The following is a 113,098-nucleotide window of genomic DNA, read 5'->3' as shown; positions in this document are numbered from 1 at the left end:
CGAGGCCGTAGATGCAGGACACGGTGCTGACGACGATCACGTCGCGTCGGGTGAGCAGGCTGTTGGTCGCGGAGTGGCGCAGCCGCTCGACCTCCTCGTTGATCGAGGAGTCCTTCTCGATGTAGGTGTCGGTCTGGGGGACGTAGGCCTCGGGCTGGTAGTAGTCGTAGTAGGAGACGAAGTACTCGACCGCGTTGTCAGGGAAGAGCTGGCGCAGCTCGTTGGCGAACTGAGCGGCGAGCGTCTTGTTCGGCTGGAGAACCAGCATCGGCCGCTGCACCTGCTCGGCCACCCAGGCCACCGTCGCGGTCTTGCCGGTGCCGGTCGCACCGAGCAGCACGACGTCCTGCACGCCGGCGTTGATGCGCGCGGTGATCTCCTTGATCGCCGCGGGCTGGTCACCGGAGGGCTGGTAGTCGGAGACCACCTTGAACGGCGCCACCCGGCGTTCGAGATCGGTGACAGGTCGCATGCATCGAGCGTAGACGCGGCCACCGACAGCCTCCGCCACCGCCGACCCGGCCGCTGGCCGAGCTCAGGCCATTAGGACTTCTTCGGCAGAAAGCCAGCGGACTTGAGGAGTAGTGATTAACGTCTCAAGCGGCCCGGCTCTTCCCGGGCCACCTCTGATGTGGGGAGAACCAATGAACAGGCACGTCAAGACAGGCGGCATCGTCCTCATCGCAGCGACGCTCTTCGCCGCCGGCGGCATGAGCTCTGCGGTGGGAGCTCGGCTGATCACCGGTGAGCAGATCGCCAGCGAGACGATCACCCAGAAGAACATGCACGAGAACAGCATCGGCAGCTCCGAGATCAAGGGTGGCGCCGTCAACTGGTGGGACCTCAACGGCGACGTCCAGAGCCGCCTCGACAAGGTCGGCGAGACCGGGCCGCAGGGACCCGCCGGTGCCGACGGTGCCACCGGGCCTGCTGGTGCGACCGGGCCTGCCGGACCCGCCGGAGCCGCAGGGCCTCAGGGTGCCCCTGGTGCGCCGGGTGCGACCGGACCTCAGGGCCTCTCCGGCCTCGAGGGCGCGTTCTACGCCGTCGCGTACTACGACTCGGGCGACACGAACTCCGGCGCCATCGCGACGGTCGCCTGCGACCCGTCGTCGCAGAACTACACCGCGCTGGCCGGCGGCGCCCAGATGATCGGGCTCCCCGGCGGGGAGTCGACCCCGGTCGCCTCGTCGTTCCCCGGCCGGATGGACTGGAACACCAACGCCCCGAGGCCGAACCGGCTCGACGGCTGGATCGTGCAGTTCGACGGCGCGGTCAACGAGCCTCCGTACAAGGCGAAGATCTGGGCACTGTGCGTCCCGCGCACCGACATCCCGGTCACCCAGACCTACCTGGAGTCGGCGTCCAGCTGACCTGAGCACGTCGTGTGGGATCGAGGGGCCTGGGCCGTACGGCGCGGGCCCCTCGTCCTTTCTCGCTAGATTGTCCCCGTGAGCAGCCGCCTGTCGAACGCCGAAGGTGTGCTCCGGGTCGTACGCCGCACGCTGCTGACGGTCTTCGGCATCCAGGTCGCGATCGCGATCGGCATGTCCCTGGTCGACTCCTACCGTCGCCGCGGCAAGAAGCCGAAGCCCTTCCCGGTCACGCCGCCGCGGCCCGTTCCCGTCGGTGACGGCACCCTCACGACGTACACCTATGGCCAGGACCTGTTCGAGGCCATGCTGGCCGCGATCGAGAGCGCGCAGCGGCAGATCCTCTTCGAGACCTACATCTGGAAGGGCGACGAGACCGGGGAGCGGTTCAAGTCGGCGCTCGCCGCAGCCGCGAACCGTGGCGTCGAGGTCTACTGCATCTTCGACGGGTTCGCGAACCTCGTCGTCTCGCCCCGGTTCAAGCACTTCCCGCCCGGCATGAAGGTGCTGCGCTACCCGACGTACCCCGCCGGGCTGCGGTTCTACGACCTGCGGCGCTACGGCCGCGACCACCGCAAGATCCTCGTCGTCGACGACGCGGTCGGCTTCGTCGGTGGCTACAACATCGGCTCGGCGTACGCGACCGAGTGGCGCGACACGCACGTGCGGATCAGCGGGCCCGGCGTGTGGGACCTCAAGCGCGCGTTCGCGGACTTCTGGAACCTCAACCGGCGCCGGCGGCTCGGGACGAGCGAGCGACCGCTGCTGCTCGAGACCGCGTCCACGTGGGAGCCACGCATCCGGATCCACCGCAACGTGCCGCTGCTGTGGATGTTCCCGATCCGGGCGATGTACATCGAGGCCATCAGCCGAGCCTCGACCAACGTCTGGATGACGCAGGCCTACTTCCTGCCCGACCAGGACTTCGTCGACGCGATGAAGGACGCCGCCCAGCGCGGGGTCGACGTACGCCTGCTGCTCCCCCACAAGTCCAACCACATCGTCGCCGACTGGCTCTCGCGCGGCTACTTCTCCCAGCTGCTCGACGCGGGGGTGCGGATCTTCCGGTTCAAGGACGCGATGGTGCACGCCAAGACCGCGACCATCGACGGCACCTGGTCGACGGTCGGTACGGCGAACATCGACCGGCTCAGCCTGAGCGGCAACTACGAGATCAATGTGGAGATCATCGACCCCGGCTTCGCGGAAGCGATGGAGGAGATCTATCGCACCGACGAGTCGCACTCCCTCGAGCTGACCCACGCCGAGTGGGAGGCCCGCGACCTGCACCGCAAGTTCACCGAGGCGCTGCTCGGGCCGCTGCGGCCGCTGCTGTGACCGGGCGCTACCGCGGCTGCGGGATGTCCATGATCGAGCTGAGCTGGAGCGCCTTCGCGCGGTCGCCCTTGACCTTGAGCTGACCCTTGACGACGCCCGCCAGCGGGTTGAGGTGGCCGGTCGCGAGCCGCAGGTAGTCGTGAGCGTGGCAGGTGACCGTCGCATCGCGATCCCCGTCCTCGGCGACCTCCGCGCCCGAGGTGACCGTCGCGGCGCCGCCGGAGACGCGGACGACATAGCGCTCGACCTCACCGGTGGGGTTGCCGAGCAGCCGGAAGCCGACGGTCAGCTCCACGCCGCGGGCCCGCTCGGCGTCGACGAACTCCGGCAGGCGGCGGAAGATCTCGCCCAGCACGACCGGGCGGAAGCCGGAGGACATGACCTTCTCCAGGTGCTGGCGGGGAGCGTGCTTCAGCGCCGTCGCGACGTCGACCGGGTCGAGCGCGGTGGGATCGACGGCAACCGCGTCGGTGCCCGGCACCCGGAAGATGCCGCCCACCGCGAGCGCCAGCTCGGCGTCCCCCTCGATGTCGAGCTTGCCGGAGAGGTACTCCAGGCCGGCGTTGCGCTCGCCGCTCACCAGGCGGACGAACCTCAGGACGCTCGTGCACAGCACCACGTCGACCTCGCCGTGCGGATCGTCGATGATCTCGATGTCACCGCCGGTGAAGCGCAGCGCGTGCCGTTCGAGCAGCCGCCCGCGGCGCTCCAGGTCGATGCGGACCGTGCCGTGCAGCGGCGCGAGCCGCTCGGGCACGGCGTACTCGTGCAGCCGACGGAGGATGCCGAGGATCGCCGCCGGACGGACCTCGTCGCGGCCGAACAGGCCAAGCAGGTCGTCGTCGGACGTGGCGGCGACGGCGGCCACGAGCGCCTCGGGATCGGCCTCGGCGAAGAACGCCGCGGCCTCGTCCGCGTCGGCGGTGTGCAGGGACTCCAAGCTCATCGAGCGGTCCATCAGGTCCTCGTCACCTTCGCTGGGAGATGGGTGCGCGGGGCCATCCTCGGGCCGTGCCGCTCACGACGCCCGGCCACCAGGGCGAGCAGCACCGGCACCCGCCCGCGGTGGGGGCGCCACGGCTCGAGGAACTCGGCCATCTCGGCGTCGTCGAAGGCCCGCCCGGCCACCGCGAAGCCGACGTCCTTGGCCACGTGGTAGTCGCCGAACGAGACCGCGTCGGGGTCACCGTGGGCGCGCTGGCGCACCTCGGCGGCCGTCCAGACCCCGATGCCGGGCAGGGTGGTGAGGCGGCGCTCGACCTCCTCGCCGGGGAGCCCGGCGGTGCGCTCGAGGGCGTCGGCGACGCGGGCTGCCGTCACCAGCGCCCGGGAGCGCGCGGGGTCGACGTGCATCCGCAGCCACTCCCAGGACGGCACCTGGCGGAGGGTGGCCGCATCGGGCTGCACCCACAGCCGCAGCTCGGTGCCGGGACCGGGCGCGCGCTCGCCGTAGCGGTGCACGAGCATCCGGAACCCGGCGAACGCCTCTTGCCCGGTCACCTTCTGCTCGATGATCGCGGGCACCAGGGACTCCATCACCAGGCCGGTGCGGCCCAGCCGCCAGTGGGAGTAGCGGCGCCAGCCCTCGGCGACGATCGGGTGGAGGCCGGGTTCGAAGCCGGCCACGTCGTCGTCGGCACCGAGGAGCGCGGGCAGGTGCTCGAGCACCCAGGCGGCGCCCGGCCCCCACGCCTCGGCACGAACCATGCCCTCGACCGGGCGGGCGCGGACCGCGAGCGTGGTGGGCCCGCTGGGCGTGCGGATGCCACGCCAGTGGGTGTCGCCGTCGATGCGGTAGGTCGGGTCGCCCGCGCCTCGGCGGTGCACGCCGAGCACCGAGCCCACGGGACACGGCCAGTCCGGCCGCCACTCCCGCACCTCACTGCTCACGTCCCGAACCTAGTCGACCCCGCGGACACTGGAACACGTTCTAGTCGTGGCTAGTCTGAGCGCATGACGCTGCAGATCGAGGACCGCGCCCGGGTCCGCACGCTCATCCTGGACCGGCCCGAGGCCCTCAACGCGTTCAACGAGGAGCTGTACGACGCCACCACGGACGCGCTGCGCGCCGCCGCCGAGGATCCCGAGGTCGCCGTCGTCCTGCTCACCGGCAACGGCCGCGGGTTCAGCGCCGGCACCGACCTGCTCGAGATGCACGCCCGCGCCACCGACCCGGCTTTCGTCCCCGGCCGGCACGGCTTCGTCGGCCTGGTCGACGCGCTCGAGGAGTTCCCCAAGCCGCTGATCTGTGCCGTCAACGGCGTGGGCCTGGGGATCGGGACCACGATCCTGGGCTTCGCCGACCTGGCCTTCATGTCGACCACCGCCCGCCTCAAGTGCCCGTTCACCAGCCTGGGGGTCGCTCCGGAGGCGGCGTCGTCGTACCTCCTCCCCCGGCTCGTCGGCCGGCAGGACGCGGCGTGGGTGCTGCTGTCGGCCGAGTGGATCTCCGCGCAGGAGGCGCTCGACATGGGGCTCGTCTGGCGACTCTGCGAGCCCGGCGACCTGCTCGCGGAGGCGCGCCGGCACGCAGAGGTGCTCGCCGCCCGGCCGATCTCGTCCCTGGTCGCGGTCAAGCGCACGATGACCGAGCCCCTGCGCGCCGGCATCGCCGCGGCCCGCGAGCGGGAGAACGCCGCGTTCGCCGAGCTGATGGGCGGGCCCGCCAACCTCGAGGCGCTCACGGCCTTCGCCGAGGGCCGCGAGCCCGACTTCAGCGGCCTCTGACGTTGATTCGGGCGGCCCGAATCAACGTTCAGAGGTCCCGACTCAACCGAAGGTGACGTCGGCGGTGGGGGCGACGTCCGCGGTGCGGCCGGGGGCGTTGTGGTACTGCCAGTAGAGGTTCGTGTGGGTGATGACGAGGTCCGGCGTGGGGGCTCCGTAGGCGCTGTGGTCCTCGGTGGTGTGGGCGTCGGCGACCAGGAGCACGTCGTAGCCGCGGGTGCTCGCGCCATGGAGGGTCGAGCGGATGCACGCGTCGGTCTGCGCTCCGCTCACCACCAGCCGGCCGGCGCCGAGGCCGGCCAGCACGTCCTCGAGGTCGGTCTCCTCGAAGGAGTCGCCGTACCTCTTGTGCACGATCGCCTCACCGACGGCCGGCACCAGCTCGGGCACGATCTGCCACGCCTCGGTGTCGCGCGCCATCGCGTCGTCGGAGTGCTGCACCCACACCACCGGCGTGCCGGCGGTCCGCGCGCGGTCGACGAGCGTGGCGATGTTCGCCACGACGCGGTCGCGGTCGTGGGCGGTCGCGACGACGTCGTTCTGGACGTCGACGACGAGCAGGGCGGTCTGGGTTCGGTTCTCGAGAGTGGTCATGGAACGACCGTAGGGGCCAAACTGGACGATCTACTTCCTCATCAGGAGCCCACTCCCAGGAGCACTGTGGCCAGCGAATCCAGTCCGACCTCCCGGGCCCTGCTCGCCCTCGAGGCATTGCAGGACTCCCCCGGCATCACCGCCGAGCGCCTCGGGCGGCGGCTGGGCGTCACCTCGCGGGCGGCCCGGCGGTACGTCGAGATCCTGCGCGAGGCCGACATCCCCGTGGAGTCGCTGCGCGGGCCGGACGGCGGCTACCGGCTCGGCCGCGGCGTGCGGCCGCCGCCGTTGCGGTTCGGCGCGGACGAGGCGCTCGGTCTCGTGATGGCCGCGCTCGACGGGCAGCACGACGCCGCGGACCCCGAGGGTCCGGTGGGCCGCGCCCTCGGCAAGCTGCTCGGTGCGCTGCCGCGGTCGGTGGCGGCGCAGGCGGAGGCGGTCCGGCGTACGGCGACTCCTGTCCCCCAGCGCTCCCCTGCCCGCCCGCACCCGGCGACCACGGTCGCCCTCGTCGGGGCCTGCGCGGAGCGGCGGCGAGTGCGCCTCGACTACCGCACCGAGGCCGGCAACGAGCGGCTGCTCGAGGCCGAGCCGTGGGCGGTGGTGGTGCGCTACGGGCGGTGGTACCTGCTGTGCCGCTCGGTCACCGCCGACGCGGTCCGCACCTACCGCATCGACCGAGTCGCGGGCGTCCAGACCTTGTCCGAGACGTTCGAGCCGCCGCCGGACCTGGACCCGGTCGCCGTCCTGGAGGAGAACCTCGGCGCCGGCTGGGACCACGAGGTGCGGGTGCTGGTGGACGCACCGCTCGCGCAGGTCGCGGCCGCGATCCCGCGCACCATGGGCCGGCTCGAGGAGGTGGACGCGGTGAGGACCCGCCTGGTCGGCTCGACCCGCAACGTGAGGTCGTACGCCGAGCAGCTGACGATGCTCCCCGGCACGTTCGTGATCGAGGAGGGCGAGGAGGTCCGCGCGGAGGTCGTCGCGCTCGCCGAGCGTCTCAGCGCGGCAGCCCGACGCTCGCCGGCGGCTCGGTGAGCACACGCAGCGCCAGCCGGGTCGTGTCGGGAACGCCCAGGTGGCCGACCACCCGGGACACCCGGTCGGGCTCGAGCGGGAGGAGTCCCGGACTGCCGGGCACGTCGGGGGTGAGCCCGAGGTCGAGGTCGGTGCGCCCCGACATCATCGACAGGTTGAACTCGAAGCGCTCGCGGGCGCCGGGCGCGGTCAGCCGCGCGAGCAGCGTGGACCCGATCCGGCGCACTCCCTGCTCCTCGCAGTAGGAGTCGATCGTCGCGACCAGCGTCGCGCCCGCGCAATGGTCGATGTCGGCCCAGACCGCCCGCATCGACCCCATCTGGGAGAGCAGCACCGGAGCGGTCTTCTCACCGATCCCCGGCACCCCCGGGAGGTTGTCGCTGGTGTCGCCGCGGAGTGCGGCGTACTCCAGGTAGTGCTCCGCCGCGATGCCGTAGAGCGCATGCAGGCGCGCGGGGTTGAGCAGCGGCGAGCCGTTGATGCCGCCCGTGATCAGGCGCAGCACCTGCGTGCGCTCGCTGATGTGGGCGAACGCGTCGCGGTCCGACGTGATCAGCACGCAGCTCCAGCCGTTGCGCTCGGCCCAGGTCGCCGCGGATGCGTTGACGTCGTCGGCCTCGAGGCCGGCGGGGGTGACCGTGAGCATGCCGAGGGCGTCGAGCAGCGCCGCGGCGCGCTCGAGCTGGTCGACGAGGTCGGGGTGCTTCTCGGCGCGGCCGGCCTTGTACGCCGGGTACATCGCCTCACGGACGGACGTACGCCGGTCGTCGAGCCCGAACAGCACCGCGTCCGGCGCGAACTGGTCGATGGCCTCCAGGATCTGGCGCAGCATCCCGTGCAGCGCCCAGGCCGGGCGGCCGCCCTGGTCGCGCAGCCCGGACTCCGCGCGCGCGTGGTGGTTGCGGTGCAGCAGCGACGGCGCGTCGACGGCCAGCAGCAGGCGCCCGTCGTTCATCCCTCGCACGGGCACCACCGTAGGGCGCGAGCCCGGGATCTAGCCGACGAGGTAGTCCCGGACGTTCGGCGGCAGCCCGAGGACGACCGTCCGACCGTTGTGCTCGACGCTGAGCCCGCGGTCGGTCAGGCCCAGGGTCCAGCGGTGCAGGTCGAGCCGGACCCGGAGCGAGTCGAGCAGCACCGTGGCACGCTCGGCGACGTCGCGGGGCTCCTGGTTGGTGGCGAGGATCAGCTCGAAGGCGAGCGCGCCGGGGTTGAGGTCGCCGAGCTGCTCCAGCACCTCGTCGAGGTCGATCAGCGTCGGCGCCAGCAGCAGGTCGGTGAAGTCGTGGGGTCGCACGGTCATGGGCCGGCCTCCTTCCGCACCCGACGCTAGTGACGCGGGGACGGCCGCACACGGGGCCAAGGTCCCGTCCGGCCGCGCCCGTTGTCCCTGGGTTCGTCTTGAATGGGGTCGTGCTGCTCGCCGATGTCGTCGCCACCTCTGCCACCGTCGCCGCGACCCGGTCCCGCAAGGCCAAGGTCGTCGCGATCGCCGAGCTGCTCGCGCATGCCGACGGCGAGGAGCTCGAGACGGTCACGGCGTACGTCGGCGGCTCGCTGCGCCAGCGCCGCACGGGCCTGGGGTGGCGCGGTCTCACCACGCTGCCGGCGCCCGCCCCGGTGTCGACCCTGGCCGTGTCCGAGGTCCACGAGGCGTTCGACAGGATCGCCGCGCTGGCCGGAGCCGGGTCGCAGGCCGCCCGGTCGGCCGCGGTCGCCGAGCTGTTCGGCAGGGCGACGTCCGAGGAGCAGGCCTGGCTGCGCGGCGTCGTCACCGGCGAGGTGCGCCAGGGCGCGCTGGACTCGCTGGTGCAGGAGGGCCTGGCCGCCGCGGCCGACGTGCCGCTGGCGTCGGTGCGGCGCGCCGCGATGCTCGCCGGGTCGACGGTGGCGGTGGCCCGGGCCGCGTTCTCAGGGACGGAGGCACTCGGCGCGATCGGACTCCAGGTGGGTCGACCGGTGCTGCCGATGCTCGCCTCCAGTGCGCCCGACCTGGCGGCGGCGATGGCCAAGGCGGGCGGCGGGCAGGTCGCGGTCGACACCAAGCTCGACGGCATCCGCATCCAGGTGCACCGCTCGGGGTCCGAGGTCATCGTGGCCACGAGGTCCCTGGAGGACATCACTGCCCGTCTGCCCGAGGTCGTCGACGTGGCGCTGGCACTGCCGGCGCAGTCGTTCGTGCTCGACGGCGAGGCGCTGGCGCTGACCGAGGACGGCCGGCCGCGACCGTTCCAGGAGACCGCGTCCCGCACGGCCATGGGGGCCGGCGTCGCGGTCACGCCTTACTTCTTCGACGTGCTGCACCTCGACGGCCACGACCTGCTCGACGCCCCCGCGTCCGAGCGCGCGGCGGCGTTGGAGCGACTGGTCCCGGTCGAGCACCGGGTGCCCCGGGTCGTGACCGACGACGTGGAGGTGGCCTCGGAGTTCCTCGCGGGTGCGCTGCGCTCGGGTCACGAGGGCGTCGTGGTCAAGGGGCTCGCCGCGCCCTACGACGCCGGCCGCCGCGGCGCGTCCTGGGTGAAGGTCAAGCCCGTGCACACCCTCGACCTGGTCGTGCTCGCCGTGGAGTGGGGCTCCGGCCGGCGCCAGGGCTGGCTGTCCAACATCCACCTCGGCGCCCGCGACCCCGCCACGGGCGGGTTCGTGATGCTCGGCAAGACGTTCAAGGGGATGACCGACGAGATGCTCGCCTGGCAGACCGAGCGCTTCCTCGAGCTGGAGACCTCGCGCTCGTCCTACGTCGTGCACGTGCGGCCCGAGCAGGTCGTCGAGATCGCCTTCGACGGCGTGCAGCGCTCGAGCCGCTACCCCGGGGGTGTGGCGCTGCGGTTCGCCCGGGTCGTCCGCTATCGCGACGACAAGCCGGTGTCCGAGATCGACACGATCGAGGCGGTGCGCTCGTTCCTGGGGTGACTGGCGCGTCACACTCGTGCAACTGCCAGTTGCACAGTCGTACGATGACGTCATGACCAGCACCACCTCGGACACCGACGGGCGCCGATCGGCGGCCGCGGCCAGGCGCCGGGCCCGCGAGAAGGACATCATCGCCGCCACCCGGGCGCTGTTCGACCAACGCGGCGTCCGCGACGCCCAGATCGAGGACATCGCCCGGGCCGTCGGCATCAACCGTGCGATCGTCTACCGCCACTTCACCGGCAAGGAGGAGCTGTTCGCGCTCACCCTGGTCGGCTATCTCGACGAGCTGCGCGATGCCCTCGCGGCAGCGGCCGAGACCTCCACCGATCCGCACCAGCGGCTGACCGCGCTCGTGGGTGCGTTCGTGGAGTACGGCGTGGCGCACCCCGCGTTCGTCGACTGCGCGCAGACCCTGATGCGGCGTACCGGCCCCGAGCTCTTCGACGAGATGTCCGAGGGCGCGATGCTCCGCCTGGGCCGGAGCATCTCCTCGTGTCTCGCGACGCTGAGCCAGGTGCTCGAGGACGGCGTCGAGGCCGGCGCCTTCAGCGTCGAGGACCCGACCCTGCTCGCCAACACGCTCTACGCCAGCGGTCTCGGCGCACTCCAGCTCGCCCGGGTGGGCATCCTGGTCAAGGAAGCAGCTCCCGGCATCCCCACCGTCGGTCGCATCTCCGCCGACCAGGTGCGCGACTACCTGGTCGCGTCGGCGTTGGCGCTCGCCAGCCGCTGAGCCGGGACTACCGCTCCAGGATCGCCACGACGCCCTGGCCACCGGCGGCGCAGATGGAGATCAGCGCCCGGCCGCTCTTGGCGTTCGACGCCACCCGCTCGGCGAGCAGCTTGGCGGCGACGTTGATGATCCGGCCGCCGGTCGCGGCGAACGGGTGTCCGGCGGCCAGGGACGAGCCCCTGACGTTGAGCTTGGCCCGGTCGATCGAGCCGAGCGGCGCATCGAGTCCGAGACGCTCCTTGCAGAACACCGGGTCCTCCCAGGCCTTGAGGGTGGAGAGCACCTGCGAGGCGAACGCCTCGTGGATCTCGTAGAAGTCGAAGTCCTGCAGCGTCAGGCCGTTGCGGGCGAGCATCCGGGGCACGGCGTACGCCGGCGCCATCAGGAGACCCTCACCCCCGTGGACGTAGTCGACCGCGGCGGTCTCGGAGTCGACGAAGTAGGCCAGCGGCTCGAGCCCGTGCTCCTCGGCCCACTCCTCGCTCGCGAGCAGCACCGCGGAGGCGCCGTCGGTCAGTGGCGTGGAGTTCGCGGCGGTCATCGTCGCGGCCTCGCCCTTGCCGAACACCGGCTTGAGCTTCGCGAGCTTCTCGACGCTGGAGTCGGGGCGCAGGTTGTTGTCACGCTCCAGACCGCGGAACGGCGTGATCTGGTCGTCGAGCCAGCCACGGTCGTACGCCGCGGCCAGGTTCTGGTGCGACGCGACGGCGAGCTCGTCCTGCTCCTCGCGGCTCACCTGCCACTCCAGGGCGGTGAGCGCGGCGTGCTCGCCCATCGAGAGGCGGGTGCGGGGCTCGCCGTTCTGCGGGATCTCCAGGCCGATGTCGCCGGGACGGATCGCACCCAGGGCGAGCACCTTGCCCTTGGTGTCACGCGCGGCGTTGACCTTCATCAGCTTCTTGCGGAGCCGGTCGCTGATCGCGACGGGCGCGTCCGACGTGGTGTCGGTGCCACCGGCGATACCGGCGTCGATCTGCCCGAGGGCGATCTTGTTGGCGACCTGGATCGCCGCCTGCAGCCCGGTGCCGCAGGCCTCCTGGATGTCGGTGGCGGGCGTCTCGGGGGCGAGCTTGGAGCCGAGGACGGACTCGCGGGTCAGGTTGAAGTCGCGCGCGTGCTTGAGCACCGCGCCGGCGACGACCTCGCCGAGGCGCTCACCCTGCAAGCCGAACCGCTCGACCAGGCCGTCGATCGCGGCGGTCAGCATCTCCTGGTTGGACGCGTCGGCGTAGGCGGTGTTGGACCGGGCGAACGGGAGCCGGTTGCCGCCGAGGACGGCGACGCGGCGGGTGCTGGCCTGGTTCTTCGCGGGAGTGTTGGCAGCCATGGGGTTCATCCTGCGTCGGTCGGGGAATCGAGAGAAGGACATGAGGGCCAGATCACGAAATCTGGACTCTGAGTTACACAAGGAGTTACATACCCGCCATGAGCGACTTCTACCAGGGGTTCACCCAGTCCGCGATCGGCAAGCAGCTCACCAAGCTGCTCGGCCTCCCCGCACCCGCGACGCTCGAACGGTACGCCGCGGGGGCGCCCCTGGTCGACGGCACGGTCGCGGTCGGTGGCCGCGGCCGGCTCGCCGACTCGCTGCCCGGCATCCTCGCCACCCTCGACGTCGAGGCGACCGCACCCACCGGCGACGCTGACGCGACGTACAAGGGCCTGGTCTTCGACGCCACCGGGCTGACGGGCTCGGCGGACCTCGTCGAGCTGCGCGACTTCTTCACCCCGCTGCTGCGCAGCCTCGACGCGTGCCCGCGCGTCGTCGTGCTCGGCACCCCGCCCGAGCAGGTGCGCGACGGGGAGCGCGTGGCGCAACGGGCGCTCGAGGGCTTCACCCGCAGCCTCGGCAAGGAGATCGGCCGCGGCGGCACCGTCCAGCTGGTCTACGTCGCCGACGGCGCCGAGGGTGCGATCCAGAGCACGCTGGCCTTCCTGCTCTCCCCCAAGTCCGCCTACGTGTCCGGCCAGGTGATCCGCATCGGCGCCCACGGCGCCACGCACGCCGAGCCGGTGGGCGACTGGCTCCGCCCCCTCGAGGGCAAGGTCGCGCTGGTGACCGGCGCGAGCCGCGGCATCGGCGAGCAGATCGCCCGGGTCCTGCACCGCGACGGCGCCACGGTGGTCGGCGTCGACGTACCCCAGGCGGCCAGCGAGCTGCAGGGGGTCATGACCGAGCTCGACGGCGACCACCTCGTGCTCGACATCACCGCCAAGGACGCCCCGCAGCGTCTCGCCCACCACCTGAGCACGAAGCACGGCGGCGTCGACATCGTCGTGCACAACGCCGGCATCACCCGCGACCGCAAGCTCGCCAACATGAGGCCCTCGGAGAAGGGCGACCTCTTCGAGCAGGTCATCTCCGTCAACCTGACCGCCCCCGAGCGGATCACCCGCCACCTGCTCGAGGAGAAGGTGATCAACGACAACGGCTCGATCATCGGCGTCGCCTCGATCGCGGGCATCGCCGGCAACGTCGGCCAGACCAACTACGCGGCATCCAAGGCGGGGGTCATCGGCCTGGTGGACTCGCTGGCCGACGAGCTCGACCGCGGCATCACGATCAACGCCGTGGCCCCGGGCTTCATCATCACCCAGATGACCGCCGCTGTGCCGTTCGCGACCCGCGAGGTCGGCCAGCGGCTCAACGCGATGGCCCAGGGCGGCCTGCCGGTCGACGTCGCCGAGACCATCGCCTGGTACGCCAGCCCCGGCTCCACCGCCGTCAACGGCAACGTCGTGCGGGTCTGCGGCCAGATGATGCTGGGGGCCTGACGTGGCCGGCGTCCCCGTGATGCTCAAGGCCGCGCTGCCGGCGGTCCCGGGCGTCAACCTGCTGCCGGGCATCCGCAAGACCGGCGGCCCGCTGCCCGAACGCACCCTCGAGCGCCACGACGTCCCGCTGGACCGGGCCCACGTCGCGAGGTACGCCGAGCTGTGCGGCTTCCCGCGCAAGGACACCGTGCCCCTGCCCTACCCGCACCTGCTGGCGTTCGGGCTGCACATGGAGATCATGACCGCGGGCAACTTCCCGTTCCCCGCGATCGGCACCGTGCACCTGGAGAACTCCATCACCCAGCACCGGCCCATCGCACTGACCGAGGAGCTCCAGGTCACGGCGTACGCCGACAACCTGCGACCCCACGCCAAGGGCCAGGTGTTCGACATGGTGACCCGGGTGCACTCGCGCGCGGACCTGGTGTGGGAGGAGACCTCCACGTTCCTGCGCCGGGGGACGCCGTCGATCGAGCCTGTCGAGACCCCCGCAGTCGACGCACCCATCCCGGACGCCCCGCCGACCGGCACCACCTGGTGGCTCCCGGCCGACCTCGGCCGGCGCTACGCGTCGGTGTCCGGCGACCACAACCCGATCCACCTCTACCCGCTCACCGCGAAGGCGCTGGGGTTCCCGCGCCAGATCGCGCACGGCATGTGGTCGATGGCGCGCTGCGTGGGGGCCCTGGAGAACCGGCTTCCCGACCAGGTCCGCGTCGACGTGGCGTTCAAGAAGCCGATCCTCCTCCCCGGTGCCGTGGCCTTCGGCTCGCGCCGCGTCGAGGACGGCTACGCGTTCTCCCTCTCGAGCCCGGGGTCGGGCGCTCCCCATCTGGCCGGGGTGACCAGCACCCGTTAGCCTCGGCGGGCCAGCACGTCGAGCATCGGGGAACAGACATGGCAGAGCACGAGACGAACCACGGCGGCGGCTCCACGAGCTGGCTGACGCCGACCGCGGCCGGCATCGCCGGCCTGGTCATCGGCACCCTCAGCCTCCTGGCCAACGGGTCCTGGAGCTACGTCGTCCAGGGGTGGCTGAACAGGAACGGCTCGGGCAGCTTCAGCGACTCGGTCGCTCTCACCGGCGTCGCCCAGATCCTGCTCGCGCTGGTGTCCCTCGTCCTGGCCACCCGGGCACTCCGCGGCTCGGAGCCGGCGGCGCGCCACCTCGGTGGCGCGGCCGCGGTCCTGGGCGGTCTCGGAGCGATCGTGGCCGTGCTGACGGTGCTGGCCGGCCTCGCCGGCTTCTGAGTCGCGCCCGCGGCCGGCCTTCTCCTCGAGCCGCCCCTGCATCGAACGATGCAAGCCCGTGAGTTCCGTCCGATGGCGCTCGTGGGGACGGCGCGGCCTTCCTAGCGTCGGAGGTACGCCGACCACCCGGTCGGTCCGCCTCTCGGAAAGGAACCCCCATGTCCCGCCTCCCCAAGCCCCGGATCCGCAGCACCGCCGCGGCCGCCGTGCTGACCACCGCCGGCCTGGCCGCCTCCCTCACCCCCGCGGTCGCTGCCGGCTCGAGCTCGTCGTCGGCAGCGCCGAGCGACCCCGTCCAGCAGCAGCTCGACCACCTGGTCAGCGACACCGGGTTCCCCGGCGTGATCGCCACGGTGCGCGACGCGAACGGCGACGTCCGCACCTACACCGCCGGCACGAGCGACCTCGCGACCGGCGCTCCGGTCGCGGACGACTCACGGATCCGGATCGCCAGCAACACCAAGATGTTCACCTCGGTCGTCGTCCTCCAGCTGGTCGGCGAGGGCAAGGTCCGGCTGGGCGCGCCGGTCGAGCGCTACCTGCCCGGGCTCGTGCGCGGCCACGGCAACGACGGCCGCAAGATCACGGTGCGCAACCTGCTGCAGCAGACCAGTGGGCTGCCCGACTACGACTCGATCGTGACCGACAACGGCGGTGACCTGCGGTCGATCCAGCACACCTACTTCGAGCCCCGGCAGCTCGTCGACGCGGCGCTCGGGGAGCGTCGCCACTTCGCGCCCGGGACGAAGTGGGAGTACAGCAACACCAACTACGTGCTGCTCGGCCTGCTCGCGCAGCGGGTCACCGGTCGCCCGATCGGCGAGGAGATCACCCAGCGGGTCATCGAGCCGCTCGGGCTCCAGGACACCTACTGGCCCGAGACCGGCGAACAGGTGATCCGGGGCAGCCACCCGCACGGCTACCTCGCCGACGGCCCCGGCGGCTCCTGGCGCGACATCACCGACCTGGACCCGTCGATGGGGTGGTCGGCCGGTCAGCTCGTCTCGACACCCGGCGACCTCGGCCGGTTCATGCAGGCCCTGCTGGACGGACGGCTGCTGCCGGCCCCGCAGCTGCGGGAGATGATGCACACCGTCGCGGCGCCGGACTTCGAGCCCGACCCCGGCTGGCGCTACGGGTTGGGCCTGGCCCGGACCCATCTCGACTGCGGACCGGTCGCTTGGGGCCACGGCGGCGACATCCAGGGCTTCGAGACCCGCAACCTCGCCACCCGCGACGGCCGCTGGGCGGTCGTCACCGTCACCGGTCTGCCCTCGACCCTCCAGCAGGTCAGCGACGTGGACGGCGCCGTGCAGAAAATGCTCTGCGCGGCCTGAGCTCGATCCAACGCCGATCCTCGCCGGCCCGCCCGGGCTTCCGGGCGGGTCGGTGATCGGTGAGGAGATGGGCCCGCGTACTCACGTGGAACTGCCCCGTCCCAGTCAGGCTCGTCTCATGGAGAACGCCGTGTCCCGCACACGAACCAGGCCCCCATCAGCTGGTCGCCTCCTCTGGTGGGCGCACGTCGCTCTCCTCGTGCTCGTCGCCGGCTACATCGGCCTGAGCCTGTTGCAGAACACCCCGGATGCCAACATCGGGCTCGGTCTCGGCATGCTGGCCCTCAGCGCGACGGGACTGCCGTGGACCCTCCCGATCTTCTGGCACGAAGGCGTCACCACCGACTCGGCGCTCTTCGCCGTGGTGGCCACGGGTGGCGCATTGTTCAACCTGCTGCTGCATGTCCTGGTGAGGAGACGGTGGGATCGATGCCGCTGACGTCAGGCGTGGTCGTTCCGGGGCCTGATCAGGCCCTCCTGCGCGACCGTGGCGACGAGGGTCCCGTCCTGGGTGAAGACCCGGCCGAAGGCCAGCCCTCGGGCGCCGCCGGCGGCCGGCGAGGCCTGGTCGTAGAGCCACCACTCGTCGGCGCGGAACGGCCGGTGGAACCAGATCGAGTGGTCCAGCGAAGCCATCTGGGTCTTCGAGGGGTTCACGGCGTGGGCGGCGAGGGTCGACCCGAGCAGGCTCACGTCGCTCGCATAGGTGAACGCCGCGAGATGCACGAACGGGTCGTCGCCGAGCCCTTCCTTGAGCCGCACCCACATCCGCGCCTGGGACGGGTGCGCCGGGTCCGGGTCGAGCCCGAAACGAGAGTTGCCGAGCCAGCGGACGTCGAGGGCGCCCCACTCCTTGCCGAGTGCGTCGGCCTCGGCGTTGCCGCCGCGGCGCATGACGTCGACGAGGTCCATGCCCTCCTCGGGCGACTTCACCTCCGGCATGACGTCCTGGTGCTCGTAGCCCTCCTCGGGGCGTTGCAGGTTGAGCGACTGGTAGTAGATCGGCCGGCCGTGCTGCCGCGCGACGACCCTCCGGGTCTGGAACGACCGCCCCTCGCGGATGCGCTCGACGTCGTAGACGATCGGCACGGAGTAGTCCCCACCACGCAGGAAGTAGGAGTGCAGCGAGTGCACCTCGTACGCCGGGTCCGCGGTGCGGATGCCGGCGATCAGCGCCTGCGCGGCCACCTGCCCGCCGTACACCCGGGCCCGGACGGACTCGGGCTGGCTGCCGCGGAACAGGTCGGCGTCGATGCGTTCGAGGTCGAGGAGCGCGACGAGCTCCTCGGCCGGCCTCAGCTCCTCAGCCACGGGGACCTCGCGGCCGGATCAGGGCCTCCTGGGCGACGCTGGCCACCAGGGTGCCGTCGCGGGTGAACACGCGCGCGAGCACCAGACCCCGGCCGCCCGAGGCCGACGGCGAGACCTGGTCGTAGAGCCACCACTCGTCGGCCCGGAACGGGCGGTGGAACCACACCGCGTGGTCGAGCGAGGCGACCAGCGTCTCCGGCCCGCCGATGCGCACCCCGTGGGGCGCCAGCGCTGCGCCCATCAGCGTCATGTCCGAGAGATAGGTGAACGCCGCGACGTGCTGCGCCGGGTCGTCGGGCAGCGGCGAGGAGACACGCAGCCAGAAGCGCTGCCGGGCCGGGTGGGCAGGGTCCGCCTCGAGCAGCCCGTCGCCGTCGGACCCGACGTAGCGGAAGTCGACGACGTCCCACTCGGCGTCACCCTCGGTGTCGCGACCGGGGTCGAGCTCACGGGCCGCGGCCCGCGCGTCGATCGCGTCCTCGGGCGCGATCGCTACCGGCATCACGTCCTGGTGCTCGTAGCCGTCCTCAGGCCGCTGGAAGCTCGCGGTCAGCGCGTAGATCGGCCGCCCGTGCTGGCGCGCCAGCACCCGCCGGGTCGCGAACGACCGCCCGTCGCGCAGCGTCTCGACGTCGTAGATCGTCGGCGCCTCGGTGTCGCCGGGCTGGAGGAAGTAGGAGTGCAGGGAGTGCACGACGTACGCCGGGTCCACGGTGCGGGTCGCGGCCACCAGCGCCTGCGCAGCCGCCTGGCCGCCGAAGACGCGCGGCAGCGAGGAGGGCATCTGGGACCCTCGGAACAGGTTGTCGTCGATGCGCTCGAGGTCGAGCAGCGCGACGAGCTCGTCGGCGTTCTTCGGCACCGGCGTCAGTCCTGCTGCTCGCCGGCTTCGGGGCCGGCTTCGGGGCCGGCGTCGGGCCCGTCGAGCCCCGCGAGGAAGCGCTCGAACTCCTTGCCGATCTCCTCACCCGTGGGGAGCCGCTGCTCCTGGGCGAGCAGGCTGCTGCCGCTCTCCTCGGCCCGCTCGAACGCGTCGTACTGGCGCTCCAGCGCGGCGACGACCTCGGCCACCTCCGCGTTGGCGGCGAGGTAGCGCCCGATCTCGGCCTCCCGGTCCTCGGCCTCGGCGCGCAGCCCGGAGAGGTCGATCGTGAGCCGGCCCGCGATCTCGACCTGCTCGAGCAGGGCGGCCGACGCACTCGGGTAGTCCATGGACGCGAGGTAGTGCGGGATGTGCGCGACGAACCCCATCGCGTCGTGGCCCCACTCCCCCAGCCGGACCTCGAGCAGAGCCTGGGCGCTGCTGGGGATCCGCAGCTCCCCGCGCCAGGGGCTCTCGCCGGTCAGCAGCTCGGGCTTGTTGGCGTGGTGGGTGATCGCGATCGGGCGGGTGTGCGGCACCGCCATCGGCACCGCGCCCATGCCGACCACGCGAGTCACCCCGAACCGCTCGACGACGTCACGCACCGCGCGGCAGAACGCCTCCCAGCGGTTGTCCGGCTCGGGACCCTGCAGCAGCAGGTACGGCGTGCCGCCGGTGTCGTGCAGCAGCCGCACCACCAGCCGCGGGGCGTCGTAGGAGTCGTAGTGGTCGCGCAGGAACGACATGGGAGGACGGCGGGCCCGGTAGTCGTGGAACTTGTCCACGTCGAACGTCGCGACCACGGGGCCGTCGGAGAGGTCGATCAGGTGCTGGCCCGCGCGCACCGCGGCGTTGCCCGCGTCGAGGAAGCCGTCGAGCACGAGGACCAGCGTCAGCGACCCTTGTGAGCGCGCGACGTCGAGCTCGGGGACCTCGTCGACGATGTGCACCAGGCGCTCAGGCATGCGCACAGCGTAGTGGCGAGGGCGAGGTCACACGCGCGACGGGTGACCGCGTTGTTACTGCAGGGTAACCTTCGGGGCATTCCCGAATCCCCAAGGAGTCCCCGCACATGAGTGGTTCCCGTCAGCTGCGTGAGGTCGTCTTCGTCGACGGCGTCCGCACACCCTTCGGCGTCGGAAAGGCCAACGGCCAGTACGCCGAGACCCGCGCCGACGATCTCGTGATCAAGTGCATCCGCGAGCTCATGCGGCGCAACCCGTCGCTCCCCCCGGAGCGCGTCGACGAGGTGGCCGTGGCCGCCACCACCCAGATCGGTGACCAGGGCCTGACGATCGGCCGCACCGCCGCGCTGCTCGCCGGTCTGCCGCAGAGCGTGCCCGGCTTCGCGATCGACCGCATGTGCGCGGGCGCGATGACCGCGGTGACCACCACCGCCTCCGGCATCGCGTTCGGCGCCTACGACGTCGCGATCGCCGGCGGCGTCGAGCACATGGGCCGCCACCCGATGGGCGAGGGCGTCGACCCCAACCCGCGGATCCTCTCCGAGCGGATCGTGAACCCCGACGCGCTGGTGATGGGCAAGACCGCCGAGAACCTCCACGACCGCTACCCGACGATCACCAAGGAGCGCGTCGACGCCTACGCGGTCCGCTCGCAGCAGAAGACGGCTGCGGCGTACGACGCCGGGAAGATCCAGCCCGACCTGGTGCCCGTGGCGACGAAGTCCGCCGAGCTGGGCTGGGGCCTGGCGACCAGCGACGAGCCGATGCGCCCCGGGACGACCCTGGAGTCGCTCGCCGCGCTGAAGACGCCGTTCCGCGCGCACGGCAAGGTGACCGCGGGCAACGCCGCCGGCATCAACGACGGCGCCACCGCCGCACTGCTGGCTGACGAGGAGACCGCTCGCGAGCTCGGCCTGCCGATCAAGATGCGGCTGGTCGCCTACTCCTTCGTGGGCGTCGAGCCCGAGGTGATGGGCGCCGGTCCGATCCCGTCGACGGAGAAGGCCCTCAAGCAGGCCGGGCTGACCATCGACGACATCGAGGCCTTCGAGGTCAACGAGGCGTTCGCCGTCCAGGTGCTGGCCTTCCTCGAGCACTTCGGCATCGCCGACGACGACGAGCGCGTCAACCCGTACGGCGGCGCCATCGCCATGGGTCACCCGCTGGCCTCCTCGGGCGTGCGGCTGATGACCCAGCTCGCGCGGCAGTTCGAGGAGCGCCCCGAGGTGCGCTACGGCCTGACCACCATGTGCATCGGCATCGGCATGGGCGGCACGGTCATCTGGGAGAACCCGAACTGGAACGGAGCGAAGGCCTGATGGACACCCTGTTGAAGCGCGCCCAGGAGATCTCCTCCGACGCCGAGCGCGTGACCGAGGCCAAGCTCCGCAAGGTCCCGCTGCCTGGTGGTGCCGGCGTTCTCGGCCTGATCACGCTGGACAACGGCGAGGACCACACCAAGCCCAACACGTTCGGTCCGCGCGGGCTGATCTCGCTCGACACCGCGATCGACGCCGCGCTGGCCGACGACGAGGTCACCGCGATCGGCGTGACCGGCAAGCCGTTCATCCTGGCCGCCGGCGCCGACCTCACCTCGATCTCGGGCGGCGGGCCCGACGCGGTACGCGTCGTGGCCGAGCTGGGGCACGCGGTGTTCCGCAAGCTGCAGGACGGCCACAAGCCGTCGTTCGGCTTCATCAACGGCCTCGCGCTCGGGGGCGGCCTGGAGGTCGCCCTGCACTGCACCTACCGCACGGTGATGGACAGCGCGCCCGCGCTGGGCCTGCCCGAGGTGATGCTCGGCCTGGTCCCCGGCTGGGGCGGCGCGTTCCTCGTGCCCAACCTGGTCGGCGCCGACAAGGCCGTCACCGTGATCCTCGAGAACCCGCTCAACAACGGCAAGACGCTCGGTGGCGCTGCGGCGTACGAGCTCGGGCTCGCCGACGCGGTCTTCTCCGGCGCGGACTACCTGGAGCAGTCGCTGCTCTGGGCGGCCGCGGTGCTGCGCGGCGAGATCGTCGTGGAGCGGCCCGAGGTCGACCGGGGAGCGGCGTGGGACGCCGCCGTCGAGCGGGCTCGCGGGCTCGTGCAGGGCCGGACCGGCGGCGCCAGCCCGGCCGCGCTGAGGGCCGTCGAGCTCATCGACGCCGCCCGCGACGGTGACCGCGACGCCGGGTTCGCCCGCGAGGATGATGCCCTCGAGGCGATGTCCAAGACCCCCGAGCTGATCGCGTCGCTCTACGCGTTCGACCTGGTGCAGAAGCGCGCCAAGCGGCCCGCGGGCGCCCCCGACCGGTCGCTGGCGCGTCCGGTCACCAAGGTCGGCATCGTCGGCGCGGGCCTGATGGCCAGCCAGATGGCGCTGCTGTTCGTGCGCCGGCTCGAGGTTCCCGTGGTCCTCACCGACCTCGACCAGGAGCGCGTCGACAAGGGTGTGGGCTACGTGCACGCCGAGATCGACAAGCTGCTGGCGAAGGGCCGGATCAACCAGGACAAGGCCAACCGGCACAAGGCACTCGTCACCGGTGCCGTCGACAAGAGCGAGGGCTTCGCCGGCGCCGACTTCGTCATCGAGGCCGTCTTCGAGGAGATGTCGGTGAAGAAGTCGGTGTTCGCCGACGTCGAGAAGGCCGTGTCGCCGGAGTGCATCCTGGCGACCAACACCTCCTCCCTCTCGATCACCGAGATGGCGGCCGACCTCGAGCACCCCGAGCGGGTCGTGGGCTTCCACTTCTTCAACCCGGTCGCGGTGATGCCGCTGCTCGAGATCGTCAAGGGCGGCCAGACCGACGACGCCACGCTGGCCACCGCGTTCGCGACCGGCAAGGCGCTGAAGAAGACCACGATCCTGGTCAAGGACAGCCCGTCGTTCATCGTCAACCGGCTGCTCGGCCGGTTCATGGGCGAGGTGGGCCGGATCGTCGACGAGGGCACCCCGGTGCCGGTGGTGGACGGCTCCTTTGCCGGAGTGGCTCCGATGCCGCCGTTCATGCTGCTGTCGCTGGTGGGGCCGGCGATCGCCCTGCACAACAACGAGACCCTGCACAGGGCCTTCCCCGACCGGTTCTACGTCTCCCCCGCGCTCGAGCGCGTGGTGGCGGCGCGCAAGGCGTCGTACTACGGCTCCGACGGCGCCATCGACCCCGAGGTCGAGGCGCTGCTGGAGAAGCCGGCGTCGCCGGTCGTGCTGGAGCCGGCCGAGATCCGCACCCGCGTGCTCACCGGGCTGGCCGACGAGGCGCGCCGCATGGTCGACGAGGGCGTCGTCGTCGCGGCCGAGGACCTCGACCTGGCGATGATCACCGGGGCCGGGTTCTCGTTCTGGAACGGCGGACTCACGATGCTGCTCGAGCGCGAGGGGCTCGGCTCGTTCCACTGAGCCGGCGCGCAGGCGTCACGTAGGGCGAGCGAGGCCGGGGAGCACCACACGGAACGTGGTCCCCCGGCCGAGCTCGCTCTCGACGCCGACGCTCCCCTCGTGGGCGTCGACGATCGAGGAGACGATGCTCAGACCGAGCCCGGTGCCCTGCACCTGCTGGGCCACCGCCCGCTCGCCGCGGAAGAACCGGCCGAAGACCTGCTCGATCTCCTCTGCCGCGATGCCCATGCCGGTGTCGGCGACCTCGATCACGACGTCGGCCTCGGACCGGTCGAGCACGACGACCACCGATCCGCCGGGATCGGTGTACTTGATGGCGTTGGAGATCAGGTTGTCCAGCACCTGACGCACCCGCAGCCAGTCCGCCTCGGCCGGCAGGTGGACCGGCGTCTCGACCCGGACGCTGACCCCGCGGCGGTCCGCTGCGGGCTGTGCCCCCTCGACGGCCTCGGTGACGACGTCGACCAGGTCCACCGGCGCCGGCTGCAGCCGCAGGATTCCGTCAGAGACCTCGCTGACCAGGAGCAGGTCGGCGAGCAGCGCCTGCAGTCGGTGCGCATGCCGTTGCACCACCCGCAGCTGGGACAGCGTGCTCGCGTCGAGATCTTCACGCTCCACCAGGAGCTCGAGGTAGCCGAGCACGGCGGTCAACGGCGTACGCAGCTCGTGCGAGACCGCGGCCACGAACTCGTCCTTGACCTGGATGGCGCGGACCACGTCGGTGATCTCCTGGTAGGCGAGCGCCGCGCCTCGTCTCTCCCCCGAGGGCCCGCGCACCTGCCGCGCGGAGGTGGAGTAGGCCTGCCGGGTCGCGGGATCGCTGCCCACCCAGTAGGTGTACTCGTCGAACTCCTCGCCCTGGGTGGCGCGGTACGACGGCATCTCCTCGCGCGCCATCGGCCGCTTGCCGTCGAGGTGGTAGACCTCCCCGAGCTGCCCGGCCTCTCCCTGGTGGCCCTGCGGGAACGGGAGGTGGATGGTCTCCATGTGGCGCCGGTTCATCCGCTCGTAGTGGCCGTCCGGCCCGATCAGCAGCAGCCCCACACCGACGGTCTCGAAGATCGCCTCGAGCGTCTGCCGCTCGTTCTCGCCCGCGGCGATGGCTGCCGCCAGCCGCTCCTCCCTCTCGTGCTGCTCACTCACGTCGAGGATCTGGGAGATGAAGAACCGGGGCGTGCCGTCGGCAGCGCGCACCAGCGCCACCGAGAGGTCCCCCCAGACGGTGTGGCCGTCGGCGTGCAGGTAGCGCTTGGTGAGCCGGTAGGAGTCGAGCTCGCCGGCCAGGGCTTGGTGGAAGAGCTCGAGGTCGGCGTCCAGGTCCTCGGGGTGGGTGAGCTCCTGGAACCCGTGGCTCAGGAGCTCGTCCTCGGTCCGGCCGAGCATCTCGCCGAGCGCCCGGTTGACCACCAGCAACCGACCGTCCAGACCGACCAGCGTCTTGCCGATCGGCGAGTGCTGCAGCATCAGGCGCCACAGGTCGTCGGCCTCCGCCGGACCGTCCACCCGCCACCTCCTCGACCGATAGGAGCCTCACCGTAGAGGAAGCGCACCCCTCGTGACAGGCGAAGCCACCACGGCGCGGGTCACCTGCGCCCAGCACCCTGCCGCCGCGAACCCGAGGGTTCGCGGCGGCCCGGACGTCCTCCGCCGGAGATCAGTGAGCGTCGACGACGATCAGTGATGCATCCGCAGACGGTGGACGTGGTGCGTGGGTTCCGCCACCAGCTGACGCGCCGTTGCCAGCACCCACAGTGCGACCATCGCCGCGACGAGCGTCCCCAGCATCGTCTCGTTCGCTGCGATGATCGCGGTCAGCCCCCCGATGAGCGCAATGGCGCCCAGCGCGGAGGTCACGACCCGGAACCAGACGGGGGTGTGATCGCGTTCGCTCGCGTCGTACATCTCCGTCATCCGGTCCCCGGCCGTCGTGCAGCCGATCACGCCCAGCGCGAGCACACCCAGGGCGATGACCCGGGTCGAGGTGCTCTGAAACGCCGTGCCGGTCGACCACAGCAGGTACCCCGCGACCGCGACTGTGACGGCGAGGGCGGCCGCGCCGTCCCTCCAGGTGAGTCGCATCGTTGAGCACCACCTTTCTGGCCGCCTCCACGTTCTCCCCGCCGACTCGTGCCGCGTAGGGCAGAAAGTCCCGACCCGTCCCGACCGGGGTTTCGCCCGCGGGTGGCGTCGGGGTTGGATGGGCGGGTGAACCGTCCGGTCGTGCTCCTCCTCGGTGCCGTCTCCGCCGTGCTGGCGATGGTGCTCGGCCTCGCGCCGGCGGGTGCCGCCCCCGGACGAGACGGCGTGGTCGACGCCCAGCGGCGGCTCAACGCACTCGGGTGCCACGCCGGACCCGCGAACGGCGACCTGGGCGGCCACACCCGTTCCGCGGTGGTGCGCTTCCAGTCCCGCCAGGGCCTCCCGCAGACCGGGCGGCTCGACGAGCGGACCCAGACCTTGCTGTACGCCGAGGGTCGCTGGGCCGCTGGGCGCTGCGACGTACGGCCGGTGCCCGCGCACTCGGGCGCAGGACGCCGGATCGTGATCTCGCAACGGCAGAACTGGGTGTGGCTGGTCGGACGCCGGGGCGGCGTGGTCGCCCAGGGCGGCATGGTCGACAACCCCTCGGTGCTGCACCGGGGTTCGCATGCCACCGGCTCCTACTGCGGCCGAGCGGCCCGGATCAAGCTCAACCAGTCCACGAGCGGGGACGTCTGGCTCGACGACTTCGTGCGGTTCGCGCCCTGCGGCATCGGCTTCCACCGCATCCCGCGGTCGAAGGCGACCGGCCGCCAGATCCACGCCGACTGGCTGCTCGGCACCGACCTGGCCCGGTCCCACGGCTGCATCCGACTGAGCCGCGAGCTGTCCGGCAAGGTCTGGGACTTCACCGTCCACCGGACCGCCGTGCACGTCGTCTGAGGCGTACCCACAACCGATGGGCGGTTGTGGACGTCCCACCGGGTGACCCACCTCTCGGCAGGAGCGCCCATGTCTCGACCCGCAGCTGCCTTCGTGCTGGCCCTGGCGCTCGCCTCCTCGTTGACGTCGTGCGGAGCGGCGACGCCTGCCCAGACCGAGTCGATGCCCGGGGCGGCGCCCACGTCAGCCGCTCCCCCAGCGACGGCCGCTCCCGACCCCGCACCGTCCGCCTCACCCCGATGCCGCGCACCCCAGCTGCGGATGACGCCGGCCGGAGGGGGATCGATGATGTCCCAACCCTTCGTCGAGCTCGCGATCACCAACCTGGGGACGAACGGGTGCGTGTTGCGCGGCTACCCGCGGATCGAGGTCGTCGGCCATCGCGGCCTCCCGGACCGACCCGGCACGGCGGTCTCCGTGCGGATCACCGTTCACCACGGGGTCTACGAGCGCGGCGACCCCCGGCCGCGCCGCGTCCTCGTCCCGCCGGGGGCCCAGGCCTTCTTCTCGGTCGGCACAGCCACGGCGTACGACGGCCCGTTCGTCACGCTGACGAGACTCAGCGTCACACTTCCCGGCACCCGGCGCGCCTCATCGCTCACGATCAGCCTCCTTGCCAACGGGCCGCGCGGGCGAGCCATCCCGGTCGGTGTCACCGCGATCGTCGACATGCGCTGAGACCGGCGTGTCGACATGTCCAAAATGACATGTCTGAATCTCCATGTGCGCCTACGCTGGTGCTCATGTCCCTCCGTCACGCCGTCCTCGGCCTGCTCGCCCGTCGCCCCTCCACCGGCTACGAGCTGACCCGGACCTTCGACGCCTCGCTGCGGACGTCGTGGCACGCCCGCCACAGCCAGATCTACCCCGAGCTCGCCAAGCTCGAGGCTGCCGGGCTCGTCCAGGTGGTCGAGCACGGAGCCCGCCGCAGCAAGACCTATGCGATCACCCCGGACGGGCGCACCGAGCTGCGCCGCTGGCTCGTCGAGGCCGAACCGGACCGGTCCCAGCGCAACGAGAGCGGGCTGCGGCTGTTCCTCACCCCGCTCCTCGACCCGGCCGACCGACGCACCGCCTATGAGCGCGACCTGGCCCACGTCGAGCGCGAGCTGGCCGAGCTCGAGGCGCTGCAGGCAGACGTCGGTGACGCGCCTGGCTCCGAGGTGTTCGCACCCCAGATCGAGCTCGGCCTCAGGATCGACGAGGTCATCCAGGACTGGCTGGTCGAGCAGATCGGGGCCGGCCGGTGACGACGCGGACCTACCGAGTGCAGGCGATCGGCCAGTTCGCCGGCCTCACCCCGGCACTCGCAGCACAGCTGCGCGACGAGCAGCCGGACCACGACGTACTCCTCGCGGCCTTCAGCCCCGACGGCACGTTCACCTACGCCCCCGCCCTGACCCGCTTCACACTCCGCTACCTCCTGGAGATCGCCGCCGGCTCGGCCGCGGAGGCCGACGAGTCGGCCCTCCTCGAGGGCGAGCTGCTCGCCACGGACTTCCTCGAGGGGCGCGGCATCACGCACAAGCCGCTCGCCGTGTCCGCCGTGTGCCTGCAGGACGTGAAGGTCAAGCGGCGCCGCTGAGGCACGTCGCGGTCTTGGTCTTCCGTGGTCGGTCGGGCGGCCCAGGACATTTCGCCGCCACCGTCGCGAGGCCGTAGGCGATCACCTGTCACCGGTCGACCCCGGGTTGACCGAGCCCTACTTCACCTTGCTGAGATGGACCATGGCGTCGTAGAGCTGCTCGTCCGTCATCGCCGGCTCGGGAATGGAGTGCGCCCGCTCAGCCCGGTAGGCGTCGAGCATGAGGTAGAGCTGGCGTCGCCAGGCCGTGGGTGCCTTGGCGCTGGTGGCGTCGATGATCCTGCCGTTGGACCAGATCAGGTTGACGATGTCTGCCTGGGTGATGTCAGGGCGAGCCTTGCCCGCTCTCTGGGCACGGGCGAGAACATCCTCGATCTGTCGGCACATCACGTCGTGGATGTGCTCGGTCTCAGCATTGCCGGGAAAACGGCGGGACAGGAAGTCGTTGAAACCTCGGTCTCCCGCCTGCACGGCGAACAGGTTCTCCAGATAGGCGACGAACGCTTCCCAAGGATCGTCCATCTTCAGGGCCACGTCGGCCCCGTCGACGAACTCCTGGAGCCGAGGCGCCAGGGCGGCCATGAGCAGGTCCAGACGCGTGGGGAAGTGACGGTACAGCGTGCCGATGGCAACCCCGGCGTCGCGTGCGACCTTCTCCAAGGAGGCATCCACGCCCTGCGCGGCGAACTCGGCCCGCGCTGCGGCGACCAACTTGGCGCGGCTCTCTCGAGCGTCGCGGCGCAGGGGCCGCTGCATCTGCTCGATGTCGCTCTGACTCACCACACCACTCTACCGAGGTGGTGAGGGCGGCCTCCGCTTGTCTGGCTCGCACCCGGGCCGCACCCCGTCCCGCGCCGACGTGCCGACGTGCCGAAAGCACGCAAGTGCATCACTCGCGATGAAGTCGAGGCGACCCTCCGGAATAAAGTGAGGACCCCCTCCGCTATGCCGTCGATGACCGGAGGGGTGCCTCACTTTGGCGCTCCGACTCGACCTCCTAGGAGAGAAGAAGATGAGTACCGAAGAGTCCCCCGGGGCAGTGGGCGTCGTTGAGGCGTCCGGAGAGCCCATCGCGGTTCCACCCAATCCCCACTACGAGCGACGCTGGTTGGCCCTGGGCGTCATCCTCATCGCCCAGATGATGCTGTTGCTCGACGCCACGATCGTGAACGTGGCTCTGCCCTCGATGCAAGCAGACCTCGGCTTCTCCGACGACGCCCGCGGGTGGGTGGTCACCGCCTACCTGCTCGCCTTCGGCAGCTTGCTCCTGCTCGGCGGACGGCTGGCCGACGCGTTCGGTCGCAAGAACGTGTTCATCGTGGGTCTCGTCGGGTTCGCGGTTGCCTCAGCTGCAGGAGGGGCGGCCCCCAACATCGCGACGCTCATCACGGCCCGCGCCGTCCAGGGCGGCTTCGCTGCAGTCATGGCGCCGGCGGCGTTGTCGTTGATCATGGTGATCTTCACCGACCTGAAGGAGCTCAACAAGGCGTTCGCGATCTTCGGTGCCGTGGCCGGGAGCTCCTCGGCAATCGGCCTGATGCTCGGCGGGGTACTGACCGACTACGCCAACTGGCGCTGGACCATGTACGTCAACGTCGTCTTCGCTGCCGTCGGGATCGTCGGCGCACTCACGCTGCTGCACAACTCCACCGAGCCCAACAAGCCCAAGCTCTCCGTGTCGAGCACGATCCTCGGCACGGCAGGGGTCTTCGGTTTGGTCTTCGGAGCATCGAAAGCCGGGACCGATGGCTGGGGCGCGGCCATCACGCTGAGCTCTCTCATCGCCGGTGGTTTCCTGCTGCTCGTCTTCACCACGTTCCAGAAGATCGACCGGAACCCGCTCGTCCCGCTGCGCGTGGTCGCCGACCGCAATCGCGGTGCCGGCCTCTCGACCCTCTTGCTGGGCCAGGCGGGGGTCTTCGCGCTGTTCCTGTTCCTGACGTACTACTTCCAAGGCGTGCTGGGCTACTCGCCGTTCAAGACCGGACTCGCGTTCCTGCCGATGATGGTGACCGTCGCTGTGGTTGCAACGGTGACGCAGAGCGTGTTGGTGAAGCACCTGACCATGCGGGCCATCGTCGCCGGCGGTCTGACCATCGGCGGAGCCGGGGCAGCGCTGTTGACCCAGGCCGATGCGAACAGTCCCTACGCGGCGTGGGTGCTCCCCGGGTTGATCTTGGCCGGCGCCGGCGTCGGCTCGGCCATCGTCTCAGCGGTCGCGCTCTCGCAGATGGGTGTCGAACCGCGTGACGCCGGTGCTGCGGGCGCGCTCAACAACGTCTCCCAGCAGATCGGCGCGGCGCTCGGAATCGCCGTGATCAGCACGTTCGTCGCCACAGCGAACAGCAACTACCTGGCCGACCACGGCAGCACCGCCATCGTCGACGCCACCGTGCACGGGTTCACCGTCGGCTTCTGGTGGGCCGCGGGCGCCTTCTGGGCAGGTGCCGTCCTCACCGGTGTCCTGATCCGCGGCGGCACTCGGTTCCACCAGGACAGCGGCCAGCCCGAGCCTCTCGACGAGATCGCCGGCGGACTGATCTGACCACAGCACCTGGCGGGTGGCGCCCCGATGCCCACACCGATCGCGGCGCCCCCGCCGGGCCATGCAGCACCAAGTCACCCCACCACCACCACGAAGGAACACACATCATGACCACCATCAGCATCATCGGGTCGGGCAACATGGCCAGAACCATCGGCGCCCGGGCGGCCAAGCACGGCCACACCATCGAGCTCATGAGCCGCGACACCGCGAAGGCTCAAGCACTCGCCGACCAGATCGGAGACGGAGCCACCGTCGGGACGTACGGCGCAAAGCCGGCGGGTGACATCGTCATCGTGGCCGTCCTGTACCAGAGCGCGGTCGAGGTGGTCGCGCACTACGGCGATGCGCTGGCCGGCAAGATCCTCGTCGACATCACCAACCCGTTCAATGCCGACGGCACCGGAGTCGTGACCGCTGTGGGTAGCTCGGTGTCCCAGCAGATCGCCGCCATCGCCCCCGAGGGCGCGCACGTCGTGAAGGCACTGAACACGATCTTCGGCCACGTCATTGCTGAAGACACGCCCCTGGACGCGTTCTTCGCCGGCGACACCGCCGAGGCCAAGGCGCACGTCGCCGAGTTCCTGAAGAGCCTAGGCATGCGGCCCTTCGACGTAGGGGGGCTTGAGATGACCTACGTCGTCGAATGGGCCGCCATCTTGTTGATGGGACTGGCACGCAACGGAACCGGCTTCAACGTCGCCTTGGGCGCCGACATCCACTGAGGATCCCCCATCAGGTCTGGGCCGGCCGCCTCAGCTGCGTCCGCCCAGATCTGACGGGGGCGTCCACTCACGTCGGAGCCTGACCCGGCGAGCCCGGACACCTTCGGCGGGTCGCCCTCGTCAGCGCGACGCACATCCGACGCGGTCCCCCGCATGCGGGTCTGCTGGCGGCTCGTGATGGACGCGAACGCCCACGCCACGCCGACGACCGCAAGGACCACGACCGCTGCCACGCCTACCCGGCGCATCCACTGCTGCTGATCGGGCTGGCGCTCCTCGTGGTCTGGCTCGGCGAGCACTGGTCCAACGACGCGGGCTGACGGGCACCGGCTGACGGCCGGCAGAACGCACAGGGCGGGTCAGGCCGACGGCGCGAACCCGGCGATGGCCTCGGCCAGCTGCGTGGGCGCCTCGAGCGGGATCAGGTGGCCGGAGCCCTCGATGACGGTGACCACGGCATCGGAGAGGTACGGCGCGAGGTTCGCGCGGAGCACCTCGACCGGCTCGACCCGGTCGTGCTCTCCGGCGATGACGAGAGCCGGGACGTCGACCAGCCGGGTCTGCTCGCTGATGTCCACGGCGATGCCGGACAGCGGCCAATCAGTGCGAGCAGCATCCGCGCCGGCCAGCGAGTCGGTGACGACCTGGGCCCGGAGATGCTCGGGCAGTGCGGTGGACGTCAGCACGTGGTCGAGAGCGCCGGCCACGGACCCCTGCGAGTCATAGGCGTGCGCGAGCATCTGCTGGTACTCGGACGTGATCTCCGCGGACGGCTTCGCCGGACCGGAGCCCACCAGGACGATCCCGCGCAGCCCCTCCGGCCGGGTCGCGGCGACCAGCTGCGCGACCTTCCCGCCCATCGAGTGTCCGACGAGGACGTAGTCGGTGAGCTCGGCAGCCGCGATCACCGCGAGCGTGTCGGTGGCGAGCTGCTCGAGCGTGTACGGGCCGGGCAGGTCGCGCGAGCGCCCCCAGCCGCGGGCATCGATGGCGATCACCTCACGGCCCGGGAGGCGGTCGACGACGAGGTCCCAGGTGCGTGCGGATCCTCCCCAGTAGTGCAGGAGCACCAGCGCCGGTCCGGCACCATGGCGGTGGTCGTAAGTGGGCAGCGCGGCGAGTCGAGTCGTGGTCATGTCGGGCTCCTTGGCCGTCGAAGGGGTTCGTCTTCCTGTGCTTCTATTGCACAGTCAGCACGAGCACCAGGCATCGGCACGACGGGTCGCGTGATGGTGGAAAATGGACTCGTGACCACGATCCGGCACATGACCTATGCCCCCGGGCCCGGAGCCCGTGCGGTGGAGACGATGACGTTCGACCGCCTGCGCGCGATCAACGACAGGGGCACCCAGCGTGCGGACTTCCACGTGGTCGCGCTCGTCGACGCGGGGGGCGGCGCCGTGACGGTCGACTTCCACCGGCACCCGCTCGGGCCGCGAACCGCGGTGTGGATCAGGCCCGGCGCCGTGCACAGGTGGGATGACATCACCGGGGTGACCGGGCAGCTCGTGCTGTTCGTCCCGACGGCCCCCGTCACGCCGGCGACACGCGAGCTGGCGGCGTCGCCCGACCTCGTGGCGAGCTGGCGGGTCGGCGTCGACGAGTGGCCGCTCGTCGACGCGGCGCGCCGGCACCTGGTCCTCGAGGCTGCGCCGACCCCGGCGGAGCCCACCGACCTGCCCGAGATCCTGCTCTCCGCCCTGATCGCCCGCCTCCGGCCGACGTCGCACCAGCCACCGGTGACGAACGCCGTCTTCCAGCGCTTCCGGGCGAGTGTTGAAGCCCACTTCCGGGAGCATCACGACGTGGGCTTCTATGCGGCGGCCCTGGGCTACGCCCCCCGCACGCTCACGCGGGCCGCCCAACAGGCCACCGGTCGCACGGCGAAGGCGTACATCGTCGAGAGGATCGTCCTCGAGGCGCAGCGGCTGCTCGCCCACGACCGCTACACCGCGGTCAGGTGCGCCCGCGCCCTCGGCTTCCCGGACGCGTCGAACTTCTCGGTCTTCTTCCTCAAGGCAACCGGGACGCGGCCCGGCGCCTGGCAGGCCGGCGACCAGGACTGAGCTGCCGCCGGCACCCGGAGACCACGCTCCCCCGGTGCCACTGACGTGGGCTCGACGCCGCGGCCGTGGTCCGCCACCATGACCTCGTGCGAACCGCAGCCGATCCCCCACGCGGCGCGGGCGCCGCTGGCAGCCGCGGCACCCTCGCGTTTGCACCGTGGGGCAGGGCAACGGTTCTCGTGCAGCTGGGCCTGTTCCTGGTCCCGGCCGTCTCCACGTGGAGGTCGACCCTGTCTCCCACGTCCTTCATCCCGGTCGTGGCGCTGCCGGTGACGCTCGTCGTCGGCATCGCCCTGCTCGTGTCCCGCGACTGGCGGCCGGCCGGTGGCCGGATCGTGGGCGGCACCCTGGTGGCGGCCGTCCTCGAGGTCGTGCTCACGGTCGCACTCGTCATCGCATACTCCGACACCCACCCCGGATGGGAGCTGTCCTAGCCGGTCAGTGCGCCTCCTCGACCGAGTGGGAGTCGGTGAGGGTGAGGGCGCCGACCGTCGCGATCAGACCGACGACGACGGCGAGCACGCCGTACGTGATCCGCTCGCCGTGGAAGAACGACGCGACCAGCGCGTTGCTCCAGACTCCCGCGGGCAGGTGGGTGGTGACGAGCGCGGCGATGAGGGTGCCGACGACGGCGGTGCCGACGCTGGAGCCGACCTCCTGAGCGGTGTCGTTGAGGGCGGCGCCGATCGAGGTGCGGTTCTGCGGCATCGCGTCGACCAGGGCGACCGCGCAGATGGTCATCACGGTGCGCAGGCCGACGGTCATCAGGACCATCGCGGCCGCGATCGGGGCGTACCCGTGGTCGACGCCCCAGGAGAGGCCGGCGAGTGAGCCACCCAGGCAGGCCGCGCCCACCAGGCACGCGATCCGGTGCCCGAACCGGCGGCCGAGCCACTCCGAGACCGGTGTCGCGAGCAGCATCGTGACGATGATCGGCAGGTTCGCGAGGCCGGCGCGGACGGGGCTCCAGCCGTACGCGTACTGGAAGTGGAGGATCAGCCCGAACATCACGCTCGCCATCGCGATCGACGTGGCGACCTGGGCGAGCATCGCGCCGCGGACCGTGCCGCCGGAGAACAGGCCCAGGTCGAGCATCGGCGAGGCGCTGAGGCGCTCGTGCCGGACGAACGCCAGGCCGGCGACGACGGCCCCGAGGACCGAGGCAACGGTGACCACCGACAGCCAGCCGTGCTCGACGCCGCTGGTCAGGGAGTAGCAGGCGAGGCCGATGGTCGAGATGCTGAGCAGCGCGCCGGGCAGGTCGAGCGCGTCCTGGGTGAGGTCCTCGGGCCGGTCGGCGGGGACACCGAGACGTACGCCGATGCAGGCGATCAGCGCGATCGGCGCGTTGACGACCAGCAGCCACTCCCACCGCACGTGGGCGAGGGCGGTGCCGCCGAGCAGCGGGCCCAGGACGAACCCGGACATGCCGACCACGATCATCACGGTCATCGCCCGCATCCGCAGGGCCTTGTCATCGAAGAGCCGGAACACCAGCGAGTTCGTGATCGGGGCCATCGCCGCCGCGGCGACGCCCAGCGCGGCGCGCAGGCCGATCAGCTCACCGGCACTGGTCACCGCGATGACGCACAGGCTGAGCATGCCGAACACGCTGAGCCCCAGCAGCAGCACCCGCCGGCGCCCGAACCGGTCGGCGATCGACCCGGCGGTGAGCAGCAGCCCGCCGAACGTCAGGGAGTACGCGCCGGTCACCCACTGCAGCGCCGTCGTACCGCCGCCGAGGTCGCGGCCGATCGTCGGCAGCGCGATCGAGAGCAAGGTGTTGTCGACCATCTCGACGAAGAACGCCAGGCAGAGGGCGGCGAGCGGGATCCACGCCGCGCGCAGCGACGGGTAGGTGCGCGACGCCGCGGGCGGCGCGGTGGTGGTGACGTTGGTGGTCATGGCGGGCTCCTGTCGTGCGGCGTGTCCGAGTGCCGAACGACGCACCGGTGACGTTAGGAGCCACCACTTTCACGCCGGCTTCACGCCGCTTTCACGCGGCGTGCAGGCGGCGTGCAGGACGGTCAGGCGAGCTCGCCGAGCACGGTCGGGACGACGCCCAGGAGCTCGCTCGCCAGGTAGCCGACCTGCCCGACGCTCCCCGCGAGCCGCTCCCCCGCCCGCGCGTGCAGGTAGGCGCCCCACACCGCGGCCTGCGCAGGCTCGGCTCCGCGGGCCAGCAGTCCCGCGACGATCCCGGCCTGTACGTCGCCCGACCCGGACACGCCGAGCCCGGGCCCTCCGCCCTCGACGACCCACGAGCGCCCGTCGGGGTCGACCACGAGCTTGTCCTCGGCCCCCGCGAGCACGACCACGCCGCTCTCCCTCGCGACCGCGCCGGCAGCGTTCAGCAGGTCGTTCCTGCTCCCGAGCTCGTCGCGTCCGGACAGGTGGGCGAGCTCGATGGGGTTGGCGTTCACCACCGCCCGGCCGTCGAGGTGACGCAGCCCCTGCGGCGTCTCGGTGAGGTAAGCGGTGCCCAGTGCGTCGAGGACCAGCGGTACGCCGAGCCGGGGCAGGACCGCGGCGAGCAGCGCGATCGCCCGGTCGGGGTCGTCCAGCCCGGGGCCGGCCGCCATCGCGTCCGCAGCCTCCGCGCGAGTCACCACCCGGTCCGCGGCGCGCGTGTCGATCGATCCGTCGGCGTCCTCGGGCAGGCCGAGCACCTGGGCCTCGGGCACCGCGACAGCCAGCGCGGCGGCCACGGACCGGGCGGTGGCGATCGCCAGCTTGCCGGCGCCGGCTCGCAGCGCGGCCACACCCGTCAGCAGCACGGCACCGGGTGTCGAGGCGCTGCCGCCGAGCACCAGGAGGTGGCCGCGTGCCTCCTTGCCCGCACCGGGCTGCGGCAGCGGCCAGCGGCGCAACAGTGTCGGCGTGACGACCTCAGGACCCATGACGGCTCACCCGGCTCTCCTCGTGGGTCACGGTTGCGTCCTGGTCGTCGACCGCGCGGGTGTCCGCGAAGGTGTCGAGGTCGAAGCGGTCACCTGCCCGGCAGAATCGGGTCAGCGACGCGTTGGGGATCTGCACCTGTCGGTCGATCTCGAGCAGGCTGGGCTCGTCGACGCCCTCCAGCACGTAGCGGAACGCCATGATCACGGCCTGGTGGGTGAACAGCCACAGCCGCTCCCCGTCGTACCCGTGCCGCAGGTCGGTGAGCAGGCTGCGCACCCGCAGCACGACGTCGGCCCAGCTCTCCCCGCTCGGCGGCTGGTAGTAGAACTTGCCGAGCCTGGTGCGCCGCTCCGCCTCCTCGGGGTAGCGGGCGCGGATCCCCCGCCCGGTCAGCCCGTCGAACACGCCGAGGTCGCGCTCGCGCAGGCGCTCGTCGTACGCCACCGAGAGGTCCAGCGGCCCGGTCGCGAGTCGTGCGGTGTCGGCGGCCCGGCGGTACGGCGAGCTGACGACGAGCGTGGGACGCCAGTCGTCGGGGGCGTCGGTGACCCACCGCCCCACAGCCTCGGCCTGCTCGGTGCCGGTGTCGGACAGCTGCACGTCGGCATCGCGTTCGTGGAGGTCCAGCTGCTCGGCGCCCGACTCGCGGGCGGTCAGGTCCGCCCGGTTGCCGAGGCTCTCGCCGTGCCGGACCAGCGTGATGCTGACGGGGCCGCTCTGCCATCGTGGTTCCACGGGGCAGTCGTACCCACGCGCGCCCGGACCGAACGTTCAGGTCAGCTCGGGGAGCTCCTGGGCGTCGCCGAGCAGCACCCGGAACGGGTCGCCGCGATCGGCGATCCGGTCGAGCACGGTGCGGATGGTCCACCGGTCCGGCCGCAGGTCCGGGTCGTCCAGCTCCTCCCAGTCGATCGGCACGGAGACCGGGGCGCCGGGTGCCGGCCGCGGCGAGTACGGCGCCACGAGCGTCTTGTTGATGGCGTTCTGCGTGTAGTCGAGCCGGGCCAGGCCCTGGCGCGCCCTGACCTCCCACTTCCAGCTGACCAGCTCGGGCACGACCTTGCCGACGGTCCGCGACAGCGTCTCGACCCAGGCCCGGGTGTCGTCGAACGTGTAGCCCCCGACCACCGGCACCCAGATCTGGATGCCGCGCCGCCCGGTGACCTTGGGTCGCGCGGTCACCCCGACGTGCTCGAGCGCCGTGCGGTGGAGCCGGGCGAGCACCAGCAGCTCATCCCAGCTGGTCCGCTCGCCCGGGTCGAGGTCGATCAGCGCGTACGTCGGCTCGTGCGGCCGCTCGGTGCGCGAGGTCCATGGGTGCCATTCCAGCGCCCCGAAGTTCGCCGCCCACACGAGGGAGGCCGGCACGTCGGGGACGACGTACGCCGTCGTCTCTCCATCATCGGCATCGGGGTTCTCCCAGCAGGCGAGCCACTCGGGTGCGTGCTCGGGGCGCTGCTTGTGCCAGAACCCGGGCCGGTCGGCGCCCTCGGGGTAGCGGTGCATGTTCAGTGCCCGCCCCTGGAGGTAGGGCACGGCCACCGGGGCGATGCGCGCCGTATAGGCGAGCAGCTCGCGCTTGGTCACGGGCGGCTCCCCCTCGCGCCCCGGGAAGAGCACCTTGTCGAGGTTGGTGACCTTGAGCCGGCGGCCGAAGACCTCCCACGTGCCCTGCTTGCCGAGTGACTCCAGCTCGTCGATCGCCTCGTCGGGCAGCGGCTCGGGCAGCAGCGACACGCTGGCCTCGGCGGCCGGTGCGTCCGAGCGCCACAGCCGGTCCGGATCGGACCTGACCTCGTCGTTGGTGCGGCCACTGACCACTGAGCGGGGGTGTGCCTCGGGGTCCCAGCCCTCGACCGCGTGGTCGTCGCGCTTGTGCAGGAGCATCCACTCCTCGCCCTCGCCGCGGCGCACCAGCACGAGGCGGCCCTGGAGCTTGTGGCCGTGCACCTCCGCGTGCAGCTCTCCGGCCTCGACGGCCGCCCGCGGGTCGTCGGTGTGCACAGGCTCCCACGTGCCGGTGTCCCACACGATGACGTCACCCCCGCCGTACTCCCCCGAGGGGATCACGCCCTCGAAGAGCAGGTACTCGATCGGGTGATCCTCGACGTGCACCGCCAACCGGCGCGCCGACGGGTCGAGGGTTGGCCCCTTCGGCACCGCCCAGCTCACCAGCACCCCGTCGATCTCGAACCTCAGGTCGTAGTGCAGGCGGCTGGCCCGGTGCCGCTGCACCACGAATCGTCCGGTGCCCGGGCCGGACTCGGGCGCGCCGGCCGGCTCGGGCGTGCGCGCGAAGTCGCGCTTGCGCCGATAGACGTCGAGCTTGCCGGCCACCTCTCCAGGGTGCCCCGCCCGGGGGCGCGCCATGTCCCGGAGGTTGTCAGGCGCCTCCGAGCCCGGCGTCGCGGGCCCGGATGATCGCCTCGGCGCGGTCGGTGGCGTGCAGCTTGGCGAGGATCGTGGAGACGTTGTTGCGCACGGTCTTGGGCGCGAGATAGAGCGCGCCCGCGATCTGGGCGTTGTTCTTGCCGGCCGCGACGAGGTCGAGGATCTCCAGCTCCCGCCCGGTGAGCTGGGGGAACGCCGAACGGTCGGGCGCCGACGCACCGGACAACAGGTCGGTGATCCGCAGCGCCAGCGACGCCCCGAAGACCAGGCCGCCCGCCTGCACGGTCGAGATCGCGCGGGCCACCTCGTCCTGGCTCGCGCCCTTGACGAGGTAGCCGCGGGCGCCCGCGCGCATCGCGGCCAGCACCGTGCCGTCCTCCTCCCCCATCGTGAACACCAGCACGCGCACCTCGGGCAGGGTCGCGGTGATCCGGCGGGTCGCGTCGATGCCGTTGAGCTGCGGCATCTGCAGGTCCATCACCACGACGTCCGGGACCAGCGCCGTGGCCTGGGCGACCGCCTCCAGCCCGTCGGCCGCGGTGCCCACCACCTCGACCCCCGGCTGCGTCTCGAGCAACGAGGCGAGGCCGTCGCGGAAGATCGGGTGGTCGTCGGCGATCAGCACGCGGACCGCGCCTGCGACGGGATCGGTCATCGGGTCTCCTCCAGGACGGGCACGGACATCGGCAGCCAGGCGCGCACCCGGGTGCCTCCGGCGGCAGGGCAGGCGATCTCGGTGCGGCCACCGAGCTCGGCGGCGCGCTCGCGGATGGACCGCAGGCCGACGCCGGCCACCACCTCCGGGCCGATGCCGACGCCGTCGTCCTCGACCTCGACCAGCAGCGCCTCCCCGTCGCCGGACAGCCGCACCGACGCGCGCCCGGCGCGGCCGTGGCGCGCGGTGTTGGCGAGCGCCTCGGAGGCGATGCGGTACGCCGCGACCTCCACGGCGGCCGACAGGGGCGGCACCTCGGCGGCGTCGACGGTGACGCTCAGGTCGGCCGAGCCGAGCCGCTCGGCCTGCTGGTGGAGCGCGGCGACCAGGCCCAGGTCGTCGAGCGCGGGCGGTCGCAGCCCGTGCACGAGCCGGCGTACGTCGGCGAGGGCGTCGGTGATGTCCTGACGCGACTGCGCGACCAGCCGGCGGGCGGTGTCGGGGTCGGTCTCCAGCGCGTTGCCGGCCGCGTCCAGCCGCATCGCCACGCCGCCGAGCACCGGGCCGAGCCCGTCGTGCAGGTCGCGCCTGATCCGGCGGCGGTCGTCCTCGCGCGCGATCACCAGCTGCTCGCGGGAGAGCTGGAGGTCGTCGGCGAGCCGGCTGCTGCGCACCGCCATCGCGGCCTGGCGGACCACGTCGAAGAGCAGCGCCTGGTCACGCTTGGAGAGCATCGACCGCACCCCGCGGGCGGGCAGCTCGAGCCGGCCGACCTCGTCGGCGCCGTACCGGATCGGCACCTCGCGCGTCTCGGCCGGCCGGGTCCCGTGGGTCGCCGAGACCGCGCCCCCGCCATGGCCACGGACCTCGACGCGGACGAAGCCGAGCTTGAAGGCCGAGGCGACCTCGGCGGCCAGCGCCGGCAGCTGGGTGCGGACGTCGGGGTGCTCCTCCAGCCTCGCCGCCAGCTCGGCCACCACCGCGTAGCGGTCACCCCGGCGGCCGACCAGCGCACGGCGTACGGCGGCGCCGACCCAGGACCGCAACGGACCGTAGATCGTGACCGCCACCAGCAGCACGACGAGCGTGACGTCGCGCTGGTCGAGGCGATCACCCAGGACGGCGTCGAGCGACGCCGCGAGCGCGAGGTCGAGCGCCACGACGATCCCGGCGACCGAGGCCCACACCACGGTGCCGCCCATGAGCGCGTCGACGTCGGCGATCTCGGGGTCGAGGATGCCGATCGCGATCGAGACGCCGGTGACCGCGAGCGCGACCACGAGCGCGATCGTGACGACCCAACCGTTGCGGAGCACCAGCGCGAACCCGAACACCGCCAGGCAGGTGATCGCCGCCCACAGCAGCCAGCGCAGCTGCACCCGCTCGACCCCGGTCGCCCGTCGCTGGCGGGCGAACACGACCGCGACGGCCAGCGGGAGCGAGAGGATCGTGACCACGCGGCCCGCGGTCAGCAGCGCGGAGTAGACGTCGCCGGGGATCGGCAGCTCGGGCATCCCGGTGTCCATCGGCAGCGGGTCGTCGCTCCCGATCACCGACACCGGCGCGAACAGCAGCAGCACGGGCAGCACGAACGACATCGCGATCGTGAGCACGCCGACCCGCCCCCACCGGCCGGGCACGAGACGCCCGGTCGGGTACAGGACCAGGACGGTCGGCAGGCCGACCAGGAGGAACGCACCCAGCTGCGCCACCACCCAGAGCGCCAGCCCGCTCAGGGGGAGGTACGGCGAGTGCGCCATGCCGAACGCCGTGTAGGACTCCCCCAGGCCGTCGAGCCCCCAGAGCAGACCGGTCAGCGCGATCACCCACGCGACCGGGTGCCGGGGGAACCGCCAGAGCACCGGCACTGCCGTACCGACCGCGACGGCGCCCACACTGCTCGAGAACGTGCCCCACCCCATGGTGGCGCGGGCGCGGTCGGCGGGGTCGTTGACGAGGTCGAGCCACAGGCACACGGCGACCGCCACCAGTGCCATCGCCGAGACGGCGAGGGCCGGGGCGCTGCCGGACGGGCGTACGCCGGGCGCGGGCTGGGCGGTCACGCGGCCCAGTATCGAGGCCGCGGCGTCCCTCCGTCCCGGGTTCGGCGTCCCGCCCGGACGGGACACCGCGACGGGACAGCATGCGGGACCCCGCTCCCTGCCGCCCGGGTCGCCGGCCCCCGGAGGGTTCAGGTCACCGGCGGCACCGTGCCGCCCCGAACCAGGAGAACATCGTGACCCTCGAGCAGACCCCGGCGCCCGCGCGCTCCGACCTCACCCGCCGATCCGCGAGCGCGGCGCCCTCGCCCACCCGCCCCTTCTTCGCCCGCGGCATGCTGCTCAGCGCCGGCGCGGTCGCCTGGGGCCTCGACTCGCTGGTCTTCGGGACCGACCCGTCCGGCGCGTTCGAGGAGGCCGTGTCGTCACTGACCTCCGGCACGTTCCAGCTCGGGCTGCTGGGCCTCCTCTCGGTGCTCTACGCGACGAAGGCGCTCGGCACCGGACGCGTGGCCCGCTCGGCGATCCGCGCCGAGGTCGTGGTGCTGCTGCTCGCGATCGGATCGACCATCGCCGACGGCACCGGCGTCAGCGACCTCGACAAGGCCGGCTGGATCATGCTCGACCTGTGCTGGCCGCTGTCGATGCTCGGCATGTTCCTCATCGGCATCCGGGTCGCGGTCGCCGGCCGGTGGCACGGCAAGGCGCGCGTGTGGCCGCTGGTCGCTGAGAGCTGGGGCCCGATCGTGGTCCCGACGTTCGGTCTCTTCGGCGGCACCGTCGCCGGAGTCGTCTCGTTCGTGCACCTGTGCGTCGGGTACGGCGTGCTCGGGCAGATCGTGGCCCGCAAGGAGGGCTGAGGTCCGAGGCTCAGGTCCGGGTCTGCTCCACCTCGCGCACCCGCGCGTGGCTCTGGCCGTAGGTGAAGTAGATGAGGAAGCCGAGCACCATCCAGACCAGGAACCGCAGCCAGGTCTCGATGGACAGGTTCAGCATCAGGTAGACACAGACCAGGGCCGCGAGCACCGGCACCACCGGGCTCCACGGCACCCGGAACGAGCGCTGCAGGTCGGGCCGGGTGCGCCGCAGCACCGGCACCGCGAGCGAGACGAGCGTGAACGCGGTCAGCGTGCCGATGTTCACCATCTCCTCGAGCTTGCCGATCGGGGTGAACCCGGCGATCAGCGCGACGGTTGCCGCGATGGCGATGGTGATCCGTAGCGGGGTGCCCGTGGCAGGGTGGGTGCGCGCCAGGCTGGGCGGCAGCAGCCCGTCGCGGCTCATCGCGAACACCACGCGGATCGCTCCGATCAGCAGCGTCATCACGACTGTCGTGAGGCCCGCGACCGCGCCGGCGGCGATCAGCGTCGCGAAGCCGTCACGGCCGACCGAGGTGAACGCGCTGGCGAGCGCCGCGTTGGGGTCGATCTTGTCGTAGGGCACCATGCCGGTCACCACCAGCGCGACCGCGACGTACAGCAGGGTGCAGATGGCCAGCGAGCCGAGGATGCCCCGCGGCAGGTCGCGCTGGGGGTTGCGCGCCTCCTCGGCGGTCGTGGCCACCACGTCGAAGCCGATGTAGGCGAAGAAGACGACCGACGCCGCCGAGATGATGCCGAGCACGCCGAACGTCTGCGGCTGGATGCCGAAGACCCACTGGATCAGCGGCTGCGCCAGGCCGTCGGCAGTGACGGGGTCGGCGGCCGGCGGGATGAACGGGTCGTAGTTGGCGCCGGAGACGTAGAAGAGACCCGCGACGATCACGAACAGCACGATGAAGAGCTTCACCCCGACGAGCACGAGGTTGACCCGCAGGGACTCCTTGATGCCGAGCGCGACCAGGATGCCGAGCACGACGATCAACAAGATCGCGGCCAGGTTCACGTGGCCCCAGCTGAAGTGCTCGGCGGGTCCGATCGAGGTGGGCCAGGTGATGCCGATCTCGCCGAGGAACGTGACCAGGTAGGTGCTCCACCCCTGGGCGACGACCGAGGCGCCGAGCATCAGCTCGAGCAGCAGGTCCCAGCCGATGATCCACGCCACCAGCTCACCGAGCGTCGCGTAGGAGAACGTGTACGCCGAGCCCGCGACCGGCACGGTCGAGGCGAACTCCGCGTAGCAGAGCGCGGCCAGCGCGCAGCAGACCGCGGCGATCACGAACGAGAACACCACGCCCGGACCGGCGTACTGTGCCGCCACCTTGCCGGTGAGCGTGAAGATGCCCGCGCCGATCACCACGCCGATGCCGAAGACCGTGAGGTCGAGGGCGCTGAGGTTCTTCTTGAGCTGGAAGTCCGGGTCCTCGGTGTCCTCCAGGGACTGCTCGATGGACTTCGTCCGCATCACCTTCATGGAGGCAACGTGTCCGCTGGGCGGCCGTCCGAAACCAACCGAGGTGTGGTGCCGCCCGCTGCTCGGGTGCCACAGTGACCCGTGGCCGACCTGACCATCGTGAACGCGACCCTGGTGGCCTCCCCCGGCGCCGAGGCCGTGCCTGGCGTGACGATCGCCGTCCGCGACGGCCGGATCGCCGACGAGCCCGTAGCGGGCGCGGAGGCGCTCGACGCCGGCGGCGGGGTGGTGACCGCGGGCTTCTGGAACTGCCACGTCCACCTGACCGAGCCCACCTGGAGCGGTGCCGCCGGGCGGCAGGCCGCGGCACTCCAGGACGGCCTCGACGACCTGTTCGGGGCCCGTGGCTTCACCTCGGTGGTGGATCTGGCATCGCGCTCGCGCGACACGTTGGCGCTGCGACGTCGCATCGAGGACGGGGAGCTGAGGGGTCCGCGGATCCGGACCGCGACGGAGGCGATCCGGCCGTTCCGCGGGATCCCGTTCTACGTCAGGGACGAGATGCCGTGGTACCTGCGCTGGGCGGTGCCGGCGCCCGCCACGGTCCACGGCGGCCGCCGGGTCGCCCGACGCCAGCTCGCCAAGGGCGCCGAGGTCGTCAAGCTCTTCACCGGCTCGTACGTCGAGCCGAGCCGGGTCAAGCCGATGCGCCCGGCGATCGCGCGGGCGGCGGTGGCGGCCGCGCACGCCGAGGGGGTGTTGGTCTTTGCGCACACCTCCGACCGGACCGGCCTCGAGGTCGCGCTCGAGGCGGGCGTCGACGTGGTCGCGCACGTGCCCGACACGACCGAGGGCACGCACGACCTGCTCCGGTCGGCCGCGGCCGCGGGCACCTGGCTGGTGCCGACCCTGGACATGTTCGCGCAGACGGTGACCCGCGACCCGGCGTACCTCGACCCGATCGACGAGGCGTTGCGGGTCTTCGTCGGGGCCGGCGGTCGCCTGCTGTTCGGCACCGACGTCGGCTACCTCCCCGACCACGACACCCGCGGCGAGCTGGCGGCGCTGGCCCGCTGCGGTATGGGCCGCGAGGACGTGCTGCGGATGCTCACCACTGCTCCGGCGGAGGCGTTCGGCACCGGCAGCGGGACGGTGGCGCCGGGCGAGCCGGCCGACCTCGTGGTGCTCGATCGCCTCGAGGAGGTCGTCGACCTCGCGCGGGTCCGGATGACCGTGCGGGCCGGACGGGTCACCTGGCGTCAGCCGGCGTCGGCGCCGTAGAGCGCGAGGATCAGGTGCTCCGCGTGGTGGGCCAGGGCGCGGGTGGTCGTGCCGAGGCGGTCGCGCAGGACCGTGTCGGGGTCGGCGCCGGGCTCGGCCATCGCGTCGAGCAGGTCCCAGGGGGCCTGCGCGCCGTACGCGTCGACGAGGTACTCCACCGCCCACCAGGCCAGGCCGTAGTGCGCGTCGGAGTCGTCGTCGTTGAAGGTCGCGTCGTCGGGGAGGTCGTCGACCCCGGCCTCGGCGGCGGCGATCGCGGCCTCCGGGATCCGGCGATCCTCGGGGGCGAGCGGCCGCACCGAGACGTACTCCGCGAGACCTTCGGAGAGCCACACCGGCGCGTTGTCGTCGTGGGTCCCGACCGCGACGTGGGTGAGCTCGTGGCGCACCAGCCGGTCCCGCTCGCGGCCGGGTTCGGCCAGCATCCGCGGGTTCAGCACGAAGCGGGTCCCCTTCCCTGCCGGGAACGCGACCGCGTCGAGGTCGCCGGGGTCGTCCCCGGGCACGTCCTCGAGGCCGTCGAGGAACGTCGGGTCGGACAGCGCGTAGACCACCACCGTGCGTGACCAGTCGTAGGGCACCGCCGCCGACACCGAGGCGATGCCGTCCTCGACCGAGGAGATCAGGTCGGGTGCCTGCTCGACGCTGGCGGCGTCGAAGACGCCCAGCACGCCGGCTCCTTCTCGCACGTCGACGGGCCCGTCGTCCCAGGGCTGCGGGTCGGCCTCCTCCACGCCGGTCACGACGAACCTGTCGGGGTGCCGGTGCGCCGGCGCGAAGCGGTAGCGGGCCTGGCTGGTCACCGGCGCGGGGTCGAACCCGTCGAGCTGGAGCGACTCGGTCACGGTCGCCCGGTAGGCATCCCCCTCGCGCACCAGGCTGCCGGGGTCGACCCGGTAGGACAGGCTCGCCACCGGGAGCTGGGTGAGGTTGCCGAACCACGTCTCCTCCCGGGCCCGGAACACCCGGCCGCCGCCGACGAGCCGGCCGAACGCATCGGGGTCGGCACGGCGTACGGCGCGGGCGCGGGCGTGGAGCGCCCGGTCGAGGGCGTGCACCACGTCGCGGGGTGCCGCGGACGCCGGCGGTGTGGGCGGATCGTCGGAGCCTGAGCAACCCGACAGCGCCGCCGCGGCCAGGAGGGTGGCCAGCGCGGCGGCGAGGAAGCGGCTAGGTCGTCTGCTCGACATCGAGAGGAGAACGACCCTCGGACAGCGAGGTGATGTCCTCCACGATGCCGAGCGCCAGCGCCTGCGGGGTCAGGCCGATCCGCTCGAGGATCGCGGCGCGCTTCGCGTGCCCGAGGAACTGCTGCGGGATGCCGTGCAGGCGGAACGGCGTGTGCACGCCCGCGGCGTTCATCGTCTGCAGCAGCACGGCACCGCAACCGCCGGTCTCACCGTTGTCCTCGATGCTGACGACCAGCCGGTGCTCCCGCGCGAGCTCGATGATCGCCGGGTCGACCGGCTTGACCCAGCGCGGGTCGACCACGGTGACGCCGATGCCCTGGGCGACCAGCCGGTCGGCGACCTCGACCGCTGTCGTGGCCATCGCTCCGACGGCCACGACGAGCACGTCCTTGGTGCCCTTGCGGACCAGTACGTCGGCGCCGCCGACGCGGCCGACCGCCTCGATGTCCGCGGGCGGCGGGCCCTTGGGGAATCGCACCACGGTCGGGGCGTCGTCGACGTCGACCGCCTCGTTGAGCAGCTCGGTGAGCCTGGAGGCATCGCGCGGAGCGGCCAGGCGCAGGCCCGGCACGACCTGCAGGATCGACATGTCCCACATGCCGTTGTGGCTCGCGCCGTCGTCACCGGTGACCCCGGAGCGGTCGAGCACGAACGTCACGCCGCACTTGTGCAGTGCCACGTCCATCAGCACCTGGTCGAAGGCCCGGTTGAGGAAGGTGCCGTAGAGCGCGACCACCGGGTGCATGCCGCCCATCGCCAGGCCCGCCGCGGAGGTCGCGGCGTGCTGCTCGGCGATCCCGACGTCGAAGGTGCGCTCGGGGAAGCGGGTCTGGAAGGTGTCGAGCCCGACCGGGTGCATCATCGCCGCGGTCATCCCGACCACGTCGGGCCGACGCTCGCCGATCTCGACGATCGCGTCGGAGAAGTGGTCGGTCCAGATGCGGCCCTTGGGCTTCTCGGCACCGGTCTGCACGTCGAACGGCCCGGGCGCGTGGAACTGGTCGGCCTCGTGGCGCTCGGCGGGGTCGTAGCCGTAGCCCTTGCGGGTGATCGCGTGCACGATCACCGGCCCGTTGAACTTCTTGGCCTGCGTCAGCACCTGCTCCATCGCGGCCCGGTCGTGGCCGTCGACGGGACCGACGTACTTGAGCCCGAGGTCCTCGAACAGGCCCTGCGGGGCGAGGGCGTCCTTGAGACCCTTCTTCATGGCGTGCAGCGCGTCGTACGCCGCCGGGCCGACGCCCGGGACGGCGTTGAGCCGGCGCTTGACCATGTCGAGCACGTTCTCGTAGCGCGGGTTGGTGCGCAGCGAGGTGAGGGCGGTCGCCAGGCCGCCGATCGTCGGCGTGTAGGAGCGGCCGTTGTCGTTGACCACCATGACCAGGCGGCTCTTCTTCGCGATCGCGATGTTGTTGAGCGCCTCCCAGGCCATGCCCCCGGTGAGCGCCCCGTCACCGATGACCGCGACGACGTGCCGGTCCTCGCCGCGGATCGTGTAGGCCTTCGCGAGGCCGTCGGCATAGCTGAGCGCCGTCGACGCGTGGGAGTTCTCGACGATGTCGTGATCGGACTCGGCCTGGCTCGGGTAGCCGCTCACGCCGCCCTCGCGGCGCAGGGTCCCGAAGTTCGCGGCCCGCCCGGTCACCAGCTTGTGCACGTACGCCTGGTGGCCGGTGTCGAACACGATCCGGTCGCGCGGCGAGTCGAAGACCCGATGGATCGCGAGCGTCAGCTCGACCACGCCGAGGTTGGGTCCGAGGTGCCCCGTGTTGGTCGCCACCGTGCGGATCAGGAGGTCGCGGATCTCGCTCGCGAGCTGCTCCATCTCGGCGTCGCTGAGGTCACGCAGGTCACGTGGGGACGCGATCGAGTCGAGTAGGCCCATAGCGCTCGAGTCTACGTGTCTAGAGCTCGACGACCGCGATCGCGGGCTCGTGCAGGCTGCCGAGCCAGAGCCGTCCGTCATGCTCTCGCACCCCGGTGACCATGTGGTACGCCGTACCGGGCAGGTCGATGTCGTGGACACGGCGGCCGGCGTCGTCGAAGGCGAGGGCGCGGACCGTGCGCTTGGGCTTGGGCTGCAGCCGCTCGGGCACCTTCGTGACGGCCCGGCGCAGCGGCATCGGGGCGCGCTGGAGCCGCTCGACGACCGGGTCGGTCGGGCTGGCGATCGACACCCAGATCAGGCCGTCGCTCCCTCGAGCGATGTTGTCGGGGTAGCCCGGCAGGTCGTGGGCGAGGTGGTCGCGGGTGCCGGCGCGCTCGCCGGTCAGCCACCAGCGCACCACGGTCCGGGCGCCGGTCTCCGCGACAGCGACGTACGACTCGTCCGCGGCCAGCGCGACCCCGTTGGCGAACGCGAGACCGTCGATCACCACCTCGACGGTGCCGTCGGCGCCGAGCCGGGCCAGCCTGCCGGTGCGGGTGTCCTGGACGAAGTCGTCCTTCCACTGGTCGATCCCGTAGTGGCGCGAGGAGTCGGTGAACCACACCGTGCCGTCGGAGGCGACGGCCGCGTTGTTGCAGAACACCATCGGGCTGCCGTCGAGCCGGTCGGTCACGGTCTCCACTCCCCCGTGTCGCGTGTCCACGCGCAGCACCCCGCGTCGGGCGTCGCACACCAACAACCTGCCGTCGCCGTCGAGCTCGATGCCCAGCGGCCGGCCGCCGGTATGGGCGACCCGATCGATCCGCCGGCCGTCGTGGGAGACCCGGAAGATGCTGCCGTCCTCGGTGCCGGTGAACACGGCGCCCTCGTCCGGTCCCGGTCCGGCCACGACGACGTCCTCGGCTCCGGCGGCGGGCACAGGGATCACGGTGAGGTCCATGGGAGACATCAGAGCAGCGAGCGCGCCGCCAGCACCAGGTCTTGATAGGTGCCGGACGCCAAGAACTCGGGGACTATCCGGCTCGCGGCCGTGCCCAGCGCGAGCCCGCCGGCCTCTGCAGGGTCGACGAACACCATCTGCCGGCCCTCCCCCACGACGATGTCCGCATCGGTCAGCGTGGTCGCGCCCACCCAGACCTGCACCTGGTCGAGGGTTCCGTACGCCTCGTGGAACACCTCGGCGTCCCGCCAGAGGCTGAGCTCGCCGGACTGCAGACGAATGCCGGTCTCCTCGGCGAGCTCGCGGTAAGCCGCCGGCTCGAAGTCCTCGCCGTCCTCGACGTGACCACCGACCAGACCCCACTTGTCCGGGTCGATCACCGGGTGCTCGTCACGCTCCTGCAGCAACAGCCTCCCCTCCCGGTCCACGAGCAGGACGCTCGCGAACCGGTGCATGACTGCCACGCTACCCACCTCGCAGGGCACGGTGGTTGAGGTGCGAGGGCCGCTAGGCCGGCGGAGTCACGGTGGTTGAGGTGCGAGGGCCGCTAGGCCCGCGGAGTCACGGTGGTTGAGGTGCGAGGGCCGCTAGGCCCGCGGAGTCACGGTGGTTGAGGTGTGAGGGCCGCTAGGCCCGCGGAGTCACGGTGGTTGAGGTGCGAGGGCCGCTAGGCCCGAGCCTCGAAACCACCACCGCGTCAGCAGGGCGCCTGACCACGGTGGTTGAGGTGCGAGGGCCGCTAGGCCCGAGCCTCGAAACCACCGCAGCGTCGGCAGGGCGCCGGATGCACGTCAGCCTGCGGGTGCGCCCGGGTCGTCGTTGCTGAAAGGCGAGGGACGTGGTCACCGTCCGCTGTGGTCACCCGAGGGTGGTCACCGCGGTCTCTCGGCACCAGGTCCGTGGTGGGTTGCTGTGCTGTGGTCGTCGTTGCAGACCCGGGATTCCTCCTGCCGACCCTGACCCCGACGGGTGCTCGCAGATTTTACCTTCGGATTTGCCAGAACCCTGTGGATACCCGGGTTCTGGGCCCTCGACTGTCGGTGGGGTCTGCTGGGATAGGTCCATGGCAGCCACCCCGATCGAGACCACCGGACCGGACACCCCGGCCCGGGTCCTGGCTGCCCTCGAGACCAACCACGCAGAGCTGACCGACCGGGAAGTCCGCCAGTTCGAGATGGCCGTCGACTGGGCTACCGCAAACCCCGCCGACGCCCTGGACGATGCCGCGACCGTGGAGGGCACGCAGGGTGAGCTCGCGATCGCCGGTCCCGGTGCTCCGCTGGTCGCGGAGTTCTGTGTCGCGGACTTCGCCCTCGCCCTCGGCATGACCACTGATGCGGGCCGCTCGTACCTGGGCGATGCGGTGGAGGTCCGCCACCGGCTCCCGCGTCTCTGGGGGCGCGTCATGGCCGGGCAGGTGCCGGTGTGGCGGGCCCGGCGGATCGCCACCAGCACGATGTCCCTCCCGCCCGAGGCGGCCGACCACGTCGACACGCACCTCGCCCCGCTCGCGCACCGGCTCACCTGGGCCCAGCTCGACCGGACCGTGGAAGCCGCGCGGGGGTTGTTCGACCCGATCGAGGCCGAGCACCAACGCCTCCTGGCCGCGGAGGGCCGGTTCTTCGACATCGACACCCACCACGCCACCCTGGAGGGCACCGCCACGATCCGCGGTGAGCTCGACCTCGCCGACGCCCTCGACCTCGACCACGCCCTGGCCACGGGTGCGCAGCAGCTCGCCGACCTCGGCTGCACCGAGTCCCTGAACGTGCGCCGCGCCCTGGCCGCCGGAGCGCTGGCCCGCGGCGACCTCATGCTCGCACCCGACACCACGGCCGTGAGCGTCCAGCCGGCCAGGAAGCAGCGGGAGCTGGTCGTCTACGTGCACCTCTCAGAGTCCGCGCTCGCCGGGGTGGAGAACACCCGCACCCACGTGGTGGTCTCACAGGTCGAGGGCTGGTGCGCCACCGCCAGCGGACCCGTCACCATCCGACCGGTCCTCGACCTCAACGAGCACATCGAGGTCCCCGGCTACACGCCCTCGAAGACCCTGCGCGAGCAGATCATCGCCACCTACCCGACGTGTTTGTTCCCTGGCTGCAGCCGCCCCTCCCGTGGCTGCGACCTCGACCACGTCATCGCCTACGCCGAGGGCGGGCCGACGTGCTCGTGCAACCTGGTGCCCGAGTGCCGGTTCCACCACCGCTTGAAGACCCACGGCGGCTGGACCCTCCACAGGGTCGGCCACCGGCTGCTGGTGTGGACCAGCCCCCACGGCCGGACCTACACCCGACATACCTGACCCACCCGACCCCGCCGGCCACGGCCCGCGGGGCCACTCCCATGCCCCCGCCCCGCCGGCGTGGTTTCGAGGCTCGTCGCTAGCGCTCCTCACACCTCAACCACCGTGTTCCGGCCCGACGGGGGGTGGTTTCGAGGCTCGTCGCTAACGCTCCTCACACCTCAACCACCGAGTCCCGGCACCGCGACGGCGGTTGAGGTGCGAGCGAAGTGAACCGCCCCGGGATGTCCGGAGACTTCATTAGTTGGAAGAGGATGAAGTCATGGCACGTCCCAGCAAGTACCCCCGGGAGCTGCGTGAGCGCGCGGTGCGGGCGGTGGCCGAGTCGGTGGCGCAGGGTGAGTACCCCACTGAGTTCCAGGCGATCCGTGCGATCGCTGGTCAGCTCGGGCTTGGTTCGGCCGAGACGCTGCGCAAGTGGGTGCGTCAGGCCGAGGTCGACGGGGGCACTCGTCCGGGCAAGACGACCGAGGAGGTCGTTGAGATCCGGGAGCTGAAGAAGAAGGTCGCTGAGCTCGAGCGGGCGAACCAGATCTTGAAGTCGGCCTCGGCTTTCTTCGCGGCGGAGCTCGACCGCCAACCCCGGTTCTGATCGAGTTCATCGACCAGCATCGTGACCTGTACGGAGTCGAGCCGATCTGCCGGGTGCTCACCGAGCACGGCGCCAAGATCGCTCCGTCGACCTACTACGAGGCCCGCACCAGGGCGCCCTCGAAGCGCGCCCTGCGTGACGCCGAGATCGTCGCGTTGATCCGGGTCGCGCGTGAGCACCGGTTCCGTGCCAGGTTCGGTGCCCGCAAGATGTGGCTGCACTTGCGTGCACAAGGCCACGACGTGGCCCGGTGCACCGTGGAACGGCTGATGGCCGCCCAGGGCTGGACGGGCGCGTTGCGGGGCAAACAGGTCCGCACCACGATCCCCGCCCCGGCCGACCCGCGCCCGGCCGATCTGGTCGACCGGGACTTCACCGCACCGGCCCCGAACCGGCTCTGGGTCGCGGACTTCACCTACGTCGCGACCTGGTCCGGCACCGTCTACGTGGCCTTCGTCTTCGACGTCTTCTCACGCCGGATCGTGGGCTGGCGGGCAGCCACACGGATGACCACCCATCTGGTCCTCGACTGCCTCGAGCACGCCCTGTGGACCCGCGACCGTGACGGTGTCGGCGACCTGACCGGGCTGGTGCACCACACCGACGCCGGCAGCCAGTACACCTCGTTCGCGTTCACCAATCGCCTCATCGAGGCCGGCGTGGATGCCTCAGTGGGTTCGGTGGGTGACGCCTACGACAACGCCCTGGCCGAGTCGCAGATCGGGATCTACAAGACCGAGCTCATCCGCCCCGAAGGCCCCTGGAGCGACGTCGAGGAGGTCGAGCTCGCCACCTTGACGTGGGTCACCTGGTTCAACACCGAGCGCACCCACGAATCCATCGACGACCTGACACCCATCCAGGCCGAGGAAGTTCACTACGCTGCACGAAACCGTCTCCTCCCGACCGGGTAGAGACACCACACGAAGTATCCGGAAACCCCGGGGCGGTTCAAAGCGAGCCTCGAAACCCCGTCACCCAACCGGACACCCCCCACACGGTGGAATCGGCAGGAGGAATCCCGGGTCTGCAACGACGACCACAGCACGTCGACCACAGACGACCTCGTGCCCAGCGCGGACGCCGACCACCCTCGGGTGACCACAGCGAACGGCGACCACGCTCCCTCGTTCTTCAACAACGACGACCCAAGCCGGCCCGCAGGCCGAACGTCGTCGGCCGCGAGGCATGAGCTCGGCAGAGACGGTGGCAGGCTGAGGCCATGGTGCGCATGGTCCGTCTCGCGGCGGCTGCTCTCGGTCTCGTCCTGCTGGTGCCGGTCTCGGCGGAGGCGGCACCGCCCGACGGGCTGGAGGTGACCGGGTGGATCCTGCAGAGCAGTCCCGACCGGTTGGTGGCGCGCAATGCCGGCGGACTGACCACGCTGAGCGTCGCCGGGGTGTCGATCCACGCCGACGGCGCGGGGGTCGCGGCGCCCACCGACGACGCCCGGCGGTTGCTGCGGGCGGCGCACGCGCACGGACTGGCCGGTGAGCTGCTGCTGAGCAACTACAGCAACCGGCTCGAGACGTTCGACCGCGCGGCGCTGCACCGACTGCTGGCCGACCCCGACCACATCGAGGCGGTCGCGCGCCGGATCGCGGCGTACGTCGTCGACCAGGGCTGGGACTCCGTGAACGTCGACCTCGAGGGTGTGCGCGCCGCCGACGGTGACGGGTTGGTGAGCCTGGTGCGGGAGCTCCAGGCGCGGATGCCCGAGGAACGGACGGTGTCGATCGACATCAGCGCGGCCACGTCGGTGCGGGCCTACCGCTCGCGCGGCTATCGCCTGGCCGGCCTGGCGGACACCGCCGACGTCATCGCGGTGATGACCTACGACATGCACGGCCCCTGGTCGGGCCCGGGGCCCATCGGCCCGCTGACGTGGCAGCGTGACGCGCTGGACGCGCTGCTGTCGGTCGTGCCCGCCGACCAGGTGCTGTTGGGCGTCTCGGGCTACGGCTACAGCTGGCCGACCGAGGGCACCGGCCGCAGCCTCACGCTGCGGATGGCCCGCGGCATGGTCCACCGCGACGGCGCGACAGCGCACTGGCGACCCCGCCTCGGCGAGTGGACCGCCCGGCTCTCCAACGGCACCGTGCTGTGGTGGTCCGACGGCCGGTCGTACGACCGTCGGGTCGCGCTCGCCCGCGAGTACGGCGTGCGCGGCCTCGCGCTCTGGCGGATCGGATCGGCGGACACCCTGGGCTGAGCGGCCCTATCCTGCTCGCCATGCAGATCGGCGTGCTGGGCACGACCGTGGCCAGCGACGCCTCCGGTCCGGTCAACCTGGGCGGTCCCAAGCAGCGTGCCCTGCTCGCGGCGCTGGCGCTGCACCGCGGGCGCGCGGTCGCCGTCGACACCCTCGCCGACCTGGTCTGGAACGGCACACCGCCGCCCGGGGTGTCCGGCACCATGCAGGGGTACGTCGCGGGGCTGCGCCGCGCGCTCGAGCCCGGGCGCACCACTCGCGGGGGCGGGAGCCTGCTGGTGACCGAGCAGCCCGGGTACGCGCTCCGGCTGCCCGAGGACCACCTGGACACGGCGGCCTTCGAGCAGGTCGTGTCGACGACCCACACCCGGGTCGCTCCGCTCGCGGACGCGCTGTGCCGGGGACGCGCCCTGCCCCCGGGCGCACCGGACGCGGGCGGCCTCGACGTCTTGCACCGCAGCCTCGAGGAGGCGCTCTCGCTGTGGCGTGGCGTGCCGTTCGCCGACCTGGGCGAGGCGCCCGCGGCCGAGACCGAACGGGCCAGGCTCGAGGAGCTGCGGGTGCTCGCCACCGAGGACCGTGCGGCGCTCGGCATCCTGCTGGGACTGCACGCCACGGTCGCCGCCGAGCTCGACGCCCTGACCCGCCAACACCCGCTGCGCGAGCGGGCCTGGGCGCTTCGGGCGCTGGCGCTCGCGGGCTCCGGGCGACAGGCAGACGCCCTCGCCGTGTTGCGCCAGGTGCGCGACGTGCTCGACGAGGAGCTCGGCCTCGAACCGGGCGCCGAGCTGCGCGCGGTGCAGACCGCCGTGCTGCGCCAGGAGACCACCGCGGTCCCGGCACCGGCCGACCCCGCTCAGACGCAGGCTCCGGCTCCCGCGGCGAGCGAGGTCCACGCCCCGCTCCCGTTCCCGTCTCCGTGGGGCTGGTCGCTCGCCGGCCGGGACGAGGAGCTGAGCGCGCTGACCGACCTGGTCCACAGCGTCGCCGCCGGAGACCGGTCACCGGCGTTCGTCGCGCTCACCGGTGAGCCGGGCATCGGCAAGAGCCGGCTGGCGATCGAGGCCGCGACGTACGCCGCCGACCACGGCATGAGGATCGCCTGGGGCCGCTGCTCCCAGGACGACGGCGCCCCCGCGCTCTGGCCCTGGGCCACGGTGCTCGAACGGCTGGGCTCGGAGCTGCCCACCAGCGACGCCGACGACGGCGGAGCGGCGTTCCGGGCCTGGGAGACGGTCGTGGAGGCGGTGCTGTCCGCGGCCACCTCGGCCCCGCTGATGCTGGTGATCGACGACCTGCACTGGGCCGACACCTCGAGCCTGCGGGTGCTGCGGCTGCTCACCGAGGCCGCGGTCGCCGAGGGTGCCGGGCCGCGGCTGCTGGTGCTCACGACGTGGCGCGAGCACCCGCCGCCGACCGGAGCGCTGGCGGAGGTGGCCGAGGCCCTGGCCCGCAAGCACGCGCTGCGCCTGCAGCTGCGCGGCATCAGCGCCGACGCCGCCGCGCAGGTGTTCGCCCAGATCACCGACGCCGAGCCGACCGGCGCCGAGACCGACGCGCTGCGCAGGCGTACGGAGGGCAACCCGTTCTTCCTCGTCGAGTACGCCCGGCTGGCCCGCGAGCGCGGCGACGTCGCTGCCCTGATGGCTGAGGCACAGCCACCGGCCGCCGTGCACGAGGTGCTCTCGCGGCGCCTCGCGCAGCTCGACGAGCCCACCCGCGAGCTGCTGCAGACCGCGAGCGTGCTGGGACGGATCTTCGAGCTCGGCACGCTCGCACGCACGATCCGCCCCGAGGACCCCGACGAGGACCGGGTCCTCGACGACCTCGACCCGGCGCTGGCCGCCGGACTCGTCGAGGAGGACGGCGTGGACCGGTTCCGGTTCACCCACGCGCTGGTGCGCGACACCGTGCTGGCGATCCTGCCGCAGTCGCGCCGGGCCCGCGTGCACGCTCGCGCGGCGGAGGCGCTGGCCGGGCGCGCCGGCCACGAGGCCGAGATCGCCCGGCACTGGCTGGCGGCGGGGCCGCGGCACCTCGCGCAGGCCTGGCCGGCTGCCCAGGCCGCGGCACGGTCCGCGACGGCCGTCTATGCGTACGTCGAGGCGCTGGAGATGCTCGAGCACGCGCTGCGCGCCCAGGACCAGGACACCGCGTCCGACGAGCGGGCCCGGTTCGAGCTGGTCGCCGACCTCGCCGAGGTGCTGCGCCGGGCCGGCCGCTGGGTCGAGCTGGGTGGCGTCGCCCACGAGGCCATCGAGGTCGCCGACGAGGTGGGCGACCTCGAGATGCTGATCCGCGCCGGTGAGATGACGAGCACGGGGTCGTTGTGGACGCCGGCCGGAGGCGTCGTCGACGAGGTCGTGGTCGACGCGCTGCGCCGCGCGCTCGATCGGCTGCCCGCCGGCGACGATCCGCGACGCTGCCGGGTGATGCTGGCGCTGGCGGGCGAGATCTACTACGGGGCGAGCGCCCAGGAGCGCGAGGCGCTCGCTGACGAGGCGGTTGCGATGGCGCGTCGTCTCGGCGATCCCGCGCTGTTGGCGGATGCCGCGCTCAAGGCCTCGATCGCGACCTGGCACCCACGGACCGCAGAGCGTCGCCTCGAGCTGGCCGGCGAGGCGGCCGACCTCGCCCGCGGGCTCGACGACACCGTGCTGCTGGCCTCGGCGCTGACCCTGCGCGCGGTCGCGGCCGGCGAGCTGGGCGACGTCGCGGTGCTCGAGGAGGCGCTCGCGGGTGCCCGGGTCGAGGCCGACCGCGTGCGCCACGTCTACGCCTACCTGCTGCTCGACTCGATCGAGGTCGCCTGGGCCGCGATGCGTGGCCGGAGCGACGACGTCAGCAAGCACCTGGGGCACCTCGCCGGCCTCGGCGAGGTCGTCTCGATCATCGGGTACGACGAGGCCATCGCCGGGGCGACGCTGATGCAGGTCATGTGGGAGGGCCAGATCGAGGCCGTCGCCGACGGCGTGCTCGCCCTCGCGCAGGACTCGTTCCTGCCGCTCTCCACCTCGATCGCGAGCATGCTGTGCCGGGCCGGACGACCCGACGAGGCGCGGGAGTACCTCGCCACGCACGAGGAGGAGATCCGCCGGACCATCGACGTCCAGACCTGGTTCGCCACGATGGCGCTGAGCATGGCCGCGGAGGCGGCGTGCTACCTGGGCGACCGCGCGCTGGCCGCCGCGGCGTACGAGCGCCTGGTCGGCTGCGCGGGCCGCCCGGCCTGCGCGGGGTCGGGCACCGTGGTCGGACCGGTCGACATCTTCCTCGCGATGGCCGCGCACGCCACCGGGGAGGACGGCCTCGCGGCCCGGCACGCCGACACGGCCCTCGAGCTCTGCGAGCGCTGGGACATCCCGCTCGCCGCCGACTGGGTCCGCGACCAGCGCGAGCGGTTCGGGTTCTAGAGCCCGGACCTCTCGCGCGCGGCGAGCACCTCGGGCACGTGGGTCTCGGCCCACTGGCGTACGGCGCGCAGCGGCACCAGTAGGGAGCGCCCGAGGTCGGTCAGCGCGTACTCGACGTGAGGCGGGTTGCCGCCCAGGTCGCGCCGGGCGAGCAGCCCGTCGGCCTCCATCGCCCGGAGGGTCTCGGTGAGCGCCTTGGGCGTGATCCCCCGGATGTGGGCCTTGAGCTGGGTGAACCGCAGCGGACCGTCCTCCAGCGCGTTGACGACGAACACCGTCCAGCGCGCCCCGATGCGGTGCAGCACCGTGCGGCTCGGGCAGGTGGCCGCCATGACGTCGTACGCCTTGACTGAGGGGCCCACGCGGTCCTCCCGGTAGCGTTGTAGATACCGGTATCCAATCTATACCGTCCGGGTCATGAACGAGAACCTCGCAGGCACCAGCATCCTCATCGTCGGCGGCACCCGGGGCATCGGCGCCGACCTCGCGCGGCGGGCCGCCCAGTCGGGCGCCCGCGTCGTGGTCGCCGGCCGGTCCGGCGCGGACGTCCGGGTCGACGTCACCGACGAGGCGACGATCGCGCGGGCCGCCGAGTCCCTCGGCGGCTTCGACCACGTGGTCTCCACCGCGTCGGCCCACCACGACGTCCGGGTCGCCGACCTGGAGCACGCCAAGATCCAGGTGGCGTTCGCCGCCAAGGTCGTCGGCCCCCTCCTGCTCGCCAAGCACTTCGCACCCCGGATGTCCGAGGGCGGTTCGTTCCTGTTCTTCTCCGGCATCGTGGGCTGGCAGCCCAAGCCCGGCACCGTCGTCAAGGGCACCGCGAACGCCGCTCTCGCGGCGCTCGTCACCCACCTCGCGGTCGAGCTCGCACCACTGCGCGTGAACGCGATCGCCCCCGGCATCACCGACTCCGGCGCCTGGGACATGCTCCCCGACGAGCGCCGCCAGGCGCTGTACGCCGGTGCCGCCGCTCGCTCGCTGACCGGCCGGGTCGGGACGCTCGAGGACGTCACCGACGCCGCGCTGTGGCTGCTGGGTGCCGGGTGGGTCACCGGCGAGACGATCCACGTCGACGGCGGCACCCGGCACCACTGACCGGCACCGACCGGGGTGCGGCGCGGGTCAGGCGTAGCGGAACGCCCGCTCCTCGCGCCGGGCGAAGCCGCGCCGGGTCAGCAGCCACACCACCCGGAACGGCGTACCGACCTCGGCGAAGGCGCGGTCGAGCACCTCGCGCGGGACCTCGTGCGCCGCCCACGGCACCATCCGCAGGGCACCGCGCAGCGACCCGCGGGCGTCGATGGCCTGCTGGATCCGCGCCCAGTCCTCGGCGGTGACCTCCCGTTGGATGACCTCGATCGCGTCGCCCTCCTCGTGGGCGAGGTGGCGGCGCAGCGACTCGCGGGCCGCGGCGATGCGTACGGCGAGGGCGGCCCGGGCGTCCTCGTCCGCACGCTGGGCGAGCCGGCGGAAACCGGCCGCGCACGACTCCAGCAGCGGGTCGATCTCGCCGTGCTCGGCCTCCATCGCCGTGAGCGTCGCGGCGTCCTCGGGCGGCACGAGCCGCTTCACCTCGGGCCAGATCAGGTCGTCCTCGGTGGTGTGGTGCTCGTGCAACGCCTCCGCGAACACCTGCCACCGGTCGGCGAGCAGCCGCCACGTGCGCCGGTCGCTCGCCGGGGTGTTGCGCACCGCCGGGACGAACGCGTCCAGGTCGCGCCGGAACGCGTGGTGCATCACGTACATCATGAACATGTCGACCGGTCCCTCGTGGGCCGCGGTCTGCCCGGGCAGCCGCAGCTGCCGGGGCCGGGCGCCGTGCGCGTTCGTGGTCATGTCGTCCTCTCCCCTGTCCTCTGACATCCGTCACACGCCGGCCGGCGTGTGCTCCCCGGTCTTGTCGAAGTCGTCCCAGGCGTCGCCGGACCCGGCCTCGGGGCCGGCGAGCGAGACGTGCCGCTCCGCCTCGATGGTCGGGAGCAGGCGGTCCAGCCAGGCCGGCAGCCACCAGTTCCACCGGCCGAGCAGCATCATCGTGGCGGGCACGAGCACCATCCGGACCACGGTGGCGTCGAGCGCGATCGCCACGGCCATGCCGAACCCGAGCTGCTTGACGACGGTGTCCGCCTCGGTCGAGAACCCGAGGAACACCACGACCATGATCGCCGCGGCCGAGGAGATCACCCGGCCGGTCGAGGCCAGGCCGCGCTCGACGCTCCCCCGGGCGTCGCCGGTGTGCAGCCACTCCTCCCGGATCCGCGAGAGCAGGAACACCTCGTAGTCCATGGAGAGCCCGAACAGGATCGCGAAGTTGAGGATCGGGATCCAGCTCGAGACGGCCACCGCGTGGTCGATGCCGAGCACGCTGCCGCCCCAGCCCCACTGGAACACCGCGGTCAGCACGCCGTACGACGCCCCGATGGACAGCAGGTTCATCAGCGCGGCCTTCACCGGCACCACGACCGAGCGGAACATCATCGCCAGCAGCAGCACCGACACCGCGACCACGAACCCGACGACCAGCCACAGCCGGCTCGCGAGCATCCCGGAGATGTCGGCGAACAGCGGCGTGGTGCCCGTGACCTCGACGCCGGCCGGGAGGTCGTCACGCAAGCTCGTGACCAGCTCGGAGGTGCGCTCGTCGGAGGGACCGGTGGTCGGCTCCGCGTCGAAGACCGCGATCGCGCCGTCGGGGCTCGTGACCGGGGTGGTGACCCCGGCGATGCCCGCGTGGTCGGCGACCTGCTCGGACACGTCGTCGGCGTCGGCCCGGGCGGTGTCGACGACGATCGTGAACGGGCCGTTGGCGCCGGCGCCGTACTCGCCGTCGATGAGGTCGTAGGCCCGGCGCACGGAGGTCTCGGGACTGTTGCTGCTGCCGTCCTGGGGCCAGGTGCGCATCCCGAGCGTCGGGGCGGCGAGCAGCAGCAGGAACGTGAGCGCAGCGAGCGCGGCGGCGAGCGGCCGGCGGCCCACGCGGGCCGCCCAGCGAGCGGTGAGGGGTGCCCGGTCGCGGCGGGCGCGGCCCGCGCGGGTACGCCGCGGGAGCAGCCGTCGGCCGGCGAGTCCGCACAGCGCCGGCACCAGCGTGACGGCCGCGGCCAGCACGGAGACGACCGCGATCGCGGTCGCGTAGCCGAACGTCGAGTAGACGGGCAGGCCGCCCAGGCGCAGACCCAGCAACGAGATCAGCACGGTGGCCGAGGCGAACACGACCGAGCGTCCCGCGGTCGCCATCGCCCGGCCCGCGGCCTCGCACGTGTCCAGACCCTGGGCGAGGAACTCCACGTGCCGGGTGACGAGCAGGAGCGCGTAGTCGATGCCCACGCCGAGCCCGACCATCGTCGCGACCGTCGGCGCAGCCGTGCTCACGTCCATCGTGGCCGCGAGCAGCGTCACGCCGGCCGACCCGACGGCCAGGCCCATGAGGGCAATCGCCAGCGGGAGCCCGGCGGCGATCACCGAGCCGAACGCGACCACCAGCAGCACGAGGGCCGCGATGACGCCGGCGATCTCTCCGGTGCCGGTCATGTGCGACTCCGCGCCACCCGGCAGCTCGCCGCCCAGCTCGGCCTGGAGGCCGGCGTCGCGCAGCGGCTCGATCGCGTCGACGAGCGGGTCGTACCCGTGCTCGCCGACCAGGTCGGGGTCGGTCGTGGGGACGTCGTACGAGACCGTGACGAGCGCGGTGTCGCCGTCGGCGGAGACGCGGGGCTCGGTCACGCGACTGGCGTGGTCGAGGCCGCGCAGCCGCTGGACCAGGGCCCCGAGGTCGGCGGCTTCCAGGGAGCGACCGCTGGGGTCGTGGACCACGACCTGGGCAGTGGCACCGCCGGCGGCGGGCAGGTGCGCCCGCAGCTGCTCGATGCCCACCTGGGCACGCGCGTCGGGGATGTCGTAGTCGTCGTGGGTGGTGCCACCGAGCGCGCCGGCGAGCCCGAACGCCACGACGGCGACCACGAGCCACGCGGAGATCGTCCGCCACGGATGAGCCGCGGCGCCGTTGCCGAGGCGGTAGAGGATGCGGTTCACGGGTGCTCCCTGTTTGAGGCTGTTCGCAGGTCGGTCTGTGGGAGCACTCTGGGTCGCGCTACTTGAGGCCGACTGGGAGCCGGCTTGGGGTCGTCCCTCAGGATGGAGCGGTGCGTCGCGCCGTGGCCCCTCTCCTCGCGGTGACCGTGGCGTTGGTGCTGGCCGACTCGGCGGTGGTGACGCTCGCGCTCCCCGACATCCTGCGGAACCTGGACACCTCGGTGGCGCAGGTGGCCTGGGTGCTGATCTCGTTCAACCTGGTGCTCGGGCTGGTCGCCGTACCGACCGCGTTGGTCTTCACCCGCACCCAGCCACGGATCCTCAGCGCCGTCGGCATCTCGGTGTTCGCGGGAGCCTCGGCGTGGTGCGCCGTCGCGCCCTCGATCGAGGTGCTCATCGCCGCCAGGTGCGTGCAGGCGCTGGGCGGCGCGCTGGCGCTCCTGGGGTGCCTGGAGCTGCTGGTCGCGGAGTACGGCGAGCGCCGCGGCGCGGCGGCTTGGGTGACGGCCGGTGTCGTGGGCACCGCGACGGGACCGGTGGCCGGCGGGCTGCTGACGCAGGCGGTCTCGTGGCAGGCGATCTTCTTCGTCCAGGTGCCGGTCGCGGTGCTGGCGGTACCCGCGGCGCTCAGCGTCCGCGCGGCGCCGGCGGTCACCGACCGGCACCGTCCTGCGTGGCGCCCCAACCTGACGCTGGCGCTGCTGTCGGCGGCCCTCACCGCGGCACTGTTCCTGCTGGTCCTGCTGCTGGTCGACGGTTGGGGCCGCTCCCCCGCCACGGCAGCGATCACCGTGTCGGTGGTGCCGGTCGGTGCGTTGGCCGCCCGCCCGCTGGCGCGGCTGCTGCGCCCGAGCGAGGCGGCCGAGACCGCGGTCGGGTGCTTCCTGATCGCCGGCGGACTCGTGGCGCTGGCGATCCCGCCCTCCGCCCACCTGGCCTGGACGGTGGCGCCCCAGGCTCTGGTCGGCGTCGGTCTCGGGCTGACGGTCGACCGCCTGACCGCGCGGGCGATGCACCTGCGGCTGCCCCGCGTGGAGCACGCCGGCTGGACCATCGGCGCGCGCCACGTGGGCGTGGTGCTGGGACTGGCGATCCTCACACCGGTGTTCACCGCGGACCTCCAGGACGCGCAGGCGCCGGCCCAGGAGGCGATCGCCTCACTCGTGCTGGACGCGCCGCTGCCGGCGCAGGACAAGGTCGCGCTCGCGCGGTCGCTCGGCGACGAGCTCAGCGACCAGCAGGGTCAGGTGCCCGACCTGCACCGCGCCTTCGCGGCAGCCGACTTCGACCCAGCGGTCCGGCCCGCGGCGGCCGCCCTGGAACGCGACCTCGACGCCCAGCTCGAGCGCGCGGCGACGCGGGCGTTCCGGGACTCCTTCCTCGTGGGTGCCGCCCTCGCCCTGCTGGGGCTGCTCAGCGTCGCCGTCCCGGTCCGGCGGAGGTCCGCATGACGCCCCGAACGCTGGGTCTTCCCGCCGTCGCCGCGACGCTCGTGGCGGGTGTGCTCGCCGTCCAGGTGGCGTACGGCGGGGGCACGTTCGAGCCGCTCCGGCCGGCCGACCCCTGTGCGGGCCGGGTCGTGGAGTCCACGTCGACCGGCATCGAGGGACTCAGCGAGCGCCTGGTGCTGATCGCTGTCGACCGGGCCGCGTGCCAGCTGGATCTCAGTCGAGAGCGGTTCCTCCTCGACGTTGCCGGCAGCGACGCACACCCGGACTCCGAGATCGATGCGCTGCGGGACGGACTGCACGTCGCCGTACGCCAGATGAAGGCCGACGGCACCCTCCCTCCGGCCTCGGACCTCGTCGACGAGGCGCTCGACTCGGCCGATCTCGACGGCCTCCTGGAGGCGGTGATCCGGGTGTTGCCCGACTCCGCGATCGACGCCGCGCTCAAGACCGACGACGTCCTCGACCGCGCGATCGACGACCTCGACCTGCGCGCGCTGCTCGCGGACCTCGACGACCAGCACGATCTCGAGGTGAGGGTCGAGGTCGCGGTCGGCGCCGCCGTCAAGGACTCACTCGTCGCCCGGGTGCGGGACCTCGTCTAGCGGCCGGCGCCAGGTCGCGACGCCCTCGTCGAGGTGCAGCTCCGCGTCGGTCTGCGCGGCGGCCTCGGCGTCGTGGGTGGCGACCACGACGATCGCACCACGGTCGGCCTCGGCGCGCAGCGCGGCCATCGCCCGCTCGCGGTTGGCGGCGTCCAGGTCGCTGGTCGGTTCGTCGGCGAGGAGCACCACGGCGCGGGCGGCGAGCGCGCGAGCGAGCGCCACCCGCTGCTGCTGCCCGCCGGAGAGCTCCTCGATCAAGTGGTTGCCGGACTCCTCGAGGCCGACGAGCGCGAGCGCCTCACGCGTACGCCGATGGGCGTCCGCGGCCTGGACGCCCATCGCGAGCAGCGGCACCACGACGTTCTCGGTCGCGGTGAGCGAGGACGCCAGGGCGTTGCCCTGCGGCACCATGACCACCCCGAGGGCTGCGGCCTGCTGCCGGTCGGTCAGGGGCGTCTCCCCCAGGTGCACCTCCCCGGCCGTCGGGGTCAGCGCCCCCGCCAGCGCCCACAGCAGCGTGGACTTGCCGGCGCCGGAGGGACCGGTCACCGAGACGAGCCGCCCGGCGCCGACCGTCAGGTCCAGCGGATGCAGTGCCAGGAGCTCGGCGTACGACACCGAGAGGCCGGCGGCACGCAGCTCACTCATCGGGCTCCTCCTCGGGGACCAGGAGGTAGCCGTTTCCTTCCTCCGACGGGTGGAAGCGCACCAGGGTGCCCGGGGCCAGCTGGGCGCGGACATGGCCCGGCAGCGGCAGGAACCCGTCGGGGGTGACCACGGCGTACTCCTCGCCGCTGCGCCCCTCGCCACCGACGCGGCCGTCGCGGATCGTGATCGTGCGAGGCAGGAACGCCGCGACGTCCGGGTCGTGGGTGACGATCACGACCGTGGTGCCGAGGTCGCGGCTGGCCGACGCGATCGCGGACAGCACCTGGTCGCGGGCCGCGTGGTCGAGCTGGCTGGTCGGTTCGTCGGCGAGCAGCAGCCCAGGCCGCATCGCCATCGCGACCGCGAGCGCCGCCAGCTGCAGGTGGCCGGGCGTGAGCTCGGCCAGTGGACGGTTGGCGTCGGCGCCGAGGCCCAGCCCGTCGAGCACGGCGTCCGGATCGGGCAGGTCCTTGCCGGCCCGGCGGGCCGCGTGCTGGGCGAACCGCACGTTCCCGTGGGCGGAGTGGTACGGCAGCAGGTTGCGGCCGGCGCCCTGGAGCATCAGCGCGACGTCCCGGGCGCGCATCTGGTCCAGCTCGCGGGGGGTCGCCGCGGAGAGCTCGAGGTCACCGACGTGGACCTTGCCGGCGCTGGGTCGGAACACGCCCGCGAGCAGGCTGAGCAGGGTCGACTTCCCGGCCCCTGATGGACCGAGCAGACCGACCAGCTCGCCGGGTGCGACGTCGAGGTCGACCCCCGAGAGCGCCGCGACCTCGTGCCCCTCGGACCGGTAGATGTGCACCAGCCGCCGGGTGCTGACGCGCAGGCCGCTCACAGGTCGCCCTCCCGGAGTCGTCGTACGGCGGCGCGCCGGGCCAGCGCGCGCCCGATCAGGACGCTACCGCCGCCGAGCACCACCAGCGATCCCAAGGAGGCCAGGCCGACCGCGAGCCAGGCCGTTCCGAGGTCGAGCGTCGAGACTGCGGGCTGGCCGGCGAACAGCGGGACGGTCGGCAGCGCGAGGTGCGCGCCGTACACGCCGGCCACGGTCCCCGCGATGACACCGACCACGACCGCAGGCAGCTGCGCCGCCACCGCCATGGTGCCGATGTGGCGACGCGACACACCGCTCATCCGCAAGGCGGCGAGGTCACGGGTGCGCGAGCGCCAGCTGCTCGCCGCCCCCACCACGAGCACGAGCAGCGCGAGCAGCACAGCCGCGGCGCCCACCAGCGCCGCGAGCTGGATGCTCCAGGCCGCGGCGGAGTCGTCGAAGCTGCTCCGGATCTCGGTCAGGGTGGAAGTGGTGGTCACCCGGATGCCGCGCTGCTCGAGGGCCGCGGTGAGCGCAGCGAGCAGATCGGGGTCGTCCTGGGCGAACCACACCTGGATGCGCGCGCCCGTGGCGAGAGCGACGCCCCGCTCGACCAGGTCGAGGTTCACCAGGACCGCGTGCGGCCCCGCACCCGGAATCAGGTCGAGGTCGGCGACCTCGTCCGCCCCCAGGACGCTCCCGTCGAGGGCGCTGATGTCGAACAGGTGGTCCCGGGCTCCGGGCGGGAAGCCTCCGGTCAGCAGCGCCGGTGCTTGGCTCGGCAGCCACACCTGGGGCATCCGGATCTCGCTGGCGCCGTCGGTCTGCACCTGCACGGTGAGCCGGCCGGGATCGGTCGACTCGGGCTGCATCCGGCCCTGGGCGTCGTCGTCCACCGGGGTCCATTGACCAGCCGGCCCGATCGCGACCGGGGCTTCGCCGCGCATGTCGCGCAGCGTCACCGATCCGGTGATCGAGGCCGCCGGGAGGGTCTGCAACCAGATCGCGGACACGTAGCAGCCATCGCGGCACGAGACTGCGGCCCCAAGCCGGGCGCGGTCGACCGGCCCCTGCAACGACCCGAGCGTGGTGTGCAGGGTCTCCCCGCCCGACGTGACGAGGTCGACCCCCAGCGACAGCGGGCCGGGCTTGCCGTCGGCGCGCACCGACGCCAGCGAGGATCCGTCGATCGTCAGGCTCAGGTGATCCCCGGTGACCTCGAGCGGGTCGACATCGGGGAGGGCGAGTCCCTGCCAGCTCTTGGCTGACGGTGCGCCACCGGGGAAGAGCGCGATGCGACGGAACTGGTCCGGCACCACGGCCATCGTCTCGATCGCCCCCGTGCCGGGTGGTCGGATGCGCACCACCGGCGTGAGCCGACCCCCGCCGGGGTCGACCGCGGCGAGCGCGTCTCGCACCGCGACGAGGTCGCCACCCTCGACGTCCGCGACGAGGCGCGCGCCAGCCTGTTGCTCGGAGGCGCCAGCACGGTTGCGGCCACCGATGACGAATGCATCGGCCGAGAAGACGGCCAGCGCCGCGGCGAGCGTCACGATCGCGACGACGCGGCGGGTGGCCGGGCTGCGGGCGGCGTCGAGGAGGCTCACGGCCGCCCGGACCCGACCGCGCCTCAGCGTCCGGCGTCCGGCGACCGCCGCGAGTGGGGTCGTGAGGTGGGCCAGGATCAGGCCGACCACGATCGCGAGGAGCCCGGGAGCGCCGAGCGCGATAGGACCGTCCAGACCGCCCGTGGCGAAGACCACGACGAGCGAGCCGGCACCGGCGACCACGAGGGTGTCACCGGTCCCCATCGCCCAGTTGCTCCGCCGCGGTGGCACCCGCCGCAGCAGTGTCTCGACCGGTTCGCGCGCGACGCGAGTGATGGCCAGGGCCGTGAGGAGCACGAGCGCGAGCACGGCGATGCCGACGGCCTCCAGCAGACGCAGACCGGTCTCGAAGGGCGCGTGACCAGGGAGCGCGACGGTCCGCGCGAACGTGGTCCCCGCCAGGGCGAGGGCGACGCCCGGCACGACACCGCTGAGGGCGACCGGGAGGAGCTCTCCGGCCAGCAGCGCGCGAGCTCCCCGGCGGCCTCGTCCACGCAGACGGGCCAGGGCGACCTCGGGGCGACGCTGCTCGGTCACCGCGAGCAGGGTCAGCCACAAGACGACCAGGGCGAGGAGCCCGAGCTGGGCCATCAGCAGCGGAACGGTCACCCGGGACTGGTCGGTCTGGTCCGCCACGTCCTCGGCGATGTCCGGGACACCGGATCGGACGTCGACGGAGAACGGCGCGACCGGTGACGCACCCGCCGCCGCGAGCTCGTCGATCCCCGTGGCGAGCGACGTCAAGTCGTCCACCCCGAGGTCTTCGGCGTCCAGCGGCAACCCCAGCGTGGCCGACTGCTCCGGCATGGCCGGCAGTCGGCTGCCCTCGAACGTCGACCGGTCGGTGAGCCACGCGTCGTGCTGCACCCGGCTCAGCAGACCCGGGTCCGCGAGCCCGGAGCGACCGGTCAGGGCGAGGCCGAGCCAGTAGCCGTCGTCGAGCGCCTTCTCGTAGACCCCGCTGACGCGCAGGCCGACCGACAACGCGCCGCCAGTGTCGTCCTCGCTCTCCGTCGCAGGGTCGATCCTCAGCCGGCTCCCCACGTGCAGATCGAAGTTGTCCGCGTCAGCGGCGCTCACGGCGATCTCGCCCGGCGCCGCCGGGCAGTCGCCCTGCACCAGCTTCACGTGCTCGCACTCGCCCTGGCGCCAGACGAGGTCACCTTCCGGGTCGTTCGGCTGCCCGGGCTGCACGCCGGCGCTGGCGCGATATCCCAGGACCGGCGAGAGATAGGAGGCGCGCATGCTCGGGCTCACCAGCTCGAGCAGGTACTCCGGCTTCGCGTTGGAGAAGTGCGCGCCCAGCCCGCTGCTCATCTGGAGCGCGACCGTGGCCGGGTCCGCGCGTTCGACCTTGATGTCGGTGAGCGCCTGCTGCATGGCGCGGTCGTAGAGCGGCGCGAACGCCGCGCACGCGGTGACGAGGGCGGCGAGGGCGCCGAGAGCGAGCGCCTGGAACGGCCGATAGCGCACGATCACCGGCGACCGTCCCCCGACCTGTCCACCGGGTCAGCATGCCATCCCGGGTCCGGCTGAGGCCGGGAGGTCGCCGCGCGTGTGTGGCGGGGGGTGGGTCCGCTCCCGGAACTTCGCGGCCGCCGCTCACCACCGATCGCTCCAGCGCGCTTTGCGACCGGACGTGGTGCGCGGTTCCTGCGCTGGGCCCATCCCCCGCGTATCCCGACTCTCTCCGCGTCGGACCGCGCGGCGTAGAGCCCTTGGTCCCGGAGCCGTCGGGTCCTGGGCCCGTACGCCGTCGGGACATCGGACTCTGGACGGCGGTCGCGTGTAGTCTGACCGGCAGCCGTGCGTTCGGGAGCCTCCGCCGTGGACCTCCCGGGACCCGGCGGCTGCGAGGCACGTACGCCGATGAGGTCCCACCGGGTCGAGCGTTGATGGCGCTGCCGTGACCACCTCCGAGTCGCGGGACGACCACGTCCTCGAGGCGATGACCCGCAGGATCCGTACGGCGCGGAGCGTGGTCGAGCGGTGTCGCAACGGGCCGGTCGCCCGCAACGAGCTGGCCGACGCCCGTCACGAGCTGATGCTCGCCCTGCGCGACTACGTCGCGGCGCTGGAGCGCCGCAAGCTGCCGGTGCCCTGGCGGATGCAGGCCGAGCTGAAGTTGCACCGCGACCTCTTCGACCGCTGACCCGACGGGCCCGACCAGACGCACGAAGGGCGGGTCGCGACTCTCGTCGTGACCCGCCCCCCGTGAGGTGCGCCGGTGACTACTGGGCGCGGACGTTCTCCGCCTGCGGGCCCTTGGGGCCCTGCGTCACGTCGAACTCGACCCGCTGCTCGTCCTTGAGGGACTTGAAGCCGGTGCCAGCGATCGCGGTGTGGTGGACGAACACGTCCGGGCCGCCGCCATCCTGGGCGATGAAGCCGAAGCCCTTGTCGTCGTTGAACCACTTCACGGTGCCTTGAGCCATCTTGGTATTCCTTGTTCGTGTCGAAGTCGACATGGACGGCGATACTCGCCGGCCACGGAGCTGAAGACATCTGCGCTTTGCTTGATGTCCAGCTGACCGAAGACCAAGGTGTGAGTGAGACGAACCGGTGGCTCAGGAGCGAGCACCGAGGGACCGGAGTCCCTTCAACACCACGAGCGTAGCAGCGTGCGGGTCGATCGTCGCTTCGTCGAGTCAGACGCGGTCACCCGAGGAAGCTGAACCGCACCTCGCGCTCGGCGTTGTCGACGTTGAGGTCGACCAGGCACACGCTCTGCCAGGTGCCCAGCGCGAGCCGGCCGCCGAGGACCGGGACCGTGGCGTACGGCGGTACGAACGCGGGCATCACGTGCGAGCGACCGTGGCCGCGGCTGCCGTGGGCGTGCCGCCACCGGTCGTCGGCCGGGAGCAGATCGGCGAGGGCGGCGAGCAGGTCGTCGTCGCTGCCGGCACCGGTCTCGATGATCGCGATCCCCGCCGTGGCGTGCGGCACGAACACGTGCAGCAGGCCGTCGCCGCGTCCGGACACGAAGTCCCGGCAGTCGTCGGTGAGGTCGAGCACGGTCTCGCGGGTGCCGGTGCGATAGCTGCGGGTCTCGGAATCCACGGGCCGATCGTGCCACGGGCCGTTACGGTCACGTTCGTGGACGTGCGTTCCCTGGCCTACCGCACCGACCTGGCCCTGCTGGCCGCCTCCGGCAGCGAGGTCGAGCACCACGACGGCCACGTGGTGGTCCGGACTCCGGCGAACCCGACGTACTGGTGGGGAAACTTCCTGCTGCTCGCACGGCCGCCGACGCCGGCGGAGGTGCCGCACTGGCTGGCCGCGACCGCGGCGACTCATCCAGGGTCCACCCACGTCGCGATCGGCATCGACGGCAGCCAGGGCACTCTTGAGGACCTCGGACCCCTCGCCGTGGCCGGGCTCGACGTCGAGGTGGCGACCGTGATGACCGCCGCCGCGGTGCACGAGCCGCCGCGGCCGAACCACGAGGCGACGTACCGGCCGCTGCGCAGCGACGACGACTGGGACCAGCAGGTGGCCCTCGGCATCGCCGGAGAGCACGAGGACAGCGGCGCGGACTTCGTCGTCGCGAAGACGGCGGCGGAGCGGGCGATGACCGGACGGGGCACGGGCGAGTGGTGGGGAGCGTTCCTCGGGGATCGACTGGTGGCCTCGATGGGACTGTTCGAGGCGAGCCCTGGGCTGGCGCGGTTCCAGAACGTCAAGACGCACCCGGACGTCCGCGGTCGCGGGCTGGCCGGCACGCTCGTGCACGAGGTGAGCCGGTTCGGGTTCGACCAGCTCGGCGCCGAGACGCTGGTGATGGTCGCCGACCCCGACTACCTGGCGATCCGCGTCTACCGCTCGGTCGGCTTCTCCGACACCGAGACCCAACTCCAGGCGTCCCGGAAGCCGACCTAGACGTTCGTGCCCGCCCGGCCCTCGGGGTCGCGCACGCCACCGGCGCAGGACGCCGACGGCTCGGGGGCGGTCGCACCACCGCCGAACGTGCGGAGGAACAGCGCCAGCCGCGGGTCGTCGGCGCCGTCGAGCTCGAGCTGGCGGCCCCACACGGTCACGACGACCGGCGCGTCGAGGCCCGGGTACGGCGAGAGGATGCCGTTCGGCGGCAGCGCGTCGGCCAGGGCGTCGACGTCGTCCGGGCCGAGCCCGGGCCGGTAGGTGATCCAGACCGTGCCGTGCTCGAGGTCGTGCACGGCATTCTCGTCGCGGACCGGCTCGTCGTAGACCCCGCAGTCGAGCCAGACGGGCGCGTGCTGTCCGCCCACCGGCGGCGACTGCGGGTAGTCGACGTCCGCGTCGGTGTGGCTGCGGGACAGGTCGTCGTACTCGCGCACCGCCGCCAGGCTGGCCGCCTCGGCTGCGGCCTCGGGCGCCCGGGCGTGGCGGACGACCAGCGGCACCGTCACCGCCAGCGCGAGCACCAGGACCGCCGCTACGACGGCCAACACGACCGGCAACGCCCGCCGCGGCGGTGCAGGTGGTGGCGGGAGTGGTGCCGGCGGTGGGTACGCCGGCGGTGGCGGCGGGTACGCCGGTGGCGGGGGCAGGTCGTCCATCAACGGCCGGTCACTCGGCCAGCAGTCGCTCGACGCGCTCGACCTTGGCGGTCAGCTGGTCGTCGTACCCGGGCCGGATGTCGGCCTTGAGCACCAGGCCCACGCGCGGGGAGACCGCGGCCACGACGTCGACGGCCCGCTTGACCACGGCCATCACCTCGTCCCACTCCCCCTCGATGTTGGTGAACATCGCGTTGGTCTCGTGCGGGAGACCCGACTCGCGGACCACCCGGACGGCGGCCGCGACCGCCTCGGACACGCCGCCGGTCTCGTCGCCGGTGGTCGGGGAGATGCTGAACGCCACGATCATGGGGCCACGGTAGCCAGCGACCCGGCACGCAACCGGCCCAGGGCGTCGCGCGCCTGCGACTTCACGGTGCCCACGGAGATGCCGAGGACCGCCGCGGTCTCCTTCTCCGTGAGGTCCTCGTAGTAGCGCAGCACGATCACCGCGCGCTGCCGGGGCGCCAGCGCTGCCAGTGCCTGCTGGAGCTCGACCCGGTCGCTGCTGGGGCCCTCGACCGCGGTCTCGGGCAGCCGATCGGTGTGCACCTCGCGCCACCGGCGCCCCCGCCACCGGCTGACGCTCTCGCGCACCAGGATCTTGCGCACGTACGGCTCCGGCTGGTCGGCGATCCGCTTCCAGTGCGGCACCGCCTTCACCAGCGCCACCTGCACCAGGTCCTCGGCGTCCTCGTGGCTGCCCGTGAGCAGGTACGCCGTGCGCAGCAGCGCCCCCCGCCGCGCCGCGACGTACTGCTCGAAGGAGTCGCGTGCCTCGTCAGACCCGGACACGTCGCCTCCAGAGGACGAGAGCGCCCGCCGCCGTGACCGTGATGACGACGACGAGAGCCGCCATCGCTCGGGGGTCCATCGGCGACGGCGGATGCACGGCGTGCACCGACGGCGCGGCGAGCAGGTCGGTCGCGAGCTGCCAGCCCCCGCAGCACGCATCGGGGAACCGAACGAGCTCCTCCGACTGCCCGGTCGAGACCGATACGCGGTACAACGCACTCGCGTACGAGTCGCGGGCTCCGGCTCGTTCGAGCGTGACGATCGTGTCCTGGTCCAACCAATCGACGGTCCCGAAGGTCCGCTTGCTTCGGGGCACCTCTCGCAGCTCACCGATCGGCCCCGCGTAGACGGAGTTCGGGTTCCGGTTCCCGGGCACGACCGAGACTCGCCGGCCCGCGGCGTCCATGGCCAGGAAGTGCAGTCCCCCCACAGCACCCGAGGTCGCAGGAGCCTCGATCTCGCGCGTGCGGTGCGGATGGGCGAGATCCACCAGCAACTGACTCCGGGCAGTCGAGCCGTCGACGACGATGCGCCCGTGACCGGCACCTTCCAGCCAGGCGCCGTCCTCCACGCCCGGCACCGGACGCGGCTCGCCGCCGAGCGGCCAGGCGGTCACGGTGCCGAAGGTCGAGCTCGACTGGTCCATGTCGGGGTCGTCGTCGCCTCCGCGAATCTGACCCGCAGAGAACACCACCGTGCGGGCGTCGGCCCAGGTGAGGAAGTCCGGCATCAGCCCATGGGCGGTCTCGATCCAGTGCCTCGACACCTCGCCCGTCGTCGTGTCGAGGACGGCGACGCCCGTGATCGGGCCCGAGTCGGTGTTGGGGGTGTCGGTGGTCGGCCCGGTCAGCCAGTACGCCACATGCTGTCCGTCCGGCGCCAGCTCGAGCTCACCCGTTCCGCCCTCCGCGCCGGGCAGGTCGAGGAACGCGTACTCCCCCGAGGTCGCCGAGATGCCGACGACGCCTTCGTCTGTGCCCGTCCAGCTCAACTTGTCGGCAGCAGACACCGCGACGAGCTGGCCGGGGCGGCCGGTCGACGGCAGCCACGGGCTCGGGCTCCACATCCGGTCCGGCAGACCCACGGACCCACCCGACGGGGCGGGAACGGACGGCGACTGACGCCAGTAGGTCGTCGCCACCACCCCGAGCAGAACGACGGCAGCGGCGACGATCGCACCCGTCCCGATGCGCCGCCGCCGGTGGAACCGGCGCGCCCGGTCCCACAGGTCCGGGACGGGTCCGCCCGGTGGGGCGTCACCCGCCAGCTCGGTCAGCCGGTCGTGCAGTGAGGTGGTCATCGATCCTCCCGGAAGGTGCTCTCACCTCTACCCACGCGACCAGCCCCCGAAAAGGAGGGGTCCACCCCGAAATGACGTTGACCCGCCCGAAGGTTTCGGGCGGGTCAACGTGGAGCTGGGTCAGGCCTTGCGCAGATTCCGCAGGACGTACTGCATGATCCCGCCGTTGCGGTAGTAGTTCGCCTCGCCGGGGGTGTCGATGCGGACGACCGCGTCGAACTCGACGTCGCCGGCCTTGACCTTGACGGTCCGCGGCGTGGTGCCGTCGTTCAGCTCGGTCACGCCGGTGATCGAGAACGTCTCCTCACCGGTGAGCCCCAGCGACTCGGCGTTCTGGCCCTCGGGGAACTGCAGCGGCAGCACGCCCATGCCGATCAGGTTGGAGCGGTGGATGCGCTCGTAGGACTCCGCGATCACGGCCTTCACACCGAGCAGCGCGGTGCCCTTGGCGGCCCAGTCACGCGAGGAGCCCGACCCGTACTCCTTGCCGGCGAGGACGACCAGCGGCGTGCCGGCGGCGAGGTACTTCTCCGAGGCCTCGAACACCGTGGTCACGTCGCCGTTGCCGGTGAAGTCGCGTGTGAAGCCGCCCTCGGTGCCCGGCGCCAGCTGGTTGCGCAGCCGGATGTTCGCGAACGTGCCGCGGATCATCACCTCGTGGTTGCCGCGGCGCGAGCCGTAGGAGTTGAAGTCCCGCTGCTCCACACCGTGCTCGGCGAGGTACTTGCCGGCCGGGGAGTCCTTCTTGATCGCACCCGCGGGCGAGATGTGGTCGGTCGTGACCGAGTCGCCCAGCTTGAGCAGCACCCGGGCGGCCTCGATGTCGGCGACCGGCTCCGGCTCGTCGGGCATCCCGTCGAAGTACGGAGGCTTGCGGACGTACGTCGAGTCCTCGTCCCACGCGAAGGTCTTGCCCTCGGGGGTCGGCAGCGAGCGCCACTGCTCGTCGCCGGCGAACACGTCGGCGTAGTCGGTGGCGAACATCTCCGAGGTGATCGCGTCGGCGATGACGTCCTCGATCTCCTGGGCGGTCGGCCAGACGTCGCGCAGGAAGACGTCGTTGCCGTCCTGGTCCTGGCCCAGCGGGTCGTTGAACAGGTCGACGTCCATCGAGCCGGCCAGCGCGTAGGCGACCACCAACGGCGGCGACGCCAGGTAGTTCATCTTGATGTCGGGGTTGATCCGGCCCTCGAAGTTGCGGTTGCCCGAGAGCACCGAGACGACCGCGAGGTCGTTCTCGTTGACGGCCGCGGAGACCTCGGGGATCAGCGGGCCGGAGTTGCCGATGCAGGTGGTGCAGCCGTAGCCGACCAGGTTGAACCCGAGCTTGTCGAGGTACGGCGTGAGGCCGGACTTCTCGTAGTAGTCGGAGACCACCTTGGACCCGGGGGCCAGCGTCGTCTTGACCCACGGCTTGCGCTGCAGGCCCTTCTCGACGGCCTTCTTCGCGACCAGGGCCGCACCGATCATCACCGACGGGTTGGAGGTGTTGGTGCACGACGTGATCGCCGCGATCGTCACCGCACCGTGGTCGAGCTCGAAGCTGGCGCCGTCGGCCAGTGTGACCTGGGCGGGGTTGCTCGGGCGGCCGACCGCACCGGACCCGGCGGCGACGTGACCGTGGGGCGGCGCCTCGCCGTGGCCGTTGGCCGGGGCGTCCGAGGCGGGGAAGGACTCGGCGACGGCCTCGTCGTACCCGTTCTCGTCACCCTTCTCGTCGACGTAGTCGGCGAGCGCGACCCGGAAGGACTCCTTGGCCTCCGAGAGCGCCACGCGGTCCTGCGGGCGCTTGGGGCCGGCGAGCGACGGCACGACGGTGGCGAGGTCGAGCTCCAGCTTCTCGCTGTAGCGGGGCTCGGCGGACGGGTCGTGCCAGAGGCCCTGCTCCTTGGCGTAGGCCTCGACGAGGGCGAGCTGCTCCTTGGGGCGGCCGGTGAGCTCGAGGTACTTCACGGTCTCCTCGTCGATCGGGAAGACCGCGATCGTGGAGCCGAACTCCGGGCTCATGTTGCCGATCGTGGCGCGGTTGGCCAGCGGCAGCGCCGAGACGCCCGGTCCGTAGAACTCGACGAACTTGCCGACGACGCCGTGCTTGCGCAGCATCTCGGTGATCGTCAGCACCAGGTCGGTGGCGGTCGCGCCCTCGGGGAGGTCGCCGTTGAGCTTGAAGCCGACGACGCGCGGGATGAGCATCGACACCGGCTGGCCGAGCATCGCGGCCTCGGCCTCGATGCCGCCGACGCCCCAGCCGACCACGCCGATGCCGTTGACCATCGTGGTGTGGGAGTCGGTGCCGACGCAGGTGTCCGGGTACGCGAGCAGCTCGCCGTCGACCTCGCGGGTGAAGACCGTGCGGGCCAGGTGCTCGATGTTGACCTGGTGCACGATGCCGGTGCCCGGCGGGACGACCTTGAAGTCGTCGAAGGCGCCCTGGCCCCAGCGCAGGAACTGGTAGCGCTCACGGTTGCGCTCGTACTCGATCTCGACGTTGCGGGCGAACGCCTCGGGCGTGCCGAAGACGTCGGCGATCACGGAGTGGTCGATGACCATCTCGGCGGGCGCGAGCGGGTTGATCTTGGACGGGTCGCCGCCCAGCTCGGCCATCGCCTCGCGCATCGTGGCGAGGTCGACGACGCACGGGACGCCGGTGAAGTCCTGCATGATCACGCGCGCCGGCGTGAACTGGATCTCCTTGCTCGGGTCGGCGTCGGCATCCCAGCCGGCGATCGCCTTGATGTCCTCGGCGGTGATGTCCGCGCCGTCCTCGGTGCGCAGGAGGTTCTCCAGCAGCACCTTGAGGCTGAAGGGCAGCGACGCGACGTCGAGCCCCTCGCCGGCGACCGCGTCCAGGCGGAAGATCTCGTAGGACTTCCCGTCCACGTCCAAGGTGCTCTTGGCACCGAAGCTGTCCTGACTGGCCACAGCAGTCATCTCCTGATGTCTCGTCGTCGTCTCGGCTGCTCGGCCCATCCTGCCGCCGTCCGGGAGCACTTCAAAAGGAAGGCTGCCCTTACTCTCGCGCTCCGGCGGCGCTGGTCGGGTCGAGGTATATCTCTTGACGTCAAGATACATGACATCGAGCGGATTCTGAAGTGAGGCCAGCCAGCCGAACCCTCAACCCTGGGCGAGCTCCGCGTTGTGCTGCCACTGCTCCCAGGAGGCGAGGCGCGACTCGTAGTCGGCCTTCGCGATGCCGAGCGGCGCCGAGCCCAGGAACGCACGCAGCGGCGGCTCCTCGGCGTCGACGATCGCCAGGACGGCGGCGGCGGAGGCGGTCGGGTCGCCCGGCGTGCCGACGCGCTTCTTGCGGGCCTCGGCGGTCTGCGCGTGCAGCTCGGCGTACGCCGGCAGCTCGGCCGAACGCCTCGACGAGGATCCGCCCCAGTCCGTCGCGAAACCACCGGGCTCGATCAGGGTGACGTGGATGCCGAAGCCGGCGACCTCCTGCGCCAACGCCTGGGAGAAGCCCTCCAGTGCCCACTTCGAGGCGTGGTAGGCGCCGACCAGCGGGAACGCCGAGATCCCGCCGATCGACGACACCTGCAGGATGTGGCCGGAGCCCTGCTCGCGCAGGAACGGCAGCGCCGCCTGCGTCACCCACATGGCGCCGAAGACGTTCGTCTCCATCTGGTCGCGGAACTCCTGCTCGGTGAGCTCCTCGACGAAGCCGAAGTGGCCGTAGCCCGCGTTGTTGACCACGACGTCGAGCCGGCCGAAGTGGTCGTGCGCCTGCCGGACGGCAGCGAAGTCGGCGTCACGGTCGGTGACGTCGAGCTGCAGGGCGAGCACGGAGTCGCCGTACCTGGCGACGACGTCGTCGAGGGTGCTGGTGTCGCGGGCGGTGGCGGCGACGCGGTCGCCGCGCTCGAGGGCGGCGATCGTCCACTCGCGGCCGAAGCCGCGGGACGCGCCGGTGATGAACCAGGTCTTCGGGGTAGAAGTCATGACCTCGAACGTACGACTTGGAGCGCGCTCCACCCCAAGGCGGCGGGGTAGGTTCTCGTGTTCGTGCGCACCTACTCCCGACTCTTCGTCGCGGGGTTCCGGCGCCAGTCGACCTATCGGCTGGCCGCACTGGGCGGGCTCCTCGCGAACACCACGTTCGGACTGCTCAAGGTCGCCGTTCTCTTCGCGGCCGTGCGCACCTCTGGGGGCGAGCTCGCGGGGTACGACGTCGCGACGATGAGCACCTACATCTGGATCTCCCAAGGGCTGCTGGGCTCGGTCAACCTCACCGGACGCACCGAGATGGCGGAGCGCATCCGCTCCGGCGACGTTGCCGTCGACTTCCTGCGCCCCGTCGACGTCCACCTGGCGAGCGTGACCACCGAGGTCGGTCGCTCGGTGTTCGCACTGATCCCCCGCGGCGTCCCGGCGGTCTTGATCGGTGCCCTCGTGGTCGGCATGGCGACCCCGGACCACCCAGCGGCGTACGCACTCGGAGGGCTGAGCCTCCTCCTCGGACTCGTCGTCTCGGCCACCACGGTCTACCTCGTCGCCGCCGCCGGGTTCTGGCTGGTCGAGACCCGCGGCGTCGCGATCCTCTACATGGTGGTCTCGGGCTTCCTCGCCGGACTCTTCGTCCCGATCGCGATGTTCCCCGGCTGGCTCCACGCGCTGGCGACGGCGACGCCCTTCCCGTCGATGATGATGTACCCGGTCGACATCCTCTCCGGTCGCGTGACCGGGGCGGACTCGCTGGGCCTGGCCGGCCTGCAGCTCTGCTGGCTCGCGCTCACCCTGGCGTTCGGGCAGGTCGCGACCCGGGCCGGGCGCCGCCGCCTGGAGGTGCAGGGTGGTTGACCTGGCGCCCTACCGGGCCGTGCTGGCCTCGCGGATGCGCTCCCAACGCAGCTATCGCGCGAACTTCCTGCTCGACCTCTCCAGCTCGGCGCTCGTCGGCGTCGTCGAGCTCGGCGAGGTGTGGGTCGTCTTCCGCTCGGTCGACACGCTCGGCGGCCTGGACTTCGCCGCGATCCTCCTGGTCTTCGGGCTCGCCGACCTGGCCTTCTCCCTCGCCGACCTGGCCTTCGGCCACTGCGACTCGCTGCCGACCTACCTGCGAGCGGGCACGCTCGACGTGTTCTACCTGCGACCGCAGCCGCTGCTGCTCCAGCTCGTCACCAGCGACATCTCGCTACGCCGCCTGGCCCGCGCGGCCGTCGGCCTGGCCGCCCTGGTGGCGGGTCTGGCGATCAACGACGTCGACTGGTCCGTGGCCTCGGCAGGCCTGCTCGGACTCGCCGCGGTCAGCGGCGTCGCGACGTTCGCGGCGATGTTCGTGTGGGCCGCGGGCGCGCAGTTCTACCTCGTCGACGGCGCCGAGGCGACCAACGCGTTCGTGTACGGCGGCCGGTACGCCGCCACGCAGCCCGCGGCGGTCTGGGACCGGCCGCTGAAGGCGATCTTCGGGTTCTTGTTCCCGATGGCGTTCACCGCGTACCTGCCGGTGGTCGCCCTGCTCGACCTGCCCGGACCGGAGTGGATGCCCGGCTGGCTGGGCTGGTGCGCCCCGGTGGCCGCGCTCTGGGCGTGGGCGCTCGCGCTGCTGACCTGGCGCGCGGGCGTGCGGCACTACCAAGGAGGCGGCGGATGAACAACCACACCGGCGGCGCGATCGTCGAGGCACGCGGCCTCGGGCGCGACTTCGGCGTCCGAGACGGCCTGCGCCGGCATACGGTCGTGGCCGTCGACGACCTGTCCTTCACGATCGCGCCCGGCGAGGCGGTCGGCTACATCGGCGCGAACGGCGCCGGGAAGTCCACCACGATCAAGATGCTCGCCGGCATCCTGGTGCCGACCAGGGGATCGATCACCACCTGCGGCCTGCGGCCCGTGCCGGACCGGCGGCGGCTGGCCCGTCAGCTCGGCGTGGTCTTCGGCCAGCGCTCGCAGCTGTGGTGGGACCTGCCGGTGCGCGAGTCGTTCCGGATCCTGGCGGCGATCCACTCGCTGTCGCCGAGCGCGGAGCGCGAGCGCACCGACGAGCTCGTCGAGCGACTGGAGCTCGGCGACTTCCTCGGCACCCCGGTGCGCCAGCTCTCCCTCGGCCAGCGGATGCGCGCGGAGGTCGCCGCCGCCCTGCTCCACTCCCCTCGCCTCGTGGTGCTCGACGAGCCGACGATCGGACTGGACGTGCTCTCCAAGCAGCGGCTCCGGGAGTTCCTCGTCGCCGAGCGCCGCATCCACGGCACCACGCTGCTGCTCACCACCCACGACATGGGTGACGTCGAGCGGCTCTGCGACCGGATCCTGCTCGTCGACCGCGGCTCGCTGGTCTTCGACGGCACGCTGGACGGGCTGTCCCGGACCGTCGGCGCCGAACGGGTCCTCGTCGTCGACCTGGCCACGCCGAGCGCCGACCTGCTCGACGTACCCCACACACGCCACCTCGACAGCGAGGGCTCCGGACTGCGCCAGCGCCTGGCCTTCGACCCCGACACCACGACTGCCGCCCGGGTGCTCGCCGCGGTGTCGGAACGTGCCGAGGTGCTCGACCTGGCGATCGAGGAACCGGACGTCGAGGACGTCGTGCGCCGGGTCTACGCCTCGCGGCGCTGAGGCGTGAGCAGCGCCACGCACTCCACGTGGTGGGTCATCGGGAACAGGTCGAACCCGCGCACCGAGCCCAGCTCGTAGCCCAGCTTGCGGAACGTCGCGACGTCGCGGCCCAGGGCGGCGGGGTCGCAGGCGACGTAGGCGATCGCTCGCGGGGAGCGGGCCACGACCTGCTCGACGACCTGGGCGCGGGCGCCCTCGCGGGGCGGGTCGAGCACCACGAGGTCGACCGAAGGCGCGACGGTGTCGTGGGCCAGCACCCGGTCGACCGGACCGCACTCGACCTGCACCCCGGGCAGGCCGGCGAGGTTGCTCCGGGCGTGCTTGCAGGCGGTGCGGTCGGCCTCGACCGCCAGCACCCGGCCCGTGGGGCCGACGGCGTCGGCGAGGAAGCGGGCGAACAGGCCCACTCCGGCGTAGAGGTCCAGCGCGGTCTCCCCGGCTCGGGGCCGCAGCAGGTCCAGCACGGTCTCGACCAGCACCCGAGGCGCCCCGGGATGGACCTGCCAGAAGCCGTCGGACTCCACGCTGAACAGGTGCTCGCCGTAGCGGGCTACGTCGACCCGCTCGCCCACCGCGGTCGACAGCGAGGCCGCGTGCCGGTCCAGCGTCGTGCCGGCCCGGCTGACCGCGCGGGCGTCGGTGCGGGTGATCAGGCAGTCCTCGATCGGCAGCACCTCGCGCGAGCGGTGCTTGCGGAGCCCGCGACGCCCCTGCGGACCCACCGCCCACTGGATCCGGGTGCGCCAGCGCAGACCCGCGTCGACCTCCGGTGAGCCACCTGGCACCGGCTCGACCTCCACGTGCACGTCGGTGCCGCCCAGCCGCACCAGCTGCTCGCGGACCACGGCCGCCTTCAGCGCCCGCTGCCGCGGGAGCGCCACGTGCTGGAAGTCGCAGCCGCCGCACAGCCCCGGCCCGGCGAACGGGCAGGGCGGTTCGACCCGGTCGGCGGAGGCCTCGAGCACCTCGACCGCGTCGCCACGCCAGAACCGGTCGCCCTCGGTCCCCTCGGTGATCTCGACGACCACTCGCTCGCCGGGGATCGCGTGCCGCACGAACACGACCCGTGGGTGGGACGAGGGTCCGTCGGTGGTGCCCTCGAGCCGGACGATGCAGTGCCCGCCGTGGGCGATCGGCCCGACGACGGCCTCGAACCGCTCTCCCACCCGCGAGTCGCCGCGGGCCTGGCGCTCGCGCGGCCTGCGGGTCACGACAGCGTCACTTCTGGAGTCACTTCTGGACCTGCCGGTCCGAGCTCGGGCGCTCGGCGACGTTGCCCAGGCGCAGCTCGCCCGGCCGCACCCACACGCCCTCGCGCTCCTCGCGCTCGCGGACCAGCTCCGAGGAACGCAGCTGGTAGGGCACCGAGGTGACCATGACGCCGGGCGCGAACAGCAGCCGGCCCTTGAGCCGCAGCGCGGTCTGGTTGTGCAGGAGCTGCTCCCACCAGCGGCCCACGACGTACTCCGGGATGTAGACGGCGACCACCCCGCGCGGGTTGGCGCGCCGGATCTCGGTGGCGTACTCGACGATCGGGCGGACCAGCTCGCGGTAGGGCGAGTGCAGGACCTTGAGGGGTACGCCGAGGTTGCGCTCGTCCCACTCCTCCAGCAGCCGGTTGGTGGCGTCGGGGTCGACGGAGACGTAGACGCCCTCGAGGAGGTTCGGGCGCGTGGCCTTCGCGAAGGCGAGCGCCCGCAGCGTCGGCTTGTGCAGCTTGGAGACCAGCACGATCGCGTGGACCCGGGTCGGAAGGACCTTGTCCTCCTCGTCGGCGGCGAGCTCGTCGGTGACGCTGTCGTAGTGGCGGCGGATCGACCGCATGATCACGAAGAAGATCATCATCGCGAGGATCGTGATCCAGGCGCCGGCGAGGAACTTGGTGATGAGCACGACGACGAGCACCACGGCGGTGAAGGTGAGCCCGACGGCGTTGATCGTGCGCGAGCGCACCATCCGCCGGCGCTCGGCTGGGTCCTTCTCGGTCTGCAGGTGCCGGGTCCAGTGCCGGATCATCCCGAGCTGGCTGAGGTTGAACGAGACGAACACACCGACGATGTAGAGCTGGATCAGCCGGGTGGTCTCGGCGTCGTAGATCTCGATCAGGATGATCGCCATCACCGCGAGGAACACGATGCCGTTGCTGTAGGCGAGCCGGTCGCCTCGCGAGCCGAGGGCTCGCGGGGCGTAGCCGTCCTTGGCCAGGATCGAGCCGAGCACCGGGAACCCGTTGAACGCGGTGTTGGCCGCCAGCACCAAGATGATGCCCGTCACCGTGATCACGAAGTAGAAGCCCGGGCGGAAGTCCGCGAACAGCGCGTCCGCGATCTGGGAGATCGCCGGGGGCTGGTCGTAGCCGGCGGGCAGCGCGTGGCCGTTGAGGGTCAGCCGGTGGAGGTCTTGGGGGTCGACCAGGCGAAGGCCCATCTGCTTGGCCAGCACGGTCACGCTGAGCATCATCGAGATCGCGATGGCACCCAGCAGCAGCAGCGTGGTCGCCGCGTTCTTGCTCTTGGGCCGGCGGAACGCCGGGACCCCGTTGGAGATGGCCTCGACACCGGTCAGCGCCGCACAGCCGGAGGAGAACGCCCGCGCGAGCAGGAAGAGCAGCGCGAACGTGTTCATGGAGTCGCCGTAGCCGCTCCGCGGCTCGATGTGGAGACGGGCGCTCTCGACGTGGGGCAGGTCACCGATCGCGAGCCGGAACAGCCCGAACGCACACATGCCGAGGATCGCGATCATGAACGCGTACGTCGGGACCGCGAAGAACGTGCCCGACTCGCGGATGCCGCGCAGGTTCATCGCCATCAGCACGATGACGAACAAGGTGGCGACCGTCGCCTCGTGGCCGACCAGGGGATGGAACGCCCCGGCGGCGTACTGCGCGCCCGACGAGATCGACACCGCGACCGTGAGGACGTAGTCGACGAGCAGCGCGCTCGCGACGGTCGCGCCGGCGCTCGCGCCGAGGTTGACCGAGGCGACCTCGTAGTCGCCGCCGCCGCTGGGGTAGGCGTGCACCGTCTGGCGGTAGGACGCGACCACGGCCGTCATCACCAGCGCGACCGCGATGCCGATCTTCCACGACCACACGTAGGCGGACGCGCTGGCCAGCGACAACATGATGAAGACCTCGTCCGGCGCGTACGCGACCGACGACAGCGCGTCGCTCGCGAACACCGGCAGCGCGATGCGCTTGGGCAGGAGCGTCTCGCCCAACTGGGAGCTACGCAGCTTGCGCCCCAGCAGGATCCGCTTCGATACGTCGCCGACACTCACGACGGGAAAGGCTAGCGGCAACGCGCCAGCGGGGCCGCTGATGGTGGTCGAGCGAGCCGCGCGACCGAGCTAGCGAGGTCGCGACCGGCGTGTCGAGACCCATTCAGGATCGAGTAACACCAGCCCCCCGTGCACCGGCTCTGACTCCTGTAGCGTGCACGTCGTGCACGTCGTGATCATGGGCTGTGGACGGGTCGGCTCGACGCTGGCCCGCAGTCTCGAAGACCGCAACCACACCGTCTCCGTGATCGACAGCGAGCCGGACGCGTTCCGCCGCCTCGGTCCCGGGTTCAACGGTGACAAGGTGACCGGCCAGGGGTTCGACCAGGAGGTCCTGGAGAAGGCCGGCATCCGCCGCGCCGACGCGTTCGCCGCGGTCTCCAGCGGTGACAACTCCAACATCATCGCCGCCCGGGTGGCGCGCGAGACGTTCGGCATCAACCAGGTCGTGGCCCGCATCTACGACCCCGGGCGCGCCGAGGTCTACCAGCGGCTCGGCATCACCACGGTCGCCACCGTGAAGTGGACCGCCGACCAGGTGCTCCGCCGGCTGCTCCCCGCCGGCGCCGAGCCCGACTTCCGCGACCCGTCGGGCACGATCCGTCTCGACCAGCTCCCGGCACCGGAGTCGTGGATCGGGCACCGCACGGTGCACTTCCAGGAGCAGGTCGGCTGCCGGATCGCCTGGATCGACCGGCTCGGCGAGGGCGTGCTGCCCACCCGGGAGAGCGTCATCCAGGAAGGCGACATCCTCCACGTCGCCATGCGCGAGGACAACGCCCCGCGCGCCTACCAGGTCATCGACAGCGGACCCGACGAAAGCTGAGTGAGTCATGCGAGTCGCCATCGCCGGAGCAGGCGCGGTCGGACGGTCGATCGCCCGCGAGCTGATCATGAACGGCCACGACATCCTGCTCATCGACAAGAACCCCGAGTCGATCAAGCCCGAGCGGGTCCCGGACGCCGAGTGGCTGCTGGCGGACTCCTGCGAGATGTCGTCCCTGGAGGAGGCCCGCCTCGACCAGTGCGACGTGGTGATCGCCGCGACCGGTGACGACAAGGCCAACCTGGTCACCTCGCTGCTCGCCAAGACCGAGTTCGGCGTCCCGCGGACGGTCGGTCGGGTCAACCACCCCAACAACGAGTGGCTGTTCACCGAGGCGTGGGGCGTGGACGTCAACGTCTCGACCCCGCGGATCATGTCCGCGCTGGTCGAGGAGGCGGTCACCGTGGGCGACCTGGTCCGGCTCTTCACGTTCCGCCAGGGCAACGCCAACCTCGTCGAGATGACGCTGCCCGCTGACTCGCCGTACGTCGGGAAGCCGTCGGGGCTGATCCCGTTCCCGGACAACTGCGCACTGGTCACGATCCTGCGCGACGGCCAGGTCTACGTGCCCGATGCCGAGCAGCCGGTCGAGGCCGGTGACGAGCTGCTGTTCGTGGTCTCCTCCGACATCGAGGACAACCTCGAGCGGATCCTCGCTCCCGGCGCCCACGGAGGCTGAGGTCTCCGTCCCGGACGTAGGTCGCGCGGCGCGGACCGGGCCCCCGCATCCGGCACGGCCCCTGAACGCGTCCGTCCTGGTCGCCTACGCGCTGTTCGTGCTGGTCGGACTGGGAGCCGGCGTGAACGGGGTCCTGCTGCTCGCCCAGATCGACGACTACGGCGTCGACCGGACCACGATCGGGGCCACGTTCTTCACCGGCTCCGCCGGGTTCGTGATCGCCGGTGCCATGGCGGGCCCGCTGGTCCACCGTTGGGGCTACCGCACGACGCTGATCGTCGCCTCGGTGGTCTACGTCGGCGCCGGCGCGTGTGTCGCCACCCGGCCCTCCTTCGTGGTGTTCGTGCTGCTCCAGCTCGGCGTCGGCTACGCGACGGGGCTGCTGGAGTCGGTGCTCAACGCCTACCTCGCCGAGCTGCCGCGCGCGGCGACGCTGCTCAACCGGCTGCACGCGTTCTTCGGCGTCGGGGCGCTCCTGGGGCCACTCGTGGCCGCGGCGATGCTCACCGTGACGTCCTGGCCGGTCGTCGTGCTGGTGCTCGCGGCGGTCGCGATCCCCATGGCGGTCGCGGTCCGCACCACCTACCCCCCGCGCCTCCTCCCGCGCGACGCCGGGCCGGACGACCCCACCGAGCACGGTGGCGCCGGTCTCGTGCGGGCGGCGGTGGCCCAGCCGGCGATCCTGCTCGCGGCGACGATGCTCACCCTGTACGTCGGGCTCGAGCTCGGCGTCGGCAACTGGGCGTTCGGTTACCTGGTCGAGGCGCGCGACCTCTCTGACCTGCAGGCCGGCTACGCCGTCAGCGGGTACTGGCTGGGCCTCACGCTCGGCCGGTTCCTGATCAGCCCGGCCGCGGCCCGGCGCGGCCTGACCCCGGTCGGCACCACCTACCTCTGCCTGGTCGGGATCTGCCTGACGACCGCCCTGACCTGGGCGGCGCCGTACGCCGTCGCGGGCGCCGGTGGCCTCGCCCTGCTCGGCTTCTTCCTGGGGCCGATCTTCCCCACCACGATGGCGGTCCTGCCGCAGCTGACGTCGGCGCGCCTGGTGCCGACCGCGGTCGGCGTCGTCAACGCGGGGTCCGTGGTCGGCGGCGCGGCACTGCCCTGGCTGACAGGGCTGGTCGGTGAGGTGGCCGGCGCCTGGACGCTGCTGCCGATCGCCCTCGCGCTCGGGCTGCTGCAGCTCGTCGTCTGGTGGCGCACGGCGGCGCACGTGCGCCGCCCGCTCACGCCTGGCTGACCGGGCCGACCGGGGTCTTGTTGCGGGTCAGCACCCACGCCATCGCGCCGAGGGCGGCAAGCTGGAGCGGCCAGCCCATCCCGATCTTGAGGATGCCCAGCGCGGCCACCGCGGAGTCGGGGTCGATCGAGCCGGACTTGCCGGCGAACCAGATCGGGGCCTGGACGACCACCCGGACCAGGCACGGGATCGCGAGCAGCCAGGTGAGCCTGGTGCACAGCCGCACGATCTGGCGGTCCTCGTGCCACGCGGTCGGGTCGCCGGTCACGCTGCCGACCATGAAGCCCACGAGCGGCCAGCCGATCAGGCAGGTCAGCGCCAGCACCAGCGTGTAGCCGGTGTTGTAGATCAGCCCGGGCAGGAAGTAGGCGAGCGCCTGGTCGTCGGCGCTGCCGCCCTGGCGGGCCGAGATCGTCACGAACACCCAGCCGATGCCGATCCCGAACAGGGCGTTGAGGCAGAACTGCACGGTCGTGCGCTGCACGAGACGGGCCACGAGCAGCACCACGGCCACGGCGATGCTCGAGGCCAGCGCGAGCTTCAGCTCCTTGGTGGAGAGCCACAGCACGGTGAAGATGATCGTCGGTACGGCGGCCTCGACCATGCCGCGGCGGCCACCGAGGGCGCGCGAGATCTGCGCCCGCACCACGGCTTCCACGGTGTCGACGCTCGGGGGCACGTGCGCCGGCGGCTCGCTCACGGGATCAGCTCGTAGCGCGGGTTGTAGATGATCCGGTGGCCGTCGTGGCGTCCGATCCGGCCGCGGACCTCCAGCGACCGGCCCGGCACGATGCCGCCGATACGGCGCCGGCCCAGCCAGATCACCGTGAGCGTGCCGGTGCCGTCGTACAGCTCGGCCTCGAGCGCGGGCACCCCGCCCCGCGGGCGCAGGGTCACCGTGCGCAGGGTGCCGCGCAGCCGCACCTGCTCGCGGTCGGGCGCCTCGCCGATGCGGTCGAAGCTGTCGGCGCCGTAGGTGCGGCGCATGTCGCGAGCATGCTGGTCACCGGCGTCCGCCCACTTGCTGATGCTGCGCCGCAGCCTGCTCCGCTCGCCCATGACCCGAGCCTAGGCGTTGGGACGCTCGACGAGCTGGTCGCGCGGCGGCATCGTCAGCGGCAGCACCGCGCCGACCGGCATCGCCTGCGCACCCCGGCGGACCACCACCTGCTCGATGGCGTCCTCCCACAGGCCGGCGGCCTCCGGGTCGTGGGCGGGGCGCCCGAGCAGGGTCGCCCGCAGCATCCACCGCGGCCCGTTGATGCCGATGACCCGCGAGGGCTGGGTGCCGGTGCGGCCGTCCTGGGTGCGGACCGTGAGCTGGCAGAAGAGCTCCGTGCCGAAACGGCCCTCGCGCTCGGTGGCCGTGCCGCCCCGCTGGGCGTAGTCGGCCGCCAGTCGCGGGCGGATCTCGCCCCAGAGGTCGCCGCCGCGCGGCGCCGCGAACGCACGCAGCTCGACCGCTCCGTCGGGACCGGCGAGCACGACCGCCTGCACCGCCTCCTCGTCCTCGTCCACCTGGAGCCGCAGCTCGAGTCCTTCGGCGGGCGTGATGAGCATCGAGCCGAGGTCGACCCGGAGGACCTCGTCGCCCGACGGCAGGTCGTCGATGTCGAACGGGCCGACCGACACGACGCCGTTCCCGGCGTCGTCGGCCGGGACGCCGGCCTCGGCGTCGGTCTCGGCGGACTTGCGACGGAACTTCACGAACTCTCCTCGATCAGGGACGGGCCGGTCAGGGGTGGGCAGGTCACGACACGGTCAGGACGGACCGAAGCCACCGGTAGAACCGTAGCCCCCGTCGCCACGGACCGATCCGGGGAGTTCCCCCACCTCGCTGAACAGCGCGCGCTCCACCCGCTGCACGACCAGCTGCGCGATCCGGTCGCCGCGCCGCAGCTCGATCGGCTCGCGCGGGTCGTGATTGACGAGCATCACCTTGATCTCGCCCCGGTAGCCCGCGTCGATCGTGCCCGGGGTGTTGACGATCGAGAGCCCGTGACGCGCGGCGAGGCCCGAGCGCGGGTGCACGAACGCGGCGTACCCCTCGGGCAGCGCGATCGCGATCCCCGTCGGGACCATCGCGCGCTCCCCCGGCGCCAGCGTCACGTCGACGGTCGTGAGCAGGTCGGCCCCGGCGTCGCCGGGATGGGCGTACGACGGCAGCGGGAGGTCCGGGTCGAGGCGCTGCACCAGGATGTGGAGGTCGTCGGTGGTCACGTCGCCGGACCCTACCGGCCGGTCCGGCGCCCGGGATGGAAGGATTCCGCCCGTGACCCTCACCCCGGCCTACCGCGAGCGCCTCGGCGTCCCGCTGCGCTGGTGGGTCCAGGGCACGATGCTCGTCGCGACGTTCTGGCTGGCCGTCGTGGTCGCCCTTCCCGCGCTGGCGGCCTGGCTGGTCACCGCGGTGATGGTGGCGATGCTGGTCTCGGCGCTCTGGTCCTACGGCGCCCCGCGACTGGTGGTGGCCGACGGTGCCTTCCGCGCGGGACGCGCGCACATCGACGCCGGGTTCCTCGGCACCGCGACCGCGCTCGACGCCGACGAGACCCGGCGGGCCGCCGGGGTGGACGCGGACGCACGGGCCTACCTGCTGCTGCGGCCCTACCTCAAGCGCGCGGTGAAGGTCGAGATCAGCGACCCGGCCGACCCCACGCCGTACTGGCTGGTGTGCACGCGCCACCCCGAGGAGCTGGTGCGTGCGCTCACCGCGCTGACGCACGCGCCCTGAGCCTCGACCCACGCTGTGCCGACGCGGAACCGGGCGAGTCGAGCTGCCCGGGCCTGGGTACTGTTCGGCCATGGCATCTGGAGGATCCAAGGTCTGGACCGTCTTCTCGCTCGTGTCCGCGCTCGGCGCGGCCGCCCTGGCCAAGAAGGCGATCGACAAGTCGTGGACGATCGCGACCGGCAAGAAGCCCCCGGAGAACCCCGCCGACCCCGACGTCGACATCCGTGAGGCGGTCGCGTGGGCGATCGCGAGCGGTACGGCGGTCGGGCTGGCGCGCATGGTCGCGCAGCGCCGCGCGGCGTCCTACTACGCCCGCTCCACCGGGCACCTGCCCCCCGACCTGCGCAAGGACGACCAGCAGGCCTGATCGGCCCGAGACGCGCGAAGGCCGCGACCCCCGGAGGGATCGCGGCCTTCGTCGATCGTGCTGGGTGTCGCGGCTCGCTCAGGCGCAGTCGCGGCAGATCATCTTCTTGGGATCGGCCAGCTGGCTGCGGTGGTGGACCAGGAAGCAGCTCATGCAGGTGAACTCGTCGTCCTGCTTGGGCTTCACCTCGACCGCGAGCTCCTCGTGCGACAGGTCTGCGCCGGGCAGCTCGAAGGACTCAGCGGCCTCCGCCTCGTCCTCGTCGACCTTGCCCGAGTTCTTGTCGTGGCGCCGCGCCTTGAGCTCTTCGATGCTCTCCTCGGACTGCTCGTCCTCGTTCTTGCGCGGTGCGTCGTAATCAGTCGCCATCCGTCACTCACTCCCCTGGAACCTGCTGCCCCACGTCTTGAACGTCGCGTGCCGTTCCGGCACGGTCGGCGCGGCAGATTGTGCACCATCAGGGCCTGATGTCGCACACCGCCTCCACGTCGCGGGGCATGAACATCGGGTGACGGGCACCTATTCCCGCGCAATCCCCCGCGTCGCAGGCCTCAATCGGCCGTGAACCCCGATTCCTGAACAGCGGCCACGAACTCGTCGAATCCGTGTGTCGGAGCGCACACGACCAGGTCGGTGCCACCCACTCCGGTCAGGTGGTCGATCCGTGCCCCCGCGAGCTCGGCGATCAGCCCACCGGCCGCGTGGTCCCACAGGCTCACGCCCTCCTCGACGTAGGCGTCGAGGGCGCCCTCCGCGACATGGCACAGGTCCAGCGCGCACGACCCGAGGCGGCGTACGTCGCGGACCCGGGTGATCAGCCGGACCAGCGCCGTGGCCTGCAGGCCACGGATGCGGGCGTCGTAGTTGAAGCCGGTGCCGACCAGCCGCAGGTGCAACGGGGTCGGCTCTCGCACGCTGATCGGTACGCCGTCGCGGCTGGCCCGAGCCGGGGCGCCCCCACGCTCGGGGCCGTCGGCGCGGTGGCCGACGTACTCGACCCGGCTCGCGACGTTGAGCACCACGCCCGCGACGACCTGGCCGTCCCGCTCGGCCGCGATCGAGATCGCGTACTGCGGCAGGTCGTAGAGGAAGTTCACCGTGCCGTCGATGGGGTCGACGATCCAGCGGATGCCGCTGCGGCTCGCCACGTCGTCGCCCTCCTCACCGAGGATGCCGTCATCGGGCCGGCGCTCCGCGAGCAGCCCGCGGATCAGCTGCTCGCTCGCGCGGTCGGCCTCGGTGACGATGTCGACGTCGCTGGACTTGGTGGCGGCCACCGTCACGCCGGCCGCCCGCCGGCCCCGGACCAGCTCGGCGGCCGCCCGCGCGACCTCGAGGGCGAGGTCGGCCAGGGCGGCGTTGGACGGCTCGATCTCCGCCCCGAAGGGCCGGCTCACGAGTCGGCGCCCGCGAGCGCGGGGCGATCGGCACGGGCGTTCGGGCAGCAGCCCGCGGGGCAGCGGTCCCAGCACGCCGGCCACCGGCCCACCGACGCCCGCACCACGTCCTCGCCACGCTCGACGGCGGCCCGCTCGAGCAGCAGGTCGCGGACCGTCGCCACGAACCTCGGGTCGACGCCCGCGGTCGCGGCGCGCATCGCCGGGAGCCCGAGCTCGGCCGCGGTGGCCATCGCTTCGGTGTCGAGGTCGTAGACGACCTCCATGTGGTCGGACACGAACCCGATGGGCACCATCACGACGCCGGGCACTCCCCCCGCGTGGAGCCGGCGGAGGTGGTCGTTGACGTCGGGCTCGAGCCACGGGATGTGCGGCGCGCCGGACCGCGAGCAGTAGACCAGCTCGTGTGCGTGCCGCCGGCCGGTCTCCTGGCGGATCCGCTCGACGAGCTCCTCGACCACGCTGAGGTGCTGGTCGACGTACGCGCCGCCCTCGGGGCCACTGCCGTCGTTCATCGTCAGCGGCACCGAGTGGGTGACGAAGACCAGGTGGGCGCCCTCACGGACGTCCTCGGGCAGCTCGGCGAGCGCGGCGAGGGTCGCGTCGACCATCGGCTCCACGAAGCCGGGGTGGTTGAAGTAGTGGCGCAGCTTGTCGAGCACCGGGGCCCCGGGCACCTCGGCGACGGCGTCGAAGAGGTTCTCGCGGTACTGGCGGCAGCTGGAGTACGACGAGTAGGCGCTCGTCACGAAGCAGGCAGCCCGGGTCACCCCGTCGGCGGCCATCTGCCGCAGCGTGTCGGCGAGGAACGGGTCCCAGTTCCGGTTGCCCCAGTAGACCGGGAGGTCGATCCCCGCGCCGGCCAGGTCCTCGCGCAGCGCAGCGAGGAACGCACGGTTCTGGTCGTTGATCGGGGACTTCCCGCCGAAGCCGTAGTAGTGCTGCCCGACCTCCTCGAGCCGCTCGCGCGGGATGCCGCGGCCGCGGGTGACGTTCTCGAGGAACGGCACCACGTCGTCGGGGCCTTCGGGTCCGCCGAACGACACCAGCAAGACGGCGTCGTAGGGGCTGGGATCGGGGGTCATGGGTTCATCGTAGGGAGCCGTCGATAACGATTCGTGGCCGGTGCGTCCGCGGCAATACGCTCATCGCGATGCTCACGTCCTATCGCCGGATCCTGGCTCAGCCCGGCGCTCTCCGCTTCTCGCTGGCCGGTCTCTTCGCCCGGCTCCCGATCTCGATGGTCGGACTGGGCATCGTGCTGCTCGTCTCCGCGGCCAGCGGCAAGTACGGCGTCGCCGGGGCCGTGTCGGCGGCGTACATGCTGGCCAACGCCGGCTTCGCGATCCTCCAGGGCCGGCTGCTCGACAAGGTCGGCCAGGGTCGCGTGCTCAGCGTCGCGAGCGTCGGCTTCGGCGTCGCGATCGCGCTGCTCGTGGTCTCGGTGCAGGCGGACTGGCCGATCGGCACGTCGTACGTGTTCGCGGCCCTCGGCGGCGCCTTCCTGCCCCAGGTGGGCTCGAGCGTGCGGGCGCGCTGGTCGCACGTGCTGGCTCGGCCCGCCGACGTGCAGACGGCGTTCGCGCTCGAAGCGGTGCTCGACGAGGCGGTGTTCATCGTCGGCCCGATCCTCGTCACGCTGCTCGCGACCGCGTGGCACCCGGTCGCCGGCCTCGTGGTCGGCGTGGTCGCCTGCGTCGCGGGGACCCTGGCGTTCACGTCTCAGCACGCGACCGAGCCGCCGCCCCATCCGCGATCCGCCACCTCGGGGCCCCGGCCGGCGATGCCGTGGGCCACCGTGATCGCGCTGGCGATCGTGTGCGCTGCCCTCGGCGTGCTGTTCGGGGCCGCCGAGGTGACGACCGTGGCGTTCGCCGACGAGCACGGCCACAAGTCGTGGTCGGGCGGCCTGCTGGCCCTGTGGGCGCTGGGCAGCCTCACCGCCGGTGTCCTCACCGGCGCCGTCCACTGGCGGCGCGGGCCCGCCGTACGCGTGCGGTGGGGTGCGGTCGCGATGGCCGGCGCGATGGTGCCGCTCTATTTCGTGGACGCGATCTGGCTGATGGGACTGGTGCTGTTCGTCGCCGGGTTCGCGATCGCCCCGACGATGATCGCCTCGATGTCGCTCACCGAGGCCACTGTGCCGCCCGGCCGGCTCACCGAGGGCATGGCGATCATGCAGACCGGCCTGGTCGCGGGCGTCGCGCCCGGGGCCACGCTGAGCGGGCTCGTGGTCGATCACCAGGGCGCCTCCGCGGCGTACCTCGTCTCGGTCGCCGCTGGCCTGGTCGCCGCGGTGGCGGCGCAGGCACTGCCGCGGGAGCGCCATGCCGAGGTCCCGGCAGCCACTAGCATCGCGCCGTGAACGAGTGGAGCAACTGGGCGGGGATCGAGTCGGCGCAGCCGGCCAGGGTCGAGGAGCCGGCTGACACGTCGGCGATCGTGGCCGCGGTCGAGCGGGCGCGGTCTGAGGGCACGACGCTGAAGATGGTCGGCACCGGCCACAGCTTCACGGCGATCTCCGCACCCGAGCACACCATGCTGCGGCCGACCCGGCTGGGCGGGATCCTCGCGGTCGACCGCGACGCGATGACCGTGACCGCGCTGGCCGGCACCCAGCTCAAGGAGCTCAACCGGCAGCTCGAGGCGCTGGGGCTGAGCCTGCACAACATGGGCGACATCGCCGAGCAGACGCTCGCCGGCGCCACGTCGACGGGCACCCACGGCACCGGCGGCGTCGCCGCGTCGCTGTCGGCACAGGTCTGCGGTCTCACGCTCGTCACCGGCACCGGGGAGGTGCTCACCGCCAACGAGACCGAGAACCCCGAGCTGTTGGACCTGGCCCGGGTCGGCCTGGGCGCTCTCGGCGTGCTCACGACGCTCACGTTCCGCGTCGAGCCGCTGTTCGTGCTCGAGGCGACCGAGACGCCGATGAGCTGGGACGAGGCGCTGGGTGGGTTCGACCAGCGGATCGCGGAGCACCACCACGTCGACATGTACTGGTTCCCCCACACCGACCGGATGCTCACCAAGACCAACGACCGCCTCGACGTCTCGCCGGAGGAGACGGAGCCGTTGTCACGGCTGCGCTACTGGTGGGACGACGAGTTCCTCTCCAACCACCTCTTCGGCGCGCTGAACCACCTGACCAACCGGGCGCCCGCGATCATCCCGAGGTTCAACCAGGTCTCCAGCCGTCTGCTCTCCGCGCGCACCTACAGCGACGTCGCCCACCGGGTGTTCATCTCGCCCCGCGGCGTGGTGTTCCGCGAGATGGAGTACGCCGTCCCGCGCGAGGCGGGTCTCGCCGCGCTGCGCGAGTGCCGCGCGGCGATCGACGCCTCGGGCCTGCGGATCACGTTCCCCGTCGAGATCCGGGTGACCCCGGCCGACGACATCGCGCTGTCGACCTCCACCGGCCGTGACTCGGTCTACCTGGCGTTCCACACGCACCGCGACGTGGACCACCTGGCCTACTTCGCGCTGCTCGAGCCGATCCTGCGCGCCCACGACGGCCGCCCCCACTGGGGCAAGGTCCACACCCGGACGGCCGCCGACCTGGGCCCGGCGTACCCCCGGTTCGAGGAGTTCCTCGCCCTGCGCGACAAGCTCGACCCCGACCGGGTGTTCGCCAACCCCTACCTGCGTCGGGTCCTGGGCGACTGACGGCGGCGGATCGGCCGGGCCGCCAGCTCTCGCGGGACGTCATGCGGATGGAGCAACCGCTTGCTCCAGCTGAATGACGTCCCGCGATCGGCACCGGTCGGGACGGACAATCCAGCACCGGGAGGCCGCCGACCCACCCCGAGCACGAGCTTCGTCGGCCGGCCGACGAATCTGGCCGCCGCCCGCCCGACCTCAGACCGACGCGGACCCGGTCGCGATCGGGGCCTGCCAGTGCCGCCAGATGGCCAGCAGCCGCCAGACCGTGCAGAGCCCGGCGCCGGTGACGACGACCACCCCGAGTGGCAGGTCGAGGTGGGTGCCCGCGACGACGACGACCGCGCCCGCGAGCGCCGGCGTAGCGTAGATCTCCCCGCGGAAGACCGCGGGCACGCGGCCCGCGAGGAGGTCGCGGACCATGCCGCCCCCGATGCCGGTCACCATCCCCATCAGCGCGGCCGGCGCCGGACCGAGGCCGTAGTCCATCGCCTTGAGCGCGCCGGTGACGCAGAACAGACCCAGCCCGAAGGCGTCGAACACGTTGACGGTGCGCTCCACCCGGCCCAGCACGGGGTGGTAGAAGAACGCCAGCGTCCCGGACACCACCGGCACCACGAGGTAGCGCCAGTCCTCCAGGGCGGCAGGCGGAGTCGCGTCGATCAGCACGTCGCGCAGGAAGCCGCCACCCAGGCCGGTCGTACCGGCCAGGACCAGGACGCCGAACACGTCGAGCCCCTTGCGGACGGCGACCAGTGCTCCGGTGATCGCGAAGACGAAGATGCCCACGAGGTCGAGGACGACCAGGGTGGTGGAGGGTTCGGTCGATGGCACCTCTGGACACTAATGGTCACCTCCGGGGCACGCCGTGGTGCTCCCGGCGACCGGCCCGTCGCTGGCGTAGGCTCGCCCCACCGAAGACGCACTCGCCGTACCGATGTCAGGGGACAGGAGCTCGACCACTGATGGCGCACCTCACGCTCGCCGGAGTGAGCGATGGCGGGAAGCGCCTGCGCCTGGTCGACGACGAGGGCGTTGAGCACACACTGGACATCGACGACCGCCTTCGGGCCGCGCTTCGCGGGGATGCGACCCGCCGATTGGAGACCAAGATGGACAGTGCCCTGCGCCCACGAGACATCCAGGCCCGGATCCGGGCCGGCGAGACCCCCGAGGCGGTGGCGCAGGCGGCCCAGACATCGGTCGACAAGATCATGGCGTTCGCGGCACCGGTGCTCGCCGAGCGACAGCACGTCGCCGAGCGCGCGCAGCGCTCGTCCGTACGCCGCACCGACGGCGGCCAGGCCACGAGCGGGGCCCGGACCCTCGGTGACGCCGCCGCCAGCCACCTGCGCTCGGTGAACGTCGACCCCGACACTGTCGAGTGGGACGCATGGCGCCGTGAGGACGGGCGCTGGTCGATGACCGCGACGTACTCCTCCCCCGAGCGCAGCGGCACGGCGGAGCTCACCTTCGACGCCCCCGGCAACTATGTGACGCTCGACAACGAGGACGCCCGGTGGCTGGTCGGCGAGGCCGTCGCGGCCGCGCCCCTCCCGCACGACGACCTGCGCCACGCCCGCCAGCGGCGGCTCAGCACGGTCGGCGAACTCGACCAGGAGCTCCCCCTGGGTGAGGACGCGATCGGCCTGGTCTCCGAGCAGCCGGTCGAGGCGTTCCTCGACGACACCCCGCCCACCGACCCGGCGGTCGTCGCCGAGGAGGCCGAGCTGCGCGAGGAGGCCACCCAGGCGCAGGCCGAGGACGACCTGCACACCGGTGAGCCCGCCGAGGCATCCGAACAGGCCCAGCACGACCACCAGCACGACCACGAGCCTCCGAGCCGGCGACCGGTGAAGAAGAACCGCGGGCGCGCGTCCGTGCCGAGCTGGGACGAGATCATGTTCGGCGGCGGCAAGCAGGAGTAGCCACGGTCGGGCTCGCGCCCCTGTCCCTGGCCGCGACCCGCAGGTACCCTCCCCCGCATGTCGTACTTCGTGACCGGGGCCACAGGGTTCATCGGCCGGCGCCTGGTCGAGGAGCTGCTCGACCACCGCGAGGGCGAGATCTTCGTGCTCGTGCGCGCAGGTTCGCTGCCCCGCATGGAGGCGCTGATCTCCCGGTGGGACACCGACCGGGTCGTGCCGGTGATCGGTCACCTGTCCGCCGACGCACTCGGAGTCGACCCAGCCTGGGTGAAGGCGCACCGGACCGGACGTGGCCAGGGCATCGACCACTTCTTCCACCTCGCGGCGATCTACGACATGACCGCCGACGACGCGACCAACGAGACCATGAACGTCGGCGGCACCCGCAACGCCCTGGCGCTGGCCGACGCGCTGGGCGCGGGCTGCTTCCACCACGTCTCCTCGGTCGCGGCGGCCGGCGAGCACCACGGTCCTTTCGACGAGACGATGTTCGACGAGGGTCAGCACCTGCCCTCGGCGTACCACCGCACCAAGTACGAGTCGGAGCGGATCGTGCGCGAGGAGGCGACCGTGCCGTGGCGGGTCTACCGCCCGGCCGTCGTGGTCGGCGCGTCCGACACCGGCGAGATGGACAAGATCGACGGGCCCTACTACTTCTTCGCGGCCATGAAGCTCATGCGCGACCACCTGCCGGCCTGGCTCCCGCTGGTCGGGGTCGACCTCGGCGACACCAACGTGGTCCCGGTCGACTACGTCGCGGCCGCGATGGACCACCTCGCGCACCAGCCCGGCCACGACCGCGAGGCGTTCCACCTGGTCAACCCCGAGCCGCAGCCCGTCGTCGACATGGTCAACGCGTTCTGCGCCGCCGCCGGCGCGCCGCGGTTCGCCACGCCGGTCGACCGGGGCCTCACCCGCTTCCTCCCACGGGCGCTGACCCCGGCCGGGCTGCTGAGCACCGTCGCGGGCAACGGCGCGGTGCAGCACGTGCTCGACCTGGTCACCAGCCGGGTCGGCATCCCGGCGGAGGTGCTCGCGCACACCTCGTTCACCGCGGTCTTCGACTCCCGGCGCACCGAGCGGGCCCTGTCCGGATCCGGCATCGGCGTACCCGACCTGGAGTCCTACGCCCGGACCCTGTGGAGCTACTGGGAGGAGCACCTCGACGACTCCACCGGTCGCGACCCGCGGGTGCGCGACAAGCTCCAGGGCCGGTACGTCGTGGTCACGGGCGCCTCCTCGGGCATCGGCAAGGTCACCGCGCTCAAGGTCGCGCAGGCGGGCGGCACCCCGGTGCTGGTCGCGCGCGGCAAGGAGAAGCTCGACGAGCTCCGCGAGCTGATCGAGGCCCGGGGCGGCACCGCCATCGTCCAGCCCTGCGACCTCTCCGACCTCGACGCGATCGACGCGCTGTGCGAGACGCTGACCGCGGAGCTGCCATCGATCGACTACGTGGTCAACAACGCGGGCCGATCGATCCGCCGCTCGCTGCGGCTCTCCCAGGACCGCTTCCACGACTTCGAGCGCACGATGCAGCTCAACTACTTCGGCGCGGTCCGCCTGGTGATGGGCCTGGTGCCCGCGATGCGCGCCAACCGCGGCGGCCACGTCGTCAACGTGTCCTCGATCGGGGTGCAGACCAACCCGCCGCGGTTCTCGGCGTACGTCGCCTCCAAGGCCGCGCTCGACTCGTGGAGCAACGTGGTGTCCTCGGAGCTGTTCGGCGACGGCATCACGTTCACCAACATCCACATGCCACTGGTGCGGACGCCGATGATCGCGCCCACCAAGCTCTACGACAAGTTCCCCACGATCTCACCGGCGCAGGCGGCCGACCTGGTCATCGAGGCGATGGTGGAGCGGCCCCACGAGATCAACACCGCGCTCGGCAACGCCGGCGCGATCGCGCACACGCTGACGCCCAAGCTGGCGTTCCGAGTGCTCAACATGGCCTACCACGTGTTCCCGGACTCGGCTGCGGCCAAGGGTGAGTCCGCGGGCGGGCGGGAGTCGGAGCAGATCATGCTCGCCAAGATGTTCAAGGGCGTCCACTGGTAGACGACGTCGACCCGCCCGAGACTTTCGGGCGGGTCAACGCTCGACGGGTCGGGACGGATCGGTGATCCAGCCCGACCAGCTGCCCGGGTAGAGCGCGGCCCGGATGCCGGCCAGCTCGAGGGCGAGCACGTCGTGCGCGGCGGTGACACCGGACCCGCAGTAGACCGCCACGTCCTGCTCCCCGGTCACGCCGGCGGCGGCGTACAGCGCACGCAGCTCCGCGGGACCGCGGAACCGGCCGTCGGCGCGCAGGTTCGTCGTGGTCGGCACGTTGACGGCACCGGGGATGTGCCCGGCCACGGGGTCCACCGGCTCGACCTCCCCGCGGAACCGCTCCGGCGCCCGCGCGTCGACGAGGACGGGTACGTCGAGCACGCCGTCCGCCTCGACGAACGGCATCGCGCCCGGGCGGGCCGTGAAGTCGCCGGGGCGCGGTGCCACGGTGACGGCCTGGACCGCTCCCCCGGCCTCGACCCAGGCCGGCCAGGCACCGTCGAGCACCCGGACGTCGGCGTGGCCGTGGTAGCGCAGCAACCACCAGGCACGCCCGGCCGCGAGGCCCGACCAGTCGTCGTACACGACCACAGGCCGGTCGTCGCTCACCCCCACCTGGCGCATCGCGGCCTGGAAGTCCGCGGCATCCGGCAGCGGGTGCCGCCCGCCGCTGCCCGGGGGCGCGGCCAGGTCGGCGTCGAGGTCGACGTACGCCGCACCTGGCACGTGCCCACGGCCGAACTCGGCGAGGCCACCGGGACCACCCATCCGGTAGCGCACATCGAGCACGGTCGCGTGCCCGAGCAGGTCGATGAGCTCGTCGACAGGGATCAGCGGAGAGGCCATGACGCCCATCTTGGCCGAGCCGGGTGGCGTGACAGGATGCGGCCCGTGGCTGAACTGCACTTCTTCACCGGCACCATGGACTCCGGCAAGTCGACGCTGGCGCTCCAGACCAACCACAACCACTCCGCGCGGGGTCGGGTGGGCCGGTTGTTCACCACCCACGACCGCGCCGGCCAGGCCAGGCTGTCCAGCCGCTTGGGCCTGACGCACGACGCCCTCGAGGTCGACCGGGAGTTCGACTTCTGGCGCTACGTCGTGCACTCGCTCACCCAGGGCGGCCGCATCGACTACCTGATCTGCGACGAGGCGCAGTTCTACACCCGCGACCAGATCGACCAGCTGGCCAAGGTCGTCGACGAGCTGCAGATCGACGTGTTCGCGTTCGGGATCCTCACCGACTTCCGCACCCAGCTGTTCGAGGGCAGCGCCCGCCTCGTCGAGCTCGCCGACCGGATGAACGTGCTCCAGGTCGAGGCGCTGTGCTGGTGCGGCAAGCGGGCCACTCACAACGCCCGCACCGAGAACGGCGCGATGGTGGTCGAGGGCGAGGTGATCGTCGTCGGCGACGTCGACGCCGTCGACCAGCCCCCGGCCGACGTCGCCTACGAGGTGCTCTGCCGCCAGCACCACCGCCGCCGCCTCACCGCCGCCCGCGCCAAGGCGGTCTCGCTCGCCCCGGAGCCTCTCCCGTTCGGCTAGGCGACCCGGCACAGTCTGAGGCTCGATCCGCGCCGACTCGGCGCAGTCTGAGCGCTTCGAGGGATTCCCCTCTTCCGTCGTACCCACCGGTAGCCCTAGTGTCCGTGATCGTGGTCACATCCCGGGCACGTACCCGCCTCCTCAGCGTCCTGACCGTCCTCCCCGCCGCGCTGGCGGGCCTGATCGTGGCCACGCCACCCGCGGCCGATGCCGACGGGCCCGGGGTCGGTACGCCGTGGGTGGTCACCCTCGGCGACTCCTACATCAGCGGCGAGGCCGGCCGCTGGGCCGGCAGCAGCAACGCCTCCTCCAGCCGGGCCGACGCGCTCGGCTCGACGGCGTACTTCGACAACGCCGCCGGCACCGGCGAGACCATCAACCGCTGCCACCGCAGCAAGTCGGCCGAGGCCTACATCGGCGGCGGGGTCAACGGCCTCAACCTCGCGTGCTCCGGGGCCGAGACCGCGACGTCGGACGGCGACAACTTCAAGCCCGGCCTCGATTTCTTCGACAACGGGGCAGGCAAGCTCGGGCAGGCGAAGATGCTCCAGCAGTTCGCCGCCAGCCACCGGGTGGGCATGGTCGTCGTCTCCATCGGGGGCAACGACTTCAACTTCGCCGACGTCGTGACCTCGTGCGTGACCGACTTCCTCGCCTCGCCGACGTGGTGGAAGGACTACTGCTACGACGACAGCTCCGTGAAGGCCAACTTCACCGCCGCCAACGTGGCCGCGGTCCGCGCCCGGATCGCCGGTGCGCTGCGCAACGTCGCGACCGCGATGCGCAACGCCGGGTACGCCGACTCGCAGTGGACGCTGCTCGTGCAGAACTACCCGAGCCCGATCCCGCGGAGCTCGGGCTTCCGCTACTCCGAGAGCGGCTACACCCGGCAGAGCACCGGCGGCTGCGGCTTCTGGAACAAGGACGCCGACTGGGCCAACGACTCCGCGCTTCCGACGATCAACAGCACGGTCTTCGGCGCCGTGGCCGACTCCGGGCTCACCAACACCCGCACGCTGGACCTCTCGAGCGCCTACAACGGGCGCCGGCTCTGCGAGAGCAACGTCGGCCTCTACGAGGAGAAGGGCATCGCGAGCTGGACGTCCCCCGGCGCGGTCGACCAGACCGAGTGGATCAACCAGATCCGCACCGTCTCGACCGCCGGCTCGAGCAGCCCGTACTACATCCAGGAGTCGCTGCACCCCAACTACTGGGCGCAGCTGGCGGCGCGCTCGTGCGTGCGGCAGGCGTGGAACGGCGGTGCCCCGCGCAGCGGCAAGTGCACGATCGCGGGCACGGGTCTGCTCAACGGCGAGCCGCGGATGAGCCTGAACTGACTCCGGCCTGCGGGGGTCGGTGCCGGCGCGCCGGCCCCCGCATCGCCGCGTGCAGACCGGGGGCGGCGTACCGCACCAGGTCCTCGAGGGACATCGAGGCGATCGGCTCGAGGGCGAGCCAGTAGCGCGCCGTGATCACGCCGGCCAGCTGCGCACCGAAGGCGGCGGCACGGGCCGAGGCGTCCGGTCCCCCGAACCGCTCGGCGAGCGGACCGACCATCTCGGTCCGGAGGACCTCGCGCAGCAGGCGGGCCACCTCCGGGTCGTGCCCGGCGCTCGACACGAGCGCTCGCAGGGGCCGGCCCTGCTCGGGGTGGTCCCACACCGAGACGACCGTCCGAACCAGCCGCTCCGGGAGCGTCGCCGGATCGCCCGCGAGCACCTCCCGCAAGAGCGCGGGCGGGTTCACCGTGAGAGCGAGCGCCGCGGAGACCAGGCCCTTCTTCGACCCGAAGTAGTAGCTGACCAGGGCGGAGTCGACACCGGCCTCCTGCGCCACACCACGCATCGTCACGCCCTGGTAGCCGTCGACCAGGAAGTGCCGGCGCGCGACGTCCAGGATTTCCGCCCGGGTGTCGGGATTGCCGGCCCGGCGGCCCCGGCGCACGGGCTCCTCCCCGCTCACCGGCCCAGCCCTGGCAAACAGCACGACGGCGGATAATTCATCACGCTTGAAATCTACCCGCCTCGGGGGCGACCGTGAATTCATCACGGACTGAAAAGCACCCGAGGAGGACCCCATGAGTGGGATGACAGACACAGCGGCCCGCACGGGCGTGGGTCGCGGAGTGATGCCGGTGATCGTGGTGGCCCTCGCGGCCGTGGTCTCGGCGATCTCCGCGCTCAACCTCGCCGCGCCCTCGATCGCCCGCGACCTCCGGGCCGACCAGACCCAGATCGCGTGGGTCGTCGACGCCTATGCACTGACGTTCGCCGCGCTGCTCCTGCTCGCCGGCGCGATCGGTGACCGGTACGGACGGCGGCGGGCGCTGCTCGCCGGCCTCGTCGTGTTCGTCGTCGGCTCCGGGGTCGCGATGCTCGCCCAGGAGCCCGGCCAGCTGATCGCCGTCCAGGCCGTGCTCGGCGCCGGCGCGGCGCTGGTGATGCCGGCGACCCTGTCGACGATCACCAGCACGTTCCCGCCCGAACGCCGCGTCCGCGCGGTCGGCACCTGGGCGGGCGTCGCCGGCGCGAGCGCGATGCTGGGACTGCTCGTCACCGGGGTGCTGCTCGAGGCGTGGTCATGGCGCTCGGTGTTCGCCTTCAACCTCGCGATGGGGCTGGTCGCGCTGATCGGCACCGTGGTCGCCGTACCCGAGTCCGCCGACCCGGAGGCGCCGCGGCTCGACCTCACCGGGGCGGTGCTCTCGGTCATCGGACTCGGGCTGGTCGTCTACTCCGTCATCGAGGCGCCCACCCACGGCTGGGGCAGCGCGCGCACGCTCGGGGGCCTGGCCGCCGGCCTCGTCGTGATCGCCGCCTTCCTCGCCTGGGAGGCCCGGTGCGCCCAGCCGCTCCTGGACCCGCGACTCTCCCGGTTGCAGGGCTTCGCCACCGGCACGCTGACGATCACCGTGCAGTTCTTCGGGTTCTTCGGGTTCATCTTCCTGGTCGTGCAGTACCTCCAGCTGGTGCTGGACCGCAGCGCGCTGGTCGCCGCCCTGTGCGTGGCGCCGATGGCGCTCGTCATGATGCCGTCCGCCCGCGCGCTCGCCCCGCGCGCAGCCATCCGGCTCGGCACACGCCGGGTGATGGCCGGTGGCCTGCTGCTGGTCGCCGCCGGGTTCGCCGTGCTCTCCCGGCTCGACGCCACGAGCAGCTATCTCCCACTGCTGTGCGGCCTGGTGCTGCTCGGCGCCGGGATGGGCCTGGCGATGACCCCCTCGACGAGCTCCATCACCGACGCGCTGCCAGCGGCCAAGCAGGGTGTGGGGTCGGCCGTCAACGACCTGGCCCGCGAGCTGGGCGCGGCCCTGGGCATCGCCGTGCTCGGCAGCATCATGCAGTCCGTCTACCGCGACCAGCTGCGGCTGCCCGCGCTCCCGCCGGCCGCGGCCGAGCAGGCCCGGTCCTCCTTCGGGGCCGCCAGCCACATGGGCGGCGCGGTCGCCGTACCCGCGCAGTCGGCGTTCGTCGACGGCATGCAGACCGCGCTGCTCTGGGCCTCGTGCACCACGCTGGTGTTCCTGCTGGCCGTCGTGCTCCTCGGCGCGCTGCTCCCGGCGAGCGCTAGCTCACCAGCAGCGGGATCAGCATCTCCTCGGGCGTGAGCGACCCGTGCAGGCCGACGAGCGTGGCCTCGTAGGGGAACGCGGACGTCGAGAGGATCGCCAGGTCCCCGTGGCACGCCACGATCACGTCCCCGAGCCGGGGCAGCACCGAGGGCGTCACCGGCCCGAACCAGCCGCGCCCGATCGCTGCCTCACGGGTCATCACCTCGGCGCGGTCGCCCAGCACCTCGGTCCAGGCCGCCACGACGTCGGCGACCGCCCCGCCGTGGCAGTACAGGTGACGGAAGCGGGCCTCACCGCCGAGCAGCGCTACGCCCGAGCGCAGTTCGGTGACGTCGTCGACGTCGATGCGGCTCGAGCCGGGTGAGTCGACCATGCCGTGGTCGGCCACCACCATCAGCCGCACCTCGGCGGGCAGGGTCTCGCGCAGCTGCTCGGCCTCCGCGTCGATCATCGCGAGCTGCTGCAGCCACTGGTGCGAGGCCACGCCGTACCGGTGCCCGGTCCAGTCGAGGTCGCCGTCGTAGAGGTAGGTCAGGGAGCCACGCTCTGCAGAGGACGCGACCGCGGCGGCGAGCCGCTCGCCGACCTTGTCGGCGCCGACGAACTCCGCGCCCCGGTGGGCCGCCACGGTGAGCCCGCTGCGGGCGAACTCGCGCTTGTTGACCACCGTCGCCGACCCGCCGGCCTCGTGCAGGCGGGCGAACGCCGTGGGGTGCGGCTGCCACTCGAGCGGGTCCACGGTCTTGTCCCACATCAGCGCGTTCAGCAGCCGGTCGGTGCCGGGCACCCGCGAGGTGAACCCGACCAGCCCGTGCGTGCCCGGCATCAACCCGGTGCCGAAGGACGTGAGGCTCGTGGCCGTCGTGGAGGGCACACCGGAGGTGCCGGGCAGCTGCTCGGCCAGCAGGGACGAGAGGAACGGCGCCGCGTGCGCGTAGCGCTCCAGCTGCCGGGCGCCCAGGCCGTCGACGAGGAGCACGACGTACGCCGGAGCGGGCGGAAGCACCAGACCGGCCGGCGCGTCCCCGATGCTCGTGCCGAGGGCGACGGCCACCGCGGGCACGACGTCACCCAGCGACCGGTCGGCGTAGGCCGGCTGCAGGAACTCGCTCACCGCGGATGCTCAGTGATCGCGAGCGCCGGCGTGGGTGCGCGCCGAGAGCTGCTCGGCGAACGCCAGCAACCCGTCGACGGCGTCCGAGCCGTCCGCCGCCGCCGAGACCCGCAGCGAGAAGTCGTCGGAGGCCAGCACCCCGGTGTAGCCGTGGTCGGCGTCGCACTCGGGGTCGCTGCAGCCGGCGGGCTCGAGGTCGACGCGGCTGACACCGCCCCACCCGATCGTCATCACGGCCTCGGCGGGCCGGCTCGGACCCGAGGCGGGGTTGGCGATCATCCGGGTGACGACCACGGACTTGACCGCGGACAGCCGGATCGCCTCGGTCGAGGTCGAGGTGTAGGGCTCGGGCAGCAGGTCGTCGCCCTCGTGCTCGTCGGTGTGGGCGAGGATCAGGCGCGTCGGGGTCAGCACCACGACCGAGAGGTGGCGGCGCACCTCGTCACGGTCGAACGTCGGCTCGTGGTGCACGAAGTAGGACACGACCTGCTCGCCGGCCACCGCACCGTCGACACCGTCGGCGACGACGTCCGGGTAGTAGCCGGTGCGGTCGATCGCGCCCCTCAGCTCGAGGGTCCGGTCGTGGTCCTCGTCGGTCCTGCTGCTCCGCATGCCGGTCAGTCTGTCATGGGCTCAGAAGCGGTAGTCGAAGGCGGCGAGGTCGGGGGCGAACAGCTCCTCGACCCGCCGGCGCATGGGCTCGGTGTAGACCTCGCGGTAGTCGGGGCGGTAGTGGTCGACGTTCACGCTCTCCAGCGGCTCCCACGGCAGGTCGAAGCGAGCGAGCACCGCCCGCAGGTCGGCCTCGAGGCTCTCCTGGCGGCCGATGAAGTCGGCGCGGCGGCCTCCGTCGATGCTCAGGTAGCTGACCTGGGGAGTGCGCAGCCGCTCCCACTCCTCGGTGCCCCGGAGGATGAAGGTCTCGAAGTCCGGATAGGTCTCGGACACCGCCTTGATGAACGGACTGCGCTCGAAGAACCGCTGCGAGCCCCGCAGCCCCTTGGCAGCGCGGTTCTCGAGCCGCTCGACCATCCGGTACCACGACAGCAGGCGGGCGAACGGGTTGCGGACGTAGCCGACGATCCAGTACGCCGCCAGGTCCGGCTCGGCCTCCAGGATCGTGCTGAGGGTGGCGTGCCGGTCGGCCCCCTTGATGCTGCGCTTGTCGGTCAGGACGTCCTCGAGCCGCTTGTCGATGGTCGACCCGCCGGTCTTCTGCACGTGCACGAAGAGGAAGCGTTGGGCGTCCGAAATGAACATGCGCGGATCCTACGATGTGCCGGCGTCGCGATCAGGAGGGCAGGGTGTCCCCGGCGGGGGTCGGCATCCGGCGTACGAACCAGTCCGAGCGGGGGTCCGCGACCGGGTCGACCCGGACGGCCGCCGTCAGCACCGTGGCGCCGTCGGCGCCGGCGAGCACCAGTGACAGCTCCAGCGAGCTGATCTGGGGCAGGTCGTTCTGCAGCTGCGCGACCCGCTGGATCAGCCGCTCGATCTCGGCGACGTCGACGACCTCGCTGCCCCGGTAGCCGAAGAGCATCGGCGAGGACTTGATCTCGCGCACCATCGCGGCCGCGTCACGCTCCCCCAGCGGCGGGATCCGGAACGCCTTGTCGGCGAGCAGCTCGGTCAGCGGCCCGGCGATCCCGAAGGACACCACGGGCCCGAACAGCGGGTCCTCGATGCTGCGGATCGCGACAGGCACGCCCGGACGGGAGTTCTTCTGCACGACGAACCCGGCCCGCGCGAAGTCCGTGATCACGTGGCTCAGCGACTCCCAGGCGTCGCGCATCTCCTCGGCGTTGTCGATGTTGCGCCACACGTGGGCGAGGTCGGGCCGCTCGCGGAGGTGGTCGGCGGTCGCCTTCAAGACGACGTCCCAGCCGAGTGCCTCACCGGCGGCCACGGCCTCCTCGACGGTCGCCACCGGCCGGGTCTGCCACAGCTCGATGCCGTACGCGGCGAGCACCGCGGTCACGGTCTCGGCGTCGAGCTCGACCCCCTCGGGGTGGGCCGACAGCGCCTGGTTGACCAGCCGCTTCGCGGTCACGGTGTCGACGTCCGCCGGGTCGACCGGGGCGCCGTCGGGCGTGCGGAGCCACACGGCGTACTCGACGACGCGCGCGAGCGCGCGCACCGCGGCCTCCACACCGGGGTACGACGGCACCGAGCCGCGCCCGGCCGTCGACCCGGCCACGTCGGGCACCCGGAGCAGCTCGGGGACGCCTTCGGAGCCCAGGAACGAGGACACCAGTGGCTTGTCCGACTGCTCGCCCACCGCGGCGAGCACGTTGGCGACGTCCTCGCCGGAGACGTTGATCGGCGGCACGTAGACCGCGACGACCGAGTCGATCTCGGGGTCGTCGATCGCTGCGTCGAGGGCGTCCTCGAAGTCCTCGGCGCTCGCGTCGGCACCCAGCGCCGTGGACTTGTTGACCACCAGGCCGACCGCCGCGGCGGCGTCGGCGGCCAGCAGGCCGAGCGCGTCGGAGTTGCCGACGATCGCGACCCGGCGCCCACGCGGCAGCGGCTGGTGGGCCAGCAGCTGGGCGACGTCGAACATCTCCTCGAGCGTGTCGACCTGGATCACCCCGGCCTGGCGGAACATCGCGTCCACCGCGGCGGGCGGAGCGGCGATCTTGCGGACCGCGTGGCCCATCGGCACGCCCTGGGTCGTGCGGCCGGACCGCACCGCGATGATCGGCTTGCGCAGCGAGACCCGCCGGGCGATGCGGGAGAACTTGCGCGGGTTGCCGATCGACTCGAGGTAGAGCAGCACGACCTCGGTGGAGTCGTCCTCCTCCCAGTACTGCAGCAGGTCGTTGCCGGACACGTCGGCGCGGTTGCCGGCGCTGACGAACGTCGAGAGCCCCAGGCCGCGGTTGTAGACCTTCTCCAGGATCGCGGTCCCCAGCGCACCGGACTGGCAGAAGAACCCGGCCCGTCCGCGCGGCGGCATCAGCGGGGAGAGCGACGCGTTGAGCGACACGTCCACGTCGGTGTTGATGATGCCCAGGCAGTTGGGGCCGATCAGCCGCAGCCCGTAGGACCGCGAGAGGCCCACCAGCTTGCGCTGCCGGACCCGGCCCTCCTCGCCGGTCTCGGCGAAGCCCGAGGAGATCACCACCAGCCCGTGCACACCCTTGGCCGCGCAGTCGAGCACCACGTCCTGCACCGCCTCGGCCGGCACCGCCACGATCGCCACGTCGACCTCGTCGGGGATGTCGCCGACCGACTTGTACGTCGGCAGGCCGGACACCGCGCTGGAGGTGGGGTTGACCGCGTAGACCCGCCCGGTGAAGTCGCCCATCACCAGGTTGCGCACCAGCGCCTGGCCGATGGTCTCCTGCCGGCGGCTGGCGCCGATGACCGCGATCGAGCGGGGGTTGAAGAACTTCTCGATCGAGGCCGCCTCGGCCCGGTGCTCGCGGCTCATCATCACCCCGATCGCGGTGTCGGTGGGGTCGATGGAGAACTCCAGCTGCAGCACACCCTCGTCGTACTCACTGACGACGCGGTAGCCGGCGTCACGGAACGTCTGGATCATCCGGGCGTTGTCGGGCAGCACCTCGGCCACGAACCGCTCGATCCCCCGCTCGCGCCCGGCCTGGGCGAGGTGCTCGAGCAGCAGCTGCGCGATCCCACGACCCTGGTGCTGGTCCTCGACGAGGAACGCGACCTCCGCCTCCCCCGGCTTGACCATGTCGTAGCGGCCGACCGCGATGATCTGGCCCTGCAGGGTCAGCACGAACGCGACCCGCCCGACGTGGTCGACGTTGGTGAACCGGTCGAGGTCGCGCTCGGAGAGCCGCGGCATCGGGGAGAAGAAGCGGTAGTACTTCGACTGGTCGGAGACCCGGGAGTAGAACTCGACGAAGACCTCGCGGTCCTCGGCCCGGATCGGCCGGATGTGCGCCGTACGCCCGTCGCGCAGCAGGACGTCGGCCTCCCAGTGCTGGGGAGGCGCAGGCACGTCCTGGGTGTCGGTCACGGTCGGAAATCTATCGCGGACGGGTGTCGGCGGCGTGGCCCCGGCGAATCTGGCGGTGACACTTGGGAGAATCACCGGCATGGCACGTGGCAAGACGAAGAACGACCTCCCCGACGACTTCGAGGAGCACATCCTCGACACCGACATCAAGCAGGAGATGGAGTCGTCGTTCCTGGAGTACGCCTACTCCGTCATCTACTCCCGCGCGCTCCCGGACGCCCGCGACGGGCTCAAGCCGGTGCAGCGCCGGATCCTGTACACGATGAGCGACATGGGCCTGCGGCCCGACCGCGGCCACGTGAAGAGCGCGCGCGTCGTCGGTGAGGTCATGGGCCGGCTCCACCCCCACGGTGACGGCGCGATCTACGACGCGTTGGTGCGCATGGCGCAGCCGTGGGCGATGCGGCTGCCGATGATCGACGGCCACGGCAACTTCGGCTCGCCTGACGACTCCCCCGCCGCGATGCGCTACACCGAGTGCCGGATGGCCCCGCCCGCCGTCGCGATGACCGCCTCGATCGACGAGGACACCGTCGACTTCAAGCCCAACTACGACAGCCGCGAGTTCGAGCCCGGGGTGCTGCCCGCCGCGATCCCGAGCCTCGTGGTCAACGGCACCACCGGCATCGCGGTCGGCATGGCCACCAACTGCGCCCCCCACAACCTCGTCGAGGTCGTCCAGGCGCTGCGCCACCTGATCACCCACCCTGCGGCGACCGTCGACGACCTGATGCGGTTCATCCCGGGCCCCGACCTGCCCACCGGCGGCAAGATCGTCGGGCTCGAGGGGGTCCGCGACGCCTACGAGACCGGCCGCGGCACGTTCCGGATGCGCGCGACCGCGCGGATCGAGGCGATCACCAACCGCCGCAAGGGGATCGTGGTCACCGAGCTGCCCTACGGCGTGGGCACCGAGAAGGTCATCGACCGCATCAAGACCCTGGTCCAGAACAAGAAGCTGCAGGGCATCTCGGACATGAAGGACCTCACCGACCGCGAGAACGGCCTGCGGCTGGTGATCGAGGTCAAGAACGGCTTCGTGCCCGAGGCGCTGCTCGAGCAGCTCTACAAGCACACGCCGATGGAGGACACGTTCGGCATCAACGCGGTGGCGCTGGTGGACGGACAGCCCCGCACGCTCAGCCTCAAGGAGATGCTCCAGGTCTTCCTCGACCACCGCTTCGACGTCGTACGCCGCCGGTCCCTGTTCCGCCGCGGCAAGGCCGCCGACCGGCTGCACCTGGTCGAGGGCCTGCTCATCGCGATCCTCGACATCGACGAGGTCATCCAGCTCATCCGCACCTCCGACAACGCCGCCGCCGCCAAGGAGCGGCTGATCTCGGTGTTCGACCTCAGCGAGATCCAGGCCGACTACATCCTCGACATGCCGCTGCGCCGGCTCACAAAGTTCTCGCGGATCGAGCTGGAGAAGGAGCAGGACGAGCTGCGCCGCACGATCGAGGACCTCGACGCGATCATCAACGACGACAAGCTGCGCTGGAAGGTCGTCTCGGACGAGCTCGCCGACGTCGCGAAGACCTACGGCACCCCGCGTCGCACCGTGCTCCTGGAGGCGGCCGGCACCGCCGTCACCGCCACCGCGGTGCCGCTCGAGGTGGCCGACGACCCGTGCTTCGTCTACCTGTCCTCGAGCGGGCTGCTCGCCCGCACCGCCAACGACGAGCCGCCCGGCCGGGGCGGCGGCCGGGCCAACCACGACGTGGTGGTCTCCGCGGTCCGGGCCACCGCCCGGGGCGAGGTCGGCGGGCTCACCAGCACCGGCCGCCTGGTCAAGATCGGCGTGCTCGAGCTGCCGCAGCTCCCCGGCACCGCCAACGACCCCCACCTGGCCGGCGGGCTGCCGGTCAGCGAGATCCTCTCCCTGGACACCGGCGAGCGGCTGCTCGGGCTGTGCACGCTCGCGAACGACGGACCGGGGCTGGCGCTCGGCACCCGCCTGGGCACCGTGAAGCGGGTCAACCCCGAGGTCCTCGGCAAGGACGAGTGGGAGGTGATCCGGCTCGCCGACGGCGACGAGGTCGTCGGCGCGGTCGAGCTCACCACGGGCCACGAGACCCTGTGCTTCATCACGACCGACGCCCAGCTGCTCCACTTCGGCGCCGACGCGGTCCGCCCGCAGGGCCGCTCGGGCGGTGGCATGGCCGGCATCCGCGTCACCGGCGGCGAGCGCGTCGCGTGGTTCGGCACCATCGACCCCGACGCCCCGGAGGGCTCGGTCGTGGTCACGGCCTCGGGCTCCTCGACCGCGCTGCCCGGCACCGAGCCCGGCGCCGTCAAGGTCACGCCGTTCAGCGAGTACCCGCCCAAGGGCCGCGCCACCGGCGGCGTGCGCTGCCACCGGTTCCTCAAGGGCGAGGACGCCCTGGTCTTCGCCTGGGCCGGCACCGCACCCGCCCGGGCGGCCGCCGCGAGCGGCTCGCCCATCGAGCTCCCGGAGGCCAACGGCCGCCGTGACGGGTCCGGCGTGCCCGGCAGCCAGCCGATCGCCGCGTGCGCGGGCCCGGTCGCCGGCCGCCTGGGCGCCACCGCCGGTGTGGAAGGCTGACGCCGTGCTTCCTCGCCCGCGCGCGGCCTCCGCGCTCCTCGTCGTCGCCCTCACCCTGCTCTCGGTGACCGCCACGGCCTGCAACGACGACTCCAAGGCCGCCGCGGGCACCTCCACCCCGGAGGAAGCGCTCGCCCAGGCGAAGCAGACGCTCGACGACACCAGCGGCGTCACGATCTCGCTGTCGACCAAGGACCTGCCCGACGGGGTGACCGGTGTCGAGTCGGCGCAGGGAGTCGGCACCCACGCGCCGGCGTTCGACGGCACGATCACGGTCGCGCTGTCGGGGCAGGCCCTCGAGGTCCCGGTCATCGCCGTGGGCGGGAAGGTCTACGCCCAGCTGCCGTTCACCAGCGGCTGGCAGGACGTCGACCCGGCCGACTACGGCGCTCCCGACCCCGCCCAGCTCGTCGCGCCCGACAAGGGCTTCAGCTCGGTGCTCGCGGCGACCACCGACCTCGAGAAGGGCGACAGCGTCCGGGGCGGCCAGGACAACAAGGAGGTGCTCACCGAGTACTCCGGCTCGGTCGACGCCGAGGCGATGAAGAGCGTGATCCCGACCGCGTCGGGGACGTTCGAGGCGACGTACACGATCACCGACGACGGCGAGCTGCGCAGCGCCGAGCTGACCGGCGTGTTCTACAAGGACTCCGAGTCGATGACCTACACGGTCACGTTCGAGGACTACGGCACCGACAAGGACATCACCGCGCCGTGACGCTCCCGCCCGCGAGGGGGTGCTGATGGGGTCGCCGCGGATCCTGCTGTCACTGGCGGCGGTGGCCGTGGCCTTCGCGGCCGCGGACACCTACGTGGTCGTGCTGGCGCTGCCGGACATGATGACGAGCACCGGCATCCCCGTCGACCAGCTGCAACGGGCGGCGCCGATCATCTCGGGCTTCCTGCTGGGGTACGTCGCGATGCTGCCGCTGATCGGCCGGCTCGCCGACCTGCGCGGCCGGGTGCCGGTGCTGGTCGCCGCGCTCGCGATCTTCGCGTTCGGGTCGCTGGTCACCACCTTGGCCTACGACATGCCCTCGATGGTGTCGGGGCGGTTCCTCCAGGGCGTCGGCGGCGGCGGGCTGGTGCCGGCCACGCTCGCGCTCGTCGCGGACCTCTACCCCGCCGACCGCCGCGGCGTACCGCTCGGGGTGGTCTCGGCGGTCCAGGAGCTCGGCAGCGTGCTCGGCCCGCTGTTCGGCGCGGTGGTGCTCGCCGTCGCCGACTGGCGGGCGATCTTCCTGGTCAACGTCGCGGTCGGCCTGGTGCTCGCCGCAGCGATCCGACAGCTCTCCCACGTTGACCCGCCCGAAGCTCTCGGACGGGTCAACGGGAGGTTCGACTGGCTCGGGCTGCTCCTCGCCCTCGTGACCCTGATCGCCGGGGCGCTGGTGTTCGTCGAACCCAGCCAGCTGATGCGCGACCTGACCTGGGGACAGCTGTTCATCCCGGTCACCGGCCAGGGGCGTTGGCTCACGCCGCTGGGCCTGGTCGCCATCGGCGCGGCGGCGTTGCTGGTGGTGCGCTGCGCGACCGCCCGTCGGCCGTTGCTCGACCTGCGCGCGTGGGTGCGCACCCTGCGCGAGGCCGACCTGCTGGGCGCGCTCTTCCTCGCGCTGACGCTCGCCGGGGTGATCCTCGCGTTCGCCACCGCCGATCCGAAGGTGCAGGTCTTCTCCGACCAGGGCGTCTGGTACCTCCTCGGCTCGGCGCTGGCAGCGGCCGCGTTCGCGGTCCACCTGCGGCGCGCACCCGCTCCCCTGGTCCCACCGGGCACCCTGCGGCGTACGCCGGCGTGGGGGTCGATGGTGGTCAGCTTCTTCGTCGGGGCGGCGCTGATCGCGGCCTTGATCGACATCCCGTTGTTCGCGCGCACGACGGTCTACCCCGACTCCCAGCTGATGGCGGCGCTGGTGCTGGTCCGCTTCCTCGTCGCACTGCCGGTCGGCGCGGTCGTCGGCGGCTACCTCACCCGCACCCTGAGCGCCGGACTGGTCACCGCGCTCGGCATGGCCTGTGCGGCAGCCGGCTTCGCCTGGATGGCCACCTGGGACCTGACCAGCCTCGACCACGTGACCGCGACGATCCCGCTGGTCATCGGCGGGTTCGGCTTCGGGCTCGCGCTCGCACCGGTGAACGCCGCGGTGCTGGCGAGCACCGACGACGACGCCCACGGCCTGGCCAGCGCGTTCGTGGTCGTGGCGCGGATGGTCGGCATGCTCGTCGGCATCTCCGCCCTGACCACGCTGGGCCTGCGGCGCTACTACGCCGAGCAGGCAGACCTGCCCTCCGCGCGCGAGGTCTGCGGCGGCCCCAGCCGCTGCGCGGAGTTCACCGACCTCCTCAAGACCGCCGGCATCGCCCAGGAGCACACGGTGTTCACCGGTGCGGCGGTCTGTGCGGTCCTCGCCGGCGTCCTCGCTCTCGTGGTGTTTCGCGGCGCCGCGACCCGAGCGGTCTCGACCGGCGAGCTGCTGCGCTCGGCCGGTTGAGCGGGTTGTTAGTCTCCGGGTCGTGGCTGCCTCGGACTTCGACGACCTGCTCTCCGCCAACCGCGACTTCGCCTCGCACTTCGAGCTCGCCGGCTTCGACGGCGTCGCCCGCGCGGGCGTGGCGATCGTGACGTGCATGGACTCCCGGATCGACCCGCTCGGCATGCTGGGCCTCGAGCCCGGCGACGCGAAGATCTTCCGCAACCCCGGCGGCCGGGTGACCGACCAGGCCCTCGAGGCCCTGGTGCTCGGCGTGCACCTGCTCAACGTCCAGCGGATCCTGGTGATCCCGCACACCCGGTGCGCGATGGCCTCCTCCACCCTCGAGCAGGTCCGCGAGAAGGTCGGCGCCTCGGCCGGTCAGGACGTCTCCTGGCAGACGTTCAGCATGGTCGCCGACCAGCGGGCCTCACTCGCCGACGACGTGCACAAGGTCGTCTCCCACCCGCTGGTGCCCGACAGCGTCAAGGTCGGTGGGTTCATCTACGACGTCGACACCGGGCTGCTCGAGCCCGTCATCTGACGACCTCGGGCTCCTCCGGGAGGACCTAGGACTCACGTACGACGGCGAGTGCCTCGCGCGCGATCTCCCACTCCTCGTTCGTGGGCACCACCAGCACCGCGACCTCGCTGTCCTCGGCCGAGACCCGGAACGCACCCGAGCCCTGGGCCCGGTTCGCGTCGTCGTCGATGTGAATGCCGAGACGCTCCAGGCCGGCGAGTGACTGGGCGCGGACAGCCGGGTCGTGCTCGCCGATGCCTCCGGTGAAGACGATGGCGTCGACCCGGCCCAGGACGGCG

107 protein-coding genes and 1 other annotated feature (2 of these 108 only partly in view) are annotated in these 113,098 nt (G+C 72.1%); of the genes, 51 read left to right on the top strand and 56 right to left on the bottom strand.

Annotated elements, in window-relative coordinates:
- Positions 1–472, bottom strand: the 5' portion of a protein-coding gene (gene uvrB / locus AC3ANS_RS09425) for an excinuclease ABC subunit UvrB (RefSeq protein WP_488295901.1). Its footprint begins 1,649 nt before the window's first position; only the first 472 of its 2,121 coding nucleotides appear in the window; the start codon lies at positions 470–472; its stop codon lies off the left edge, out of view.
- Positions 473–644: 172 nt separating this feature from the next.
- On the opposite strand from uvrB, the gene AC3ANS_RS09420 reads away from it, so the two are divergent.
- Together AC3ANS_RS09420 and AC3ANS_RS09415 are read left to right on the top strand one after the other, a co-directional pair.
- Positions 645–1,373: a hypothetical protein gene (locus tag AC3ANS_RS09420; RefSeq protein WP_488295900.1), complete on the top strand. Its 729-nt coding sequence runs from the start codon at positions 645–647 to the stop codon at positions 1,371–1,373.
- Positions 1,374–1,451: 78 nt separating this feature from the next.
- Positions 1,452–2,711, top strand: a complete 1,260-nt coding sequence (locus tag AC3ANS_RS09415; RefSeq protein ID WP_488295899.1) for a phospholipase D-like domain-containing protein — start codon at positions 1,452–1,454, stop codon at positions 2,709–2,711.
- A gap of 7 nt (positions 2,712–2,718) precedes the next feature.
- Here the strand turns inward: AC3ANS_RS09415 and AC3ANS_RS09410 are convergent, their stop codons facing one another.
- The gene (locus AC3ANS_RS09410; protein ID WP_488295898.1) at positions 2,719–3,669 is read right to left on the bottom strand and encodes an SCP2 sterol-binding domain-containing protein; all 951 of its coding nucleotides are present in this window, start codon (positions 3,667–3,669) and stop codon (positions 2,719–2,721) included.
- Positions 3,669–4,601, bottom strand: coding sequence for a DNA-3-methyladenine glycosylase family protein (locus AC3ANS_RS09405; protein ID WP_488295897.1), 933 nt, complete (start codon positions 4,599–4,601; stop codon positions 3,669–3,671). Before AC3ANS_RS09405 ends, AC3ANS_RS09410 begins: the two co-directional genes overlap by 1 nt.
- Before the next feature lie 63 nt (positions 4,602–4,664).
- On the opposite strand from AC3ANS_RS09405, the gene AC3ANS_RS09400 reads away from it, so the two are divergent.
- On the top strand, positions 4,665–5,438 hold the full coding sequence (locus AC3ANS_RS09400) for an enoyl-CoA hydratase/isomerase family protein (protein WP_488295896.1): 774 nt from the start codon (positions 4,665–4,667) through the stop codon (positions 5,436–5,438).
- A 42-nt stretch (positions 5,439–5,480) separates the two neighbouring features.
- Here the strand turns inward: AC3ANS_RS09400 and AC3ANS_RS09395 are convergent, their stop codons facing one another.
- Positions 5,481–6,032: an isochorismatase family protein gene (locus AC3ANS_RS09395; RefSeq protein ID WP_488295895.1), complete on the bottom strand. Its 552-nt coding sequence runs from the start codon at positions 6,030–6,032 to the stop codon at positions 5,481–5,483.
- A gap of 66 nt (positions 6,033–6,098) precedes the next feature.
- On the opposite strand from AC3ANS_RS09395, the gene AC3ANS_RS09390 reads away from it, so the two are divergent.
- On the top strand, positions 6,099–7,070 hold the full coding sequence (locus tag AC3ANS_RS09390) for a helix-turn-helix transcriptional regulator (protein WP_488295894.1): 972 nt from the start codon (positions 6,099–6,101) through the stop codon (positions 7,068–7,070).
- On the opposite strand, the gene AC3ANS_RS09385 is transcribed toward AC3ANS_RS09390, so the two are convergent.
- On the bottom strand, positions 7,033–8,025 hold the full coding sequence (locus AC3ANS_RS09385; RefSeq protein WP_488296463.1) for a 5'-3' exonuclease: 993 nt from the start codon (positions 8,023–8,025) through the stop codon (positions 7,033–7,035). The genes AC3ANS_RS09390 and AC3ANS_RS09385 overlap by 38 nt on opposite strands.
- A 39-nt stretch (positions 8,026–8,064) precedes the next feature.
- The gene (locus AC3ANS_RS09380) at positions 8,065–8,373 is read right to left on the bottom strand and encodes a hypothetical protein (protein WP_488295893.1); all 309 of its coding nucleotides are present in this window, start codon (positions 8,371–8,373) and stop codon (positions 8,065–8,067) included.
- Between the two features lie 110 nt (positions 8,374–8,483).
- Between AC3ANS_RS09380 and AC3ANS_RS09375 the strand changes: the two genes are divergently transcribed.
- Together AC3ANS_RS09375 and AC3ANS_RS09370 are read left to right on the top strand one after the other, a co-directional pair.
- Positions 8,484–9,986: an ATP-dependent DNA ligase gene (locus AC3ANS_RS09375; RefSeq protein WP_488295892.1), complete on the top strand. Its 1,503-nt coding sequence runs from the start codon at positions 8,484–8,486 to the stop codon at positions 9,984–9,986.
- Between the two features lie 52 nt (positions 9,987–10,038).
- Positions 10,039–10,722 (top strand): TetR/AcrR family transcriptional regulator, encoded by a 684-nt coding sequence (locus AC3ANS_RS09370; protein ID WP_488295891.1) that lies wholly within the window; start codon positions 10,039–10,041, stop codon positions 10,720–10,722.
- 7 nt (positions 10,723–10,729) lie between these two features.
- On the opposite strand, the gene AC3ANS_RS09365 is transcribed toward AC3ANS_RS09370, so the two are convergent.
- Entirely contained in the window at positions 10,730–12,049 is a 1,320-nt protein-coding gene (locus tag AC3ANS_RS09365; protein WP_488295890.1) for an acetyl-CoA C-acetyltransferase, read from the bottom strand.
- A gap of 98 nt (positions 12,050–12,147) precedes the next feature.
- Between AC3ANS_RS09365 and AC3ANS_RS09360 the strand changes: the two genes are divergently transcribed.
- The 5 genes from AC3ANS_RS09360 to AC3ANS_RS09340 all read left to right on the top strand — a co-directional run bounded on the left by AC3ANS_RS09360 (position 12,148) and on the right by AC3ANS_RS09340 (position 16,524).
- Positions 12,148–13,497 carry a 3-oxoacyl-ACP reductase gene (locus AC3ANS_RS09360; RefSeq protein ID WP_488295889.1) on the top strand — a complete coding sequence of 450 codons (1,350 nt, stop codon included), beginning with the start codon at positions 12,148–12,150 and terminating at the stop codon, positions 13,495–13,497.
- A gap of 1 nt (position 13,498) precedes the next feature.
- On the top strand, positions 13,499–14,356 hold the full coding sequence (locus AC3ANS_RS09355) for a MaoC/PaaZ C-terminal domain-containing protein (RefSeq protein WP_488295888.1): 858 nt from the start codon (positions 13,499–13,501) through the stop codon (positions 14,354–14,356).
- A 38-nt stretch (positions 14,357–14,394) separates the two neighbouring features.
- A complete protein-coding gene (locus AC3ANS_RS09350; protein WP_488295887.1) occupies positions 14,395–14,748 on the top strand; it encodes a hypothetical protein in 354 nt (117 codons plus the stop codon).
- 158 nt (positions 14,749–14,906) lie between these two features.
- On the top strand, positions 14,907–16,085 hold the full coding sequence (locus tag AC3ANS_RS09345) for a serine hydrolase domain-containing protein (RefSeq protein WP_488295886.1): 1,179 nt from the start codon (positions 14,907–14,909) through the stop codon (positions 16,083–16,085).
- A gap of 199 nt (positions 16,086–16,284) precedes the next feature.
- Complete coding sequence (locus AC3ANS_RS09340; protein WP_488295885.1) at positions 16,285–16,524, top strand: hypothetical protein; 240 nt, start codon at positions 16,285–16,287, stop codon at positions 16,522–16,524.
- A gap of 2 nt (positions 16,525–16,526) precedes the next feature.
- Here AC3ANS_RS09340 and AC3ANS_RS09335 read toward each other — a convergent pair whose 3' ends face one another.
- From AC3ANS_RS09335 to AC3ANS_RS09325, 3 genes are read right to left on the bottom strand one after another with little or no spacing between them, the layout of a single operon-like run.
- Complete coding sequence (locus tag AC3ANS_RS09335) at positions 16,527–17,396, bottom strand: acyl-CoA thioesterase (RefSeq protein WP_488295884.1); 870 nt, start codon at positions 17,394–17,396, stop codon at positions 16,527–16,529.
- Complete coding sequence (locus AC3ANS_RS09330) at positions 17,389–18,258, bottom strand: acyl-CoA thioesterase (protein ID WP_488295883.1); 870 nt, start codon at positions 18,256–18,258, stop codon at positions 17,389–17,391. The genes AC3ANS_RS09335 and AC3ANS_RS09330 overlap by 8 nt, the downstream gene beginning before the upstream one ends.
- Positions 18,259–18,263: 5 nt before the next feature.
- On the bottom strand, positions 18,264–19,223 hold the full coding sequence (locus AC3ANS_RS09325) for a proteasome assembly chaperone family protein (protein ID WP_488295882.1): 960 nt from the start codon (positions 19,221–19,223) through the stop codon (positions 18,264–18,266).
- 107 nt (positions 19,224–19,330) lie between these two features.
- Between AC3ANS_RS09325 and AC3ANS_RS09320 the strand changes: the two genes are divergently transcribed.
- Together AC3ANS_RS09320 and AC3ANS_RS09315 are read left to right on the top strand one after the other, a co-directional pair.
- A complete protein-coding gene (locus AC3ANS_RS09320) occupies positions 19,331–20,542 on the top strand; it encodes a thiolase family protein (RefSeq protein WP_488295881.1) in 1,212 nt (403 codons plus the stop codon).
- Positions 20,542–22,602 (top strand): 3-hydroxyacyl-CoA dehydrogenase NAD-binding domain-containing protein, encoded by a 2,061-nt coding sequence (locus AC3ANS_RS09315; protein ID WP_488295880.1) that lies wholly within the window; start codon positions 20,542–20,544, stop codon positions 22,600–22,602. Before AC3ANS_RS09320 ends, AC3ANS_RS09315 begins: the two co-directional genes overlap by 1 nt.
- A 15-nt stretch (positions 22,603–22,617) precedes the next feature.
- Here the strand turns inward: AC3ANS_RS09315 and AC3ANS_RS09310 are convergent, their stop codons facing one another.
- The gene (locus tag AC3ANS_RS09310) at positions 22,618–24,105 is read right to left on the bottom strand and encodes a sensor histidine kinase (RefSeq protein ID WP_488295879.1); all 1,488 of its coding nucleotides are present in this window, start codon (positions 24,103–24,105) and stop codon (positions 22,618–22,620) included.
- Positions 24,106–24,276: 171 nt separating this feature from the next.
- A complete protein-coding gene (locus AC3ANS_RS09305) occupies positions 24,277–24,681 on the bottom strand; it encodes a hypothetical protein (protein ID WP_488295878.1) in 405 nt (134 codons plus the stop codon).
- A gap of 126 nt (positions 24,682–24,807) precedes the next feature.
- Between AC3ANS_RS09305 and AC3ANS_RS09300 the strand changes: the two genes are divergently transcribed.
- The 4 genes from AC3ANS_RS09300 (at position 24,808) to AC3ANS_RS09285 (ending at position 27,109) form a co-directional block, all read left to right on the top strand.
- Positions 24,808–25,524, top strand: a complete 717-nt coding sequence (locus tag AC3ANS_RS09300) for a L,D-transpeptidase family protein (RefSeq protein ID WP_488295877.1) — start codon at positions 24,808–24,810, stop codon at positions 25,522–25,524.
- Positions 25,525–25,593: 69 nt separating this feature from the next.
- The gene (locus AC3ANS_RS09295; protein ID WP_488295876.1) at positions 25,594–26,202 is read left to right on the top strand and encodes a DUF4232 domain-containing protein; all 609 of its coding nucleotides are present in this window, start codon (positions 25,594–25,596) and stop codon (positions 26,200–26,202) included.
- Between the two features lie 65 nt (positions 26,203–26,267).
- Entirely contained in the window at positions 26,268–26,774 is a 507-nt protein-coding gene (locus AC3ANS_RS09290) for a PadR family transcriptional regulator (RefSeq protein WP_488295875.1), read from the top strand.
- Positions 26,771–27,109, top strand: coding sequence for a DUF6204 family protein (locus tag AC3ANS_RS09285; RefSeq protein ID WP_488295874.1), 339 nt, complete (start codon positions 26,771–26,773; stop codon positions 27,107–27,109). Before AC3ANS_RS09290 ends, AC3ANS_RS09285 begins: the two co-directional genes overlap by 4 nt.
- A 117-nt stretch (positions 27,110–27,226) precedes the next feature.
- Here the strand turns inward: AC3ANS_RS09285 and AC3ANS_RS09280 are convergent, their stop codons facing one another.
- The gene (locus AC3ANS_RS09280) at positions 27,227–27,889 is read right to left on the bottom strand and encodes a TetR/AcrR family transcriptional regulator (RefSeq protein ID WP_488295873.1); all 663 of its coding nucleotides are present in this window, start codon (positions 27,887–27,889) and stop codon (positions 27,227–27,229) included.
- 232 nt (positions 27,890–28,121) lie between these two features.
- On the opposite strand from AC3ANS_RS09280, the gene AC3ANS_RS09275 reads away from it, so the two are divergent.
- Together AC3ANS_RS09275 and AC3ANS_RS09270 are read left to right on the top strand one after the other, a co-directional pair.
- Positions 28,122–29,654, top strand: a complete 1,533-nt coding sequence (locus tag AC3ANS_RS09275; RefSeq protein WP_488295872.1) for an MFS transporter — start codon at positions 28,122–28,124, stop codon at positions 29,652–29,654.
- 107 nt (positions 29,655–29,761) lie between these two features.
- On the top strand, positions 29,762–30,379 hold the full coding sequence (locus tag AC3ANS_RS09270) for an NADPH-dependent F420 reductase (RefSeq protein WP_488295871.1): 618 nt from the start codon (positions 29,762–29,764) through the stop codon (positions 30,377–30,379).
- Between the two features lie 359 nt (positions 30,380–30,738).
- Here AC3ANS_RS09270 and AC3ANS_RS09265 read toward each other — a convergent pair whose 3' ends face one another.
- Positions 30,739–31,515 carry an alpha/beta fold hydrolase gene (locus tag AC3ANS_RS09265; RefSeq protein ID WP_488295870.1) on the bottom strand — a complete coding sequence of 259 codons (777 nt, stop codon included), beginning with the start codon at positions 31,513–31,515 and terminating at the stop codon, positions 30,739–30,741.
- A gap of 111 nt (positions 31,516–31,626) precedes the next feature.
- On the opposite strand from AC3ANS_RS09265, the gene AC3ANS_RS09260 reads away from it, so the two are divergent.
- Entirely contained in the window at positions 31,627–32,445 is an 819-nt protein-coding gene (locus AC3ANS_RS09260; protein ID WP_488295869.1) for a helix-turn-helix domain-containing protein, read from the top strand.
- 179 nt (positions 32,446–32,624) lie between these two features.
- Positions 32,625–32,879 carry a hypothetical protein gene (locus AC3ANS_RS09255; protein ID WP_488295868.1) on the top strand — a complete coding sequence of 85 codons (255 nt, stop codon included), beginning with the start codon at positions 32,625–32,627 and terminating at the stop codon, positions 32,877–32,879.
- A gap of 4 nt (positions 32,880–32,883) precedes the next feature.
- On the opposite strand, the gene AC3ANS_RS09250 is transcribed toward AC3ANS_RS09255, so the two are convergent.
- From AC3ANS_RS09250 to AC3ANS_RS09225, 6 genes are all read right to left on the bottom strand, one after another.
- The gene (locus AC3ANS_RS09250; protein WP_488295867.1) at positions 32,884–34,350 is read right to left on the bottom strand and encodes an MFS transporter; all 1,467 of its coding nucleotides are present in this window, start codon (positions 34,348–34,350) and stop codon (positions 32,884–32,886) included.
- Positions 34,351–34,472: 122 nt separating this feature from the next.
- Positions 34,473–35,345, bottom strand: coding sequence for an NAD(P)H-hydrate dehydratase (locus tag AC3ANS_RS09245; protein ID WP_488295866.1), 873 nt, complete (start codon positions 35,343–35,345; stop codon positions 34,473–34,475).
- Entirely contained in the window at positions 35,335–36,081 is a 747-nt protein-coding gene (locus AC3ANS_RS09240; protein ID WP_488295865.1) for a histidine phosphatase family protein, read from the bottom strand. Before AC3ANS_RS09240 ends, AC3ANS_RS09245 begins: the two co-directional genes overlap by 11 nt.
- A gap of 36 nt (positions 36,082–36,117) precedes the next feature.
- Positions 36,118–37,716 (bottom strand): DNA polymerase domain-containing protein, encoded by a 1,599-nt coding sequence (locus AC3ANS_RS09235; RefSeq protein WP_488295864.1) that lies wholly within the window; start codon positions 37,714–37,716, stop codon positions 36,118–36,120.
- Positions 37,717–37,729: 13 nt separating this feature from the next.
- Positions 37,730–38,392 carry a response regulator transcription factor gene (locus AC3ANS_RS09230; RefSeq protein ID WP_488295863.1) on the bottom strand — a complete coding sequence of 221 codons (663 nt, stop codon included), beginning with the start codon at positions 38,390–38,392 and terminating at the stop codon, positions 37,730–37,732.
- Positions 38,389–40,455, bottom strand: a complete 2,067-nt coding sequence (locus tag AC3ANS_RS09225) for a histidine kinase (RefSeq protein WP_488295862.1) — start codon at positions 40,453–40,455, stop codon at positions 38,389–38,391. Before AC3ANS_RS09225 ends, AC3ANS_RS09230 begins: the two co-directional genes overlap by 4 nt.
- A gap of 173 nt (positions 40,456–40,628) precedes the next feature.
- Between AC3ANS_RS09225 and AC3ANS_RS09220 the strand changes: the two genes are divergently transcribed.
- On the top strand, positions 40,629–41,252 hold the full coding sequence (locus AC3ANS_RS09220) for a hypothetical protein (protein ID WP_488295861.1): 624 nt from the start codon (positions 40,629–40,631) through the stop codon (positions 41,250–41,252).
- A gap of 10 nt (positions 41,253–41,262) precedes the next feature.
- On the opposite strand, the gene AC3ANS_RS09215 is transcribed toward AC3ANS_RS09220, so the two are convergent.
- Positions 41,263–42,744, bottom strand: coding sequence for an amino acid permease (locus tag AC3ANS_RS09215; RefSeq protein ID WP_488295860.1), 1,482 nt, complete (start codon positions 42,742–42,744; stop codon positions 41,263–41,265).
- 81 nt (positions 42,745–42,825) lie between these two features.
- Between AC3ANS_RS09215 and AC3ANS_RS09210 the strand changes: the two genes are divergently transcribed.
- Positions 42,826–43,965, top strand: a complete 1,140-nt coding sequence (locus tag AC3ANS_RS09210) for an amidohydrolase family protein (protein WP_488295859.1) — start codon at positions 42,826–42,828, stop codon at positions 43,963–43,965.
- Here AC3ANS_RS09210 and AC3ANS_RS09205 read toward each other — a convergent pair.
- From AC3ANS_RS09205 to AC3ANS_RS09190, 4 genes are read right to left on the bottom strand one after another with little or no spacing between them, the layout of a single operon-like run.
- Complete coding sequence (locus AC3ANS_RS09205) at positions 43,944–45,155, bottom strand: hypothetical protein (RefSeq protein ID WP_488295858.1); 1,212 nt, start codon at positions 45,153–45,155, stop codon at positions 43,944–43,946. The genes AC3ANS_RS09210 and AC3ANS_RS09205 overlap by 22 nt on opposite strands.
- Positions 45,136–47,040: a 1-deoxy-D-xylulose-5-phosphate synthase gene (gene dxs / locus AC3ANS_RS09200; RefSeq protein ID WP_488295857.1), complete on the bottom strand. Its 1,905-nt coding sequence runs from the start codon at positions 47,038–47,040 to the stop codon at positions 45,136–45,138. The genes AC3ANS_RS09205 and dxs overlap by 20 nt, the downstream gene beginning before the upstream one ends.
- A 19-nt stretch (positions 47,041–47,059) precedes the next feature.
- A complete protein-coding gene (locus AC3ANS_RS09195; protein ID WP_488295856.1) occupies positions 47,060–47,983 on the bottom strand; it encodes an SMP-30/gluconolactonase/LRE family protein in 924 nt (307 codons plus the stop codon).
- Between the two features lie 8 nt (positions 47,984–47,991).
- Entirely contained in the window at positions 47,992–48,438 is a 447-nt protein-coding gene (locus AC3ANS_RS09190) for an NUDIX domain-containing protein (RefSeq protein WP_488296462.1), read from the bottom strand.
- Between the two features lie 608 nt (positions 48,439–49,046).
- On the opposite strand from AC3ANS_RS09190, the gene AC3ANS_RS09185 reads away from it, so the two are divergent.
- From AC3ANS_RS09185 to AC3ANS_RS09170, 4 genes are all read left to right on the top strand, one after another.
- Positions 49,047–50,285 (top strand): HNH endonuclease signature motif containing protein, encoded by a 1,239-nt coding sequence (locus tag AC3ANS_RS09185; RefSeq protein WP_488295855.1) that lies wholly within the window; start codon positions 49,047–49,049, stop codon positions 50,283–50,285.
- Positions 50,286–50,547: 262 nt separating this feature from the next.
- Positions 50,548–51,791 (top strand): IS3 family transposase gene (locus AC3ANS_RS09180; protein WP_488295854.1). Its coding sequence is split into 2 segments (ribosomal slippage): positions 50,548–50,836 and positions 50,836–51,791, totalling 1,245 coding nucleotides; the frame shifts between segments, so codons are not numbered across the junction.
- Positions 50,835–50,963: a sequence feature (AL1L pseudoknot), on the top strand. Its footprint overlaps the gene before it by 129 nt.
- 308 nt (positions 51,792–52,099) lie before the next feature.
- Entirely contained in the window at positions 52,100–53,089 is a 990-nt protein-coding gene (locus tag AC3ANS_RS09175) for a glycosyl hydrolase family 18 protein (RefSeq protein ID WP_488295853.1), read from the top strand.
- Positions 53,090–53,109: 20 nt separating this feature from the next.
- On the top strand, positions 53,110–56,502 hold the full coding sequence (locus AC3ANS_RS09170) for an ATP-binding protein (RefSeq protein ID WP_488295852.1): 3,393 nt from the start codon (positions 53,110–53,112) through the stop codon (positions 56,500–56,502).
- Here the strand turns inward: AC3ANS_RS09170 and AC3ANS_RS09165 are convergent.
- Positions 56,499–56,834 (bottom strand): winged helix-turn-helix transcriptional regulator, encoded by a 336-nt coding sequence (locus tag AC3ANS_RS09165; RefSeq protein WP_488296461.1) that lies wholly within the window; start codon positions 56,832–56,834, stop codon positions 56,499–56,501. The genes AC3ANS_RS09170 and AC3ANS_RS09165 overlap by 4 nt on opposite strands.
- Before the next feature lie 85 nt (positions 56,835–56,919).
- Here AC3ANS_RS09165 and AC3ANS_RS09160 point away from each other — a divergent pair, with 85 nt between their 5' ends.
- A complete protein-coding gene (locus AC3ANS_RS09160; RefSeq protein WP_488295851.1) occupies positions 56,920–57,600 on the top strand; it encodes an SDR family oxidoreductase in 681 nt (226 codons plus the stop codon).
- Positions 57,601–57,627: 27 nt separating this feature from the next.
- On the opposite strand, the gene AC3ANS_RS09155 is transcribed toward AC3ANS_RS09160, so the two are convergent.
- Together AC3ANS_RS09155 and AC3ANS_RS09150 are read right to left on the bottom strand one after the other, a co-directional pair.
- Positions 57,628–58,341, bottom strand: a complete 714-nt coding sequence (locus AC3ANS_RS09155; RefSeq protein ID WP_488295850.1) for a hemerythrin domain-containing protein — start codon at positions 58,339–58,341, stop codon at positions 57,628–57,630.
- Between the two features lie 30 nt (positions 58,342–58,371).
- Positions 58,372–60,537, bottom strand: a complete 2,166-nt coding sequence (locus AC3ANS_RS09150; protein WP_488295849.1) for an MMPL family transporter — start codon at positions 60,535–60,537, stop codon at positions 58,372–58,374.
- A gap of 110 nt (positions 60,538–60,647) precedes the next feature.
- Here AC3ANS_RS09150 and AC3ANS_RS09145 point away from each other — a divergent pair, with 110 nt between their 5' ends.
- Positions 60,648–61,988, top strand: coding sequence for an MFS transporter (locus AC3ANS_RS09145; RefSeq protein ID WP_488295848.1), 1,341 nt, complete (start codon positions 60,648–60,650; stop codon positions 61,986–61,988).
- Positions 61,985–62,590: a hypothetical protein gene (locus AC3ANS_RS09140; protein ID WP_488295847.1), complete on the top strand. Its 606-nt coding sequence runs from the start codon at positions 61,985–61,987 to the stop codon at positions 62,588–62,590. Before AC3ANS_RS09145 ends, AC3ANS_RS09140 begins: the two co-directional genes overlap by 4 nt.
- On the opposite strand, the gene AC3ANS_RS09135 is transcribed toward AC3ANS_RS09140, so the two are convergent.
- The 3 genes from AC3ANS_RS09135 to AC3ANS_RS09125 are packed head-to-tail and all read right to left on the bottom strand — an operon-like array spanning position 62,558 to position 67,138.
- Positions 62,558–63,238 (bottom strand): ATP-binding cassette domain-containing protein, encoded by a 681-nt coding sequence (locus tag AC3ANS_RS09135; RefSeq protein ID WP_488295846.1) that lies wholly within the window; start codon positions 63,236–63,238, stop codon positions 62,558–62,560. The genes AC3ANS_RS09140 and AC3ANS_RS09135 overlap by 33 nt on opposite strands.
- Entirely contained in the window at positions 63,231–64,073 is an 843-nt protein-coding gene (locus tag AC3ANS_RS09130) for an ABC transporter ATP-binding protein (protein WP_488295845.1), read from the bottom strand. Before AC3ANS_RS09130 ends, AC3ANS_RS09135 begins: the two co-directional genes overlap by 8 nt.
- On the bottom strand, positions 64,070–67,138 hold the full coding sequence (locus AC3ANS_RS09125; protein ID WP_488295844.1) for an FtsX-like permease family protein: 3,069 nt from the start codon (positions 67,136–67,138) through the stop codon (positions 64,070–64,072). The genes AC3ANS_RS09130 and AC3ANS_RS09125 overlap by 4 nt, the downstream gene beginning before the upstream one ends.
- Positions 67,139–67,565: 427 nt before the next feature.
- Between AC3ANS_RS09125 and AC3ANS_RS09120 the strand changes: the two genes are divergently transcribed.
- The gene (locus tag AC3ANS_RS09120; protein WP_488295843.1) at positions 67,566–67,811 is read left to right on the top strand and encodes a hypothetical protein; all 246 of its coding nucleotides are present in this window, start codon (positions 67,566–67,568) and stop codon (positions 67,809–67,811) included.
- Positions 67,812–67,890: 79 nt separating this feature from the next.
- On the opposite strand, the gene AC3ANS_RS09115 is transcribed toward AC3ANS_RS09120, so the two are convergent.
- Positions 67,891–68,094, bottom strand: a complete 204-nt coding sequence (locus tag AC3ANS_RS09115) for a cold-shock protein (protein ID WP_488295842.1) — start codon at positions 68,092–68,094, stop codon at positions 67,891–67,893.
- A gap of 223 nt (positions 68,095–68,317) precedes the next feature.
- Positions 68,318–68,719: a YjbQ family protein gene (locus AC3ANS_RS09110; protein WP_488295841.1), complete on the bottom strand. Its 402-nt coding sequence runs from the start codon at positions 68,717–68,719 to the stop codon at positions 68,318–68,320.
- Between the two features lie 36 nt (positions 68,720–68,755).
- Here AC3ANS_RS09110 and AC3ANS_RS09105 point away from each other — a divergent pair, with 36 nt between their 5' ends.
- Positions 68,756–69,538 carry a GNAT family N-acetyltransferase gene (locus tag AC3ANS_RS09105; RefSeq protein ID WP_488295840.1) on the top strand — a complete coding sequence of 261 codons (783 nt, stop codon included), beginning with the start codon at positions 68,756–68,758 and terminating at the stop codon, positions 69,536–69,538.
- Here the strand turns inward: AC3ANS_RS09105 and AC3ANS_RS09100 are convergent.
- The 6 genes from AC3ANS_RS09100 to AC3ANS_RS09075 all read right to left on the bottom strand — a co-directional run bounded on the left by AC3ANS_RS09100 (position 69,535) and on the right by AC3ANS_RS09075 (position 76,237).
- Positions 69,535–70,089 carry a thioredoxin-like domain-containing protein gene (locus AC3ANS_RS09100; RefSeq protein ID WP_488295839.1) on the bottom strand — a complete coding sequence of 185 codons (555 nt, stop codon included), beginning with the start codon at positions 70,087–70,089 and terminating at the stop codon, positions 69,535–69,537. The genes AC3ANS_RS09105 and AC3ANS_RS09100 overlap by 4 nt on opposite strands.
- A gap of 118 nt (positions 70,090–70,207) precedes the next feature.
- A complete protein-coding gene (locus AC3ANS_RS09095; protein ID WP_488295838.1) occupies positions 70,208–70,507 on the bottom strand; it encodes an MTH1187 family thiamine-binding protein in 300 nt (99 codons plus the stop codon).
- Positions 70,504–70,992, bottom strand: coding sequence for a SigE family RNA polymerase sigma factor (locus AC3ANS_RS09090; RefSeq protein ID WP_488295837.1), 489 nt, complete (start codon positions 70,990–70,992; stop codon positions 70,504–70,506). The genes AC3ANS_RS09095 and AC3ANS_RS09090 overlap by 4 nt, the downstream gene beginning before the upstream one ends.
- Entirely contained in the window at positions 70,979–72,292 is a 1,314-nt protein-coding gene (locus tag AC3ANS_RS09085; RefSeq protein WP_488295836.1) for a hypothetical protein, read from the bottom strand. The genes AC3ANS_RS09090 and AC3ANS_RS09085 overlap by 14 nt, the downstream gene beginning before the upstream one ends.
- Positions 72,293–72,412: 120 nt before the next feature.
- Positions 72,413–75,223: an aconitate hydratase gene (locus AC3ANS_RS09080; protein ID WP_488295835.1), complete on the bottom strand. Its 2,811-nt coding sequence runs from the start codon at positions 75,221–75,223 to the stop codon at positions 72,413–72,415.
- Positions 75,224–75,406: 183 nt separating this feature from the next.
- Positions 75,407–76,237, bottom strand: a complete 831-nt coding sequence (locus AC3ANS_RS09075) for an SDR family oxidoreductase (RefSeq protein WP_488295834.1) — start codon at positions 76,235–76,237, stop codon at positions 75,407–75,409.
- Between the two features lie 63 nt (positions 76,238–76,300).
- On the opposite strand from AC3ANS_RS09075, the gene AC3ANS_RS09070 reads away from it, so the two are divergent.
- The 3 genes from AC3ANS_RS09070 to AC3ANS_RS09060 are packed head-to-tail and all read left to right on the top strand — an operon-like array spanning position 76,301 to position 78,853.
- The gene (locus tag AC3ANS_RS09070) at positions 76,301–77,095 is read left to right on the top strand and encodes an ABC transporter permease (RefSeq protein ID WP_488295833.1); all 795 of its coding nucleotides are present in this window, start codon (positions 76,301–76,303) and stop codon (positions 77,093–77,095) included.
- Positions 77,088–77,888 (top strand): ABC transporter permease, encoded by an 801-nt coding sequence (locus tag AC3ANS_RS09065; protein ID WP_488295832.1) that lies wholly within the window; start codon positions 77,088–77,090, stop codon positions 77,886–77,888. Before AC3ANS_RS09070 ends, AC3ANS_RS09065 begins: the two co-directional genes overlap by 8 nt.
- Entirely contained in the window at positions 77,885–78,853 is a 969-nt protein-coding gene (locus tag AC3ANS_RS09060) for an ABC transporter ATP-binding protein (protein ID WP_488295831.1), read from the top strand. The genes AC3ANS_RS09065 and AC3ANS_RS09060 overlap by 4 nt, the downstream gene beginning before the upstream one ends.
- On the opposite strand, the gene AC3ANS_RS09055 is transcribed toward AC3ANS_RS09060, so the two are convergent.
- Entirely contained in the window at positions 78,835–80,064 is a 1,230-nt protein-coding gene (locus AC3ANS_RS09055) for a class I SAM-dependent RNA methyltransferase (protein ID WP_488295830.1), read from the bottom strand. The two genes, AC3ANS_RS09060 and AC3ANS_RS09055, sit on opposite strands and share 19 nt — an antisense overlap.
- Before the next feature lie 19 nt (positions 80,065–80,083).
- Complete coding sequence (locus AC3ANS_RS09050) at positions 80,084–82,132, bottom strand: APC family permease (protein WP_488295829.1); 2,049 nt, start codon at positions 82,130–82,132, stop codon at positions 80,084–80,086.
- Positions 82,133–82,295: 163 nt separating this feature from the next.
- Here AC3ANS_RS09050 and AC3ANS_RS09045 point away from each other — a divergent pair, with 163 nt between their 5' ends.
- The 3 genes from AC3ANS_RS09045 to AC3ANS_RS09035 all read left to right on the top strand — a co-directional run bounded on the left by AC3ANS_RS09045 (position 82,296) and on the right by AC3ANS_RS09035 (position 84,880).
- The gene (locus AC3ANS_RS09045) at positions 82,296–82,958 is read left to right on the top strand and encodes a potassium channel family protein (protein ID WP_488295828.1); all 663 of its coding nucleotides are present in this window, start codon (positions 82,296–82,298) and stop codon (positions 82,956–82,958) included.
- A 7-nt stretch (positions 82,959–82,965) separates the two neighbouring features.
- Positions 82,966–83,637 (top strand): potassium channel family protein, encoded by a 672-nt coding sequence (locus AC3ANS_RS09040; protein ID WP_488295827.1) that lies wholly within the window; start codon positions 82,966–82,968, stop codon positions 83,635–83,637.
- Positions 83,638–83,734: 97 nt separating this feature from the next.
- Positions 83,735–84,880 (top strand): MFS transporter, encoded by a 1,146-nt coding sequence (locus AC3ANS_RS09035; RefSeq protein WP_488295826.1) that lies wholly within the window; start codon positions 83,735–83,737, stop codon positions 84,878–84,880.
- Here AC3ANS_RS09035 and AC3ANS_RS09030 read toward each other — a convergent pair.
- The 4 genes from AC3ANS_RS09030 to dut are packed head-to-tail and all read right to left on the bottom strand — an operon-like array spanning position 84,867 to position 87,100.
- Positions 84,867–85,580, bottom strand: coding sequence for a DUF3159 domain-containing protein (locus AC3ANS_RS09030; protein WP_488295825.1), 714 nt, complete (start codon positions 85,578–85,580; stop codon positions 84,867–84,869). The two genes, AC3ANS_RS09035 and AC3ANS_RS09030, sit on opposite strands and share 14 nt — an antisense overlap.
- Entirely contained in the window at positions 85,577–85,939 is a 363-nt protein-coding gene (locus AC3ANS_RS09025) for an OB-fold nucleic acid binding domain-containing protein (protein ID WP_488295824.1), read from the bottom strand. Before AC3ANS_RS09025 ends, AC3ANS_RS09030 begins: the two co-directional genes overlap by 4 nt.
- A gap of 9 nt (positions 85,940–85,948) precedes the next feature.
- Positions 85,949–86,587, bottom strand: a complete 639-nt coding sequence (locus AC3ANS_RS09020; RefSeq protein ID WP_488295823.1) for a DUF3710 domain-containing protein — start codon at positions 86,585–86,587, stop codon at positions 85,949–85,951.
- A 54-nt stretch (positions 86,588–86,641) separates the two neighbouring features.
- Entirely contained in the window at positions 86,642–87,100 is a 459-nt protein-coding gene (gene dut, locus AC3ANS_RS09015) for a dUTP diphosphatase (RefSeq protein WP_488295822.1), read from the bottom strand.
- Positions 87,101–87,152: 52 nt separating this feature from the next.
- Here dut and AC3ANS_RS09010 point away from each other — a divergent pair, with 52 nt between their 5' ends.
- Both AC3ANS_RS09010 and AC3ANS_RS09005 read left to right on the top strand, forming a co-directional pair.
- Entirely contained in the window at positions 87,153–87,614 is a 462-nt protein-coding gene (locus AC3ANS_RS09010) for a DUF3093 domain-containing protein (protein WP_488295821.1), read from the top strand.
- A gap of 70 nt (positions 87,615–87,684) precedes the next feature.
- A complete protein-coding gene (locus AC3ANS_RS09005) occupies positions 87,685–87,981 on the top strand; it encodes a DUF4235 domain-containing protein (protein ID WP_488295820.1) in 297 nt (98 codons plus the stop codon).
- Positions 87,982–88,059: 78 nt separating this feature from the next.
- Here the strand turns inward: AC3ANS_RS09005 and AC3ANS_RS09000 are convergent, their stop codons facing one another.
- The 3 genes from AC3ANS_RS09000 to AC3ANS_RS08990 all read right to left on the bottom strand — a co-directional run bounded on the left by AC3ANS_RS09000 (position 88,060) and on the right by AC3ANS_RS08990 (position 90,463).
- Positions 88,060–88,350 carry a DUF4193 domain-containing protein gene (locus AC3ANS_RS09000; protein WP_011756350.1) on the bottom strand — a complete coding sequence of 97 codons (291 nt, stop codon included), beginning with the start codon at positions 88,348–88,350 and terminating at the stop codon, positions 88,060–88,062.
- Positions 88,351–88,532: 182 nt separating this feature from the next.
- Positions 88,533–89,378, bottom strand: a complete 846-nt coding sequence (locus tag AC3ANS_RS08995) for an inositol monophosphatase family protein (RefSeq protein ID WP_488295819.1) — start codon at positions 89,376–89,378, stop codon at positions 88,533–88,535.
- Positions 89,375–90,463, bottom strand: a complete 1,089-nt coding sequence (locus AC3ANS_RS08990) for a ferrochelatase (protein WP_488295818.1) — start codon at positions 90,461–90,463, stop codon at positions 89,375–89,377. The genes AC3ANS_RS08995 and AC3ANS_RS08990 overlap by 4 nt, the downstream gene beginning before the upstream one ends.
- Positions 90,464–90,531: 68 nt before the next feature.
- Here AC3ANS_RS08990 and AC3ANS_RS08985 point away from each other — a divergent pair, with 68 nt between their 5' ends.
- Together AC3ANS_RS08985 and AC3ANS_RS08980 are read left to right on the top strand one after the other, a co-directional pair.
- The gene (locus tag AC3ANS_RS08985; protein WP_488295817.1) at positions 90,532–91,743 is read left to right on the top strand and encodes an MFS transporter; all 1,212 of its coding nucleotides are present in this window, start codon (positions 90,532–90,534) and stop codon (positions 91,741–91,743) included.
- On the top strand, positions 91,740–93,044 hold the full coding sequence (locus AC3ANS_RS08980) for a D-arabinono-1,4-lactone oxidase (RefSeq protein WP_488295816.1): 1,305 nt from the start codon (positions 91,740–91,742) through the stop codon (positions 93,042–93,044). Before AC3ANS_RS08985 ends, AC3ANS_RS08980 begins: the two co-directional genes overlap by 4 nt.
- Positions 93,045–93,236: 192 nt before the next feature.
- On the opposite strand, the gene AC3ANS_RS08975 is transcribed toward AC3ANS_RS08980, so the two are convergent.
- The gene (locus tag AC3ANS_RS08975; RefSeq protein WP_488295815.1) at positions 93,237–93,872 is read right to left on the bottom strand and encodes a trimeric intracellular cation channel family protein; all 636 of its coding nucleotides are present in this window, start codon (positions 93,870–93,872) and stop codon (positions 93,237–93,239) included.
- 131 nt (positions 93,873–94,003) lie between these two features.
- Between AC3ANS_RS08975 and sepH the strand changes: the two genes are divergently transcribed.
- Positions 94,004–94,966, top strand: a complete 963-nt coding sequence (gene sepH, locus AC3ANS_RS08970; RefSeq protein ID WP_488295814.1) for a septation protein SepH — start codon at positions 94,004–94,006, stop codon at positions 94,964–94,966.
- Positions 94,967–95,023: 57 nt separating this feature from the next.
- Entirely contained in the window at positions 95,024–97,024 is a 2,001-nt protein-coding gene (locus tag AC3ANS_RS08965; RefSeq protein ID WP_488295813.1) for an SDR family oxidoreductase, read from the top strand.
- A gap of 33 nt (positions 97,025–97,057) precedes the next feature.
- Here AC3ANS_RS08965 and AC3ANS_RS08960 read toward each other — a convergent pair whose 3' ends face one another.
- Positions 97,058–97,864 (bottom strand): sulfurtransferase, encoded by an 807-nt coding sequence (locus AC3ANS_RS08960; protein WP_488295812.1) that lies wholly within the window; start codon positions 97,862–97,864, stop codon positions 97,058–97,060.
- Between the two features lie 45 nt (positions 97,865–97,909).
- Between AC3ANS_RS08960 and AC3ANS_RS08955 the strand changes: the two genes are divergently transcribed.
- On the top strand, positions 97,910–98,563 hold the full coding sequence (locus AC3ANS_RS08955; protein WP_488295811.1) for a thymidine kinase: 654 nt from the start codon (positions 97,910–97,912) through the stop codon (positions 98,561–98,563).
- Positions 98,564–98,673: 110 nt separating this feature from the next.
- Positions 98,674–99,900 carry an SGNH/GDSL hydrolase family protein gene (locus AC3ANS_RS08950; RefSeq protein ID WP_488295810.1) on the top strand — a complete coding sequence of 409 codons (1,227 nt, stop codon included), beginning with the start codon at positions 98,674–98,676 and terminating at the stop codon, positions 99,898–99,900.
- On the opposite strand, the gene AC3ANS_RS08945 is transcribed toward AC3ANS_RS08950, so the two are convergent.
- Positions 99,869–100,525: a TetR/AcrR family transcriptional regulator gene (locus AC3ANS_RS08945; protein WP_488295809.1), complete on the bottom strand. Its 657-nt coding sequence runs from the start codon at positions 100,523–100,525 to the stop codon at positions 99,869–99,871. The two genes, AC3ANS_RS08950 and AC3ANS_RS08945, sit on opposite strands and share 32 nt — an antisense overlap.
- 115 nt (positions 100,526–100,640) lie before the next feature.
- Between AC3ANS_RS08945 and AC3ANS_RS08940 the strand changes: the two genes are divergently transcribed.
- Positions 100,641–102,170 carry an MFS transporter gene (locus tag AC3ANS_RS08940; RefSeq protein WP_488295808.1) on the top strand — a complete coding sequence of 510 codons (1,530 nt, stop codon included), beginning with the start codon at positions 100,641–100,643 and terminating at the stop codon, positions 102,168–102,170.
- Here the strand turns inward: AC3ANS_RS08940 and AC3ANS_RS08935 are convergent.
- Genes AC3ANS_RS08935 through AC3ANS_RS08920 form a run of 4 tightly spaced genes read right to left on the bottom strand, consistent with a single transcriptional unit; the run spans position 102,130 to position 107,239 of the window.
- Positions 102,130–103,248: an alkaline phosphatase family protein gene (locus tag AC3ANS_RS08935; protein WP_488295807.1), complete on the bottom strand. Its 1,119-nt coding sequence runs from the start codon at positions 103,246–103,248 to the stop codon at positions 102,130–102,132. The two genes, AC3ANS_RS08940 and AC3ANS_RS08935, sit on opposite strands and share 41 nt — an antisense overlap.
- A 9-nt stretch (positions 103,249–103,257) precedes the next feature.
- A complete protein-coding gene (locus AC3ANS_RS08930) occupies positions 103,258–103,860 on the bottom strand; it encodes a DUF5998 family protein (protein ID WP_488295806.1) in 603 nt (200 codons plus the stop codon).
- Positions 103,861–103,881: 21 nt separating this feature from the next.
- On the bottom strand, positions 103,882–104,508 hold the full coding sequence (locus AC3ANS_RS08925) for a sulfotransferase family 2 domain-containing protein (RefSeq protein WP_488295805.1): 627 nt from the start codon (positions 104,506–104,508) through the stop codon (positions 103,882–103,884).
- 31 nt (positions 104,509–104,539) lie between these two features.
- Positions 104,540–107,239, bottom strand: coding sequence for a bifunctional acetate--CoA ligase family protein/GNAT family N-acetyltransferase (locus AC3ANS_RS08920; protein WP_488295804.1), 2,700 nt, complete (start codon positions 107,237–107,239; stop codon positions 104,540–104,542).
- Positions 107,240–107,318: 79 nt separating this feature from the next.
- Here AC3ANS_RS08920 and AC3ANS_RS08915 point away from each other — a divergent pair, with 79 nt between their 5' ends.
- Genes AC3ANS_RS08915 through AC3ANS_RS08900 form a run of 4 tightly spaced genes read left to right on the top strand, consistent with a single transcriptional unit; the run spans position 107,319 to position 112,820 of the window.
- On the top strand, positions 107,319–109,805 hold the full coding sequence (locus AC3ANS_RS08915; protein ID WP_488295803.1) for a DNA gyrase/topoisomerase IV subunit A: 2,487 nt from the start codon (positions 107,319–107,321) through the stop codon (positions 109,803–109,805).
- Between the two features lie 4 nt (positions 109,806–109,809).
- A complete protein-coding gene (locus tag AC3ANS_RS08910; RefSeq protein WP_488295802.1) occupies positions 109,810–110,523 on the top strand; it encodes an LppX_LprAFG lipoprotein in 714 nt (237 codons plus the stop codon).
- 25 nt (positions 110,524–110,548) lie between these two features.
- Positions 110,549–112,297: an MFS transporter gene (locus AC3ANS_RS08905; RefSeq protein ID WP_488295801.1), complete on the top strand. Its 1,749-nt coding sequence runs from the start codon at positions 110,549–110,551 to the stop codon at positions 112,295–112,297.
- A gap of 22 nt (positions 112,298–112,319) precedes the next feature.
- Positions 112,320–112,820: a beta-class carbonic anhydrase gene (locus AC3ANS_RS08900; protein WP_488295800.1), complete on the top strand. Its 501-nt coding sequence runs from the start codon at positions 112,320–112,322 to the stop codon at positions 112,818–112,820.
- Between the two features lie 25 nt (positions 112,821–112,845).
- On the opposite strand, the gene AC3ANS_RS08895 is transcribed toward AC3ANS_RS08900, so the two are convergent.
- Positions 112,846–113,098, bottom strand: partial view of an acetate/propionate family kinase gene (locus AC3ANS_RS08895; RefSeq protein ID WP_488295799.1) — the 3' portion only. It continues 956 nt past the right edge of the window; the window shows 253 of its 1,209 coding nt (coding positions 957–1,209); the start codon falls outside the window, past its right edge — the gene reads right to left on this strand; it ends in the stop codon at positions 112,846–112,848.

The sequence above is a fragment of the Nocardia sp. 149-1B genome (assembly GCF_057747975.1).
This window is presented reverse-complemented; position numbering and strand designations above follow the sequence as displayed.

Excerpts from the sequence above, each read along its gene's own strand:
- AC3ANS_RS09185 (WP_488295855.1), top strand. The coding sequence starts at position 49,047 with ATGGCAGCCACCCCGATCGAGACCACCGGACCGGACACCCCGGCCCGG.
- AC3ANS_RS09215 (WP_488295860.1), bottom strand. The coding sequence starts at position 42,744 with ATGAAGGTGATGCGGACGAAGTCCATCGAGCAGTCCCTGGAGGACACC.
- AC3ANS_RS09245 (WP_488295866.1), bottom strand. The coding sequence starts at position 35,345 with ATGGGTCCTGAGGTCGTCACGCCGACACTGTTGCGCCGCTGGCCGCTG.
- AC3ANS_RS09290 (WP_488295875.1), top strand. The coding sequence starts at position 26,268 with ATGTCCCTCCGTCACGCCGTCCTCGGCCTGCTCGCCCGTCGCCCCTCC.
- AC3ANS_RS09165 (WP_488296461.1), bottom strand. The coding sequence starts at position 56,834 with ATGGCGGCCACCTGCCCGAGCCGCACGGTGCTGCACCGCATCGGGGCG.
- AC3ANS_RS09360 (WP_488295889.1), top strand. The coding sequence starts at position 12,148 with ATGAGCGACTTCTACCAGGGGTTCACCCAGTCCGCGATCGGCAAGCAG.
- AC3ANS_RS08960 (WP_488295812.1), bottom strand. The coding sequence starts at position 97,864 with ATGGCCTCTCCGCTGATCCCTGTCGACGAGCTCATCGACCTGCTCGGG.
- AC3ANS_RS09420 (WP_488295900.1), top strand. The coding sequence starts at position 645 with ATGAACAGGCACGTCAAGACAGGCGGCATCGTCCTCATCGCAGCGACG.
- AC3ANS_RS09385 (WP_488296463.1), bottom strand. The coding sequence starts at position 8,025 with ATGAACGACGGGCGCCTGCTGCTGGCCGTCGACGCGCCGTCGCTGCTG.
- AC3ANS_RS09025 (WP_488295824.1), bottom strand. The coding sequence starts at position 85,939 with ATGGGCGAGCGGAGCAGGCTGCGGCGCAGCATCAGCAAGTGGGCGGAC.
- AC3ANS_RS09175 (WP_488295853.1), top strand. The coding sequence starts at position 52,100 with ATGGTGCGCATGGTCCGTCTCGCGGCGGCTGCTCTCGGTCTCGTCCTG.
- AC3ANS_RS09205 (WP_488295858.1), bottom strand. The coding sequence starts at position 45,155 with ATGTCGAGCAGACGACCTAGCCGCTTCCTCGCCGCCGCGCTGGCCACC.
- sepH (WP_488295814.1), top strand. The coding sequence starts at position 94,004 with ATGGCGCACCTCACGCTCGCCGGAGTGAGCGATGGCGGGAAGCGCCTG.
- AC3ANS_RS08940 (WP_488295808.1), top strand. The coding sequence starts at position 100,641 with ATGAGTGGGATGACAGACACAGCGGCCCGCACGGGCGTGGGTCGCGGA.
- AC3ANS_RS09410 (WP_488295898.1), bottom strand. The coding sequence starts at position 3,669 with ATGGACCGCTCGATGAGCTTGGAGTCCCTGCACACCGCCGACGCGGAC.
- dxs (WP_488295857.1), bottom strand. The coding sequence starts at position 47,040 with ATGGGCCTACTCGACTCGATCGCGTCCCCACGTGACCTGCGTGACCTC.
- AC3ANS_RS09085 (WP_488295836.1), bottom strand. The coding sequence starts at position 72,292 with ATGACCACCTCACTGCACGACCGGCTGACCGAGCTGGCGGGTGACGCC.
- AC3ANS_RS09350 (WP_488295887.1), top strand. The coding sequence starts at position 14,395 with ATGGCAGAGCACGAGACGAACCACGGCGGCGGCTCCACGAGCTGGCTG.
- AC3ANS_RS08930 (WP_488295806.1), bottom strand. The coding sequence starts at position 103,860 with ATGCGGAGCAGCAGGACCGACGAGGACCACGACCGGACCCTCGAGCTG.
- AC3ANS_RS09115 (WP_488295842.1), bottom strand. The coding sequence starts at position 68,094 with ATGGCTCAAGGCACCGTGAAGTGGTTCAACGACGACAAGGGCTTCGGC.
- AC3ANS_RS09235 (WP_488295864.1), bottom strand. The coding sequence starts at position 37,716 with ATGGCGCGCCCCCGGGCGGGGCACCCTGGAGAGGTGGCCGGCAAGCTC.
- AC3ANS_RS09005 (WP_488295820.1), top strand. The coding sequence starts at position 87,685 with ATGGCATCTGGAGGATCCAAGGTCTGGACCGTCTTCTCGCTCGTGTCC.
- AC3ANS_RS09395 (WP_488295895.1), bottom strand. The coding sequence starts at position 6,032 with ATGACCACTCTCGAGAACCGAACCCAGACCGCCCTGCTCGTCGTCGAC.
- AC3ANS_RS09060 (WP_488295831.1), top strand. The coding sequence starts at position 77,885 with ATGAACAACCACACCGGCGGCGCGATCGTCGAGGCACGCGGCCTCGGG.
- AC3ANS_RS09400 (WP_488295896.1), top strand. The coding sequence starts at position 4,665 with ATGACGCTGCAGATCGAGGACCGCGCCCGGGTCCGCACGCTCATCCTG.
- AC3ANS_RS09155 (WP_488295850.1), bottom strand. The coding sequence starts at position 58,341 with ATGACCACGAACGCGCACGGCGCCCGGCCCCGGCAGCTGCGGCTGCCC.
- AC3ANS_RS08965 (WP_488295813.1), top strand. The coding sequence starts at position 95,024 with ATGTCGTACTTCGTGACCGGGGCCACAGGGTTCATCGGCCGGCGCCTG.
- AC3ANS_RS09195 (WP_488295856.1), bottom strand. The coding sequence starts at position 47,983 with ATGGACCTCACCGTGATCCCTGTGCCCGCCGCCGGAGCCGAGGACGTC.
- AC3ANS_RS09315 (WP_488295880.1), top strand. The coding sequence starts at position 20,542 with ATGGACACCCTGTTGAAGCGCGCCCAGGAGATCTCCTCCGACGCCGAG.
- AC3ANS_RS09170 (WP_488295852.1), top strand. The coding sequence starts at position 53,110 with ATGCAGATCGGCGTGCTGGGCACGACCGTGGCCAGCGACGCCTCCGGT.
- AC3ANS_RS09295 (WP_488295876.1), top strand. The coding sequence starts at position 25,594 with ATGTCTCGACCCGCAGCTGCCTTCGTGCTGGCCCTGGCGCTCGCCTCC.
- AC3ANS_RS09095 (WP_488295838.1), bottom strand. The coding sequence starts at position 70,507 with ATGATCGTGGCGTTCAGCATCTCCCCGACCACCGGCGACGAGACCGGC.
- AC3ANS_RS09190 (WP_488296462.1), bottom strand. The coding sequence starts at position 48,438 with ATGCACCGGTTCGCGAGCGTCCTGCTCGTGGACCGGGAGGGGAGGCTG.
- AC3ANS_RS09160 (WP_488295851.1), top strand. The coding sequence starts at position 56,920 with ATGAACGAGAACCTCGCAGGCACCAGCATCCTCATCGTCGGCGGCACC.
- AC3ANS_RS09250 (WP_488295867.1), bottom strand. The coding sequence starts at position 34,350 with ATGACCACCAACGTCACCACCACCGCGCCGCCCGCGGCGTCGCGCACC.
- AC3ANS_RS08925 (WP_488295805.1), bottom strand. The coding sequence starts at position 104,508 with ATGTTCATTTCGGACGCCCAACGCTTCCTCTTCGTGCACGTGCAGAAG.
- AC3ANS_RS09140 (WP_488295847.1), top strand. The coding sequence starts at position 61,985 with ATGACGCCCCGAACGCTGGGTCTTCCCGCCGTCGCCGCGACGCTCGTG.
- AC3ANS_RS09080 (WP_488295835.1), bottom strand. The coding sequence starts at position 75,223 with ATGACTGCTGTGGCCAGTCAGGACAGCTTCGGTGCCAAGAGCACCTTG.
- AC3ANS_RS09275 (WP_488295872.1), top strand. The coding sequence starts at position 28,122 with ATGAGTACCGAAGAGTCCCCCGGGGCAGTGGGCGTCGTTGAGGCGTCC.
- AC3ANS_RS09320 (WP_488295881.1), top strand. The coding sequence starts at position 19,331 with ATGAGTGGTTCCCGTCAGCTGCGTGAGGTCGTCTTCGTCGACGGCGTC.
- AC3ANS_RS09270 (WP_488295871.1), top strand. The coding sequence starts at position 29,762 with ATGACCACCATCAGCATCATCGGGTCGGGCAACATGGCCAGAACCATC.
- AC3ANS_RS08990 (WP_488295818.1), bottom strand. The coding sequence starts at position 90,463 with ATGACCCCCGATCCCAGCCCCTACGACGCCGTCTTGCTGGTGTCGTTC.
- AC3ANS_RS09380 (WP_488295893.1), bottom strand. The coding sequence starts at position 8,373 with ATGACCGTGCGACCCCACGACTTCACCGACCTGCTGCTGGCGCCGACG.
- AC3ANS_RS08905 (WP_488295801.1), top strand. The coding sequence starts at position 110,549 with ATGGGGTCGCCGCGGATCCTGCTGTCACTGGCGGCGGTGGCCGTGGCC.
- AC3ANS_RS09135 (WP_488295846.1), bottom strand. The coding sequence starts at position 63,238 with ATGAGTGAGCTGCGTGCCGCCGGCCTCTCGGTGTCGTACGCCGAGCTC.
- AC3ANS_RS09345 (WP_488295886.1), top strand. The coding sequence starts at position 14,907 with ATGTCCCGCCTCCCCAAGCCCCGGATCCGCAGCACCGCCGCGGCCGCC.
- AC3ANS_RS09265 (WP_488295870.1), bottom strand. The coding sequence starts at position 31,515 with ATGACCACGACTCGACTCGCCGCGCTGCCCACTTACGACCACCGCCAT.
- AC3ANS_RS09365 (WP_488295890.1), bottom strand. The coding sequence starts at position 12,049 with ATGGCTGCCAACACTCCCGCGAAGAACCAGGCCAGCACCCGCCGCGTC.
- AC3ANS_RS09370 (WP_488295891.1), top strand. The coding sequence starts at position 10,039 with ATGACCAGCACCACCTCGGACACCGACGGGCGCCGATCGGCGGCCGCG.
- AC3ANS_RS09040 (WP_488295827.1), top strand. The coding sequence starts at position 82,966 with ATGCGAGTCGCCATCGCCGGAGCAGGCGCGGTCGGACGGTCGATCGCC.
- AC3ANS_RS09230 (WP_488295863.1), bottom strand. The coding sequence starts at position 38,392 with ATGACCGATCCCGTCGCAGGCGCGGTCCGCGTGCTGATCGCCGACGAC.
- AC3ANS_RS08915 (WP_488295803.1), top strand. The coding sequence starts at position 107,319 with ATGGCACGTGGCAAGACGAAGAACGACCTCCCCGACGACTTCGAGGAG.
- AC3ANS_RS09075 (WP_488295834.1), bottom strand. The coding sequence starts at position 76,237 with ATGACTTCTACCCCGAAGACCTGGTTCATCACCGGCGCGTCCCGCGGC.
- AC3ANS_RS09325 (WP_488295882.1), bottom strand. The coding sequence starts at position 19,223 with ATGCCTGAGCGCCTGGTGCACATCGTCGACGAGGTCCCCGAGCTCGAC.
- AC3ANS_RS09000 (WP_011756350.1), bottom strand. The coding sequence starts at position 88,350 with ATGGCGACTGATTACGACGCACCGCGCAAGAACGAGGACGAGCAGTCC.
- AC3ANS_RS09305 (WP_488295878.1), bottom strand. The coding sequence starts at position 24,681 with ATGCGACTCACCTGGAGGGACGGCGCGGCCGCCCTCGCCGTCACAGTC.
- AC3ANS_RS08985 (WP_488295817.1), top strand. The coding sequence starts at position 90,532 with ATGCTCACGTCCTATCGCCGGATCCTGGCTCAGCCCGGCGCTCTCCGC.